Here is a 114326-nt window from a genome sequence, read left to right on the forward strand (position 1 = left end):
CGACGAAATCGGAACGACTGGCTTCTACGAACACGCTTTTCCCGACGATGCCCAGACCATGGAGCAACTTGCCGTAGATACGGGCCACTGTGGTTTTTCCTGTCCCGGGATTGCCGGCGAAAATCATGTTGTGCGAAATCGAATTGTCCGAAAGACCCTGGGTTTTCCGCCGCTGCTGGAACTGGATGAGCTGTACCTGCTTGCGCACATAGTCTTTGACAGAACCCAAACCTGTCAGCGCGTCCAATTCAGCGAGCAATTCCTCTACGCTCTTTTGGTCGGTCTGGTCTTCCGGGGAACCGGACAGATCGGCTTGTGCATAAAGATCCGAAGCGTCGAATGCCAGACCATCAAATTCGATGGATTTAAACTCGGTCGGGAAATCCTTGGGCATGTACGTCAGGAAATCCGGTTCTGCCGCCTCTTTATCGATGATCATGGGAGTACCGCCGTACGAGTTCGGGTCTCCGGTGACCTTGGAATGTCCCATTATCAGGAACGTCTTCTCAAGGAACATACCATCCCTGACTTCCGATTCCGAAATCACCACCGCCATACAATACGAGGCCTGCACACCCCAGGACTCGGAAGTGCCGGAAACCAGAGAATGACCGAAAACACCAAGGAAACAAGGTGCTTCATCTTCATCGGGCTTACAGACAACAATCCCCTTTTCGGCAGTGGAACCGGACATACGCAACCAACCGATATTCCTCAACTTCACAGATTCACGCAACCTCGAATTCATGACGTAGAGAAAACCACCGGTGACCAGCACCGTGTCTTCCACGATACAGCTGTCAATAATGCCCGCGCCCTCAAACTGAATTTCAAATGTCAGATTCTTGTATATCGCATGTCCTTTGGCATGCATCTTCGTATCGCTTCCCTGCCCCAACATCCCGGCGATGTCAGTATCCCCACCATCATCGCCTTTGACAGCCGACACGAAGCGGATATCTTGGTTGTCATCGATGTAATCGGCTTCGATGCCCACCTCATCCGGCGAACAACCCGGCGCACCCATAATGAGCACCGGGAATGTGATTGTCAGGGTTTTTTGAACAGCATAAGCACCTGGATCGAGAACGATGACCGGCATAGGCCCATCCTTGTGGTCATCGTGATACTGCTTCGCCTGCTCCACCGCATCAGGAAGATTCCGTAATGCATCATCCTCGGTGGGGGAAACATAAAATGTCGGGGTCTCTTCCTGCATAGGAATGTACTCCGCCTTGCGATAGATGTCATCCCGCGTCAATAGTTCATCGCCACAATGCTCGCAAAAACGGAAATCCTCGCCATTCCAATGGCGGCAGTGCGTACACAATAACATCGTTCTCTCCAGATACTTTTAATCCACAGACGCTTCGTCAAACTCAACTTTAGATTCATCGCAGAATGTCGGCGAGGCCGGCAAAACAGATACGGCCAATCGGAAGCTCACTAGCCTCACCTTGGCTGCGCGGTTTCTCGGCGCATTCGCAGCAATTAGTTCCCGGTATCGCACTGAACCAACTGCGCCTCTGTATCTCGGACTATTGTGCGACCTTGAATCTTCGTCCAACCCTGATATTTCCCTGAAGACGCGTAATACAAACGATATTCATCACTGCCGCAAACGACCTCGTAATTGTATACTTTCTTGTCGTTATTACCGACATACCAACTTCCGGCCTCTAAGCCCCTAAATCCTAGGGATTGCAAATCGTCCAAACCGTTGGAACTATTAGGGCTATACCCTCTGTTCTGAACATATGCTGCACCTTTTTCCACCGAATCAGGCGTACTGTCATGCGCTATGCGTATGCCGCGCAGCCAAAAAGCAAGAGCAAAAACCAGAAGTACGGCCACAATATCCATAAGTATCTTAAGAAAACGGTTTTTCTTCTTAATCGGCGGAATAGCGGTCATCGTCGGTGCCTGCGCCGAACCCTGGGCGAGTTGAGGAGCCTGTTGATATGATGGCCGATTCTGCTGCGAATTTTGAGCATATTGCGGGGTTTGCCGGCGAGGCTGGGAAACGGGTTGAGCCCGAGACTGAGACTGAGGCCGGTAGGGCTGAGAAGACGAAGCCGGCTGCTGAATCGGCTGAGCCGGTCGAGAAGGATTAGATCCGGTCTGAGGTTGGGAAGGCTGAGCTGGTTGTGCGGCAACGGGTTCAGGCGGCCTTTGGGCAGCAGGTTGATCCGCAACTGGCTGCGGATCAACCTGCTGAGTGCCAGAATGCAGCGGAGGCGCAGTCAAAGCAGACGGATCAGGTTCGGCAGGAGGGGCAGACGGAGTGGTCTTCGGACGTACCACCTTACTACCGCATTGCGGGCAGAAAACGGCTTGATCACTCAAATCGAATCCACAATGACTGCACTTCATATCATCCATCCTCCCTGCACAATACCTTCGAGATTAACACTTCATCCATAAGAAATTTGTATCGCGTCTCACTTGCATCAGAACAGACGAAGGCTGTCGTCGTCGGCGCCCTTCATGTCCTCGTAATCGAGGATAAGGCAATCGAAACCACGCTCCGTCGCCAGAACGCGAGCCTGCGGAGTGATGGTTTGGGCGGCAAACATGCCACGGACCGGAGCAAGCAGCGGGTCCTTATTCAAGAGCTTTACATAGCGGGTTAGCTGTTCGACGCCGTCGATGCCGCCGTGACGCTTGATCTCGATGGCGACGTGCTGGCCGTTGCCGTCGATGGCCATGATGTCGACCGGCCCTACAGCCGTCGGGTATTCGCGGCGCACAAGCTTCGCACCTTTGCCGATCCGTTCGATCTGCTGGGCCAGATAATACTGGAGGTGATCCTCTACGCCATCCTTGACGAGCCCGGGATCCTCTCCCAAATCGTAGGTTTCATCGGAATAGACATGCTGCACCGTCACTTCGAGCATGTCAGTCGACTTCTGCGCAGCTACGCGGAACACCTTCTCAGGAACTTCCTCCTCGGTCTCTTCGGCGTTGCTTTCCGGGATAACTTCCTTGATGGTGCAGGGTGCGGCCATCCAGTTGAGCGGTTTGTAGGAACCGAGTTCGGAGAAAATCAACAGGCTTTGATCAGCTTTGATCATGAGTACTCGCTTGGCCACGGGCAACGAGGCATTGAGCCTTCCGGAGTATACGGCAGAGCAGTCAGCAACAATAATTCGCACGCTGCCACCTTACCTGAGCCTCTGGGCGAAACAGAGAAGTCTGGCACATAACCATGTGTCGTAAGTACATGACGTAAGTCTCCACGGATGGCAATACTCGGACTACAAAAATAATAAAAGGAACAGCTAGAACATACAAAAAAGTGGAGACACCGAATGTATCGGCATCTCCACTTTTAACGACTGAGGAATGTCAGCAGCCAGCCGGACTAGTCGGTTGCCGCCGGATTCTTTTTGACGTCGTCGCCGGTTTCCGCGGCTACCGTCAGCGAGTTGGAATCGAACGACGCGAAGCCGTCACTTACCTCGAAGCTGTGACGGTTGCCATCGACGTCCACGGCCGAAACGATGCCCTTGTCGATGACGGTCATCATCGGCTCGTGGTCGGGGAGAATGCCCATGCCGCCCTCGCTGGCGGGGACGGTGACGGACTTCGCCTCGCCCACCCAAAGCGGGCGTTCAGCGCAGACGATATTCACCTTCATCGTGGAGTCAGACATCACGCATATTCCTTCTGCATGTCGTGCCACTTGCGCTCAAGGTCATCGATACCGCCGATGCCGTTGAACGCCTGCTCCGGCACGTCGTCGTAATCGCCGTCGCAGATGCGCTTGAAGGCCTCGACGGTCTCATCGGCCTTGACGTACGAGCCTTCCAAGCCGGTGAATTTCTTCGCGACGTAGAAGTTCTGGCCAAGGAACTGCTGGATCTTGCGGGCACGGTTGACGGTGGTCTTGTCTTCCTCACCGAGCTCGTCGATGCCGATCAGGGCGATGATGTCCTGGAGCTCCTTGTTGCGCTGCAGAATCGCCTTGACGCGGTTCGCGGTGTCGTAGTGCTCCTGGCCCACGTAACGCGGATCGAGGATTCGCGAGGTGGACGACAGCGGGTCGACGGCCGGGTAGATGCCCTGGGAAGCGATGTCACGCGAAAGCTCGGTGGTCGCATCCAAGTGGGCGAAGGTCGTGGCCGGGGCCGGGTCGGTGTAATCGTCGGCGGGCACGTAAATGGCCTGCAACGAGGTGATCGAGTGGCCGCGGGTCGAGGTGATGCGCTCCTGCAGGGAGCCCATCTCATCGGCCAGGTTCGGCTGGTAGCCCACGGCGGACGGCATACGGCCGAGCAGCGTGGAGACCTCGGAACCCGCCTGCGTGAAGCGGAAGATGTTGTCGATGAAGAGCAACACGTCCTGGTTCTCGACGTCGCGGAAGTACTCGGCCATCGTCAGAGCGGTCAGTGGCACGCGAAGACGCGTCCCCGGGGGCTCATCCATCTGGCCGAAGACCAGCGCGGTCTTCTCCAGAACGCCTGCGTCGCCCATTTCGCCGATCAGGTCGTTGCCCTCACGGGTACGCTCGCCGACGCCGGCGAATACGGAAACACCGCCGTGGTTCTGCGCCACGCGCTGGATCATCTCCTGGATCAGCACGGTCTTGCCGACGCCTGCGCCACCGAAGAGGCCGATCTTGCCGCCCTCGACGTACGGGGTGAGCAAGTCGATGACCTTGATACCCGTCTCGAACATCTTGGTGCGGCTTTCGAGCTGGTCGAAGGCCGGCGGATTGCGGTGGATGGACCACCGCTCCTTGATCTCAATATGCTCATCGGGCTTCTTGTTCAGAATATTGCCCGTGACATCGAACACATGCCCCTTGGTCACGTCGCCGACCGGCACCTCGATGGGGCCGCCCGTATCGGTGACCGTCGCACCTCGCACGAGGCCATCGGTAGGCTTCAATGCGACGGCACGCACCGTGGAATCACCGATCTGCTGCTCGACCTCAAGGGTGATCTCCTTGACGGTCTCGCCTTCGGTGTCGCCCACGTTGTTGATCTTGACTTTCAGGGCATTGTAGATGTCGGGCAGGTGCCCCGCCGGGAATTCGGCATCGATCACCGAACCCTGGACGCGAGTGATGCGTCCGGCGTTCAGGTCAGCTGCCGATTTGGCGGAGGTCGCGCTGGACTGAGTCGTTGACTCGTTTTCTGCCATATGCGTTCCTACTCTTCCTCTTTGTTCAGCGCGTCTGCGCTGCTGATTATCTCAGTAAGTTCCTGGGTGATCGAAGCCTGACGCGAGGCGTTGAGCTGTCGCGTAAGCGAATCGATCAGATTGTTGGCGTTGTCTGTCGCGGTGTGCATGGCGTTCTGCCGGCTTGCCGTCTCTGAGGCGGCGGCGGTCAGCAGACACTCATGGATGCGGGCCTGCACATACTTCGGCAGAATCGCGTCGAGCACCTTGCGGATGTTCGGCTCGAAGTAATACAAAGGTGCCGTGATGCCGACCTTCGCGGAGGCGGTCACATCGTTGACATCGTCGGGAGACTCGCCGGCGTCGGGTTCGGGTTTTTCAATGACAGGCTTGCCGTCGCCATGCTTTTTGATCACTTCAACCGGCAACATACGCAGCACGCGCACCTTCTGTACCACCATGTTCACGAATTCCGTGAAGATGATATACAGCTCGGAAACGCCGCCCTGCGCGGCCGGCTTCATATAATCCTCAAGCAACCGATCAGAGATTTCCTTGGCCACTGCCGCGCCCGGCTGATCGCTGTTGCCTTCCCACGTCGCCGCGATCTTGCGATTGCGGTAACGATAATAGGAGACGCCGCGACGGCCGTAAACGTAGAGCAAAGGCTCCTTACCCACCTTGTCGAGACGCGCGAGCAACGATTCCGTTTCGCGGATGATCGACGAGGTATAGGCGCCGGCCATGCCACGGTCCGACGTCAGGGCCAGGACGGCGACCCGAGGGTTATGCTCCCTGGACTTGACGATCGGATGGTCGATATCGGTATGTTCTGCCAGCGACTGCACGGCATCGAAAATCGCGTCGCTATACGGCTTCGCGTTCAACGCCACGGTACGGGCCTTGGCGATATGCGAAGAAGCGATCATCTCCTGCGCGTTGAAGATCTTGCCCAACGACGTGGTGGAGGCGATACGTGATTTCAATCCGAGTTGCGAAGCCATGGGTTACTTATCCCCCGCTACAATCTTTTCCTGCTCGATCTTCGTGGGCTTGGTCGCCACCGGCTTCTTGATGACCAACGGCTTGCCACCCTTGGTCACGTAGTTGCCACGGTATTCATCGACGGCCGCATCCAAGGCCTTCTCGGTATCGGCGGTGAAGTCACCGGTTTCGCGGATGGTCTTCATGATGTCGGTATTGTGCTCCACATAATCCAACAGGCCATGTTCGAAGGGCAGCACGTCGGCGATGTCCAGATCGTCGAGCTTGCCATGGGTGCCGGCCCACACGGAGACGACCTCCTGCTCCATCGTATATGGAGAGAACTGGGGCTGCTTCAGAAGTTCGGTCAGGCGGGCGCCGCGGGTCAGCTGTGCCTTGGAAGCCGCATCCAAGTCGGAAGCGAACATCGCGAAGGACTGCAACGAGCGGTACTGCGCCAGCGAGATCTTCAAGGTGCCGGAAACCTTCTTCAACGCCTTGCTCTGAGCCGCGCCACCGACACGGGACACGGAGATGCCGACGTCCACAGCGGGGCGCTGGTTGGCATTGAACAGGTCGGACTGCAGGAAGATCTGGCCATCGGTGATCGAAATGACGTTCGTCGGGATGTAGGCGGAAACATCGTTCGCCTTCGTCTCCACAATCGGCAGACCGGTCATCGAGCCGCCACCAAGATCATCGGAGAGCTTGGCGCAGCGTTCGAGCAGACGGGAGTGCAGATAGAACACATCTCCCGGGTAGGCCTCGCGCCCCGGCGGGCGACGCAGCAGCAGGGAAATCGAACGGTAGGCCTCGGCCTGCTTCGACAGATCGTCGAAGACGATGAGGACGTGCTTGCCGTGATACATCCAGTGCTGGCCGATGGCCGAACCGGTGTAGGGGGCGATGTATTTGAAACCAGCGGAATCGGAAGCCGGGCTGGCCACGATCGTGGTGTATTCCATCGCGCCGGCCTCTTCAAGGCTCTGACGCACGGAGGCGATGGTGGAGCCCTTCTGGCCGATGGCCACGTAGATGCAGCGCACCTGCTTCTTCGGGTCGCCGCTCTCCCAGTTCTGCTTCTGGTTCAGGATCGCATCGATCGCGATGGCCGTTTTGCCGGTCTGACGATCGCCGATGATGAGCTGACGCTGACCACGGCCGATTGGTGTCATCGCGTCGATGGCCTTCAAACCCGTGGAAAGCGGCTCGTCGACGGGATGACGATGCATCACATCGGGGGCCTGCGCCTCAAGAATCCTTCGGCCTTCACTCTTGATTTCACCCAAGCCATCGATCGGTTTGCCCAGAGGGTCAACCGTACGCCCGAGATAGCCGTCGCCAACCGGTACGGAAAGCACTTCTCCAGTGCGCCGCACCTCCTGGCCTTCCTCGACACCTGCGAAGTCGCCGAGGATAACCACGCCGATCTCGCGGGGATCAAGGTTGAATGCCAGGCCGAGCGTGCCGTCCTCGAAGGTCAGCAGCTCGTTGGCCATGCAACCAGGCAGTCCCGTTACATGCGCGATGCCATCGCCGGCCGTCGCGACGTAACCCACCTCTTGGGTGGGAGTGTCGCTGGGCTTGTACGAATCGACGAAATCGTCGAGGGCCTTTCGCACATTCGCAGGATCAATGGTAAGTTCTGCCATGATCACTCCTTATTGATTAATTGTTGACTGATAAGTCTTGTACAGGCACCTTTGCGGTGCCCTGGTCTGTTCGTTCCGGCGTTCCGGTCACATCTGGGTGCTGACCTTGCGCTTGAGCTGGGAAAGCTGGGCGGCGACGGTGTTGTCCATCACGTCCGCACCAATCTGCACACGCATGCCGCCGATGACGGTTGGATCGACAGACGAATTGATATGCACCGGGCGCCCGAGCTTGGCCGAGTAGATCGACGTCAGACGCTTGATCTGCGGCTTGTTCAACGGCGCGGCCGTGGTGACGGTGACCATCGATTCGCCCATGTGGCGGGTGAACTTGGCGATGAGCCACTCAAGCGTTTCCAGAAAACGACGATGACGCGGATTCACGGCCGCATGCTCCACCAGCCGCATGGTCACCTTGTTGAGCTTGGTGCCGTCAAAAGCGGTGTGCAGCAAGTCAAGACGAGCCTGAGCCGGCACGAAGTCGTCGGAAAGCTTGGAACCCAAAACCGACATCTTGAGCAACGCGGAATGAATCTGCGCCAGCTCCACGGAAACCATGAGCGTGCTGTCGGTCGCATCGGCGTAATACATCATGGCGTCCACCGCGAAATCCTCGACGGCGTTGGCGATGTCCTTGACCTTGCTCCAAGTGCGGGAGACCAGATCGGTGAGGATATCGACCGTCAGAGGATCGGCCTGACCAGCGAGAATCTCGGTGATGAGCGCGACCTTGTCGGTCGCCGGACGGGACGGGTCGGTGAGTGAACGCTCCACTTGATCATTGTGGTCAAGCAGGTCGGTGACGGCGAACAGCTCGTCGCCGATGCGCCACGCGTCCGTTCCCTTCTCCCTCAATCTAGGGGCCAGGGAATCGCGCGATGTACGATCAGCCTGCAGCGACGCTTCTCCTCGCATTGCTCACCTCCATTCTTTTAATTAATACTGTCTTCGAATTCGTTGACGGCGACGTGCTCCGGATCAACCGGAACCGTATCATTGCCCGTCTTCCGTTTTCTTGTCGAGATCGTCGATCATGTTGTCGAGCATATCGTCCTGTACATCGGCATCTTGGAGCTTGGAGCCCAGAATCTTGCCGGCAAGTGCCGTGGCCAAAGTGCCGACCTGGCTTTTGAGGCTCACCATCGCCTGCTGTTGCTGAGAGGCGATCGAACGCTGGGCGTTCGCGGTGATCTGCTCCGCTTCCTTGTCTGCACGGGTGTGGGCGTCGGAGATGATCTTCGTCGCCTCGCTGCGTGCGCTGTCGGTGATTTTCGAGGCATCGACACGGGCGTTGTTGAGCTGATCCTCATACTTCTTCTTGGCTGCATCCGCATCGCTCTTGGCCTTTTTGGCCTTGGCTATGTTTCCCTCGATCTTGGCCGAACGTTCATCGAACACGGACTGGAACTTAGGGAGGATGAACTTGTAGAAGGCCACCGCGATCACTATGAGAATGACCAATGACCACACAATGTCATACGGCTCTGGAAGGAACAGATCAATCCCACCTGATGCTTGTGGCATGGGCTTCTCCTTTCTTGCTTACGGTTTCCTCAAGCGTATCTATACGATTGAAACCAGTGTTTCAGCGTACTTAACGACTACTTCGCCATGATGAAGACGACGAAGCCGAGCAGGCCGAGCAGCTCGATCATGGCCAGCGCCACAATCATGAAGGTCTGGATGGTGCCCTTGACCTCAGGCTGACGAGCCATGCTCTCGAAGGCCTTGCCCGCGAGAATGCCCATGCCCAGTGCCGGACCAAGTACCGCGACGCCGTAGCCGAGGATATCGATGTTGCCCGCAACCTGAGCGAGAGTGATGAGACCCATTTTATTTCCTTTCCTAGGGAATTTCTTCCTTTGGCGGTCCCGGAAGTCCGGAACCACAAATTTTTATCAATTGCTATTAATTATTCAATTATAAAATTTTGAACGCCTTCACAAGCCGGTAGAGCTTGTGGATTCGCCACCAGATACCAGCCGATCAATCCTCTTCGAGCGGATAGCTCTGGCTGATGTACACCGCCGAAAGCGTGGCGAAGACATAGGCCTGAAGCGCCGCGACGAAAATCTCGAAACAAACGAACACCAAGCCACCGATCAGCCACATGACGCCGACCAGCGTCATCAGCTTGTTGGAGACCTCGATCAGGTAGAACTGGCTGAACGCCAAGCAAGTGCCCACCAGCAAATGACCAGCCAGCATATTGGCGAAAAGTCGCAGGGTAAGCGAGAACGGACGAACGATTGCGATTTCCAGCAGCTGGATGGGCGCCACGAGAATATAAAGCGGAGCGGGAACGCCTGTGGGGAAAAGCTCCCCTTTGAGGTACTTCCACAGACCCTGCTCGCGCGTCGCGGCGATCCAATATTGCACCCACGTCCACAATGCGAAGACAAGAGGCGTGGCGATGGTGGCCGTGGCCGCCATGTTCATGCCGGGGATGATGCCGCACAGGTTGAACACGAGAATCGTCAGGAACATGGTGGTGATCATCGGCACATAACGTTCGCCGCGAACCTTGCCAAGCACCTGATAGACGATGTTGTCTTTGATGAAATCGAGAAGCCATTCCACAGCACCCTGCCAACGGCCGGGAACGACCTTGGCACGCGCCGCTGTGATACACATGATCGCCAACAGAACGATCGTAGCGACGATTCTAATGAGAATGATGCGATTGATGGCAAATGGCGTGCCCTTGAACAACAGTTCCGGGGGCAGGAAGTCGCTGATGCCGGGCAATTTGGGGCCGGAAGCGGCCGCCAACAGCAGATTTGCGCCAACAGCTTTGATCATGTTCCCTCCCGGATTGCCTCAAGGCTTATCAGTCTATTCCATTGCGCGGAAATGGAAACGTAACGTTCCACAAATCGATGCGGATGCCAACAATTCCACTTCCGAAGCCTTCCAGTAAAAGGAATCATGCGGAGCCTGGGCACCTGCATGACCCTCAACTCCGAACGGCCGGAGACGATTGTACGTCACTTTGGCGAAAAACGTAAATGTCATCACATTTGCTGGAACAGTTAGCATTTATAAATAAAAATCACCAACACTGAACTACTCAATGTCTAGAAATTTTAATCTCGCAAATTGCTAGAAATCAGGCCATATCCGTCTGATTCAAGGGGTTTGAAGCAATCTTCGCGCGGCGCGCCCGGTTCGTGGCGAATCGAGCGATCCGTTCCCAATTTTTTCTCTGCGCGAAGTTTTGGAACTTTCTTGAGGTCGTACGGGGTGGTTTCGTAGACCCAATTGAGCCAGTTGCGCCACAGCAGGTTTGCGTGGGCGCGCCAAGAGAAAAGCGGTTCCATCGTGGGGTCGTCGTGCGGGAAATAGTTCGTCGGAAATGGAACGTTCGTCAGTCCTTTGGCCTTGTCCCGCTCGTATTCGTTACGCAAGGTGTACTTACCGTATTCCCAATGGCCAAGCACGAAGACCTCGGAAAAATCGCGGGCGGCGATGAGGCCGGAACCCGTTTGCGGCCCCCAAGTAAGCACCTGCAGATCCTTGTTGGCGGCGATGTCGTCCTCGTTCATACCGGCCACACGCGAATGCGGCTGCAGCGAGATCTCGTCGAAACCGTTGGTGATGAAGCAGTATTCGTCTTGCAGATATTGCGGGAACACGCCGAAAAGCTTTTCCTTGAAATTTTGCTTGCGGATGCCATAACGGTAATTAAGCCCGGCCATCGCACCCCAACACAGGTACATCGTCGAGAAAACGTGGGTCTGCGCCCAATCGAGAATCTGCGTCAGCTCGTCCCAATAATCGACCTGCGCAAAATCAAGCTGCTCCACCGGCGCACCGGTGACCACCAGGCCGTCGTAGTAATTGTCCTTGAACGCGTCGAAATTCTCGTAGAACTTCAGGAGATGGTCAGCACTGACATGCGTGGATTCGTGAGTCGAGGTCTTCATGAAATCGATGTCGACCTGCAGCGGGGACTTGGAAATCAGGCGCAACAGCTGCGTTTCGGTCTCGACCTTCTTGGGCATGAGATTCAGGATGACCAATTTGAGGGGACGAATCTTCTGTTGCTCCGCCTCCGGTTTCTCGATGGCAAAGATCCTCTCGGAGTCGAGTATTTCGCGCGCCGGCAATCCGCTGGCAATCTTGATAGGCATGGTTCCATTATGGCCGCACTTCTGCCCTGATAGCAAAAAACGCGCCGAAGATTTGACTTTTGCGCCATTACCCGTAATCTAGATTATTGCTGTCTTAAACAGCCGTCGCGGGGTGGAGCAGTTCGGTAGCTCGCTGGGCTCATAACCCAGAGGTCTCAGGTTCAAATCCTGACCCCGCTACCAAAAGCCCGGAATCTCAACGATTTCGGGTTTTGTTTTTTCGACGACGCAGTAGATTGCGACCAAAAACTCAGCGATGATTGTGGAGTTTGTCAATGCCGCGCTTGTGATCGATTTCAGCCGTCTTCAGTTGCTGCACTGAAATCTCCTGACTGATTTCTAACAAAGACGTTTTGGTCTATAACCCGGATATCGACAAAATGGAATCTTCCGGAATCCGATTTGCCGGCCAGCAGCCATCACACGATTACGACGTGTCCGCAGAATACAATTGGCTGCACAACGGCTTAAAGGGGCAGGCAGCTATGGGAATCTTCTGGATATTATTCATCGTCGTGTCCATCGCCGGCATCGCCATCTGCCAGATTTTCAAATTCATCGCGGAAATCGTTTTGTATGCAATCATCGTCCTGATTCTGCTTTTCGCCTTGTTCTTCTTTGGCCTCTCGCATGAGAATAAAAAGGACAAGGGAAACGAGCAGGCATCCGAGAAAAGTCCGGAAACCGATACTTCAGGAATCGCGGATCGCAAAGCAAAGAAAACAGCATTTGCGCTGTTCAGCGCCCCGGCGAACAAACGCAGGGCCGCACGAGTGAACGCCGAATACCAAAAAGAAAAAGAAGCGGCCGACAATGCCGGCAAGACCACCTGGCAAATGCCATATTACCGTTGCCCTCCGCTAGAAGCCATAAAACGTTTGTTCTCCAAATATCTTAGATTCTCGGGACGGTCGAGCCGAAGCGAATATTGGTGGGCCGACTTGCTCATCGCGGCGGTCGATCTTGCATTGCTCATCATCGATAAAACCATTCTTGGCAGGAACGGGAGCCTACTCGACGTCATCTGGATACTTGCAATATTCGTCCCCGCGCTCGCCGTCAGCGTCCGCCGGCTCCACGATTCCGACAAATCGGGATGGTGGATGCTGCTGCCGGTGGCGTTGACTGCCTTTAGTGCCGCTACTGTCGTTATCGCCTCCTTTACCACACGCATAAGCATCGGCACGCTCCTTCTGAATACCGGACATGTCGGTTCCGGCATTGCTATTGCCGTATATGTCGCAGGAATCATCGATGTCATAGCCACTGTTTTCTGGATCGTGCTTATGACGCTTGCGCCGAATCCATACGGGGCACGTTTCGACAGCCCCGACCAATTGGCCTGAACTGCAGGTGAAGAGATGCCAAAAAATTGAAAACGGTGAAGGCGAACCTGATTGTTCGTTGCAGGAGCATCAATCTTGGCCTTCCCTCATTGAAACGAAATCGGTTCAACACAATTGTTCGACAGCATCATTCAACGTAATTTTTAACTTGCGCATGATGCAGATATACCGAAAGAATGCATAAACCTCGCAACAAAATAGCCGGTTTGATTAATCTGAAAACCATCAAGCCGACTATTTATTATTACTTATTTATTACCTTATTACTGTAAAATTATTGTTTCCCTCCCTACTTGATGGTTTTTGAGGCGGTCAGGTCGTAGATCGTCACATCGTCAACCGTTTGGGACTTGAAATTGGCCTTGACCCATGTGGCAATCTGACCGGAGGCGTTCGACCCGCCCATCTGGTTGCCGCCCATTTCGCTGCCGCCGATGTAGTAGTGGATCCTGCCTTCCTCGACGTAACGCTTGAACTGCGCGAGCGTGGGGCTTGGGTCGGAGCCGTTGAAACCGCCGATCGGCATGACCGGCTTCTGCGTGGCCAGCTGGTAGCCGGACGCGGTCTGCGAACCTGTGGCCGCGGCGACCCACGTGTACTTGTCGGCGTCCTTCATCAACAGACTCTTCAGCTTGCTACCGACCGAGCTCGCTCCCTCGCCGCCAAGCAGACCGCCTGCGCCGCCGCGGCCGCCACGTTGGCCGCGAGCGAACTTGCCGGTGGAACCGGCCTGGCCATTCACGTTGCTTTGACCGCCTTGCGCGTTGGCGCCGCCTTGACCGTTCATATTCGGGGCCGTGCCAGTACCATTGGAATTATTCGAATTGTTGGAATTATTCGAACCTGGCGTACCGTTACCGTTGCCTGTCGAACCTGGCGTACCGGGCATTCCTGACTTTCCGTTGGAACCGTTCATAGATGGGCCTCCGGCTTGGTTGGAACCGCCGTTGGCATTGTTCGATCCGTTGGTGTTGCCTTGGGCATTCTGGCCATTCTGACCGGGCACACCGGCACCAAAGCCGCCTTGACCTTGCTGGCCTTGGCTACCGGGACCACCTTGGCCTTGACCTTGCTGGCCGCCACCGGGCATTCCGCCGCCGAAACCTCCTTGGCCTCCACGGCCACCGTGGCCGCCGCCAGGACCGCCCATTGAACCAGAGACCTCGGGACCGGCGGTGACTATCGAACCGTGATGACCGGTTGCGACCGTGTATCCCGTCCACGCGGTCGGGCCCGCATAGAGCGCAACCGTCGCAAGGACGATACCGATCAAGCCGATTTTGCCCACGACCTTGCCGCCATTGCCGGAACGCAGGGTGTGCAGCGAACGTATCGGCAGCAGCGCGATGGCGGAGACCAGCAGCGCAAGCGTCGCCAAGGTGCCGAGAACGAGCACCGTCGGGCGCAGCCACGGCAGCCACGAGGAACGGGACAGCAATTGCGCGGCCCACAACGTGTTGACGAGCACCAAAACCGTTGCCAGCACTCGTGCCCACAAGGTGTCACGCCGTTCCCAAAGGTTCTGCACCGCCACGGCGACCATCACAGCCACCGCGGGCGCAAGCGCCACAGTGTAATACTGATGGAAGATGCCGCCCATGAAACTGAAGGTGAGCCACGTGACGGCAAGCCAGCCGCCCCACACCATCACGCCCGCGCGGCGCATATCGGTGCGGCGAACGCGAATCGAAACGGCAAGACCGATGAGGATGCCGGCGAACGCGATGGGCGCAAGCCAGGAAATCTGGGTGCCGTAGACGCCGTCGAACAGACGGGTGATGCCGGTCTGGCCCCACATGCCGCCGCCCTGGCCACGACCGCCGTGGCTTCGGCCGCCACCTGCGCCAGGAACGCCGCCGGGTCCTCCGGCCGTGCCTGTCATCGCGTTGTAGGCGTTGCCAAGCGTTTCGGAAACCTTGCCGCCGAAACTTCCGGTTCCGGCGTGGCTGCCGGCGCGACTCCCGCCACCGCCGGGGACAACTGAACCCGTCTCATGGCCGGTCAAACGGCCGAAACCGTTGTAGCCGAAGGTGAGTTCGAGGAACGAATTGTTCTGCGAACCGCCGATATACGGGCGTGCGGAAGCGGGAACGACGACGGTGAGCAGAACCCACCAACCGGCGCTGGCCGCCATCGCCACCAGCGCCACAACGCTATCGACCAGGCGTCGCCAGAATTTCGTGGGCGAGGCGATCAGAATCGCGAGCGCAAAGCCCGGAAGGACGAGGAAGACCTGCATCTGCTTGGTGAGGAAGCCGAGGCCGATGCACACGCCGGCGAGCGCCAGCCACAACGTGCGTTTGCGATTGCCTTTGCGGTCGGGGTCGTATTCCAACGCGCGAAGCACCGAAGCCGAAGCGGCGACCATGAGCAGGACCAGCAACGCGTCGGGGTTATCGAAACGGAACATCAACGCGGCGACCGGGGTAAGCGCGAGGGTCGAACCGGCGATGATGCCGGCCCAATTGCCCCAATACCGGCGTACCGAAGCGTAGAGCAGCCAGACGCTCAGCACCCCGCAGATCGCTTCAGGGAGCAGCAGGGCGAAAGAGCTAAGTCCGAAGGCCTTGATCGAAAGCGCCATAAGCCACAGGGAGGCCGGCGGCTTGTCGACCGTGATGGAGTTCGCGGCGTCCGACGAGCCGAAAAGGAACGCCTCCCAATTGGTCGATCCCGCCTGGGCGGCGGCCGCGTAGAACTCGTTGGCGAAGCCGTTGGCCGTCAGGTTGACGAACATGATCGCCACCGTGGCCGCCATCATGACGGCAAAGGCGAGCCAGTCGTACCACTTGCGTTTGCGGGCGACGCAATGGCGGACGGTGTGTGTCGGATCGGCGGAGACGAAGCGGCCTCCGGGGATACCGGCGAAAGCTGATTTGATGCTGGCGAACGCGCCGTCGCCACTCGTGTCTGAGCGGTCGAATCGGTTTGGTGTCTCATTCATGATTTGTCCTTTATACGCTTGTATACACTTGGGTTAGATGGCTGAAGCAGCAAGTTCATGCCGCATGCGCCTGATGCCCTTAAGGTCTTTGCGAACGGTATCGGGAATATTGACCGTCGTGCCCGCGTCCTCGACCCAGCGCACCGGGAATATGTAAGTGGGCAGGCCGTAAGTCTGCGCCAACGTCAACAGCTCGGTATCGAAGAACCACTCGTTGTCTTTGATTTGCGGAAGCAGGAAATCCGCGGCCTTGGCGCTGATCGCCTTGAAACCGCACTGGGCATCTTCGAACGTAACACCCAGCGTCGCTCGCAGCAGGACGTTGTAGCTGCGGGAGATGAACTCGCGTTTGGGCGAGCGGGTGACCTGCGACTCGTCAAGCAGGCGACAGCCGCTCGCCACTTCGGCATGGCCGTTCAAAATCGAGCCGACCAGCACATCGGTCAGGCGGATGTCGGTGGAAAGGTCGACGTCCATATACGCACGGACTTTGGCATGCGACTGCCCCCATGCGAGTTTGAGTGCGCGGCCACGACCCTTTGCCGGGATGCGGACGGCCCGCACAAACTGCGGATACTGCCGCGCGAGGTCGACGGCGATGGACCAGGTATCGTCGGTGCTCGCGTTGTCCGCAATGACGATGTTCCAGCTATATTGCGGCGGATATGGCGATTGCCATTGTGCGGAAGCCGGAACGCTCCGGGGGCTGCCAAGGTATTGCATCAAAGTAAGCACGGAATCGGCAAGCTCCTCATGCTCGTTGTAGACGGGGATGACGATGTCGGCATCCACTTGCACTGGATTGCCTACTTGTTCGGCAATCAAGCCGACCGGATCGATAGCACCGGAAAGTCCGGGGACATTTGACAAGTTGGACGCACCGGAAGGATCGGAATCATTCGATGAATCATGGACATCAAAAGTCTGGGGCGCATAAGGCGTTTTCGATTGATCGGATGACCTTGGCGCATCGTAGAAAGCAGGCGGGTTTGACCGCTCACGTTTCGACTTGTCTGTGCCTGTTGCGCTGGTTGGGGTGAAAGAGCTTTGTGTTGCCGTTTGCGGCTGGTGTTGTGTGGTCATAAGAACAGTACACACGACGTTTTTGGATATACCCTCAGGCAATCGTGGGACATAGCCCGAAACCTGTCACCAAAACCATGAAGGTTTGCTGAATGTTATCTAGATACGATGGCGCAAAAAATGATTGGCAGGGATATCCCCCTCCCAAAAAGCCCACATAAAAAGATGGCCTCGGACTAAACCGAGGCCATCATCAAATGGTGAACTTCTATTAGCTAACAACCCGCACACATCAGGCTTCCCGCAACGTCATGTCGGTGATGGTCGACGAGGTGCCGGATCCCTCGGAGTCGGAACTGTCGGAACCGGCTGACGCAGAACCTCCGGACAAGCTCGACGTGCCCGTTGCGCCGGAACCCATTGACTGTGAACCGATGTCAGTACTGCTTCCGGATGAACCCGACGTGGCATCGTTCGAGTTACCGGAACGTCTGCGGTTACCGGAATTTTGGGAAACGGAGCCATCAGACGAACCGGAGTTATCAGAGGAACCTAATCCATTCGATTGGCTCGACCCATCAGATTGGCTCGACCCATCAGACGAACCGGACAATCCGGACCTGTCGGATTGCCCGGAACCCGAAGACAAACCGGACCCGCTCTGACCGGATTGGCCGCTGCCACCCATGGATCCACCATCAGTGCCATTGGCACCTGGTATCTGTCCCATGCCCCGACGCCCCTGGCCTCCCGTCATCTGTCGTTCCAACTGCTGGTTTTGCGAGGGCACAACCGATTTCGCCGTTGCGAATCCACCAATTGCGCCTCCGGCCAAACCGCAGACCAGAGCGATACCGATTATCACACCCCACATCTTTCCGGAATGTTCTTTGGGCTTCTTCCCGAATCCACCGAATGGGTTTTTCGCGGCGAACACTCCGCCAGTGGGTGGTTGACCGGTGGAAGCAAAGCCTTGACCCGAAACCGGCTGACCGTTGGCGGAAAAACGTCCGCCATTGGCCGGCCCACCATTTGCGGCAAAGCCTTCTGTATTCACCGGAACGCCGTTTGTGGCATAGTAATTACGTTCACCCTGTTGCCCATTCACGCCAAGATCTTCACCGCCGGCCGGACGATGCTGCAAAAATTCGAAATTGCCCCCGAACTGCGAAGCAGGCGAATTGTCATAGGTGCCGCCGCCTTGGTTGAATGTCGTTCCGCCGTAACGATTTGCGCTCATATTCTGTTCGGTGGCCGCGTCTGCATTCCCCTTGGCATTCACGTTCACATTCCCTCCATTGCTGGCATGAATATTCTGGGTGGCCTCAGCGGAAGTGCCGGCATTCATTCGGGTTTCGTCATTCGTTCCGGCTTTCGCATGCACGCCGGCCTCACTACCTGATCGAGCCCCGCTATTTACATTCGGATCGTTCTTTGCGTTGCCATTCGTATTGTTGCTCATGTTCTTATCCATGATGATGCTCCTGTTTGTTGTTGTCTGGCTGACGAATATCGGCACGGAATTGAGACGGTTCTTGTCGATGACAGAATCCCGTTAACTACATATCGTGGAATCCCATCGTCGCGACCGCAGAGGGCCGGCCATTCCCGGTGGCTGTTTCATGCCCCTTTCTGCGTGCATGATTACATTGAACAGCGTCATCATGGGCGGCTGCTGTGTCCAAACCCAAGGAACTCCTCGACTTTCAGCAGATATTCTTGAACATAAGCTGAATGATTGCTGAATCGCCGACATCGCGATACCGCAGTCGTCTTTGCCGTCGACGATGTCGTTGACTTCCCAGACATCTACTCCATTGTCTGCGCCACCGGAATCGTCGCCATCATCGATATCCTCGGCATCGTCGCCAGGCTTGCTTCCGGCCTTTGAATCTTAAAAGACCGGAAGCCGCCGGCGAACAATCCGAATCATCGATGCCGTGGGCGATACCGGTTTTGCGCCAGCGCCATCAGCATAACGGCACCGAAGAGAGATGCACCGGCAAGGAGCAGCACCGCGGTGACCGACGCCCCGGTGACCACAAGAGGGGTGCCCACCATCGGAGGATCGACCGGGGCAGTCACAGCGTCCGCCACTGATTCAGGTTTAGGCTCAGAACCTGGTTCTGGTTCCGGCTCAGGCTGCGGGATTCGCTGACCGTTCCAGTCATCAAGATTGGAATCAACAGGCTCCATCATGGCCATAGACCGGCCTGCCACGTTGACAATCTTTGTATTCTGAAAATCATCGGAACTCCACTGATTCGGGACCTCACCATGAGCTCCATGCATCGCAACACTGTCAGACAAGATAGGAGATTCAAAGCCGTTGTCGACGTGAAGAGGCTGATCGGGAGCGGGAAGCACCGGAACATTGATTTCAATGCCATCGCTTGTCCCTTCATCGCCGGAGTCCGCACCCCACGGGTTCAGACTGGTTCGGGAAATTTCGACAAGCGGAGTGCCGGTGACCTTCGCACGGTCAGCGTGTTTGGCGGTGACATCTTTCAACGTACCGACCACATCCACATGCTCGCCGGGCTTGAGTATCAGGGACGACCAATCCTTTGGATATTTGAAATCGGTAACAATGCCGTCTCCGGCAAGGGTTGTGTCGGCGATCTTCAGATCACTGGCCTTGAACTGCGCACCGTGCCCGTCTTTCTCATCACTGGTGTTGGTGATTGTGAATACGATTTCCGTATCCCCCACGATATCCAGTGCTTCTTCGGGATGATCACGGTCACCTTTTGCCCAACCGCTAGGCTTGTCCCACTTCTCGATATAGAGCGCGGGAACAAGCTCAGGCGTGCAGGTCCAGGCAACATTCGATTCGTAAGCATGTCCATTGAGCGTCTCGATGAACTTGTTCTCATGACGCTCTGTGGATTTAACTCGTTTGACCTGTATATAGATCTGCCAACCCTGCTCATGCACGGTATCTGCGGAAACAAGCCGTCGATAGAGCTCAGTCGCCGCAACGGTTATTTTCATCTGTTTGCCCGCATTGCCGGAATCGCCGGGACTGCTTGAATCGGATTTAAAATCCCCTTTCTCGCCTGCACTGCGGGGAGAAACATTGCCATCGTCAGCCACCAAGGTGAACAGATCATCACCGAATTTGCCAATCGCGTCAAATCCGCTGCCTGCGATCCTGTCTCCTTTATACGCCATCACTCCACCATCTGCAGCATGGAGGTCACGCGTCGCGTAAACGGCCCATTGACCGGTGTATTGGTCGTAGGCGGGATCGAGGTCGTCGACGATACTCCAGTCTTTTATATCCGGGTAAGCACGATCCGCCGGCAAAATGGTGCTGTCCAAGCGGTAAAGAAATACGCTGCCCTTATACACGCTGGAACCATTCACGCTTCCCCCACCTACCTTGACAACCACATCCTTCGCCGGGTTCATCGGTTTCAGAGGATTGGAGACCTCATTGCTCTCTTTACGCAGAGCGTTCTCGACCTGAACGGCCTTGTTCTTCACCACATATCCGTCGGCGACCTTCTGCACGGTGTAGGGAATCGTGATGTGATAATGCTGACCGAGCAACGCCTGATCAATGGCCGGATCGGCCAAAGGATTGTGAACGTCCGAATCTGCATAATCCTTCAAGTTCTTTGGCTGCGGGTCACCTTTAAGGGTCTCTCCGGAAGCCGTCACGAATGTATCGACCTGTTTGGCAAACGCATAAGCCACACCATCGAGCACTTGAATGTTGAATTTTGCAGTATGGTCCCGGCCATCATCGCCAGTCACAGTGATTCCGGTCGGATCGACTTTCAGATATTCCTCGTCGAAGTCGTCGACAACCCCCAACCTCCACACGTTGTAGGCCTGACTGGTCTGGGTGGCATCCAAGTCAATGACGTAGTTGCCGGTGTCACCCATCAGAAGCGTCTTTCCGTCAATGGAAACGCTGGGATCGCCTTGCTCCTGGCTTTGGAAATCATGCTTGGCCGGCCGCAGACTTGGAGGGATGTTGAACACCTCATTGCTCGGCGTAAACGAGTTGTTCAGGATAAGCCCCCACTGATTGTTGACCTGATGATCAACGGGCGCATCAAGCGAGACAATACCCTCAAACCTCAATTGCAACCGAGGTGTTCCTCCGGAACGCCATTGTGCGATGAGCGCCGCATCGGTGAAGTTCACCGCAACCTGATGCGCATCCAAATCCCACGTGGTTGCATACTTCGATTTTGAAACCATACGTCCACTGTTGAGATCTATCAGCTCAAGGGTCTGTTTGTCGGGCTCAAGATATTGGTCATATTGGTCGGTCAACGTGACGGTTTTCACCTGATAAGCCAGGCCTGCGGGCAGATGCGGCTGGGTGTCGAGATTGTATTCGACTTTCTGCCCGGGGTAAACGACCTTGCCGTCGATAGAATCCTGTGAGCCACCTTCGGAAGCCTCACCTACGACATCCTTTTTCGCCGATGGCACGTAACCGGCAATCCTAGGCATGTTCGTATCCTTCTTTTGTCGGTTGATCTGAATCGAAGCCGCATTAAGGAGGTCGGCACCGCCCGCGTCGGTAGAGAAGGAAAGCTCCTCTCCAGGTTGCTTGCCGAAATCCTCACGCACCTGTTTTGCGCCCCTGCCATTGGCGTAATTGACTCTGAACGGTACCAGCATCGTCACTTGCACCGGACCGGTATGCCGGGAAAGCTCGGCAAGCCAATCCTTCTTCGCACTGGCGGTAATCACCGTACCGTCCTGAGTGACGTCGAAATGCGAACTGACATCGGCCCCGGCCACATCATTGATGGCATCGACGCTCGATCGGGCACCGCTCGCGGCATCCGCCACATACATGCGCACATTCGAAAGCGCCTGCGGATCGACAAGATAATCCGCCTTCCCGTAGTCATCACTCAGTTTGAGTGTGTTGACCCCATATTCCAACGAAGAGGGGTCGGCAATCGGCACATTCACCACGGCACCAATCTGGTCGCCATCAAGGAACGTCAGGTTATCGCCGCCGGTTGCATTCGTCCTGTTCGGGTCGATCACCAAGCGCCATTTTCCGTTATCGTCAAGCTTCACCCAACTCTTGTCGGGGTTCGGAGTCCAGACGTGTACTTGGGGTTCGTTGGTCGCAGCCGACTTCCCATTCCACTGCTCATACCCTTTGTTGACAAGTGCGACCGACGTGTGCACGTCCAGATCCTGGTACATCCTTCCCGAAAGAACGAGTTTGACCTTACGATCGTTGATCCTTTTTCCGCTGCCACGGAGGATGGAGGATTTCGCGTTTGCTGTGGTCGTATGGCCGACGGTTGCAATCGAAAAATCAGATGTGCGATCGACACCATCCACATAGACTCTCGCTTTCGCATTTGGAAAATCGACATACTGAGCGGCACCGGTCCAATCGTCGGCAATCGAATACCGCGAAAGGTCCTTGGCAAGGTTCTTCGGCAACGCACCGGTGACCACGACGGCTGCATCGTCGCCCGTCACATATGTTTTGCCATCGGCGGCCACATCGTTCGTATGGTTTACGTCGCTGACGGACAACGCCTCCTGCGTATCTTTCACCCACGCCTTGTTGGGATTCGGACTGCGAACCTGGACGATGGGCTCGTTGGCGGCAGCCGTCTTGCCGTTCCATTGCTCGGTTCCCTTGTTTGTGATCCTGTCAATAAGATTGTGCGCGTCAGTGGCAATGTTGAATGTGCCGTCCAATATCAGCTTGACCTTGCGGTCGCTGGCCCGATGGGCGCTATCGGAGAGAATCGAAGGCTTGGCGCGGGCGGTGGTCACATGGCCGTTGGCGGAAATGACGAATTCACCGGTGCGATCAACGCCATCCACATACACTTTGGCCCTGCCACCCGGAAAATCCAAGTATTCTGCGGCTTGCGACCAGTCGTCTGCGATCGAATACCGGCTTAAATCCTTGGTAAGGTTTTTCGGCAAAGTCCCGTTGACCACGGTGGAGACCTGCTCGCCCGGAACGAACATACGATTGTCGCTGCCTTCTTGATTCGTATGATACGTGTCAACGACGCCCATGGCCTCAGCGGGATCCGTCGCCCATGCCTTGTTGGGGTTGGGGCTGCGTACCTGTACAGTGGGCTCGTTGGTGGCAGCCGTCTTGCCGTTCCATTGCTCGGCTCCCTTGTTTTTGATGCCATCGATAAGGTTATGTGCATCCGTCGCGATGTTGAAGGTGCCATCCAGTATCAGCTTGACCTTGCGGTCGTTGGCCCGATGACCGCTGCCGGACAGAATTGAGGGCCGAGCACTGGCGGTGGTCACATGGCCATCGGTGGAAATCAAGAAATCACCGGTGCGCTCGACGCCATCCACATACACTTTGGCGTTGTCATTCGGGAAATCCAGATAGTTCGCTGCCTGTGACCAGTCGTCCGTGATCGAATACCGGCTGAGGTCTTTGGCAAGGTTTTTCGGCAAAGTCCCGTTGACAACGGTGGAGATCCGCTCACCTGGAACGAACATACAATTATCACTGCCAGCCCGATTGGTTCGATGCGAGTCTGAGGCATCCATAGACATGGCAGGGTCTGCCGTCCATACCTTGTTGGGATTGGGACTGCGCATCAATACCGGTGGCGTATTGGTGGCCGCATCCTGCCCATTCCACTTTTCCCCGCCTGAGTTCGTCATCGACACCGCTTCAGTGGCGCTTGCCTCAGACTTGAACCGACCGTCCAGCACAAGCTTCACCTTGCGGTCATTCGTCTGATGGGCGGAACCAACAAGAATGGACGGCTTTGCGCTTGCAACGGTTTTCGATCCCACAGTTGTGACGATGAAATCGCCTGTGCGATCCACACCGTCGACATACACCTTCGTGTTTTCGTTTGGGAAGTCGACATATTGGGATGCGCCGGTCCAATCGTCGGTAAGCGAATACTGCGAGAGGTCCTGTACTAGATCCTTGGGCAGCACGCCGTTGACCACGCTCGAGACACGGTCACCCGGCACAAAGGTCCTGCCGTCGGCTCCGGAATTATTGGCATGCCCGGGATCAGCCGTGGCAAGGGCTTCGTTCGGATCAGTAGTCCAAGTCTTGTCCGGATTCGGATCACGGGTCAGGAATTGATAGAGCGGCGTATCTACAAAACCGTTCTTGTTCCATGAAACCGAAGCGATGTCGGCTACAACGCTTGTATCAGGATCATGCACAATCACCTGAAACGTGAAGCTGAATTCATGGTCCAATGGCAGCTGCCCAATGCCCGCCACCGTATCCGCACTCACCATATTCAAGCCACGATCCCAGACCATCACGAACTGATTGGATACATCGGTTTCGGCCGTCAGATCCATGACCTTCATCCCGGACACATCGTAATTGACACCGTTCGCGCTGATGACATCCTTAAAATGCATCTCATAGCCGCCACGACCGGTGTAGGACTTGATCGCCGTCGTGTTTGCCATGCCGTTGACGCTGGTGCCTTCCTGTATCTGCTTTGTAGGAGCCGGAGGAGGCAAAGAAGTCACAAACCACTGCTCTGCCGGATCGTTGAAACCGACATGATTTACATCTGCCGACATCTTCCCCTGCTTCCTGACATTGACATCGAACCGATACGCACCTTCCTGCCAATGATTCATTCCAAGATCGGAAGGAACGAACGGCGGAGACAAAGAATCACCGTTGTTATGAATCAAACCCGTTTTCGTCGACTCGTTGGCTGGAACATATCCGTCAGCCTGACCGTCATAATGCAACGTCACATCGGCATTCACATCCTCGATTATCGGCGAGCCGTTGCGACTTGCATGTATCTGGTCTCGCACCTCATCGCCGGCTCCGACGACAAGTCCGAATGGCGCCTGTTGGCTTGTCGATACCGACAAACTGTATTCCGCCGGCTTCGGCTCATACTGGTCAAGCACGATAACCCCCAACGTGCCCGCGGTCGCCGAACCCGAAGCAGCTTGTGCAAGACTATTGACCGAAGTATCAGGCTGATCCCAAAAAGACTCATTCGTTCGGTATTCAGCACCTTGGTTGCTATACGTTTTCCCGGATGTCAGGGAAGTCCAGTTTTTAGCCCACATGTCGGCATTTGCCCTAGCATAGGCGTTGTAGACATCGCCTGCGCCGGTCACGAAGCCTACGCCGGCTAACCGGCACTTCGCATTGCCTATTTGGTCGGGATGGTGCGCGTCGAAATTGAACCTGCACTTGGACAGCGCCCCAGATGTCACTGCGTCGATCGTATCGTTCGCACGCGTCGACCCATCACTCGACTTGCCCACCGACCCCATCGCCGCCAGAACGTTTTTCCGATTCGGCTCGCCGAACGCCCCGTCCATATCGTCCTTATAAGCCCAATACTGGTGGAATTCCCCACCGCCGCCACCATGGCTGTTATTGTCGTGATCCTCGGATCCGCCCGCCCAAGCCACACTGGGGACGAGCATCGCCACAGCTGTCAAAACGGCAGCCCAACAGGCCAGCAGATGCCTGATGCCGCCAGTCCTAAAGACTTTATGTCCCATCATTACTTTCTCCTCCACTTTCCGATAGGATGGAGGAAGAGAGCCTGCAAAGGTCCTCTTCCAACCATTGGAGCCGTGGCCTCCGCCCGAATCCGCCAAGATCAACAACGGAGGGCACGGCAAACTTCTAAAACGGTCAGCCAATCGGGCAAACCGAGTTGCTTAACCACACTTGAAGGTGCGACCAGTACGACCCGGATAACCCGACGAAACATTCATATTGTTTGGCTCGGCGTCATCTACGCTCACCATCAATGGTGTTGATCTGATCACTTCATCCATCTTTTCCGCCTTCCCGTTTATGCGATACTGCTCATCGTTGCATACCCGCAGAGATTTCCGCGTCGATTTTTGGTGGTGTGGTCGAATGATCGGAGTCTCGGCGTGTTGTGGATAACCTTGTTTTCACTGTCCACATTTCGGCGTTTTCATACAATCTTTGCCTCATTAATCCACATGATTATCAACAATTATGCATTACAATAAAATAGTTATCCACAAATTCTTCTGTAAACCTTGAAAATGCCAAAAGGCCTTCAAACCTGCCTTTACAATGAACCATACAGAACGATTCAGCAACATCGACAACGATGAGGCAGGTGCACAATGCCAACCAAGACAACCAACCACGAATTCCGAGAACCGGCAACGCCGAGTATTCCCGTCAGCGCTCCGGGGCAGTTCGGACGGATAGTCATCCTGTCGATGACGCCTTGCAGCGAACGCGGGTCGTTCCCTGCCAAAGTCGAATTGGGCGAAATGTTCACCGTCACGGCCCAGATCTTCATCGAAGGCCGCAGCCACACGGGTGCCACCGCGGTTTTGCGCGACACGCACGGCGTAATCAGCCGAAAAGTTGCGATGACCTGCATCAATCCCGGACTTGACTTATGGAAAGCCGATCTCAATGCCGGCAGCCCCAGCAATCTCAAGCCTTGGGATAAGGGTTTCGATGAAGTCAGGAACCGACTCGGCGAATGGACGGTCACACTGGAAGGCTGGGAGGATGTATATGCCTCTTGGCTGGCTGATGCCCGAATCAAGGTCGACGTGGATGACGATGCTGAAAACGCCTTGGTTTCAGGCTCTCAACTACTTGCACGCTGGGCCGAGAACGAAGACGCCAGGCTGAGCAACACCCAGCAAGACGTCCTGCGCAAGGCATCCCGGCAGCTGGCCGACGGTGCTTTGGACAACAAAACCAGGCTTTCCGCCGCCGACAACCCGGCCATCGAGGCATTACATCATTCGAATCCGCTGCGCGACGGACTTACCGAAAGCGCCCCACAACGCTTCAAGGTCGAACGTCCCGAATCAAGCTTTACCGCTTGGTACCAGTTCTTCCCGCGCTCAGAAGGCGCGACACGAAATCCTGAAACCGGTGAAATCACTCAGGGAACGCTCAAAACCGCACTTGCAGGCCTTGATCGTGCAAAAGCCGAAGGATTCGACGTGGTCTATCTACCACCGATTTTCCCCATCGGCGTCACCAATCGCAAGGGACGAAACAACGCACTGGTCGCAGGCCCAACCGACCCCGGCTCCCCCTTCGGCATCGGTTCGACACTCGGCGGACACGATACCGTCGATCCACTGCTCGGCACTATGGACGATTTCAGAGCGTTCTGCGCCTATGCACACAAGCTGGGGCTGGAAATCGCGCTGGATTTCGCACTGCAATGCTCGCCTGACCATCCGTGGGTCAAGGAACATCCGAACTGGTTCCGTCACAAGCCTGACGGCACCATCGCCTTCGCCGAGAACCCGCCGAAGAAGTATCAGGACATTTACCCCATCGATTTCAACATCGATATGCCCGGCATCGAAGCCGAGACCGAGCGCATCATGGATCTTTGGATTGCCGCCGGTGTTACGATATTCCGCATCGACAACCCGCATACCAAGCCGGTCCGCTTCTGGCAGGATGTCATCGAAGCGGTGCAGCGTAAGCACCCGGAAATCCTCTTCCTGGCCGAAGCCTTCACACGCCCGGCTATCATGCGCGCGTTGAGCCTCGCGGGCTTCACCCAATCCCACAGTTACTTCCCCTGGCGCAACACCAAGGACGAGGTCGCCGAATACCTGCAAACCACCAACAGCGACGAAGCCTACTACCAGCGCAACACGTTCTGGCCTACCACGCCCGACATCCTCACCGATTACCTGCGCGACAACGGGCTTGAGGGGCACAAGGTCCGCGCGGTGCTGGCGGCCATGGGTTCGCCTTCATGGGGCATTTACAACGGCTATGAACTCGTGGAGAACCGCCAGCAGGAAGGCCGCGAGGAGCAGGCCGACAACGAGAAGTACGAAATCAAGGTGCGCGACTGGGGCAAGGCCGATAAATATGGTATCGCCACGTTGCTCACCGAACTCAACCGCATTCGCAACGCCCACTCTGCCTGCCGCAGCTATCACGACCTGATGATGCTGTGGACCAGCGATCCGGACATCGTCGCCTTCGCACGCCATATTCCGCCGATGCCAGCCGACGCAGCAGACGAACGAGACGACGCGAGCGCTATCAGCGCTAATAGCACAGGAGAACAAACCCCGAGCGATACGGCCAGCCCCGATACAGCAAACCCAACGCTCGGCGATACTCTCATCGTCGTGGTGAACCTTGATTGCAAGGCCGCGCACACTTCGGAAGTGAACTTCGACCCGGCAACGCTCGGTCTGCCCCGCGACCACACCTTCGACGTCCACGATGAGCTCGGCGACGCAAGCTTCACTTGGTCGAGCAACAACAAGGTTACCCTCGACCCCGCCGAGCGTCCAGCTTATATTTTCAGTGTCAACAACACACAAGAAGCATGAGATTCACAGATGATATAAAGGGTATAAAGCCAACCGAATAAGGAACCAAAATCAATTCGCCACCTTTCGATTGCCATGAGAAAAGGAGGTTTCACAGAGCTGACCTCATCATTCGTAATCGATAAGCTGGGCATTTTGATAGACGCCAGGTTCCATAGCGGGTCACCCAACCTCCAACGGCGAGTATCTGCGCTAGACTTGGTTTCGGTAACAAAACCGTACAAACAACGTACGTTCAAAAGGAGTAAACATGGCTGAAACGTTCAATGTCCTCGTTGAGATTCCGCGCGGATCGAAGAACAAGTATGAAGTGGATCAGGAAACCGGCCGCATCGTGCTCGACCGCACCCTCTTCACCGCGATGGGCTATCCGGATGACTATGGCTACATCGAGGGCACGCTGGGCGAGGACGGCGATCCGCTTGACGCCTTGGTCATGATCCCGAATTCTGTGTTCCCTGGCTGCGTCATCAAGTGCCGCGCCGTGGGCCTTTACCATATGGAGGACGAAGAGGGCGGCGACGACAAGGTCCTGTGCGTGCCTGCTGACGTGCGCTTCGACGACATCAAGGATGTCGACGACGTCAACGAATATCACAAGGCCGAAATCAAGCATTTCTTCGAGCAGTACAAGGCGCTGGAGCCTGGCAAGGAAGTCATGCCCGGCGATTACTGGACCGGCGTTGCCGAAGCCGAAAAGCAGATCAAGGCTTCCCGCGAGCGCCTCGCCGCTTCCAAGAAGTGAGCATCGGCTTATCTCAAACATCGGCTGGTTGCTGAATGATGACCATTAACTAGAAACCATTCGGCATTGATAGCTGCCTAAACCGGAACATGCACTATGCATCGTTCCGGTTTTGTTTTGCTTCGACCATCAATCATAACGATTAAAATAATAAAAATAATACAACCAGTGCAAAAGAGATTCGACCAGCATCGTTTGCTACAGCAGATTTTCGCGAAACGATAGAATAATTCACTATCGCCAGTCAAGTACTATACTGGATTCAACAATTGTGGCATGCGAACGGTATTCATATCGGGAATTCAAAGCCGGAACAGTAAGGAGTTGCCGGCAGTTCTCAATGCCGAAACACAAGGCGTAGGCGGGCAACCGTCGAGGCCCATCCGCGTGCGACATGCGGCGATGACGAATCAACGTCACCGTTTCCGATATAGTGCTGCGGATGAACACGAAAGTGCAAACGCAAGCTTATGATCGTCGAAATCCTGCTTATCGCAGTGTCCGTCTCTATGGACGCCTTCGCCATCGCCATCGGCAAGGGGCTGGCCACCAAACACGTCAGGCCGGTCAACGCCGTCAAAACCGCACTCTGGTTCGGTGGATTCCAGGCGCTGTTCCCTATTCTGGGCTATTTCTTTGCTTCGTTATTTGGCAAATACGTCGAGGCCGTCGACCACTGGATCATCTTCGGTCTGCTTGCGCTCATCGGCGGCAACATGATCCGCGAGGCGTTTGGCGAACCCGAAGAAGACGCCAAGGAAACCGCGCAATTCGACTGGCGCCACATGGCCCCGCTCGCCGTCGCCTGCAGTATCGACGCTTTTGCAGTGGGTGTGAGTTTCCAGTTCATGCCGCTTAACATCTGGGTCGCGGCCACCATCATCGGCGTCATCACCGGCGCTTTTTCCATCGCCGGCCTTTACCTGGGCCACATCATCGGCGTGCGTTGGCAGCAGACCGCCCAGATCATCGGCGGCATCGTCCTCATCCTCATCGGTCTGAAAACCCTGCTGGAACACCTTGGCATCATCGCCTGGTGATTTACCAATCATCCAAGGAAAACAAGCAACGCAACCAGCGCAAGGAACACAACAAAGCCACCGTACATGATCGGCGCGAAACCGATGCCAATCCATGCATAACGACGGCGTTCATCAACATCCCAATGCGGAACAACTTCGCTACGGTCTGGCTGCTGTGCGGCATTGTAATCCTTCCACCAACGCATCGAAACACACGCCAGCGCCGCCAGCAGCACGACAGCAGCAATGACAACAACCGCTACAATACCGATCTGCGTAGTATCGGAAACCTTTGTATCTTTCAGATTTCCTGAGAAATAGCGCAGCAACACCGGGAGGAACACCCAACCGGAAGAGGCAACCACGGCGACATTGATCATGAGGCTTTGTGAAAGGGAGAGCACCATATTCGTCCGCTCACGGCGCAGCATCTGGTGAAGGAATCCCAAAATAACAAAAACGGCAAGCGCCACCAGCAAAGCACCCGCCCAAAGCGTGCAGGCATGAAGCAAGCTTCCGACAGAAACCTCATCGAATCGGCCGATTTGCGCCCGATGGATACCATGCGTCACACCAGTTCTAGGCAGTAAATTCAAGAGCACCGTCTGCGTGCCGTAAATCATAAGCTCGCCGCCGAGTATACCGATAAACCGATCTACAATCGAACCACGCATAGGCCAGAAAATCAGGCCAAATACCAACATCTGCGCGATGAGTTCCGCAATGGTAAGCTGCACTTGGCCATCCACAAAGCAGGACACCGCAATCATCACCGCGATAATGACATAGACCGTGATTTCAAGCCATACCACAGATTTCACCGAGCGTACGGATCCAGTGGCTTTTAGAGACGACGCAGATTGTGCAGAATCACTGTTTTTTGCACCAACGGAAGCACCTGCGGAACCCGTCACCCCAGCAGCACCATTGTCATCGCCATTCGCCGCAGCAGCCATACGTAACTCCGTTCCGTCTCATATCACTCGCTTTTCATGCCATTCTAGCCATGAAAATTCCGTCATTCAAAGCCCTGCTGTCTAACTGCCCGCCAGCCCTCAAAACCGCAGAAACTCCGGCGTAACACGACCGACACAAACAGGGTTTTCTATAAGAAATATGGTAGCGGGCAGTGTCCACAACCAACAAGTACAATATAAATCAATCGCATAAACCCCAATGACGTCGTACACATGGTGTCGAGCTATGCGTAGGGAAGCCGGAAACGACGCACCTGCAAAAGCCAACGGGGAACACAATTGGGAGGGAAGGGGCTCAATGACCGACTTGACATTGATGACGATGGCTCCAAACCCCGCGAGCGTGCTGCCGAGTCTCGCACTGCTTTCCTATCGCGTTCGCGTGCTGCCGATGGACGCCGCGAGCCTGGTGAAACTTCCCGAGAACACCATTCTTTTCCTTGACGCGCGCGATGACCTTGCAAACGCCAAGACGCTATGCAATCTGATTCATGCTTCCGGGCTTTCCATTCCAATCATTCCCATCATCACCGAAGGCGGCTTCACCGCCATCAACGTCCAATGGGGCGTGGCCGATGTCATGGTCAGCAACGCTTCCCCCGCCGAGGTTGAGGGACGGTTGCGGCTGGTCTGCGAGCGTGGTCAGGCAGTGCCGACCACCACACGCGCGTCCGTGGAACGCGACAATTATCGTGAGGACGGGCAGATTCGCTCCGGCGATCTGGTGGTGGACACGAAGGGCTATACGGCGACGCTCAACGGCGAACCGGTCAACTTGGCCTACAAGGAATTCGAACTGCTGAAGTATCTGGTCCAGCATCCGCACCGCGTCTTCACCCGCGCCCAGCTGTTGCAGGAAGTGTGGGGCTACGACTACTACGGCGGCACGCGAACGGTCGACGTCCATGTGCGTCGCCTGCGTGCCAAACTCGGTGGCGAATACGAGCACATGATCGGCACCGTACGCAACGTCGGCTATCGCTTCGATCCTCCGGACGACGGAAGCGACGCCGATAGCGCTGAAATCGACGGCGAGGACAACGCAAATAACGTCTGAATTCCGCAGAATAAATAGAAATATCATATTTCTATGCCTATAGTGACGAACAGAATAATGACCTTGTTATCCAACAATAATTCGATAGCAAAACATATCGATAGCCAAGGAACGGAAGCCGATGCCCAGGGAGACCAAAGCGCAACGCAGTGAGCGTATCCACGCCGAATACGACGTGCTGTGCCGGATGTTTCCCGACGCGATGTGCACGCTCGATTACGAAACGCCGTTCCACCTGCTGGTCGCCACCGTCTTGAGCGCGCAGACCACCGATGTGCGGGTCAACAGCGTTACGCCAGAGCTTTTTCGCGATTACGGCACGCCCGAAACGCTGGCGGTGGCCGACCCGGAACGCATTGAGGACATCATTCATCCACTTGGTTTCTATCACACGAAATCAGCCCACATCATCGAATTGGCTGCGCAGATCGTCCGTGATTTCGACGGCGTGGTGCCGCAGACGATGGAAGAACTCACCACGCTTTCCGGCGTCGGGCGCAAAACCGCCAACGTCGTCCTGGGCGACGCGTTCGGCGTGCCCGGTTTCCCCGTCGACACGCACGTCATCCGCGTGACCGGCCGTCTGCGCTGGCGCACGGACTGGCGCAACAAGCACCCGGACCCGGTCAAGGTCGAGAAGGAAATCACACAGTATTTCGAACCTGAGGAATGGTCGAACCTTTCCCATCGTCTTATCCTGTTCGGCCGCAGCGTCTGTTCCGCGCGCAACCCCGACTGCGAATCGTGCCTGTTGAACGACACCTGCCCCTCCGCCTTCCACCCGCTCTGAAATCGCAATATTCCGTGGGATCTGAGAGGTGTCGGAACCCGCAATGTTCCATCTTTGTCCACGCACACCAGCTAAGCGCGGAAGTCAGAACCATGTCCTTTTGATTTCATCAAGCCACACCTACATCACAGAGCCCACACCCAAACTATTATCAAAAACTGATATTATTAATACGTTTCGATGATTTTCAGGAATCGTTCAGCACCGGCTAGTAGACTTTTGACCCATGTCACGGCATAAGCAGCAAATGAACGGGCCAAAGAGAGGTCTGGCGTTCATCGGCGTTGCCGCGCTACTTTTTGCCCTCGTGGGCGTTGGCTGGGCCCATTTCGATCACCGCCTGCCTTCCAACGCCACCCTGCTCCATTCCGGATCGGAAGTCACCGTCGGCCTCGACAGCCAAGCCCCGCAATCACTTGACATCCGTACGGTGAGGGGCAAGGAACTCGATCAGGCGCTGATCGGCAACGTCTACGAGACCCTTGTCGGCCGCGATCAGAACAACAAGCTCGTCCCGTCCATCGCCAAAAGCTGGGACGTCTCCAAAGACGGCCTCAACTATACGTTCACGCTCAATTCCGACATGCGTTTCGCCAATGGCGACGCGCTCGATTCCACCGACGTGGTCTATTCGCTGCAACAGATCCTCAACAAGAACTATGCCGGCGCCGAGGACCTTACCGGTCTGAAATCGGTGAAAAACCCCGACGTTTCAACGGTGCAGATCGCGCTTTCCGCCCCCAACCCAAGGCTTCTGCGCGCGCTTTCCTCACGCGCCGGCATCATCTACGATTCGACGTCGAGCGTCAACTACACCAGGCAATCCGGCGGCAGCGGCCCGTTCACGGTGCACAGCTTCAACCCCGGCAATTCCATCGTCCTGTCACGCAACCCTTTGTATTGGAAGCAGCAGTCCGCCACTTCGCAGATAACCTTGCGTTATTTCGATTCCGTGGAAACGCTCAACAAGGCCATGCAGAGCGGGGAGATCCAGCTTGCGGTGCTGCGTCCCACCGATTCACCGAAATCCTTTGAAGACAACAAAAAATACACCGTTTCCAAAGGTCTGACCACTTCCAAGGTCACGCTGGCTCTCAACAGCAGCGCCGATGCCCTGTTCTCCGACGAACACACGCGCTGGGCCGTGCGCTACATCCTCGACAACACCGCCATCACCCGCGACCAGCCCAACGCCGCAACCGTTTTGAACGGCCCGATCAGTCCGCTGGAACCCGGTTACGACGATCTTTCCGCCCTTTACCCGCACAATCTGAGCGAGGGCGAAAACGATATCAACTACTACAAACGCCAGTACGTCGGCGACAACACTTTCCTTGTGCCGCAGGAATACGAATCGCTTGGCCAAGAGGTCGTCAAGCAGTTCGCACCGACCAATTTCCATCTGGTGATGCAAGTCGTGGATGACAACACCCTGAACCAGCGGATCGCCAACGGCGACTACAGCATGGCCATCGTCACCATGCAGGGGCCTGACGACCTGGGCGCGTTCGCCAACGGCCGGTTCGGCTACCAGAACAGCCAGGCGCAACAGGATTACCGCAACGCACTCGCTTCGCCCAACGACATTGACTACCAGCGCAACCTGCGCGCCTATGCCAAAACAGTGAGTGCCGACGCCGGAAGCGCCTGGTTCTACACCGAAAGCAGCATGGTCGTCGCCGACACCAATGTCACCGGCTACCCCAAGAACATGACCGACGAATTCCTGCCGCTGCGCGATGTGAGGACGAAGTAACTAAACCGGCGCCCACATGCCAACCGATATTGCGCCTATGTCACCATTGCTTTCTAAAATTGGACGTTATGACTGATCAGGACAATAGCATTATCAATGCAAACCTTTCGCCCCTTCCCGACAGGGTCGGTGTCGACGGCTTGGAAGACAAATGGCGTGCCGAATGGGATAATGACGGCACCTACGATTTCGACATTCCGCGCGATGGCAACGACCAGCCGGACCGCAAGGCCGTCTACTCCATCGACACCCCGCCGCCCACCGTTTCGGGCAGCCTGCACGTCGGCCACGTCTTCTCCTACACCCACACCGACGTCATCGCCCGCTACGAGCGCATGAAGGGCAAGCACGTCTTCTACCCGATGGGCTGGGACGACAACGGCCTGCCCACCGAGCGCCGCGTGCAGAATTATTACGGCGTGCGCGTCGACACGTCGCTCAAATACGATCCCGATTTCAAGCCGCCGTTCGAGGGAACCCAGGGCAAGAAGATCGAGGCCCGCGACCAGGTGCCGATCAGCCGCAAGAACTTCGTTCAGCTGTGCGAGCGGCTGACCGCGCAGGACGAAAAGCAGTTCGAGGCGCTGTGGCGTTCCTTGGGCACGTCCATCGATTGGCGTCAGACCTACCACACCATCGGCGAGCACCCGCAGCGCGTGGCACAGAAGGCGTTCCTGCGCAACCTTGCGCGCGGCGAGGCTTATCAGAAGGACGCGCCAAGCCTTTGGGACGTCACCTTCCAGACCGCAGTGGCACAGGCCGAGCTGGAAAGCCGCGAATATGACGGCTTCTACCACCGCGTCGCCTTCCGCTTCGAGGACGGCACGCCGATCTACATCGAGACCACCCGCCCGGAGCTCTTGGCCGCTTGCGGCGCGTTGATCGCTAATCCTGACGACGAACGCTACAAGAAGTATTTCGGCCAGTACGTCTACTCCCCGCTCTTCAAGGTGAAGGTGCCGATTCTGGCGCACCCCGCCGCCGAGATGGACAAGGGCGCCGGCATCGCGATGTGCTGCACCTTCGGCGATCAAACCGATATCGAGTGGTGGCGTGACCTGAACCTTCCGCTGCGTCCGATCATTCAGCGCAACGGCCGCATCATCATGAGCGTGCCGGACTGGATTGAAGACGAGGGCGGCAAGCAAATCTTCGAGGAGACTGAAGGCAAGACCACCTTCACAGCCCGCAAGATCATCGTCGAGCATCTACGCGAATCCGGCGATCTCGACGGTGAGCCGAAACCCACCAAGCGTATGACAAACTTCTACGAGAAGGGCGACAAGCCGCTCGAAATCGTCACCTCGCGTCAGTGGTACCTGAAGAACGGCGGCACCGATATGAAGCTGCGCGCCGAACTGCTGGAGCGCGGCAAGGAACTGCAATTCCACCCTGACTTCATGCGCGTGCGCTATGAGAACTGGGTCAACGGCCTGAACGGCGACTGGCTCATCTCGCGCCAGCGCTTCTTCGGTGTCCCGTTCCCGCTGTGGTACCCCGTGAAGGCCGACGGCGAGCCGGATTACGATCACCCGATCACCCCGAGTGAAGATCAGCTGCCCATCGATCCGACCAACGATGTGCCGGACGGATTCAGCGAGGACCAGCGCGACGTGCCCGGCGGCTTCACCGCCGAAAAGGACATCATGGACACCTGGGCCACCTCGTCGCTGACCCCGCAGATCGTGACGCATTGGGAGGAGCCAGATCAGGAAAGCAAGGACCTCTTCAAGGCCACCTTCCCGATGGATCTGCGCCCGCAAGGACAGGACATCATCCGCACCTGGCTCTTCACCACGATGGATCGCGCACATCTTGAGAACCATTGCCTGCCGTGGGCACACACTGCGCTTTCCGGCTGGATCCTCGACCCAGACCACAAGAAGATGTCGAAGTCGAAGGGCAACGTGGTTGTTCCCAAGGAGCCGATCGAGAAGTACGGCGCCGACGCAGTGCGTTATTGGGCTGCCTCCGCCAAGCTTGGTCTTGACGCCACCTACGACGAAGGACAGATGAAGATCGGCCGCCGCCTGGCCATCAAGCTCTTGAACGCCACCAAGTTCGCACTGGCCATCGGCCGCGAGGACGACAACCATCATGTCGGCGCCGCCGCCACCGCTGCTTGGAACCCGGCCGACGTTACCGAACCGCTTGACCGTGCGGTGATGGCGCGCTTGGCCGCCGTAATCCGCGAGGCGACCACCTCGATGGATGCCTATGAACATTCCAAGGCGCTGGAACTCATCGAGACGTTCTTCTGGCAGTTCTGCGACGACTATATCGAGCTGGTGAAGAACCGCGCCTACGGCACGGCCGATTCCACCGGCAAAACGCCGTCACAGGCCGCCGTGAAGTCCGCCCGCACGACGCTGGGCTTGGGCCTTGAGGCGTTCGCGCGTCTTTTCGCACCATACATGCCGTTTGCCACCGAAGAGGTCTGGCATTGGATGCACGCGGGCGAAGGCTCCGTACACACCGCCGCCTGGCCAAAGGCCGAGCCTTACGAGGCCGCCGCCGGCGATGCCGATCCGGATATGCTCGTCTGGGCAGGTAAGGCGTTGGCGGAGCTTCGCGGTTTGAAGTCGCAGGCGAAGGTCTCGATGAAGACCCCGATCTTGAAGGCCACGCTTAATGTCCCGGAAGCCGGCAAGCAGGCCGTTAAGGCAAGCCTTACCGACATCGCCGAAGCAGGAAAGGTCACCGGTCCGCTTACCGTCGCGGTGGATAATTCGGCCGAAACCCCGGACAACGAAATCGTGGTGAACGTCAGCGACGCCGAACTCGGCGAACCGCCGGCCAAGAAGCCGAAGAAGAAGTAGACAAACGAGCGCCCGCCGCAAGGCTGATGACAAGAACATATATCAAGAGGGGTTGCACTTATTGAAAAGTGCAACCCCTCTTACGTTGAGTCTCTTACGTTGAGTCTTCAGCACCAGTTTAATCGGCTGTTTAATGCCACCGGTGCCCAGATCAAGCGTTTGAGCCTAGGGACATCGCCCAGCGGATCATTGTGAGAAAAATCTTTCCTGCTTCCGCCTTCCGTATCAATGGCGTCGTCGAAATCGTCATCGGGATCGATACCGGTTTCCTCGGCCAAATCAGCCGCATCCTCCGCGACGGCATCGGCATTGCCCAATCCGTCCGATGCCTCGACGTCGATTTCACCGTCGATGTCATCGGCTTCACCACCGTCGTCAACATCGTCGACGTCATCCAATGCGTCCGGATCGGCATATTCCTTGGCATCCTCAAACGCAACGGCTCCGGGGGAAATCGGGCTGTCCTTCCGATCGCTCTTCGCCTCACGCTCCTCTTCACGCGCGGCGATGTCCTGCAGCGTGCGGGCGAACCGCATCACCTGTTCGTCACTGATTGTCCTGAGTTTGTCTTTGGTCATCACCGAACGCATGACCATGCGAATGTGCTTGACGTCGAACGCCGGCCCCTTCTCACGCTTCGACTTGTCTTTCCTGGCGTATATTTCCAGGCCGTGCTTGCCCTGATGGGCATGAACGAACGGTGTCCATTTGTGGCCGGTTTGCGAGGCATCAAGCAGCGTGGCGAGACGCGCGATCAGGACCGCGCTTTGGATGGTCGAAAGCCCATGCCACGAGCACATCAGATACCACGAAACCGAGCGATCCAACGTTCCTCCCAGCATTTCGTCGTATTCGTCCATCGCCATCTGCATCAGGGACATTCGGTCTTCGAGCCGCTTCTGTGCGGTATCGATGTTGTCGACGATTTTAAAGCTCTTTCTGCTGACAATCTTCTTGCCGTGTTTCTTGCTCATACCAGCCTCCCTGCCAACATTTTTAAACCTATTACGACGCATTCTATCATTTTTGGAAATTCATTTCCCAAGCATAACCAGAATAAAAAACATCATCATTTGATGTATATTCACTCCATCAGAATCATATTGTCTATTATATGAAGGCGCCAAAACAAACGACCTACAACCGTTTCCAGGCAACTAAGCTGTTATAAAACCATCATAACGATATTACAATTTTGCTTTTGTTCGGCCTCCCCATCGTCCACCGATAGCGTGATGTGCGGAAACCTTCAAAGCCCTCTCACGCGTAAATGTCGAGCACGCCGGGGTCGCCACCAGCGTCGGCAATGCGTTGATGGCGTTTTTTGGCTTCAGTCACCACAAATTCGCGATAGTTTTCCTCGATGTTCGGATCGAGGCCAGCGTTGACGGCGACTTCTTTAAGCCGTTTGGCCTGCCGATTCTCACGTTCCCGATCCTCTGGCGCGAATCCGGCCTGCGCTTTCAGAACGCCGACTTCAGCGGTGTATTTGAACCGTTCCGCAAGCAGCGAGACGATGGCCGTATCGACGTTGTCGATGGACTGGCGCAACTGCTTGATGCGTTCGACGGCCTGCGCGGTCTGCGGGTTCGTCTGCTCTTGCGCGTCGTCGATGGTGGTGTCACGCCAGCCTGCAACTTGTGGGGCGTCCTTGGCCTCACCGGTGTCGTTGGATCCGGAAAAATCAGTCATGTATTCACCATACGACAAGAGCCCCACCGATAACCACACGTGACGATAAATCAAATCAACGATCCAACCCACCACAAATCATCACGCACAAATCATCACGACATAAAGATTGAAGCAGATCGGCAAACAAAACATATCCACATCGCCGATCGCCGATTCGGTACACCACGAGCAGCCATATACACAAACAGCATCCAACCGAGGCCGGATGCTGTTCATAGCGCAATGCTGATATTCAGCGCGAATCAGGCGTTGCCGTTGTTCTGCTTGACGATGGCCTGCAGGAAGTCGCGGTTCGTCGCCGTCTTCTTCAGGCGCGGCACGATGGTCTGATAGGCCTGCTCAGGTTCAAGGCCGCCGAGAAGGCGACGCAGGCGGTAGATGACCGCCAGCTCGTCGCTCGGGGTGATGAGCTCCTCGCGGCGGGTGCCGGAGGCGTTGATGTCGATGGCCGGGAAGAGGCGCTTGTTGGCCAGGTCGCGCGAAAGGCGCAACTCCATGTTGCCGGTGCCCTTGAATTCCTCGAAGATGACCTCGTCCATCTTGGAGCCGGTTTCCACCAGTGCCGAGGAGATGATGGTGAGCGAGCCGCCGTTTTCGATGTTGCGGGCCGCACCGAAGAACTTCTTGGGCGGGTACAGCGCCTGGGCGTCGACACCGCCGGAAAGCACGCGGCCGGAAGCCGGAGCAGCGATGTTGTACGCACGGGCGAGGCGAGTCATGGAATCGAGCAGCACCACCACGTCCTGCCCAAGCTCAACCAAGCGCTTGGCACGTTCGATAGCCAGTTCGGCGACGGTGGTGTGGTCGGAGGCCGGGCGGTCGAAGGTCGAGGAGATGACCTCGCCCTGCACAGTGCGCTCCATATCGGTGACTTCCTCGGGGCGTTCGTCCACGAGCACCATCATCAGGTGCACTTCAGGGTTGTTGGCCGCGATGGAATTGGCGATGTTCTGCAGGGTGATGGTCTTGCCGGCCTTCGGCGGGGAGACGATCAGGCCGCGCTGGCCCTTGCCGATCGGCGCCACGAGGTCGATGAGCCTGCCGATGATCTTGTTCGGCGTGGTCTCCTGCTTCAAGCGTTCCTGCGGATAGAGCGGGGTGAGCTTGGAAAACTGCGGGCGGTTGGCCGCGTCCTCGACGCTCATGCCGTTGATGGTGTCGATGGATTGCAGCGGCACGAACTTCTGGCGCTGGTTGCGGCGATCGCCTTCGCGCGGCTCGCGGATGGAACCCTGCACGGCATCGCCCTTGCGCAGGCCGTACTTGCGGATCTGGCCCATGGAAACGTAGACGTCGTTCGGACCCGGCAGATAGCCGGAAGTGCGCACAAATGCGTAGGAATCAAGCACGTCGACAATGCCGGCGACGGGAACCATGCCCTCTTTGGAATCGGAGCCGCGGCGATCGCGTACTTCATCCTCATTCACGGTGTCATTGTTGTTGTAACGCTCAGCACGATCGACACGTTCCACCCGATTGTTGCGATCGTTACGATCCTTGTAGTCGTAATTGTTGCCACGATCGCGCCCGCGCATCCGACGCTGGCGACGGTCGTTGCCGCGATCATCGCGGTTGTAGCGGTCGTTACGCCGGTTGTGGCGGGTGAACTCGCGACGCGGTTCTTCTTCTTTGACGTCGTTGGCATTGTCCTCGCCATTGTCGGGAACCGGCAGGGTGGCAAGAATATCATCCAAGTCACGGACCTGATTGGACTCGGTGTCATGGCGCGACTGCTGCTCGGCACGATAGTTCCGGCGATGGCTGCGGCTCTCGCCTTCCTCGTCCATCTCGTGTTCGCCGCGATGGCGGGAGACGAACGACCTGCTCCTGCGATGCAGAGGCTCCTCGTCATCGAACACACTGGGCTGGGACGCCCGGTTTTCGTCGCTCTGAACTTCGGAAGACCCTTCATCGGGGTTTTCGACCTGCAAGTTTTTGGTCTTCGAATGGGCACCATGTCGACCTGCCGTCGCATCGGACGCACCGTTGTTGGAGTTATCGGCCGCAGTCTCGGCATGCGAGGTCTTGGTGGCCTTGGCTCCGGAAGCGGCATCATCCTCGGACGCCGTTGCCTTGGACTCACCGGCACCTACAGAAGGCTTGCTCCCCTTGGTATCCTTCGCTTCGCTTTTTTCCGATGTTGTTTTCGGCGTGGTTTTGGGAGCACGGACCGTGACTCCACTCGGCGCCTGGCCGCCTGTCCTTGCGGCTTGTAGGGTGGCGAGCAACTCGGGCTTACGCATCGTTGACGTGCCACGAAGCCCCATCTGTCTGGCGAGCGTTTTCAGCTCTGGCAGCTTCATGTCCTCAATATTCTGGCTAGTTGCCACTATAATGTTGCCTTTCCTTGACTTCCTACGGCATTGCCCGGAAGCTTTATGAAAAAGATGCGGCATATTGTAAAACCGCTTGTGAAATATTCGATACCAGCATGTGGTTTTCGAACTTTTATTCAGCGTACAACCGATACACGACCTTCGCCACGTACGAAGTCGTAGCGTGTCGAAAACATAAAAGGCGAATACTCGCTTTGGAGCATTCGCCTTATCATGTGATTGCTTACCGACTACTTTTCTTCGTGGTAAGACTTTTCGGTGTTGACCGACCAGACGTTCTTCTTGTCGGCGCGACCGGACTTGATGTTGCCGACGGCTTCCATCGCACTGGCCATGGAATGGTCCTGGTTGTTGTAGCGGTGCTGGCCGTTGCGGCCGACGCAATACAAATTACCGAACGAATCAAGATAATCGATGAGCTGTGGCATCTCGTCATAGGTGTCGAAGTAGGCGGGATAGGCCTTCTTGACATGCTCGCGGTGGGAATCAAGGACGTCTTCAGGGCCGTTGATCACACGCATACGAGTGAGTTCCTTGATGGCGAACGCGGTGGCTTCCTCATCGGTCAGATTCCAGAAATCATCGCCTTCCTCGCAGAAGTACTCAAGGCCGACCCAGACAGTGTTGTCGACATCCTTGACCAGATACGGGCTCCAGTTGTTGAAGATCTGCACGCGGCCGACTTTATAACCCGGGTCTTGCACATAGATCCAGCAGTCCGGCACAATCGGCGGATTGCCGAGCGTCTTCATGTCCGTCGTGTTCTTCAAACGCAAATGCTTGACCAAAAGGCCGACGGTGACAAAGTCTCGGTACGGCAGGCCGTTGGCGATGCGCTTCATATCGGCGGGCACGTCCTCGGAGGTCTTGGCGATTTCCTTCGATGTGGCGGAATCGGCAGAATCAGAAGCCTTGCCGGTTTTGTCTTCCTTGGCCGCGCGATCGATGGCATTGACCAGATCCTTGACCGGCATGGACGAGATGAAATCGTCCGCAGCGAGCTCGACGTGCTTGCCGTCGGCGTCTACATACACCACGCTGGCGATGCTGCCATCGTCTTTCTGGCGCAGCTCGACCACGTTCGCATCGGTCAAAACCTTGCCACCATTGTCGACGACCTGACTTTCGACGATCTCCCAAAGCTGACCCGGACCAAGCTTCGGATACCAGAACTCCTCGATCAGCGAGGTCTCCACATCCTTGGAGTCACGCTTCTTCGGCATCATCTTCGCGATGGCGTTCTTGAGCACGCTGATGACATTCAGGCCGCGCACGCGCTGCGCGCCCCAATCCGCCGAGATCTGGGAGGGGGTACGCCCCCACACCTTGGTGGTGTAGCCTTCAAAGAACATCGAATAGAGCTGGCGGCCGAAACGGTTGATATAGAAGTTCTCCAGATTGTCCTCAGGAAGCTTGTGAATCATGCTCCACAGATAGCTGAACCCGGCCTTCAACGTCAGCTTGAGGCCCAGCGCCTTGAACAGCGCCGGCGAAAGCGAAATCGGATAATCGAGAAAATGCTGGTTCCAGAAGATGCGCGAGACGCGATGGCGCTTGAGCATCACGACGTCCGTCTTCTCCGGATCCGGGCCGCCGGGCTCGAGGTCGTGGTGACGGCCGAGCTTCTTGTCGTCATAGGAAGGTGCGCCCTGCAATGGCATGATGTTCTTCCACCAGTCCATCACGCGGTCGTCCTTGGAGAAGAAGCGATGGCCGCCGATATCCATGCGGTTGCCGTTGTGCTTGACGGTGCGGGAAATGCCGCCGAACTCGCGCGTCGCCTCCAAAACGGTGACATCGTACTTGTCGGCGCCACCGTCCTTCAGCAGCTCCCAAGCAGCCGTCAGGCCCGCAGGCCCGCCGCCGATAATCACCACAGACTTCTTACCCGCATCCTCAGCCACAACTGCCTCCCAAAAACCATACCTTGAAGCCAATGCCCCATAATTCAAATCATCACTAGCCTACACGCAAGCGCAAACGGCTATTATCAATGCCAAGAACGTACACGAAGCATCTGCAAGTTCACTGGAAAAATACTGCCGATAAAGGGCTATTAACCATCACAATCATGGTGATATGCATCACAATCAATGTCTTGCCTCACAACCAAAATAAAATCATGAGTTTCACAATCATCGGCATTTTGCGCATTATTCGTAACTTCAATACATGATTCGCAAATCTCTGAAGCTGCAATCGTGTTGGTAACAGCATGATAGATATGACGCCCCCACACCAAAAAATAACCAACAGCGCCGGATGGAATTTTGTCAAAGAACGGAAGTCTGAACCATGCATGTCAACGATGACCAACAGATAATCGAAGTGCCGCCAATGGGCAAGCCGCAACGGTTCCGCGAGGCGCTGGGGCGCGCGGCTCCCTATCTCATCGCCATGGTGCCCTGTGTCGCGATACTGCTCGGGACCTACTTCTACATCAGCAGCCACACGGGGTGGATGCGCGGAAAACAATACATTTTTCTGAAAACGCTGAATCTGGCGGCATTCGGCATTCTGGTCATCTGTCTGGCGATCAGTCTCATCATTCTCAGAAGAGCGTTTCAGATAACTTTCGACGCCAAGGATATCTGCGAGGCCTACGGGCTGACGCGTATCTGCACCAGGCCAGACGGATTTACCAAGCGTGGCATCAGGCGATCTTCGCCTTCCCGCGCCCGCAAGCGCGAAATCACCAGAATCTTTTTCCCCAAAGGTGTCAATCGCTTCTCGTTGGTCTGCCAACTCAAGGAACGCCCCGAGGAGGCGATTTTCGTGCCATACGGCAGCAGCAAAGAGAAGATACGCGCCCAATTGGAGCAGCTTCCGGAGCCGTTGAAACGCAATGCCATCGGCATGCAACGATGCATCGTCAGTTTATCCGGAAACGGCCTGATTCTGCAACTGACGGAAAGCCCGATCGGCATGCTGCCTCGTGAGGCGGTCCCGCCGATAAAGGAATCCGTATGGCTTACCGGGCGAGGCTTCAGCGCCCATAGTGTCGACGAGATCCGGCAAGCACAATTCGAGATGGCCGAGGCGCAGCTCGACGACAACTTCAAATTCGCAAAAGAGAGAAGCAGCTGGTCCAGGAAAAAGCATCAACACCGATGGCAGGGAACCTTGGCGGAAGACATCACCTTATATACAAGCCGAAAAGTCATTCAATAATCATTGAATCGTCAGATCGTCAGATCCGATAATCGAAAGAAGACATTCATGCGTACCTATGGAGTAGACGGAGCCCTGCTTACGATGCTCAACGCCCTGCTGCTGCTTTACATGATTCCGTTCATCCCGTGGACCATCTACAACACCGTTCGCGGCTGGTGGCAGTGGCGATATCAGACACCGGAGTCGGTCGAACACGACAGGGCCTTTCGTGACACACGAGAAGAATACAAAAGAATCAAAATCTGCTGGCAGTGGCGTTGGTTCGTCGCACATATCAAACCCACTCACACGCTGGCGGAAAGAAACTGGTGGGGCGCCGAGCACTTCGATGCCGATGAACAGGATTATCGTTCCCGGGCGGAAGCCTGCCTGCTTCAATTCGTCATTCTTGCAACCGTTATGCTGCTGATTTATTGGAAGTACGGCATACCTGTGTAAGTCCATACAGCAGAATCCCCTGCCGATTGGGGTGTTTTAATCACCCTGGTGGCAAGGGATTCTTGTTTCCGGCCTTCCGGCTTACAGCGATTCAGGGATGTCGATGTCGGACTTCTGCACTTCCTCTACATTGACGTCCTTGAACGTGACAATCCGCACATTCTTGACGAACCGCGAGGAACGATACACATCCCAGACCCACGCGTCCGTAAGCTGCACGTCGAAATACACGTCCTGGCCGGCCGAACGCACGTTGAAATCGACCTTGTTGGCCAGGTAGAAACGGCGTTCCGTCTCCACGACGTAGGTAAACAGCTTGATGACGTCCCGGTACTCCTTGTAGAGTGCCAGCTCGGCGTTCGTCTCGTAATCGTCGAGATCTTCAGCGCTCACTGAACGCTCCCCCCTGCTTTATCGTTTGACGTCTTCTTGCCGTCGTCATCGGCCTTGTTCTGGCTGCTGTGACCCAGATTGCGCCACCACGCCCTTTTGGATTTCTTGCTTTGCGTGGCCGAATACGGCCATGAAGTTTCATCGACGTCGTCGCCATCACTTTTCTTGTCAGGTTTTGAAGGCGCCAGCTCCGCATCATCGGAAGCGGACGGTTTGATGTTCGCCTTCATGGTATTGGATTCAGTCTTCTTAACACCAGCCGAAGTTGCATCATGGGCAAATCGGCTACCGGCATCAGCCTTGCCGTTTTGTTGGACAGTCTCAGGCGACCTGCCACCAACGTGCCGTCCTCCGGCGTTGCGGCCGGAATCGTTTCCGTCCGTTTCACCGCAGCTGGCATCGACACCGGCAACGTCTGGCTTGTCTTTCCTGGCCTTGTGCTGCTTGATCTCGATGGAATGTTCGCGGGCGGCCATGGCCTCCTTGACACCGGGATTGCCCTCGATGACCCGCATACCAAAGGCGTCAAGCGAGCGAATCGGATCGTACTCGTCGGCGAGTGTATCGAGAACTATTAAATTCTGATATTTCCCGATAGAAGCGTCCCACAACGAATCGCGGGAGGTACCCGACTTGATAAAGCCCAAAGACTGATAGACCGAAAGCGTACGCGAGCTCTTCTCCGGCACCGCGACCCAGATGCGGTGCATGCCAAGACCCACCGGCGGGGTGGCGAAACCGTAGGTCATCACACGCGGCATCGCGTCGCGCGAGTAGCCACGGCCGCGATAGTCCTTGCCCAGCATCACCTGGATACGGGCGGAACGCGCCCATCCATCGATATCGATCAGGAAAATCATGCCAATGACATTGTCGGTGGCCTCGGCATCGACCTTGCCGTCAATATCATGGTCGGCGTCGGTCAGAATGGCCCAGGCCATGGTGCGGCGGGCTTCGGGGTCGCCCACCCCCGAATCGGAAGAGGCGATGCCATGGGCCCACGCCACCGAACGTTTGACCCAGGCCTGAACGACGGCGCGCTCGGACTGCTTGTCCTTGCCGGTGTCACCGGAAGCGTTGAAATAGACTTCCAGCTGATCGAGCTTGGGAATATCGTCAAGGGTGGCGGGGCGCAGATGCACCATCTCGCCGCGAATCTCCGGTATTGTAATACGCTTGGGCAGCTGCCGCACATCCGCCTGAACAGTAGGGTTTTCGGAGTTTCCAGACATTTGCTTTCATTCCTCCAACACGCTTGGAACCTTTATTAAGGTTACTGTATTCGTCTGACTATTCGCTGAATGCTTTCATACACGCGCTCTATAGAAAATGGGACGAACGCATTTCTGCATTCGTCCCATAAATTTTAGTTCCTATAAGGACTTTAGCCCTTCATTTTCTTGATGACCAGAGCGCTGACGGCCTTGGCATCGGCCTGGCCGTGGGTGGCGCGCATGACGGCACCGATGATGGCACCCATCGGCTTCATGTTGCCACTCTTGAGCTTTTCGGCCACATCCGGGTTGGCGGCGAGGGCCTCGTCAATCGCCTTGTCGAGCGCACCGTCGTCGGAAACGACCTGATAGCCGTGCTTCTTCACCACTTCGTCAGGAGTGCCTTCGCCGGCGAGCACGCCAGTGACGGTCTGCTTGGCCAGTTTGTCGTTCAACTTGCCGTCGGCGACGAGCTTCTCGACCTCGGCCACATCGGCCGGGGTGATCGGCAGCTCCTCAAGCGAAAGGCTGCGCTCGTTGGCCACGCGCGAAATCTCGCCGAGCCACCACTTGCGGGCACCGGCTGCGGTTGCGCCGTCCTTGACGGTCTCTTCGACCAGGTCAAGTGCGTCGGCATTGATGATGTCACGCATCTCAAGGTCGCTCAGATTCCATTCCTTCTGCAGACGGGCGCGGTGCTCGCGAGGCATCTCCGGCATGGTCTTGGCGATTTCGTCGATGTGGTCCTGCGTGATGTGCAGCATCACGAGGTCGGGATCGGGGAAGTAACGGTAATCGTTCGCATCGGACTTCACGCGGCCGCCGGCAGTGGTCTGCGTGGCCTCGTCCCAGTGACGGGTCTCCTGCAGGATCTCGCCGCCCTCGTCCAAGATGGCCGCCTGACGACGAATCTCGTACTGCAGCGTCTTCTTGATGCCGCGGAAGGTGTTGACGTTCTTGGTCTCACTGCGGGTACCGAGCTTGGTCTCGCCCTTCTTGCGCAACGAAATGTTGACGTCGGCGCGCATATTGCCCTGCTCCATGCGGCCATGGGAAATGCCCAAGGCGCGCACGATGTCGCGGATGGCACGCATGTAGGCGTCCGCAATCTCCGGAACGCGATCGCCCCCGCCTTCGACGGGCTTGGTGACGATCTCGATCAGCGGAACGCCGGCGCGGTTGTAGTCGACCAGCGAATGGTCGGCGCCTTCGATACGGCCGTCGGCACCGCCCACGTGGGTGTTCTTGCCGGCGTCGTCCTCGATGTGCGCGCGCTCGATCGGCACGCGGAAGGGGGTGCCGTCGTCAAGCTCGATATCGAGGTAACCATTGCCGTTGGTCGGCTTGTCGAACTGCGAGATCTGATAGTCGCGAGGCATATCCGGATAGAAATAGTTCTTACGTGCGAACTGGCTCCACTCGTTGATCTGGCAATGCAGCGCCAGACCCAGCTTGATCGCGAAATCGACGGCGGTCTTGTTGACCACCGGCAGCGAGCCGGGCAGACCGAGGCTTACCGGGGTCAGCTCCGTGTTCGGTTCCGCGCCGAATTCTTCGTGCGCCGGGCAGAACAGCTTGGTCTGCGTGCACAGCTCGACGTGGGTTTCCAGACCGAATACCGGGTCAAATTCCTTGACGGCATCGGAATACTTCATCAATTTTTCAGCCATGATTTTATGCTCCTTGCCGTCCGATTACTTTGCGTTCCCGAGCCACGGGGTCTTGAGGGACTGCCAGATCGGGCCGCCCCACTGCTCCTCGAGAGCCGCTTCGAGCGCGGCCGCAGGCTTGTACATCTGCTCGTCGTGCTTCTGCGGGGCCATGAACTGGAAGCCGACTGGCAGGCCGTCGTCCGAAAGCCCGGCGGGAATGCTCATCGCGGGAGTTCCGGCCATATTCGCCGGAATCGTGGCAACATCGCTCATGTACATGGTCAGCGGGTCATTCATCTTCTCGCCGAACTTGAACGCGGTGGTCGGAGAGGTCGGGGCGACCAGCACGTCGGCCTTTTCGAACGCCTTGTTGAAATCGTCGATAATCAGCGTGCGGACCTTCTGCGCCGAGCCGTACCACGCGTCGTAATAACCGGCGGAAAGCGCATAGATGCCGAGGATGATACGGCGCTTGACCTCGTCGCCGAACCCGGCTTCACGGGTGTAGGCCATCATGTTGGCGGCGGTCTGCGGCACACCTTCCGGGGGCATCACGCGCAGGCCGTAACGCATGCCATCGTAACGGGCCAGATTGGAGCTGACCTCGGAAGGCATGATGATGTAATACGCTGCAAGCGCATAATCGAAGTGCGGGCAATCGACCTCGACCACTTCGGCACCCATATCCTGCAAAAGCTTGACCGCTTCGTTGAAGCGGGCTTCGACGCCGGGCTGATAGCCGTCACCGCTCAGTTGCTTGACGAGACCTACGCGCACGCCCTTGAGGTCGCGCTTATAGCCTTCGCGGGCAGCCTTGGCAATCGGGGGCACGTCCATCGGGATGGACGTGGAATCACGCACGTCGTGACCGCCGATGATTTCCTGCAGCAGTGCGGAATCGAGCACGTTACGGGAAACGGGGCCGATCTGGTCGAGCGAACTCGCCATGGCAATCGCGCCGAAACGGGAGACACCGCCGTAGGTGGGCTTGACGCCGACCGTACCGGTCAGCGAACCGGGCTGGCGAATCGAGCCGCCGGTATCGGTGCCGAGGGCAAGCGGGGCCTCGAACGCGGCGACCGCGGAAGCGGAGCCACCGCCGGAGCCACCGGGGACGCGAGAAGTGTCCCAAGGATTGTGGGTCGGGCCATACGCGGAATGTTCCGTGGAGGAACCCTGCGCGAACTCATCGAGGTTGGTCTTGCCGAGCAACGGCATGCCAGCGGCCTTGAGCTTCTTGATAACCGTGGCGTCGTATGGCGGAATCCAACCTTCGAGAATCTTCGAGGCGGCCGTGGTTTCGATGCCCTTGGTGACAATCATGTCCTTGATGGCGATCGGCACACCGGCAAGTTCCGGCAGATCCTCGGTTTCACCTGCGGCGTTCTTCTTGTCGAATTCGTCGGCCTGGGCGCGAGCCTCGTCGGCGGAAACGTGAAGGAAGGCGTGCAAATCCGGCTCGGCGGCGTCGATGACGTTGAGTTCAGCGTCGACCAGCTCGCGGCTGGAGACTTCCTTGTTGCGAATCTTCTCCGCCATCTGCGCGGCGGTCAATTTGACCAGTTCGTTTGTTTCGGCCATCACTCGTCACCTCCAAGGATTCGCGGTGCCACGAACATACCGTCTTCCGTGGCAGGGGCGCCGGAAAGCGCCTCTTCGCGGGTCAGCGGCTTTTCGGGAACATCGGGGCGCAGGTACGCCTCAAGCGGGACCGGGTTGGCAGTGGGTTCGACGTCGTCGGACGCGACTTCCTGCACCTTGTTGATGGAATCGGCGATGACGTTCAACTCGCCTTGCATGCGGGTCGCTTCCTCGTCGGTGAGCGCGATCTGGGCGAGATGGCCCAGATGCTCGACTGTTTCTCTTGTGAAAGTAGGCATAGCCTTAACTATATGAGTCGTCTGTGACGTTCAGATGACATCTATTTATAAGTAATTCTGCCCATATCAAAAGTGTGTTGATAAAGAAGACAATCCGTATAAGTCAATCCGCCAATGGATTCGTTAATAAAAATCGATAAAACTTATCTTTACTCACTCTAAGACGAAAATCATCGATGATTTCTTGCAATGAATTTCAGAAGTCATTTTGTCATCGTCGCCGGCCCGTTCAGCTTTCGCAGAATCTTCAAGCTCATACATTCTGATAATACGATCCAGTTCTGCTTGCTCTTTCGCATTAAGCTCACGAATTTTGATTACAGGGCCCAGCCACCCTCCGGCCAATTGCCATTCTCAAACTCAGCCGCCATATCATCAAGTTGCTGAGGCGTATAGCCGAATTCACGTTCAATCTCTTCGTTGTTCATCATTGCGCAGCGATGGCTTCGCTCGAAGGCTTTTCAAAATGTTTCGCACCGCCCGGGCCGTACTCAGCCATCATTCGCAACGCCGTGGCTTCATCCATGTTTCCAGAAACTGTCGGGCTCCAATAACCGTCATCCAGCCAACTGCCGTCTTCAGCTTCCTGAACCCAAGCATCAAGCTTCTGCTCGGTAATGCCAAGACGATCACAAATTGCTTTCTCGTCCATCAGAACCTCCTTTTCCGAAATCCGTGTCGTTTCAGTATACGCTTGGCAGGCGGCGTCAACGCATGGAAAATAGTCCATCCAGACCTCGTATTATAAGCAGCGGTCATCTCGAGAATTCTGCCCCTATCATCAACACCAAGCACAGACCAACGTTCAGAGCCGTCAGGTCTCAGCTTTGAATCTAACTTCGTGCGCCACGCATGTCTCACATCGTCATCACATATATCGGGATGACGCTGGTGGGTCCTCGGGTCGATCACCGGCTTTTCGTATGTTCCGTTCATGCATCAATTACACGCGCTTTGTCTACAGAAAGGCAAGCTAAAACGGGTGCTGTGGTCGGATGATAGAGGTTATCCACATTTGAGGCGTGTCGAGGGATAGGTGCTCAAATCATCCACAGACCTATACACAAATCGAAGATAAGATTCACCATTATCCACAATCAGAAAAAGTCCGATTCGTTCGTGCGTAACGCTTGGAAACTGCTATACGAAAATCAGTCATATAAAACAGATAACAATATTTTGAGGGAATCGACGGTATTTATGTGTGTGTATGACCGATAAATCAGACAAATTAGTATACTGGTAAAAGCAAGAAGGATTCATACATTGGTGATATGGGTGCGGAGGACATAATGAAGGTCAAAGCTTGGGTGAGGGTAGTCTGCGGCTTGGTAGCCTGCGGACTTTCGCTTTCCTTATCGGGCACTGCACTGGCTTCCACCGACCCGACAGAATCCGGAAGAAGCCATAACTCCAGTACCCCCCCAGCACAATAACCTCAGGAAAACAGCAGCAAATAAGTCCTGAACAGTCACCGGCAGCATCGGAAAAGTCAGATACAACTGGCACAGAAACTCGACAAGTCAGTACACTAGAAGATTCAGAAGAACCATCAACGCAAAGCTACACGGTTCCAAATCTCATTGTCAATGGCGGCTTCGACTACCCGACTATCCCCGATTGGCTGGGCATGTCATGGGTGATAGTCGATCTGCTAAGTACAAAGTATGGCAACGACACTGGGGGCTATTGGCACTACCTGTCTGAAATGAACAGATCAAAGTTCGGCTGGCATTCAACAGATACCGCGCATGGTTACGAAGAAATGGACTTAGCAAAATACGATAGTCCAGTATTCAACCAATACATAGATTCCATCGGCTCTGCACCGGGCTACATTGCTTATCAGGACGTTTCGGTAACCCCCGGGAAAACCTATCAGTGGCATCTACGCCAACTCAGTAACCATTTCGATGTCGACAATGTGGACAACATATTAATCGGTACACCCGCACAGGTAGGAACTGGAACCAGCGGAACAACTGTCCAGAACCACATTCGTAGAACCAGCATCAACGGAAAAGGGACCGATAGATCGGGAGATGTGGGATCAGCTATATCCACCGATAATGGAACAGACGGTAGCGTCCCGACAGCATCTCTCTGGGAAGATTACGAAGGCAAATACACCGTGCCAGCCGGCGTAAGCACGATACGTTTCGCCATCAAAGACGTCACCCCTAGCAATACGCCAAGCACGACAGACGGCGGGATAATAGATGATGTTTCGTTCTATGAAACTGAATCCCTCACTTATGATGCCAACGGTGGGACTGGTACGGTGCCGACGCAAGTCGCCAATGGACTTGGCGCTTGCGAAGCCAATCAGATTCCCGGGGAAGAGCTCACACTACCCACAGCCGCACACGACAGCGACTGCTGGGACTCGTCGATGTTGACGCGCACGGATGCCACATTCGCCGGGTGGTCGTTGACTAAACACGACCCGTTCGACAATCAAACCGATGCCCAGAACAATGGCTCGATAATTACCCAAACAACTATGCCTGCAAGCGCTTTGACACTATATGCCGTCTGGGTGCGAAAACCTCATACCGTGGAGTTCAAAGAGCAAGGTGGAGCCAATGGGACCGGTTCGGCGTCATTAATCTCAAGCGCCAGCGTAGCTCACAACGGACACGTCACTGCCCCGAGTCCTCCAGGCACATACAATGCTGGAATCAGCTTTAAAAACTGGGGCGTAGCGACAGACGGCAACACCGACGGCGAAGGGCAGATGGAGACGTTTACTCCTGCGAGCGATGCGATAACCGACGACAAAACCATCTGGCCGCTGTGGGGATATACCGATAGTGGTACATCCGCCTCGTGCACGTTGGGTGTCGATACGATAGCCACCTGTTTCCCTGATGCGACTCTCGCGGGACTTATCGTTACCAAGGCTGGGGCGACAGATGCCACTGCAGTATGGACTATGCGAGACGCCTTGGCCATCATCGATCTGGACGTCAGCAACCATATCATCGCCAATCTTGACGGCTTGCAGACTTTAACGAACCTGGTATCGCTCAATATCAGCAGTATCAGTACCGGCGGCGTCACCACCACCCCGCTCACCAACCTCACGAAAATGACGGCGCTCAAGGCCAATAACGACAGCATCACAAGTCTGGCCAACATCGAGACGCTGACGCAACTTCAAACGCTCTACGTTTCCGGAAACGGTATCTCCGACATATCGGGCATCAGTTCGCTGTCGCAACTCCGCTCGTTTGATGTTTCCAGCAACAGCGTTTCCAACCTGACCGGCGTCGGATCATTGACGAATCTGAAGTCGTTGAATATCTCGAACAACACTGTCTCTAGCTTGTCGCCGCTATCGACGATAAGCGGACTTATGGCACTCGACGCGGAACACAACGCCATCGAAGACGTGACACCGCTGAAAACCCTCACCGGCCTTCAGACGCTCAAACTCGCGTACAACCACATCACCGACATTTCTTCGCTCAAGGGCCTCAGTAACCTCGCTGCCGGCAATCTGACGCTTTCCAACCAGACCAAAACGCTTACAAGTGTGATAGCCGACCCTGGGATTACGATGCAACCGGCCAAAACGGTGAACGCATCGGATCCGGCAGGGTCTCCGGTCGCGTCCTCGACCTCTGCTCTGAGTCCTTCGGACAACACCAGCGTCAATAGCACGACAGGCGTGGCCACTTGGAACGGACCATTAACGACTCCCGGCGGCAATGTTACGCAAGATTTCAGCACCTCGGTAACGCTGGGAAGCGCCACCGCTACTTTCAGCGGAAAAATCACCCAGCCCTATACGGTCGCACAGCACACAGTCTCATTCGACCTCAACTCAGGCACAGTCTCTTCCCCTATTTCCAACCCCACCGTGTATAGCGGCTACAAGACCTCAAAACCGACGGAAAAACCCACACGCTCCGGCTATTTCTTCACCGGTTGGTACACCAGCGTCAACGCCACAACCGGCGCCGGTGTAGGCGATGCATTCGATTTCGACAACACGCCGATCACCGCCGAAACCACCCTGTACGCTGGCTGGGTCCCGGCATTAGCAGCGATACCGCTGACCGGAACCGCATGGCAGACGCTCGCCGGACGTTTCGGCATCCTCATAGCGCTGATTGCCCTCAGCACAGCAATCGAACGACTGGCCAAACGCAAAAGATTCTCAAGCAATATCGGCAACAAGTAGCTTCGAATAGAACTCACAACAGTTACGATGAGAATAAAAACCGACGCAGGAATCGAGTTTCTGTAAGACTATTCCAAACTGATACATATCTTGAATTGCAGATGATAGATACCGGCGTCAACGATATATCCTGCGAACGTGCATATACCCTATTTTATCGAGTCAGGTGCTGGGAGATCCAGCAGTGCATCGCCACTGCAGCGGCCGCACCGGCGTTGATCGAGCGCACCGAACCGAACTGAGAAATGTAGACCACATCATCGGCCAGTTCCAGTGCCTTTTGGGAAAGACCAGGACCTTCGGCACCGAACAACATCAGGCAACGGTTCGGGAAACGGTAAGTTTCAATGGGAACTGCCCCCGGAATGATGTCGAGCGCGATGATGCGTGAGGCTCTGGCATCCTCGGCAATGCGGTGGTATCGGGCCTTGTCCGCTTGAGACTCTGCCTTGGCCTTGTCGGATTCTGCTTGCTCGATTTCTTCAGCAATTTCCCGCTTCCAGCTTGTCACCAGATCCTCAATGGAAGGGTGATGGTCAACGTGCTGATAGAGCTCGGTCATCAGCGCACCCTTACGGTTCCACTTGTGCGGGCCGACGATATGGACCTTGCGGGCGGCAAAGGCGTTGGCCGTGCGCACCATCGAACCGATGTTGAAATCGTGGGTCCAGTTCTCCACGGCCACCTCGAAACCGTGACGACCTTGTTTGTCGAGGTCGGCCTTGATGGCGGCCACCGACCAATAGCGGTATTTGTCGAGCACGTTGCGGCGGTCGCCGTTGTCGAGCAGTTCCGGATCGTAACGTTCGTCGAAACTGGGCGATTGCGGGTCATCGGGACGGGATTCATCAGGATGGGTCTCGGCCCACGGGCCGACGCCTACCTCACGGAAAACCGGCTCGCCAGAAGCTTGCGCTGCTGCGGTTATCGGATTCGGCTCACGCATATCAGCTGGCCTTCTTCACTGCAGAAGGAGCGTTGCCACGCAATTCATCCTCATCAAAGGCCCTCGCGAACGGAAGATTGCATTTCTCACCGGAGACAGGATTGATGACTTTGATTGTGCTCGCATCAGCGTCACCACTGACCCCGCCAATAAGCGAGGCGATAGCGACCACTTGCGCACCCTCATGCTCAACGACGCTGAAATCAAGGCTCAGCTCATTGCCATTACGTAGGGTGACCAACGACGAAGTCTGCACATACGACTTTTCGGAAAGCCAGGAATCCAAAAGAACCACACGCTTACCGGAAATCGACGGACCCTTAATCGATGGATAGACGAAATCCATCACGAAGCCGTCAAGTTCACGGCCCCGGACATGGGCAGCGTGCGTCACTGCCGTCACCATCGGCACGGCGGCAGCGGTCAACGCGCCTACGGCATCGAAAGCGTCAAGCGCAAAGCCACGCTTCTCAAGCGTATCAAGCAAGGCGTCGCCAATCAACTCGGCACCAGAATGGTCAAGGCTCACATCGAACAGTTCACTGAAAGGCTTCTTCTCGACCGCTGATTGCAGAAGCACCTGCAATTTGTTTTTGCCCTGCTCGCTGCTTTTGCTGCTCTTGCTTCCACTTCCGCTTTCGCTGTTCTTTCTTTCGCCAGCACTTCTGGCTTCTACCTTAACCTCGCCGCTTGCCTCACTCATTCCTGCTCCTCTGATTCCAGATTCAGCTCGGGCGCGGTCAGCTCATGCACATCGGTCTTGTCGGAATCAACCATCTCGACCGGCTCGATGACCTTGCTCGAATCAATCTTCTGCATTTTACGCGCCGTGACCAACACACGCGATTCCAATGACGAAGCGAAGGCGTTATAAGCCGAAACCGTGCGAGTAATCGAGTGGCCAAGTTTGTTGGCCTTGTCCCCCAGAACCGCGAAGCGTTCATACAGTTCACGCGAAAGGTCAAAGAGCATCTTGGCATCGTCGGTGAGGCTCTGCTGCTGCCAAGCGAAAGCGACCGATTTCAGGACGGCCCACAACGTGACCGGCGAGGTCAGCGCGACCTTCTTGGCGAAGGCATCGTCCATCAATGTGGGGTCGACCTTCAACGCCGCCTCAAGCAAGGCATCGTTGGGGATGAACGCAATGACGAAATCCGGAGTGGTTTCGAAAGCATTCCAATAAGCCTTGTCGCCCAAGGTCTTGACATGCTCACGCAACGCCTTGGCGTGGGCCTGCAGCAATTCGTTACGACGCTTGAGCTCGTCTTCAGGCGCAGTGTCGGGAATCTCGCAGGCACGCTGATAATCGGAATACGGAGCCTTGGCATCGATGGGAATGGTCTTGCCACCGGGCAAATAAACCACCATATCCGGTCGTTGCACACGACCTTCCGGGTCGGTGACCACCACCTGCGTATCGAAATCGACATGCTCCAAAAGCCCTGCGGACTCCACGATGTTGCGCAACTGCGCCTCGCCCCAAGCACCACGCACCTTGTTGTTACGCAACGCGGCGGAAAGCGAACTGGTTTCCTTGTCCAAACGGGTCTGCTGGTCGTTCAGCCCCTTGAGCTGCTGGCCCAAAGCACCCATCTCATGCTTGCGGCCTTCCTCGATCTGGGTGACCTTCTGCTGCAGGGCGTCAAGATTCTTTTGCACGGGCGCGAGCGCCGAAAGCACCTTGCTCTGCTCGGCCATGGCCTTGGCCTGTTCAGCCTGCTTGCGTTCGGCGGCCTGACGCTCCTGTTCCTGTTGCCGCTGCACGCGCGTCTGCTCGGCCTGCTGGGCCTGCGCCAACTGGGATTTGACAAACGCCAGCTGCTGGTTCAAGCCGTCGGATTGCGTGCGGTATTGTGCGGCCTGCGTAGTGAGCTCGCCGACCTGGCGGCGGAGCTCGTCGTTCTGTGCCTTGACTTCTTCAACGTCTTCGTTCTTGACATTCCGCGCAGATTCCTGTCCTTTGGACTTGCCCAGCACGAAACCGGCCACCAGCCCCAGCGCCGCTGCGAGAATGACCAACACGATTGCCACTACAGGATTTTCGAACATATGTTCTATTACACAAGACGCCATGGACGAAGACAGGCCCACAAAACTGTGCGTACATCTCGTGTCAATCGGCGCGTCGATGTGGATATCGAAACAACGAACTGGAATGATGAAAGGGTAATCAAGGAGGAACCGTGGGATTCGACTTATTCATGGGCGGTTTGGCGGTGGTGCTCGCTGCCATGGCCACATGGCTCATTATCCTCTTTTTCCGCTCGCCCACGACGACGCATTCGTCGGTCGAGACCGCGCTTGAAGGGCTGCGGAATCTCAATGCTTCCTCTACTGGTTCGTCATCGCAGATGAACGGAAACCAACTCGATAACACGAGCGATGGTACGCGACGAACCAAGCAAAACAACCAAATCGTACAAGCCGAAACGGGAAAACCCGACCGGACTTCGCAAAACCAAACGAGCGAAGCCGGAAAGACTGAGACTGAAATCTCACGTATTTCGCGGCTGCTGATTCTCGCAATCGTGCTCGCTGTGGTCGTTTTCATCCCCTCGTTGCTCAGCCGTTTTAGCACATCGTTCGTGCCGTCGTGGTTGGTCAACCCTTGGGTGCAGGCCATTTTGACCACACCGACGATGTTTCTGTGCGGGGCTCCGATTCACCGCGAAGGCTGGCACGCACTGAGCCGCCGCACTCCGGATGTCAATTCGCTGATTTCGCTGGGTGCCACAGGCGCTTTTATCTACAGCCTTGCGATTTGCATAGCCCGCGGCCAGTTCCCGGAAGGCTCGCGACACGCTTATTTCGGCGGGGTCAACCTCATCATTGCTCTGGCATTGGCCATCGAGCTGGTCGAACTTCTGATCCTCCGCGATGTCGAGAAATCGCAAGGTTCCGTAGTAGCGGCACAAACTACCGCAACAGATTCGCAGAGTTCCGTTGGTAAAACGAAGAACCCTGCGAATAAAAGCTCGTCAACTTCTCAAGCCACAACCAACATCGGCGCAAACGCCAGTGCCACCGCCCACGCCATCGCCGACCGGGCCTTTACGACGCTGATCAGCGCCGTCAATAAGCTTGCCCATTTCACACGCATTTTCGTGATCACCGTCATCATCATCGCGGTCTGGGCGTTCGCGCTTTTGGTGGCGTTTGGGCCTCAGCCGCGCCTGACATACGCGCTCTTCGGCGGGGTCGGCGTGCTGGTGATCGCCGGCTTCATCCTCGCGATTCTGGCGCTCGTCCTTATTATCAACGGACGCAGAAAAGCGCAACGGGATAACAATTAGCCCAATCAATAATGACTTTATTATTGTCATTATCGTCATTATTGTCGGCAAAGTCTTTCGCCGTTTTTAGAAAATTGGACCGAATTGAAATGTCAGCTGCCACCAATCACCAACTGCTCTAAAAACAACGAAAAGCCAAGCCATCGCATTGCTGCGACAACTCGGCTCTTTTGTGGAACGATAATTATCTATCGATTCTCAATGAATCGGCTGCGAAACGTGTGATTATCTGCGTTCCGCAGCCGGATTCATACCGTCAGATCACTTATCTTCGCGATCCTCGTTCAGCGGATCTTCCGGCATCGTGCTCAGCTCGAGGTGATCGCCGCCGGTCTGGTCAACCAGAACGGTGTCGCCGTCGTGAACCTTGCCGGCAAGCAGCATCTTCGCCATCTGATCGCCGACCTCGGTCTGCACCAGGCGACGCAACGGACGGGCGCCGTAAGCCGGGTCGTAACCAGCATTGGCAAGCCATTCCTTCGCGGCCTTGGTGACGTCGAGCGTGATGCGACGGTCGGTCAGGCGAGACGCAACCTGCTTGACCTGGATGTCCACGATCTCGCCCAGCTCCTCACGGGTGAGCGGATGGAAGATCACCAGCTCGTCGAGACGGTTGAGGAATTCCGGCTTGAAGTGCGCGTGGACAGCGTCCATCACGGCCTTCTTCTTGGCCTCCGCGTCCAAATCAGGCTGCACCAGGAACTGCGAACCGAGGTTCGAAGTCATGATGAGGATCGTGTTCTTGAAGTCCACGGTCCGGCCCTGGCCATCGGTCAGACGACCGTCGTCAAGCACCTGCAGAAGGATGTCGAAGATCTCGGGATTCGCCTTCTCCACCTCGTCGAACAGCACGACGGAGTAAGGACGACGCCGCACGGCCTCGGTCAGCTGGCCACCCTCTTCGTAGCCGACGTAGCCTGGGGCCGCGCCGATCAGACGGGTCACGGAACCCTTTTCCATGTACTCGCTCATATCGATACGCACCATGGCCTTCTCGTCGTCGAAGAGGAAGTCCGCCAACGCCTTGGCGAGCTCCGTCTTGCCCACGCCTGTCGGCCCCAGGAAGAGGAAGGAACCAGTAGGACGATTCGGATCGGAGATGCCGGCACGCGAGCGCCGCACAGCGTCCGAAACCGCCTGGATGGCTTCCTTCTGGCCGATGACGCGCTTGCCCAAGTAACTTTCCATATTGAGGAGCTTCTCGTTCTCACCTTGCATCAGGCGGCCGACGGGGATGCCGGTCCATTCGGAGACGATGCCCGCCACCGAATCGGCATCCACATGGTCGGGGACCATCGGCTCGGTTTCCTCGCCTTTTGCGTTTTCCTCGTCCGCGGCCTGTTCAGCCAAATCGAGCTGCTTGCGAATCGCCGGAATATCGCGGTAAAGGATTTTGCTGGCCTCCTCCAAATCGCCCTCGCGGGTGTACTTGTCGGCCTGCACCTTCTTGGCATCAAGTTGGGCGCGCAGGTCGCCGACCTTGTTGTGGCCGGCCTTTTCCTGATCCCAACGAGCCTTCAGGCCCGAAAGCTTTTCGCGGGTGTCCGCCAAGTCGCTTTGCAGCTTCTTCAGGCGGTCCTTGCTGGCAGGATCCTCAGCTTTCTTGAGCTGCATCTCCTCCATCTCGAGACGGGTCTCGCGACGTTGCAGCTCATCGATTTCCTCGGGCTGCGAATCCAACTCCATGCGCAGATGCGCAGCCGCCTCGTCAACCAAATCGATGGCCTTGTCGGGCAGCTGACGACCGGAAATGTACCGGTTCGAAAGCGTCGCTGCAGCCACGAGCGCATCGTCGCCGATGGTCACCTTGTGATGTGCCTCGTAACGCTGCTTCAGGCCACGCAAGATCGCGATGGTGTCCTCAACGCTCGGCTCGCCGACGAAGACCTGCTGGAAACGACGCTCCAGCGCCGGGTCCTTCTCGATGTTCTCGCGGTATTCGTCCAGCGTGGTCGCACCAATCAGACGGAGCTCACCACGGGCCAGCATGGGCTTGAGCATATTGCCCGCGTCCATGGAACCTTCGGCCGCACCCGCGCCGACGATGGTATGGATCTCGTCGATGAAGGTGATGATCTCGCCGTTCGCGCTCTTGATCTCGTTCAAGACAGACTTCAGGCGTTCCTCGAACTCGCCACGGTACTTCGAACCGGCCACCATCGAGCCCAAGTCAAGGCTGATGAGCTTCTTGTTCTGCAAGGTCGTAGGCACATCGCCCGCCACGATACGTTCCGCAAGGCCTTCGACGACGGCGGTCTTGCCGACGCCAGGCTCGCCGATCAGCACCGGGTTGTTCTTGGTACGGCGGGAAAGAATCTGAATGACGCGGCGAATCTCCTGATCGCGGCCGATCACCGGGTCAAGCTTGCCTTCCTTCGCCTGCGCAGTCAAGTCGGTGGAGTACTTCTCCAGCGCCTTGTAGCTGCCTTCGGCGTCCGGGCTGGTCACTTTCGCGCCGCCACGCACGCTCGGAACGGCCTTGCGCAAGGCTTCCGGGGTCACGCCGTTGTTCTTCAAGATCGTCGCGCTCTCGTTGGGTGCACTCGCTGCGATGCCGATGAGCAGATGTTCGGTGGAGACGTATTCGTCACCCATCTTCTGCATTTCCTTCTCGGCCTGAGCCAACGCGGCCGTCAACTGGCGACTCGCCTGCGGCTGCGAGGTCGAAGACCCGCTCGCGCTCGGCAACGCGACCAACGCGTTGCGCACCGCGGCGCCAATCGCCTTCGGGTCGCCGCCCGCGGCACTGATCAGCCCCGTGACCACGCTGTTTTCCTGACGCAGCAACGCATCCATCAGATGCAAAGTATCAACCTGCGGATTGCCCGCAGCCGACGCGCTTTGAATCGCGTCTCCGATGGCTTCCTGAGCCATGGTCGTAAATTGTTGTTCCATGTGTTCCTCCGTTTGTTCGCCCTGTTCCTTCGTGAATCGTTGGAATTCAAGGCATAATTCAATATCTGCTTAGTACAACCGCAAACAGAGAAGTTCTATTCCCAAAACTTGAGTCCATTCGACTCAACTTTTAGACCTCTTTGTCTAGTTCGTTGCCCCCATCAACACTTTAAGCCAATAAACAAGCCGATATGCCGGCGAATTTATTTACGGGAATTTGTATCGATTCCCAACACCTTACAAAGCAGACAGGAGGGCGATGACAGTTATCATGATATGTAATATATCAATCAGATGGACCATACAGCAAACCGGCCGACGCCCCCCGACCGGCCTGTTTGATACGAATGTCGTATGGCTATTACCCAAAATGAACATTTCCCGTTACTGCTCACCCGGACATACTGGTGGATACCGAAACAACGACCCAAATGCGTCATTCCCAGCACCAACCCCGGCATATGCGCTGGAAAAGACGCAATCTGCGTCGCTAAATACGCTTTTTCCAGCATACTAACCCCAATTAATGCTGGAAAAAACGCATAATATACCTACATAACCAAATATCGATAACTCGACTATTCAGCCCTTGACCACCACGTTGCGCAACGAGCCGATGCCTTCGATGTTGACGATGGCCTCGTCGCCCGGCTTCAAACTGCCGTACGCGTTCGGGGTGCCGGTCATGATGACGTCGCCGGGCAGGAGCGTCGCGAAGCTTGAGATCTCGGCAATCTGCTCAGGGATGGAATGAATCAGATCAGCGGTGGTGCCGGAAGCGGCGGGCACATCCTCACCGTTCAGGGTAAAGGAGATCTTCGCATCCTTCCAGTTGAGGTCGGTTTCGACCCACGGGCCGAGCGGGCAGGAGGTGTCGAAGCCCTTGGCGCGGGTCCACATCGGGTCGTCGCCCTGCAGATCGCGCAGCGTCACATCGTTGACGCAGGTGAAGCCGAGCACGTAATCCATGGCCTTCTCGACGGAAACGTTTTTGGCAATGCGGCCCATGACCACGGCCACCTCAGGCTCGAAGTTCATGTCGTTGGAATAGCTCGGTATGACAATTGGATCGTCCGGGCCGATGACGGAAGTGGACGGCTTCATGAAAACGACCATCTCGCTGGGGGCATGCTCGGCGGCGGACTGGCCCTTGCTGTGCATGAATTCGGCGTGAGCCTCGTAGTTTTTGGCCAGGCCGTAAACCTTGGAAGGAATGACCGGCGAGAGCAGACGAATGCCCTCTTCATCGATCAGGTGGCGCTCGCCGGTGGGCTGCACCGGCTGGGAGCCGAAGGGATAGCCGTCAAGCTCGACGAGGTAATCCTTCTTGTCGTTGCTGTCGGTCTGCACGAAGGCATAGTGCGGAACATCGTTATAGGAATAGCGTGCGATTCTCATGCCTTCAGCCTACGCCACTTCCCTGTCTTTGCTCGTCGAGAAGCCGAAATAGCCAGAAAAACAATACCGAATACCGCCAAGCAGAAATTGCAGTGGACACTTGCGCATGCGTCATTTCCAGCACTAACCGACCCACCTGTGCTGGAAAAGACCTAAAACACCCAACCAAATGCGTCATTTCCAGCACTAACTCCGGTATATGTGCTGGAAAAAACGCAATCTGAGTCGCTAAATGCGTCTTTTCCAGCACATTAACCCCACTTAGTGCAGGAAAAGACGCAAATCAATACGGCAACACCTTGCCGCTGACGCTCATTACAGCATTTACCGTCTACTCTGCAATCTGAACCGCCAAACACAAGCCATTATCCACAGCCTGAAAACGCAGTCCTCAGAAAGCATCGCGACGGACGCGGAATTCGAAACCTTCGTTATCGCAAAGCGGGATTTCCGTGGTTTCCACGTGGTCGACGTGACCCCATTGCGGGCCGTGGCCGAGCCGCTCGACGAACGCGGCAACCAACGTTTGGTCACCTTGCGCTTCAACCTCAACCGAGCCGTCGTGGCAGTTGCGCACCCAGCCGGCCACGCCACAGCGCCGCGCCTCGTTGACCGCAAAATAGCGGTAGCCGACGCCTTGCACCATGCCGGTGACCACCGCGCGCACGCGAATCACGCGGCCATTGGTTTTATTCTTGGTTTTGCCTCCACTTGCGCTGTCCCTCATTTTGGTCTGTTCTCTCATCGTCTTCCCCTGAACGTTGATTGACACGCTGAATTATTTTTCGTTACGCTCCGAAATCATTGCAATACAAGCCCATTACAAAACCACCGCGGTTTTACCATATTTCGAAAGTTATTCAGATATCGAAACGCTTGCCATCACCGGATTCCACAACCTCAGATGAACGCACGCTCGCCGAAAATCGCGGTGCCGACGCGCACGATGGTCGAACCTTCCGCAACGGCGTAGTCCATATCGTGGGTCATGCCCATCGAAAGTTCGCGGCATTGCGCGGTTCCGGGCTCGCCGGAGTTGAGAATGGTATCGCGGGTGCCGCGCAGGTGGGCAAAGCCGGCGCGTATCGTCTTTTCGTCGTCGACGTGGGCACCGATGGTCATCAAACCTTGCAATTGCAAGCCTTCGAGAGCAGCGATCTGATAGGCGAGGTCGACCGCATCGTCGGGCTCGCAGCCGGATTTCGAAACCTCTCCGGATTCGTTGACCTCCATCAGCACGCCGACGACGATATGGCGGGCGACGGCGCGACGCGCGATTTTCTGCGCTTCCTCAAGCGAACCGACCGATTCGATGGTGTCGACGTAAGGCAGCACCTTGCCGATCTTGTTGGATTGCAGCTGGCCGATCAGATGGAACGGGATGTGGCCGTTCGGAGCGGCCTGAGCAGCAGCGGAACCGGCGGCATTTTGAGCGTTCACAGCGGCACCGAGCGAAAAACCACGCCCGGCACACTGACGAATCAGGCCCTCGGCCTTGGCGGAGATTTCCTGCGGACGGTTCTCGCCGATCATGCGAACGCCGGCGTCGATGGCCGCCATGATCTCACCGACATCGCGCGTTTTGGTGGCCGCGAGTAGTTTCACCGACCCAGATTCGCGACCGGACGCGGCCTCGGCTTGTGCGATGTCGTCAAGCACGCGATGCACGCCGTCCGTGATTTCCTGGATTCGCGCCTCGTCGATGACCTCGTTGGCGAGATTCTTGTGATCCATATAAGCAGTCATCATTCCCCGCTTCCCACTCGATTTACCGACTCCATATTATGCACGCCCATGTCATCATGCAGAAATAAATGAAAATTAAATTACGATGCCGCCGAAACGGATGATTCACGTCGGCCGCATCTCAGTGCTGGGAAACGGACTCTTAGCGACCACCAGATGCAGTCTCCCAGCACCAACCGGCACTACTGCTGGGAAATGGACTCTGGACACGAATCAAGTGCCGTTTTCCAGCACCAACGTGTATCAAAATGTAAAGGAAACAGCAACTTTAAAAACTTACTGCTGGGAAACGGACTTTCAGCAATCGCCAAGTGCCATTTACCAGCAGTAAATCGCGGCATCGGCAACCTTAAGAACTTGGAGCTGGAAAACGGACTTTAAGCACGAATCAAGTGCTGTTGATCAGCAGCAAAATACGGGCACAGCGTCGAAATGACGAATGTGCCCGTGATTCCTTATTACTAATGATTAATCAGTTCAGGCCGTGAACCGCGCCGGCCAACGAGCGGACGTAATCGGTGACGTAGGGCACCGCGTCCTCGCCATATTTGCCGACCATGTTCACGATAGCCGAACCGACGATGGCGCCGTCCGAATCGGCGGCCATGGTGGCGGCCTGTTCGGGAGTGGAGATGCCGAAACCGATGGCGGCGGGCACGTCGGTGACGGCACGCACCTCGCGCACCATTCCCTTGACGTCGCTGGTGATTTCCTTGCGAACGCCGGTAACACCCAAAGAGCTCACACAATAAATGAAGCCTTTGGCGTCCGAGGCGATGCTGTGGATGCGCTCGTGCGAGGTCGGGGCGATGAGGCTGACCAGATCAAGTCCCTCGGCGTCCAACGGCTCGTCGAACTCCGGCTTTTCCTCGTGTGGCACGTCCGGCAGGATCACGCCGTCGAGCCCGACTTCCGCGGCGCGATGCGCGAAACGCTCGAGGCCGTAGGAATAGAGCACGTTGGCGTAGGTCATGAAGACCATCGGCGTCTCGATTTTGTGGTCGTTACGTAGACGCTCGACCAGTGCGAAGGCATCATCGGTGGTGGTGCCGGCGGCGAGCGCGCGGTTGCTGGCTTCCTGGATGACCGGCCCCTCAGCGGTCGGGTCGGAGAAGGGAACACCCAGCTCGATCAGGTCGGCACCGGCGTCAATCATGGCCGGAACCAGCTTTTCGGTCAGAGCAATCGAGGGATCGCCGACGGTGACAAACGGGATGAAGGCCTTGCGACGACTGCCGTCCGGAGCGGTGAACGCTTCCAAAATACGGGAACGGCGAGTGCCGACACTCTGCCGACGCGACGTATCACCGGCATTGACAGCGCTGGCTTCCATGTTTTGTTGCGGCCGCTGGTTGCCAGTCGCGCCAGCAATATTCGTGGTTTCAGTCATATCAGTTGCATCCTTTCACAACGTTTTCGCCATTCCGCCTGTTTCCATTGGCCGCATCTTTTGTACCGGCCGCGCCATTCACACCGGTCGCCACAAACGCACCGGCCGCGCCATTCGCACCGTTAACCTTGGTTGTTGTCTCAGTCATGAAGATCCTCCCCACGGTAGCGGGCGATGGCCGCCACGTCCTTGTCGCCGCGCCCGGAAAGGGTGACGATGATACTTTGGTCGCGTGAAAGCGTCGGCGCGAGTTTCATGGCGTAGGCCACGGCGTGCGCGCTTTCGATGGCCGGAATGATGCCCTCGGTGCGGCTCAGGTATTCGAAGGCGTCGACCGCCTCGTCGTCGGTGATGGCGACGTATTGGGCGCGTCCGGAATCCTTCAGCGCCGCGTGCTCCGGGCCGACGCCCGGGTAGTCAAGACCGGCGGAAATGGTGTAGACCGGCGCGATCTGGCCGTATTCGTTCTGGCAGAAGTAGCTCTTCATGCCATGGAAGATGCCGAGCGAGCCGGTGTTCATGGTCGCCGCCGTCTCCTTGGTATCGATGCCGCGGCCGGCCGCCTCGCAGCCGATGAGTTGCACGTCCTTGTCGTTGATGAAGTTGTAGAAGCTGCCGATGGCGTTGGAACCGCCGCCGACGCACGCGATCACGGCGGCCGGAAGCTTGCCTTCGTCGGCGAGAATCTGCTCGCGGGCTTCCTTGGAGATGACGGACTGGAAGTCGCGCACCATCGTCGGGAAGGGGTGCGGGCCCATGCACGAACCGAGGCAGTAATGGGTGTCGGAAATGCGGCGCGTCCATTCACGGAAGGTCTCGGAAACCGCGTCCTTAAGCGTTCCAGTGCCGCTGGTGACGCCGCGCACTTCCGCGCCCAAGAGACGCATGCGGTAGACGTTCAGCGCCTGGCGTTCCATATCGACCTGGCCCATGTAGACCACGCATTCCATGCCGAAAAGCGCCGCGACGGTGGCCGTGGCCACGCCGTGCTGGCCCGCGCCAGTTTCGGCGATGAGGCGGGTCTTGCCCATGCGCTTGGCGAGCAGCGCCTGGCCGAGCACGTTGTTGATCTTGTGCGCACCAGTATGGTTCAGGTCCTCGCGCTTGAGGTACACCTTCGCGCCGCCAAGGTCCTTGGTCATATTGTCTGCGTAATACAACAGCGACGGACGACCGGCGTACTTCTTCTCGAGGTCGTCGAGTTCGGCGAGGAAGTCGGGATCATTTTTGTAATGATTGTAGGCCTCCTCCAGCTCGTTGACAGCGCCCATCAGCGTCTCCGGGATGTACTGACCCCCGTGGATGCCGAAGCGCCCCTTTGAATTGGGCGAATTGGTCATGAGATTGCTCCTTTTATATAACAGTTGGTTTTAAATTTTAAGTTTTATTATCACAAAATGTTTGAAACGTCTCGAACGGCTTTGACGGCAGCAAACATCTTGGCCGGGTCCTTGAGCCGGTCGGTTTCGACACCCGAACTCATATCGACGCCGAACGGGTGCGTTGCGCGGATGGCTTCGGCCACATTGTCCGAGGTGAGACCGCCGGCCAGCATGAATGGACGATTGACATCACGAACGAGTGACCAGTCAAAAGTTTTTCCGTCGCCCGCACCGGCGTCAAGCAGCACCATATCGGCCGACGATTCGACGGCACAAGCCACATCCAATGCCTCGCGCACCTTGAACGCCTGCATGATCGGCAGTGTCGAAAGCTCGCGCAATTCGGCGAGATAATCCTCGTCCTCGTGCCCATGAAGCTGAACCACGTCGAGATCGGCGTCGTTTGCAATCGCGGCCACACGCTCGGCTGGCTCGTCAACAAACACGCCTACCGCAGTCGGCGGGTTCACACCGGTTTCACGGGCCTGGGCCTTCATATATCGAACCAGTTCGGCCACACGCTCTGGCGTTATCGAGCGGTGAGATTTCGGAAAATCTATGATGAATCCGACGGCATCGGTACCGGCCGCCAAGGCAGCGTCCATATCCTGCTCACGTTTCAGCCCGCAAAGCTTGACTTTATAAACGTTTGTGGCATCCGCATTTGCAGTGTCATTGGCCGAAAACGCATTGTCCGAAATGGCATCGGAAACAATGGCGTCATCTTCAAATGGCACACGATTATCGGACGATTCCGAAGACGCGGCTCGGGCCGAGGATACCGAATTACTCATCGCGTTACCTCTGGTTCTCTGCCACGAATAACTCACAGCTGAGCGAACTACCAGCGCTACGACCAGCACGAAAACCGGTAAGTGCCGTTTCAATGGTTGCTGTCGGATTATTCATCATGTCGCCTCCTACTTTTCAGCCGCGGCAGCGCTGCTGGCCGGATCTCCGCGAAGCTCGGCGAGCGCTGCGGTCTTGTCGAGAGAACGCATCAGCGTTTCGCCGATGAGCACCGCGTCGACGCCGGCAGCCTCGAGTTCGGCGACGTCGGCACGAGTGGCCACGCCGGACTCCGAAACGAAAACACGATCCGGGCCGACGGTGGGGCGCAGCTTGATGCTGTGGTCGAAGTCGACGTCGAAAGTGCGCAGGTCGCGGTTGTTGACGCCGACCACGCGGGCGCCGGCGGCGATCGCACGCGGCACCTCGTCGGGCTGGTAGGCCTCCACCAAAGCACTCATGCCAAGCTCGTGCGCGAGCGCGGTGTAGTCCGCGAGCTGCTGATCATCCAGAATCGAGCAAATCAGCAGCACGGCCGAGGCACCACAGGCACGGGCCTGATAGATCATGTATTCGTCGACGATGAAATCCTTGCGCAGCACCGGGATGTCGACCGCCGCCGCGACCTGGCGCAAGTGCTCGTCGGAGCCCTTGAACCACGTCGGCTCGGTCAGGCAGCTGATGGCCGCCGCTCCGGCCTTTTCGTAGTCACGGGCGATGTCGAGGTAGGGATAGTCCTGCGCGATGATGCCTTTGCTGGGAGAGGCCTTCTTGAGCTCACAAATGAAGCTCATGCCAGGAGCCTTCAGCGCGCGCTCGAACGGGAATGCCGCATCGCCGTTCTCCCCTGCCGCGACCTTTCGCGAGGCCTCTTCGCGAGCCAAAGCCTCGACCTTGCTCTGCGTGGTTTGCGCCTTTTCTTCGGACACACGCTCGCAGGTCTTGGCGGCGATGCGCTGCAGGATATTTTCGGAATCAGCCATTACCTTTGCACTTTCCTCTCGTTGATTTCAACGGTCATACATCCGCAAACCACTGCATTACATCGAGCAATTCGTTTGGAATCCGTTGCCATTTCAACTTTTATCGTCACTATCAGCGGCAGGAAGTTCACGAACGCACGAAGCAATGTCAGCTACAAACGACAAGTTCGTGAACTTCCGGCCACGTTTCAGTCCTTATTTATCAGCGTCAGCCTTGGCGAACGCCTGCGAACCGGCGACGAAGGTGTCGAGCGTCTTCATCGCGGCACCGGAGTCGATCTGCTTGCGGGCGATTTCCACGCCTTGCCCGATGGACGAGGCGACGCCGCAAACATACAGCGCGCAAGCGGCGTTGAACAGCGCGGCTTCGAGCTTCGGACCTTTCTCCTTGCCACTCAGGATGGCGCGGGTAATCTCAGCGTTCTGTGGCGGGGTGGCGCCGAGCAGGTCGCTCTTCTGGCAACGGGTCAGGCCGAACTCTTCCGGCGTCAACGTCATCGGATGGTATTCGCCGTCGCGCAGCTCACAGGCCGCGGTTTCGGCGGAAAGCGAGACCTCGTCCATCTTGTCGCGGCCGTAGACCACCAGCGCGCGCTTGACGCCGAGGCTCTCGAGCACGTGAGCGATGGGTTCCACGAGGTACTCGTCATAGACGCCGAGCAGGAAGTACTCGGGACGCGCGGGGTTGGTGAGCGGCCCGAGAATGTTGAAGACGGTGCGGAAACCGAGTTCCTTGCGGATCGGGCCGACGTAGCGCATCGCGGTGTGGTAACGCTGGGCGAAGAGGAAGGTGAAGTTGTCCTTATCGAGCAGGTCGACCGCTTCTTCCGGCGACAGCGAGATGTTTGCGCCGAGGGCTTCGAGGCAGTCGGCGGTGCCACACTGCGAGCTGGCTGCGCGGTTGCCATGCTTGGTCACCTTGGCGCCGGCGGCCGCCGAAATCAGTGCCGCGGTGGTGGAGATGTTGAAGGTGTTGGCGCCGTCACCGCCGGTGCCGACGATATCGATCGTCTCGATGCCGGGGTGTGGTACAGGGGTGGCCAGTTCACGCATGGCCGCCGCACAGCCTGCGATCTCATCGATGGTCTCGGCCTTGGTCGACTTGGTGGAAAGCGCCGCGAGGAAGGCCGCGTTCTGGGTCGGCGTCGATTTGCCGCCCATGATTTCCTTCATCGCCTGATAGGCCTCGTCGTAGGTGAGGTCGTGCTTGTTGACGATTTTGACGATTGCTTCACTGATCATTGTGATTTCCTTTGATTGATTGGTTAATAATTTTTGTTTCGATTTGATAATTACTTGATAATAAAATTCAAAGATCTATGCTCAATTGCCGAACCTTTCGACAACACCGATGAAATTCTTGAGAATCTGCCCGCCGAGCGGGGTCAAGATGCTTTCTGGATGGAATTGGACGCCGAACGTCGGGTCGGCGGCGTGAGCCACGGCCATAATTTCGTCGGTTCCATCGGTTCGGGCGACGACGCGCAACGTATCCGGCAACGTCGCCTTGTCGGCCTCAAGCGAGTGGTACCGCGCAGCCTGAATCCGCGAGGGCATGCCGGCGAAAAGCGGGCAGTCGTTGTCAAGTTCGACCGGCGAGGCCTTGCCGTGCATGAGTTCGGCGGCGGGAACGACCTTGCCGCCCAGCGCCTCGCAGATGGCCTGATGGCCGAGGCAGACGCCCAGAATCGGCACCGTCCCGGAAAGCTTATGCACCACATCCTCGCAGATTCCGGCGTCCACAGGCTTGCCCGGACCCGGCGAAAGGACGATGCCGTCGGAACCCAGCGCGGCGAGACCGGCGACGTCGAGGTCGTCGTTACGCACCACGTTGACGTCCGGCTCGATGGAACCGATGAGCTGGTAAAGATTGTAGGAGAAGCTGTCGTAGTTGTCGACGATGGTGATCATGCGATGCCTCCAGAGATTGCGTTGCTGCCCTCGAAACGGCAGCTTGCGTCGATTTCGTTGATTTGAACGACCGTGCTGGCTTCATTGATGGTGATCATGCGATGCCTCCGTTCGCTTGATTGATGGCGTCCACGACGGCGAGCGCCTTATTGCGGCATTCCTCGAATTCCTTGTCGGGGTTGGAATCGGCGACGATGCCCGCGCCGGATTGCACGCAGACCTTGCCGTTGTGCTTGAAGGCCAGACGGATGCCGATGCAGGTGTCGAGGTTGCCGGAAAAGTCGAGGTAGCCGATGGCCCCACCGTAGATGTCGCGCGGGGAATCCTCGAGTTCCGCGATGATCTGGCAGGCGCGGATTTTCGGCGCTCCGGAAAGCGTTCCGGCCGGAAGCACCGCATCGATGACATCCAGCGCGTCCTTGCCGTCGGCAAGTTGACCGGCGACCGTGGAACCGATATGCATGACATGTGAGAACCGCAGGATATCGTGCAGCCGCTCGACTTCAACGCTGCCGAGTTTGGAGACGCGGCCGATGTCGTTGCGCCCGAGATCGACCAGCATGTTGTGCTCGGCCAGTTCCTTTTCGTCGCTCAGCAGGTCCTGCTCGATCAGCTTGTCCTCTTCCGGCGTCGCGCCGCGCGGACGGGTTCCAGCGAGCGGGTAGGTCAGCAGCTTGCCATCTTCGAGGCGCACCAACGTCTCGGGCGAGGCGGCGGCGATTTCGATGTCGTCGCTGGACATGAAGACCATGTAGGGGCTCGGGTTTTCGGCACGCATAAGCCTGTAGGCGTCGAAAAGGCTGCCGGAAGCCGAAGCCACGCTGGGGTTGGAGAGCACGACCTGGAAGATGTCGCCGGCATAGATATGTTCCTTGGCCTTCTCAATCATCTTGCCGTATTGTTCACGATTGAGCGTCAGCTGCAGTGGTCCGTCAAGTTCCAGCGGCTTGAAATCGTAACGCTTGCCGTTCTCGAGAATCTGTTGCATTTGCTCGATTTGCGTAACCGCGCGCTCGTAGGAGGCGTCCACATCGTTGGTGTCGACGCCGGCGATGAGCTGCAGGCGCTGGCGGTAGGAATCGAAGGAAATGAGCTGGTCGAACAGCATCAGGTCGACGTCGGGCAACGCCTTGGGGTCGCGGGTCGCCTGCCGCAATGTCGGCTCGGCGTAGGCGAAATAACCGAAGGAGAAGTAGCCGACCAAACCGCCGGCGAACGGCGGGAACCCTTCAAACCGAGGGCTGGAATATTGGGCGAGTACCTTGCGGATCGCGTCGCTGGGATGATCGACGCGCTTGTGCTCGACCACAACGTCATCGGCGTCCGAGCCGGCGGGGGCGACGCGCTTGATTCTCAAATCGCCGGCCTTGCAGGTCAGTTCCAGCGTCGGCGCGAATCCGAGGAAGCTGTAGCGACCCATGCGCTGGTCGGCCTCGGCGCTTTCCAGCAGGAAGCAATGATTGGAAGCGGCACGCACCCGGCGCATGGCCTCGATGGCGGTCAGGCGATCGGCAAGCAGTTCGCGCATCACCGGGATACGACGGTATTGACCGGTTTTCGCCAATTCGCGCACTTCGTCAAGCGTCGGCCGAATGCCCGCGTACCGCTTTTCGTCCGCAGCGCCTCGCACGGCAGCATTGCCGTTCGAGCCCACCGTAGCATCCGCACTCATGGTCATCATGGGCACCTCCCGGAGGCCTTCGCCTCATTTTGGGACTAAAAAAGCCCGTCCCAGCTGTCAATTACAGCCAAGGACGAGCGAATATATGCCCGCGGTGCCACCTTGGTTCACGGTTTCCCGTGCCCTTATGAAACGCCAACACGTTTCCGGCAACTGACGTATGCCTTACGTCGCAGCCTCATGACCGGAAAATCCAGCCAATCGGTGCGCCCTCAGCGGCCCACTCAACGGTTCGCATCTCGTCCCGGCTCTCACCATCCCAGGCTCGCTCATCGCGCGTTTCCGTCTACTTCCCCGCTTCATCGGTTTGTAGTGTTTAATTATTGCTGCTTACGCTACACGTTCGTTTTTGCGCCTGTCAAATTCACTGGTCCAATCGGGGTGAAGAATACGGTCGGATTTGTCGGCACGAATCGCGTCAAAAGTAAAGCATTGCAAGGCTTCCTGCGCACTCATCGCAATCGGCTTGGAAGCGTCCGGCATGTGGACATTGTGCGATTGACGAACGCCAAGCAGCCACGCACAATAGCCGATGATCTGCTCCGGCTTGACCCCGTCCGCACGCAAGGTGCCGATATCAAGCGAATGTTTGCGCTTGGCCAAACGCGTCCCGGTCGGGTCGTCGATCAACGGCAGGTGCATGTAAGCGGGATATTCCGCAGTTTCATTGACCTGACAAGTCGGGGAATTATTCAATCTCGATAGATTACGATTATCTATGCGTCGAACATTATCCGATTTTGGACAATTACGGTTATCTATCGGCTGGCAATCATTCGTTCTTAAAGTGTTACGATTACCTTCATATCGATTATCCGTCCCGATGAGATCATTACTGGTGCCGACCCCGTATTTCGCGGCAAAACCAGAAGCGATCAAGGCACGCCTAATCCAAATCTGCAGCGCCGTGGAACGCAGGAGATCACGGCCGCGAACGATGTCGTTGACGCCCATCAGCAGGTCATCGACCACCACCGCAAGCTGGTAGGAGAAGATGCCGTCGGAGCGGCGAATCACGGTATCGCCGACTTCTCGCGGCAAATCGAAACGTTGTCTGCCGAATATCCGGTCATCAAATGTGACGATACTTTCGGGCGCACCTTCCGGCGGCACTGCTATACGTAACGAATGCCGGGCTCCTGCTTCCAAACGCGAGCGCACCTCATCGGGGTGTTCGGCCAACAGTTTCCGGCATGTTCCCGGATAGATCAGGAACCGATCGCCCTCCTGCGGTGCCGAAGCAACACGCAAGTCGGCACGCGAGCAAAAACAGGGATAGACCAGCGGGAAATCAGCGAATGGCAACGAGCCGTTTGACGATAATGCACTTCCCCCGGCACGCCGACGCTTAATGCCACCTTGAACCGTTTTGCCAGACAACGAATCATAGCCATCCGACGAAGTTGAGGAACCGTCAAAACTTTCAGAACCATCGACTCCCGAATCGTGCATATCTGCGCAGATAACGGTATCCAAATCTATGGATTCCAGCGAATGCAAGGCCTCCTCGTAGATATCCGTGCGCTGCGACTGATAAACCGGCCCGCCGTCCCAATCCAGACCGAGCCAGTGCAGATCGTCCATGATCCATTTGTCGGCGTCCTTCAGAGCGCGAGGTCCATCGACGTCCTCGATGCGCAGGAGTACTTTGCCTGATCCGCCACCAGCATATGCGGAAAGCCACGCAGCCAGCATCGCGTAGACATTGCCGATGTGCATGCGACCAGAAGGTGTGGGTGCGAAGCGACCAATCCGCCCGCTCATCGCACCCACAGCTCGGGATCGGTCGGCCACTCGTTGGGCGTGCAGCCACGCAGGTTCATCGACTGTTCCTGCATAAGCGGCGCCGGCGCGCCTGGGGCGGGGCACGAAGGATCGTTGTCGAAATGGCCGAGGCGATGGCCGGTTTCGTGGTTGATGACCATCACGCGGTAACGGTCGATGCCCATACCGGCGGCCAACAACTGCGGAGTGGCGCCGTTGAACCGGTCGATGTTGATGACCACGTCATTGCCCACGCAGCAGCTGTAGTTGTTGGAGCAGGTCGGCGAGAACGTTTTCATCTGCGAGGCCTGCGAAAGGTAGACCGTGAAATCGCAACGGCTGGAATTCGCGCTATACGCGAAGGTCGCGCCGGCGCGAGGCCAGCCACGTTGATCGTTCAATGTGCGGAACACCGTGTTTTCGAACGACTGTAATACATCATTGCCACCGACATCGCCCCTGCTGGCCACGCAATAGGAATACTGGCGGTTCGGCTTGCCGCTGGCGGCAGCCGTCGTTTGGGCCTTGGCGAGAATGTCAGTGCGCTCGCGGTCGGTCAACGTCTTCTGCTGGTCCGCTTTCGCAGAATCGGCCTTGGGTGGCTTAGCTTTTTTGCTAACGCTCGACTTGCTCGATTTCGATTGCTTCGACTGTTTTGATTGCGAGGAAACCTGCGACGAGCCTTGCGCCGACTTGGAATTATCACGATGGTTAGCGGACGACGCCAGCGCCCTGCAGCCGAAGACGATGGCGATGATGACCACCACGGCCACCACCAGCGCGGCGATGCGGCGCGCCTGGTAGACGGATTTGGAAACCGGACGCGAAGCCGTATCGCCCGATTGTTCTGCCGAAACCTTCGGCGTGGAGCTTTCGGAGGTTTTGGAACCGAGCACGGAACCGATGAACCCTTGCGAAATCGCGGAATCATCGAATTTGTTATCGTCTTTATGGCTTTCAGCGCCAACCGACGCCTTCCGCTGCGATGAGCCGCCTATATCTGCGGACCCGTCTGATCCGATCGGAGCTTTAGCCTGGCCAAATCCCAGAAAATCGCGGATAGAATCGAAACAACGTCGTGCAACGCGACCGAAGCCTCGCGCCGCAACAAGCAGGGCCTTGCCCAGCCAATGCAGGCAGACACGAACGACCTTCAGCATGTTTTCGGCCAACGCAGACACATTCAACTTGTCTTTTGCATCGTTCCTTACCGCCGCGGGGGCCTTTGGCTTGCCCCTTGAATCATTCCCAGCCGCGACATGAGCTTCCGACTTGCTCTTTGCATTCTTCCTGTCCGACGCAGACGCCACGGGACCATTCTTTGAATTGCCCCTGGTATTGGCCGGCGGCACAGGAGGCGATTTACGTCCGTCTTTTGGCGTCTTTTCAGCTTTTGCCGCCGAACGCGCCTTAGTACCCTTCACAGGCGCCGCTGAACCATTCTTCGAATTGTTCTCGGTACCGATCGGCGGTTTAGGTGGCGGATCAAGCTTGCCTTTTACCGTCTTTGCAGCCTTGGCACCCTTGGCTGGCACCGCAGGCTTGTCCTTCGGCTTTTTGTTCCGCGGAGCTTGTGCACCCGGCCGTTGCTCACCTGTCACATCGTCTCCCGCCTCAGGCATCAATCACTATGGGGTCAATGATAGAGATTCTTGGTGACGAGAAAACTCGTACGACACCGATTTCTCAAAATCTGCAAGTACCTATCACCACGCAGCCAAGCTCGACACACCGCCTTGCGCAATTTCCACAGCGTATGTATACTGTTCTCTTGGCTCTTGTAGTTTTAGACCAGCGCCCCTATAGCTCAGCTGGTTAGAGCAGCTGACTCTTAATCAGCGTGTCCGGGGTTCGAATCCCCGTGGGGGCACCGATGAAATCCGCAGAATCGCAAGGTTCTGCGGATTTTTTGTTTGTGAAAGGCGTTCCAGCAGACCCGGCATGTATCCCAAATGTATCCCTGCGTGCAAAAAGCGTCGTCGGCCCGACTGGCACATCGGCGGCGAATTGTGAAGGTTTTTGTTTTTCTTTGTTCCGGCTTGATTAATTATCTAGCTGTGCTAGAATAATAAGTGTCAGCAAGGAAAGGAGGTGGACATGAAACCCACGGATTGGATACAGGCCATAGGTTCGTTGATAACAGCGGCCTGCGCGGTGATGGTGCTCCTGCACGACATCACGCACCAGAAATAAAAAGGCGGGTTCCGGATAGACCTAGAATCCGGAACCCGGCCCACACCAATCCTACAACGGGTACCATGGGAAACATGAACCAAAGAAAGACAAAAGGATGGCTGGCGCTCGCCAGCGGCGTCGTCGGCCTCGGCCTCACGTTCGGCAGCGTGCCGTGGGCCGGCGGCCTGTTCGGTCTGGCGGCCGGCGTGCTTGCGCTCGACCTCGCGCTCACAAAGAAGCAGTGATGGCGGAACGCTACCTCAGCCTCACGGAAGTGGCCGACCGGCTGAGTGTGGCCACGGCAACCGTGGCCAAGCTCAACCTGCCCGAACCTGACGCGTGGATAGGCCGCACGCGCGGCTGGAGAGCCGACACCATAGACGAATGGAACGCCAACCGCCCCGGACATGGCGGACGGCCAAGGAAACGGGATTAGATACGGTTTTGCCCCGCACGGTTGCACGTCGTGCGGGGCAAAATTTTTTATTATCGGATCACTTGCCGAGCGGATACTCCCAGCCGAGCGATCCTCCCTGGGTGTAGACAAGCGTGCCGTCGGTCGATGGCAGATCGAAGACCACCTTTCCGTGGGCTTTGATGCCCTTGTTGATGGTAGAGGGGAGTTTCTCGGTGTCGGCCATGCAGGATTCCGCCGCCGTGCTGCCGGGCATTCCGTTCCATTGCGTTCCGTCTTTCTGGATGTATTTCCACATATAGGGTTCCCCGACGCTGAGCGACCCCAGCTTGTTGGGGTCGAAATCGGCTGTCGTTACGGCGTTGATGTCAAGCTCGACAAAATGGCCGGCCTGCGGGTTCTCCTTGTTCGGCCCGTCGCACTGCGGGCCGATGACGATGTTCGTGACCGTCCAATCCGCCACGTCCTTCCCGTCTTTCCCGGAAATGCCGGCCTCCTCGCCTATGTGCTTGACGATGTTGCCCCTGCTGCTTTTCTTGGGTTCCTGAGCCTGTTTCCCTACGGTGGGCTGCTTGTGCGGCGCGTCACCGGAGGGCTGGCTCCCGCAGGCTCCCAGGGACAGGAGCATGGCGCTCGCCAACAGCAATGCGGTTATTCTTCTCTTTTTCATTTCGACTCCTTAAACGACAATGTTTAGTCAATTGTATAAGACTTGGCGAATATGATTTGTTTCACATCGGAAACGCGGTATAATTATTGTTATTCGAACAAACGTTCGATTGAACGCAAAGAAGCAGGGGCCTGCCCCTCCGACCAAGAACGAGCAGACCCCGAACAAACGCACCTGAAAGGAGGTGCTAGATGTCATCGTAGCATCTTTAGTTCAAGCGGCTATTGCGCGGAACATAATTTGTGGCAGTGTCGATAAAGGTAACGCCTTCGGCGAATCCGAAAAGCCCAGCCAAGGACTCGATGTCATCAAGACGCCAAGATGTTTGCCCGTCAAGGTGCTTTGAGATGTACGCCTGTGTTTTCCCGCACGCCTTTGCCATATCGGCTTGCGTCACGCCGATGGCCCTCATGCGTGTCCGCATGTAGTCGTTGAGTTTTGCGTCAGTACTAAAAGAATTAATTTTCATACAAACAATTTTATAACTATAAGAATAAATAGCAAGGCCGAAACGAATAAAACTTCGGCGTGTTGCGATTGAATTATAACTCTAGTTATATTAATCTTAGGAATCAAGCTAAGAATTTGGCTGAAAAACCAAATGATTTATAACTATAGTTATAAAGGAGAGGGTATGACGAGTCTTACAAAATCAATCAATCAGGCAATTCGCGTGAATCTAACGCGCAGAGGTATGAGCCAACAGCAGCTCTCCGCTCAAACAGGTATCGGCTTCGACTATATCAGCAAGCACATCAACGGACATCGCGTATGGAGCATTGAGGATATAGACAAAATCGCAAAGACTTTCGAAATGGAAGGGGCAGCAGAGTTGCTGGCTTCCGCAAAGGACGAGCAGCGTCTTGCTGCTTAGGCGCTCGCAAAAAGGAGTGAGAATGTCCGATAAAGCCGATTCAATGGCGCTCGCCGTGGGTGAAGCTCTTCTTGATTTCGTTGTTTCGTCTGTTGCCGAGCTCGGTGGTGTAGACGATATGGATGATGGCTTGAGTGCTCCCGGTACCAAGGAAGAGGACACCGAGGTTGCTGGAATCGATTCTGTCGATGGAGGCCTGGCTTTTTCTAATCTGCTCCGCGAGGAGCTTGCAGCCGAGTTCAGCCTCACCAAAGGCGGGTACTTCATCGAACCTGCCCTCGGCAACGGTCTCGTCCTTCTGGCGGATGAACACGGCAACGTCTCGTGCCGAATGGCCGCAATCGTTCACGATGTAGACGGCCGACCTTTCGCCGTCAAACTCGACGCGCCAGTTATAGACCGTCTGGTCGTCGGTGACGGAAAGCGCCCTTTGGCTGATCGCGTTCGCGTCTGTACTTATCTTGTTCGCCTTGGATGCAAGATCGTTGGCCTTACCGGCAAGCGTCTTCGAGTCTCCGGCGATCCTGTTGGCTTCCTTTGCCGTGGCGTTGGCCTGCTCCGCGAGCTTGTTGGACGAATGCGTCTGGAACAGGGCGACAATGCCGGCGATGCTGCCAAGCCCTCCGATGATGCCGCCGACGCTGCCGGCGATGCTTAGCCATTCGAATGATCCCATACACGAGATTCTAACCGGTAAATAAAAACGCCGCAGCTGGAACCTGCGGCGCAGACAAATAGAAAGGATAAACCTAATGTCTGCTACAAGTATACAGCCCTTCGACTTCGAAGGGCAAACCATCAGGACGAGGACGACCTCGTTGGGAGAGACGTGGTTCGTACTCGCCGACATCTGCAAAGCCCTTGGCATGAAGAGTTCCAACATGGTCGCCGACCGCCTTGAACCGAACGAAAAGGGTCACACTATTATTGACACCCTTGGTGGCAAGCAGAATATGGCCATCGTTAACGAGTCCGGTGTCTACGCGATTATCATGCGCAGCCGAAAGCCCGAAGCGAAACGATTCCGCATATGGGTTACCGGCGAAGTACTCCCCACTATCCGCAAGACCGGCGGTTATGGCAAGCAGGTCGATGTGGACAAGCTGCTCTCTGAGCCCGAGAATCTCATGAAACTCATCGGCAACTACGCCGACGCTAAGCAAGGCCGTGAGGTCGCCGAGGCGAAAGTAAAGGAACTCGAACCGAAAGCGGCGCTCGCGGACGACCTGGTAACGAAGGGACAGACGTACAGCGTTGGCGACGCGGCGAAACTGCTGGCAGGTGCGGGATTCCAGCTCGGGCAGACGAGGCTTTTCCAATTGCTGCGTGAGTGGAAGTGGGTTTTCAGGACCGCGAACGGCGATCTCAAGCCCGCGCAGAAGCATATCGACGAAGGTCATCTGACCACCAAGGCGTATGCGAGCCGCGGCAGCCACAGGGACGGCAGCGTGTTCGCATTCGCTCCCAAGATCCTCATCACCGGCAAGGGCCTTGCCCTGATCTACCGGAAACTTTCAGATCAGAAATTCGAAGCATTGGCAAGCACGAAGGAGCTGGCGGCATGAGCAGCGAGAAGAACGTTTACATCACCAAAAGACAGGCACAAATCCTCACCCGGTATTCCTCGGAGATGACGAACAGGCCAGCACTCTGCCGAATCCAATACGATGGCAAACGCTTCGCATACTGGTCTAACCATTTCATCGGCGTGCGCTACGACCTCGAAGGGCTTGACATTCCTGACGGCAGCTGGATCGATCTGCTCATGCCAGACAGCATCGGCGCACCCAACGAAAAATTCGATTTCGAAGGCAATCTCGCGGCATGGACTCGGGTCTGCACCGCACGCTCCAGCTGGGATCTCATGGACCCGGAACGATGGCGGAAACCAGACGAGACCAGCAGCAGGTTCCCCGAAATGGCCCACCTGTTCAAACTTCCAGACAACCCACCCGTCATCGACAACATTGCTTTCAACCCCAGATTCCTCAACGACACAGCCGAACTCGTCCGCGCATACAAGACCGAGCCGCTCATCATGCGCCCCAGCACGGCAAAACCTTCCACCGGACCATGGTGGTGCTGCGGACAGAATGAACACCAAGTTGACGGCCTCATCGTGCCCATACGATTCGCTGGCGATAAACCGTACGTCGAACCGCCAACAAAAGACAAACCAGACACCAGCGAAAACAAGGACGCCCAATGACACGGAAAACAAAACTTGCGCTCGCGACCGGTGTCGTCGTGGTCGTCGAAGTCGTGGCGTGGGGGTGGATGCTTACGCACCAAGCGTGCGGGTATCCGCTGGCTAACCTGTTGGCTTTTCTGACGGCTGTGATGTTGGCACCTTTGACATGGCTGACCGTCTACGAAGGAGGCGGAGAGTCTTGAAAGTGGTTGTGAATACGCCGTTCGAGTTTCTTCCAGAGGACGAGGCGATGAGACGTACGCCTTATCGGACGAAGAAGTTGTTCCGCGAGCATTACGGGGACTTGTTTCGGGTGGAGAAGCCGGGGCAGAAAGGTGGGTATCTCGCCAGTGATTTGCAGGCTCGTACCGAGACTTTCCCGACTGAGGAGCGTGTCTGATGGGTGTGAGTTTTCGTGATGCCATACCGTGCGTGTGGCCGTTGACTGCCGACGGGCTGATCAAGGCGGAAAGGTCGATTGTCGACGAAGTGCATTCGACGATCAGTGAACTCAATAGTCGTGAGGATTACCCGTATGTGTTTCTGCAACCGGCCGACAAGGACATCCGCATCGACCGTATCGGCAGGAAGGTGACGGCGATGTGCCGGTGGATACCGCGAAGGGAGCTGAGATGGAGCTGATCACTTCGGACGAGGTCAGGAATGCCGAACTCCACACCTCCAAGCGCTTCAGGAGCGAGCTCTACTGGCCGGAAGACGTGGACGAGCTGCTCGACAGGGTCGTGTTCACCTTGGAGGCGTTTGAAAGCGGTGTGGTACAAGAAGCCGCGAGAAGGTATCTGGAACTGCACAAGGAAGGGAAGGAGTGACATGTCGGCAGGAGATACGGTTATCACGATCGTCGGCAACCTGACCGCCGACCCGGAGCTGCGCACGATCGGCAGCGGGGCATCGGTGGCGAGTTTCACGATTGCTTCGACGCCGCGTACGTTCAATCGTCAGACGAACCAGTGGGAGGACGGCAACGCCCTCTTTATGCGTTGTTCGGCGTGGCGGGATATGGCGGATCATTGTGCGTCGTCGCTTTCCAAGGGCATGCGCGTGATTGCGCAGGGCCGTTTGCAGCAGCGTTCGTACACCGCCAATGACGGGAGCAACCGCACGGTGGTGGAGATGACGGTCGACGAGATCGGACCGTCCCTTCGCTATGCCACCACACAGGTCACCAAAGCAAACCACAACAACGGCGGCAACTGGCCGGGGCAAGGCAATGGGGACGCCTACCAGGACGGCTCCGGCCAGCCTGCCCCGTGGAACAACGCACAGCAGAACAGCCAGGCCAATTACATGCCGCATGATCCCACGGCCCCGGTGGGCAGCGAGCCCGACCCGTGGGGAGCGGTGGCGCAGCAGGACGAGTTCGGGGGTGATTCCGGTGAACCTGAATTCTAGGGCTTTGAGATATGTCAGCCTGTTTTCTGGTATCGAGGCGGCGTCGGCGGCTTGGAGACCGTTGGGTTTCGAACCGGTGGTGTTCAGCGAGATTGACCCGTTCTGCAAGGCGGTGCTGGCCGAGCGGTATCCGGATGTGCCGGATTTGGGTGATGTCACGAAGGTGAATTGGAGCAAACATGGATGTGGAGCAGTTGACGTTGTGGTCGGGGGAAGCCCCTGCCAGTCCTTCAGCCTTGCCGGCAGACGGGAGGGGCTCAAAGGGGCCAGTGGGCTCATGTTCGAGTATGTTCGCGCGGTACGTTGCCTCCGTCCGGAATGGTTTGTCTGGGAGAACGTCCCGGGAGCGCTCACAAGCGAGGGAGGGGGGGCTTACCGACAGCTTCTCGCCGAGATGGATGGCCTCGGGTATGGTCTGGCATGGCGCGTACTGGACGCGCAGTATTTCGGAGTGGCCCAGCGACGCCGCCGTGTGTTCCTTGTCGGAAGTCTTGGAACCATGCGTGGCGCGGAAGTACTTTTTGAGCCCGAAAGCCTGCAGTGGGATATTGAAACGGGCGGCAAGAAGAGGCAAGCCCTTGCCCGACGCGCTCAGAAGGGCGCTCGAAGCGCAGGCTTCTACAGCGTCGTGGCGAAAGCCGAAGGCATAGGCTACGAGGCAGAGCAGTCGCCTACCGTCAAGACTGACCATGCTCCTGCCGTCTACTGTTCTGCGGATACGGGCTACAACGCCGAGGTGTGCGAGGACATGGCACCCACCCTGACCGCGCATATGGCCAAGGACGCACATTACTTGTCCACGCCGAACGTATCCAACGTGCTCCCGGCCTTGGACTCCTCCGATCCGAACAGATGTTTCCGCAACAGCCGATCCATCCGGAGCGGAGGCCTGCTCATAGGCGGGCGTGCATCGACGCTGCGCGTACGCGGCGGGAAGAGAGGCGGCGGCAAGGGCGCACTGGTAGGCGACGAGGTGAGCGGCGCGCTGTTGTCCAACGGCGAAAGGCAAAGCCTGTTCCCCGGTGACGGCAGCGTGCGCCGTCTGACGCCGGTGGAATGCGAGCGCCTGCAGGGTTTTCCGGATGGTTGGACGTATGTGCCCTATAACGGCAAACCGCATCCCGATGACGGGCCGCGTTACAGGGCGTTGGGCAATTCGATGGCGGTGCCGGTCATGGCGTGGATTGGCAGGAACATCCTGCGGGTCGAGAAGGAGATGGTGACTGATGCCTGACTGGCTTGTAGCGGCTTTGATTCTGGGCGTGACGGTGCTGATCGGCTATGAGGGAGGCAAACGATGGTGAAGCGTGACGGGTTCGCGAAACTGAGCAACGGGTTCTGGCGGAGCACGAAGGTACGCAAGCTGCGCCGCGAGCGGCCGACGGCGTTGGGGTTGTATGCGCTGGCGATCTCGTTTTGCAGTGATCGTCTGAATGATGGTCATATCACTGATGACGAGCTGTACTATCAGCTCGGCGCGGATGATGACGATATTGACGCGCTGCTTGATGTGAGGATGCTCGAGGATGACGGCGAGTCCGGGTACTACATTCATGATTATCTTGACCATCAGACCAGTCGGGAGAAGGCCTTGGAGAAGGCCGAGAAGCATCGTAGAGCGCAGGCGAGATACATCGCTGGGCAGAATGACGAATCACTGATTAATCAGTGTCCGGTCAATGACGTGTCAACCCTTAACACTCAGAACACTAAGAACCCAAGAACCTCACTCTTATCTAACGATAAGAGTGAGAGACACCCGCTCCCAGATGAAAATGAAATCCGAGAGTGGAAGCCCAAACCCGATCACCGGCAGCAGGCCATGGAGCTCGTCGATAAGGGCTACCCCCTCATCGATGTGGACAACCTCGCCAAGGAATTCAGAAACTCACTGCTATCCAAAGGCATCGAACACTACGGGTACCGCAACCTCGACGCCGCATTCGACACATGGATCCTCAAACGCTCCGAATCCAAACGCGACCAACACCAAAACCAAATATTCCAGGACACGGCGTTCGAGGGCAGGACGTGGCAGGAGCCCGAGAAGGAACCGGAGCACAAGACCACGTACGGCATCGGCTCCAAGCGGGTCCTCAATCTGCTCGGACTCGATGTAGCAGACCCTTCCGATTGGCGGCTGCTGGCTCTCCGTGACCTGTTCAATGAGGGCAAGTCGGACGAGGCTGCGATGGAGGAACTCAGACAGATGGAAGAAGCACGGAAGAAAACGGAGGTTACCGCATGAGTGCTGGTGAAAAGATTGCAGCCGCTCCAGCCAATGGCGTGGCCGACGATGTGATTATCAATGACGATTTTCGGAATTGGGAAGCGCATAAGGTCGGTGTTTTCGACCTGTTGCTGAGCGATATACCTTATGGGTTGGGCGCTCGCGCTTATGCCTCGAACCCGATGTGGTACAAGGACCGTCGTGTCGGCGGCGAATGCAGCGATCTGGCAGCCAAGCCATTCTTCGAATCGGATTCCGGTTTCGACCTTGACTCGTATGCGGAGGCCTGCGCCGGCTTGCTCAAACCGTCGACCGGCAAGCGGGGTTCGGACGGGTGCGTGATCACGTTCTGCTCCTTCGAACAGCAGGCGTCATTGATCGGGTGCATGCGCGGTCATGGCTTCAAGGGGTATATCCCGTTGACGTTCGTCAAGAGGGCGAGCTCCCAGGCGTTGAAAGCCAACATGCGGTACTGCGGTGCCACCGAGCATGCGATTCTGAGCTACCGCGACCACCTGCCGAGGTTCACCAATCACGGTTCAATGATTCTTGACTGGTTCTCTTGGCCCCGCACCCGTGAACGGCACCAGCACCCGACGCAGAAGCCCATGGAGTTGATGGAACGCCTCATCGGCATTCACACCTTGCCGGGCATGAGGGTGTGTGATTTGACGTGTGGCGCGGGCACTACATGCGTGGCTGCGAAGAAACTGGGCAGACACTACGTGGGTTTCGAGATAGACCAGCATTATGCTCAAGTCGCCCGCACGCGGTGCAGCCATCAGCCCGTCGAACCGGACCTATTGGAGTTAGACGCTGCAGAACGCACTTCTGAAGTTCAGGGAATTCTGGCAAAAAATCAGAAAGCGATAAAGGAGGCCGACGATGACGCGGAGTGAGCCGAGCCGGAAGGTGTGCGACACGGTGGACATGCGTGACGGACGCTGCTGCCTGCGCTGCGGCAGGGCCATCACGGAATACTGGCCGGGAGCCTCGCGGCATCACCGCAGGCCACGCCGTCCCTCGTTCGGGCGCGTGCACCAGCCCGAGAACCTGATGCTTGTGGACGGTTCGGGTGATACAGGATGCCACGGGTACATCCACGCCCATCCGGCGGAGTCCTACCGCAAGGGATGGATCGTGCACCGCACGGTTAACGACCCGTCCACGGTGCCGGTGCTGACCGCCCAGTGGGGCTGGGTATGGCTCCTGCCGGACGGCATGATGCGCAGGCTGACCGACGACGAAGTTGAGAGGCGTCTGCTGGAGACCGGTCTGTGTTGGTCGAAGGAGGAACTTGAGACGAAGGTCGGTCTTGATGCGACGGTCACCGACAGTGACGGTGATGAGCATCAAGGCGTGCTCACAGCAGTCACTACGGATTCCGATGGGGTCGTGGCGGTGACTTTGGGTCTGAGTTATGACTGCAGGCTTGAGGATTTCGCAAGGATAGATTTCGAAAACCAAAGAAAGGAAAAACAATGAGTGTGTTGAACTATACGACTTCGATAAGTGCAGAAAAAACGAAATCGGAGATCGTGAACCTGCTGACCGATCATGGGGCAAGCCGCATAACCGTCATCAACGACCCCGACGGGCTCGAGTTCGAGTACCGGGGATTGTGGTACCGCGTGCCGGCGGACTCGCGAGGGGTGCTGCGACTGCTGGAGAAGGAGAGGAACTCCAAAGCTCCGGCTACTCCTAAGCACGCCCGTATGGTCGCATGGCGCACGCTCAGGCAGTGGATTCAGGCGCAGCTTGCGATTATCGAGGCTGGTATGGCGGATTTGGATCAGGTCATGCTGCCGTATCTGCTCGACGATAATCGGAGACTTACCACCTACGACGCTTGGAAGGAAAACCGGAAACAGATTGGCCAAGGAGAGAAAACACGATGATCATCAGAATGGGAAACCACAGAAGCCATGAGCGCAGGATCCATGGCATAGGCGTCACGGCAGAAGCTGGCGAAGTCAGGGTGCGTGTGGACGGCTATCTGTTCCGGCATACTCCGGAGGATGCCGAGGTGGTCGCCGCCCAGATGGAGGATATCGCCCGTGAGCTTCGAAAGGCCGGTCGTATGGCCCGACACCAGCAGGCGGAATGGCTGCGTGACATGGCCGCCGTCATTGATGAGGGAGGCAACAGACGATGAGAACCACAAGGATTATCACGGCGAAGATAGAGCCTCAGATTTACCGGCTGATACTGGACGGCACGAAAACCAGCGAGGTGCGTGACGAGCCGTTCAACTTGCCTCTGGCTACGCGTTCGACCATGACGCCGATGACGATGAGACACTTCCGGCCAAGGCCGAGGCTTGGGCTGAGGGGGTGCGCATGATGTTCGACAAGTACGTGCAGAAAGCTCCGGGAGCCCCTTGCTACTTCTCCGATATTGCAGCCAAGAACCCCTACCGCAAGGAGGCTCGGAAATGAGCGTGGCCAAGAAGTCCTGGTTGTGCGCTTGCGGTGACGAGTGGGATGAGGGCATGGTCATCCAGGCTCCCACCCGTGGTGCGGCTAAGGCGCGGTATGTGGATGAGGGTGGTTCGGACGAGTTCACGGCGGTGCGTACCCGGCGTCTGAAGTGGATGGACGGGTTTGATCCTGATTCCTATGATGCTCAGATGGCGGCGATGCGCCACGGGTGGACCGGTTACACCGTCAGACGCGATCCCGCGACCGGAGTCATCGATGAGCGTGAATGGTATCCGGACGAGATGAGCGAGGCCGATTTCAGGGAGTTCGCCGAGCTGACGGGAGCCGAATACCCCGACCGGTACATGCCGGAGGAGACACGAAAGCAACTCGAAGCAGGGAAGGAAACGAAATGAGTACTGAAGACAAGGATTACGATCTGCATCATTTAAAGGCGCAGAGCCTGACGGCGGTCATGTCGGTAACGCTGGAGCATGTGTTTGCGAGCATGGACACGCTGCGCGATCAGATGCTTTCCAGCGACGCCGAGCATCTGGAACTGTGGAAGGACGCGGTCTCGAAGCTGCTGGCCGCGATCGGTTCGGTCGAACAGATCCGCCGGGCGTTGGACGGCAGGGATTTCATCCCCCGTCCGGACGGTTCGTTCGTCACACAGGATCTGGAGCCTTGCGACCTGTGCGGGCGGAATTTCTCGTCGGGCTTGCTGCGACCGGTGGTGCTGGTGCACGGCGACCAGGCGAAACGTGCGTCGAGCGTATGCCTGCAGTGCCTGGGACGGCTCGGCTTCCGTGATACCAGCACCGTGGAGACTTCGGCATGGCTGGACTGGGCAGATCACCTCGAGGCAAGAGCCTGTGAGCGCAGGGAACGCGAGGAGAAACTGCTCGAAGACGGCAAGGAGACTGTGAAATGAGCAAGCAAACAGCGAAGCAGATCACGATCGAGGATTTCCGTGTGGGTGACATCGTGGAGTTCGACCATCACGGCTACCACCACAAGGGCATCGTCAGCAAAGTGGATGCCGAAGACTCGGAGTTCGAGATGATCTGCGACCGGTGCAAGTCCGACCAGGCCGCGAGATGGTGGCTGCCGAAGGTCGGAGGCACACCACTGGAGAACCTGACCGTCACGCGTGGCAGGGACGCGCTCAACGCGCTTGTCAATGCAACGTATGCGAAAACCCTGCTGATGGCGGCGGCCACTTCCTTCGACGCGTTCGCCATGCAGGCGGACCTCGCCATGGTCAGAATCTACGGCACCGATGCCTACGAGACCGCGCTCAGGCTCCACATGAAACTCTCGGAGACGAGGGCGGCGCTCGCGGACCTGAAGAGGGAGCTGCAATGAGTGACGTTGGGGTCGTGGCGCACGAGATGCATTGTGACTGGCCGGATTGCAATGCCGTACTGTCGTTGTTCAGTATGAGTCTGTTCCCGTCCTATTGGGATGCGCTGCAGGCCAGCGCCGAGCACCTCGAATCCAAGTACGTCAGATATCCCAGCTGGGAGCATCTCAAGGACGGTCGTGACCTGTGCCCCGCGCACGCGGCGCAGTACGAAGCTGAAGTACGGGAGAAGCACAATGTATTGCAGAGACTGCTTGGAAGGAATGAATCTTGAAAACTCTTATCACGATACGCACCACGAGGCCGGGAGGCTTCGGGGAAAGTCACGGCGAAGAGAAGCACGTCATCGACGGCCCACTGACTGTGACCCGGTTGACAGGCTACCTCAACCTGCTGGAGCAGGAAGCGAAGCTCGACTCGATAACAATCACGGAGGAACCATGACAATGGACAACAACGGGACAATGATCATGCAGGTACTGATCATCGCCATGCTCACTTTCGGCATGGGCATCGCAATAATGTACGCCATCCAATCCGCACTGTCCCGCCACCGAGATGAAGACTCCCAGACAATCCGGCGTGCGTGGGGCGACGGCACACTACCCAAGCTGGAAAACGACGAAGACCACGATGCCAACCGAGATCTGCCGGAGGACGGGAAGGAGGAGCCATGAGCTTCTGGATTGGATACGTTTCGGCGCTCGCGACCATACTCGCCATCGACCTCACCGGATTCACATGGCTCATCATTCGCGAGCGCCACTACGACCATAAACGCAATCATCATTCGAAAGGGGACAAATGACCGATAACAAGCTCTGCCCGATCTGCGAGAACATGCCACACGATGGAACATTGTGCAAGACGCACCGCAAGGTTCTCGCAGACAACCTGCATAACCTCAGGATCGACTATTACCAGATCCAGCAATACGCCTATCGGAAGGCCAAACCGAATAACGGGGGAGGCGCTCGCAGCCCGTATCCACAGGCGGCGTATGCGCTTTCGTGGGGTGATCTGATGGATGAGGTCGGTGGCGTGCTGCGTCCGATCGGTGCGGATGTGGGGGTGTGGGAGCCGAGGACGCCGCAACTGATCCGCAAGCTCATCAACCGTGTGGGGCGTATCGCGGCGTGCCCCGAGTGCGGTGGCGCCTATCGTGCGGTTGCGCATATTTCCTCGAAGGTGCGTGGCATGATCACTCCGGTCGATGACGAGATCATCTACGGCAGGTGCCTCAACCCGGACTGTGGGAGTGAGGTTGCGGGAGCGAGGGATGTCAGTGAGGTCGAATGCCGTGCCTGCGGGTCGGTCTGGTCTACCGATGAGCTGAGGCGTACGCGTCGCGAGAAGCTGCACGAAAAACCTTTGGAGGCCACACCGGCGGAGGCTGCAAAGTGGATACACAAGAACACCGGGCTGTACGTGACGCGCAAGGTGGTCAACATGTGGATACAGCGCGACAGTCTGACGCATGAAAGCCTCGGGAATGGCAGGCACCGGTTCGACATGGGGGAGCTGCTCGCTTTGGCTGAATCGATGCGACACGCCGGAGCTGATTGACATTCCGCTTTGTTTCCGTACTTTGGATATTGTTAGTTTTATTGGGTCGGAGGCATGAGCTTTCGGCCCTTTTGCGTTCCTAGTCTTGCTGATGCTTCCTTGCACATTCAGCACATACTGGTACTTGGTTTGGTTTCAATGCCGGATTCGGTTGTAAGGGCTTTCCACAGAAGAAACACTTATCCTGCCTTTCGGACGCCCATTTGTTAACTGCTTGCTTTGCAACCTTCTCTAATGCGTCATCGTTGAATTCAATCTTTATATTGCTCATTTCACCTCCTCTCCGTCGATAGCGGTCAGGAGTAATTCTATTCTTGCCGAAGGATTGCCGCCACGGATCATATAACGGTTCCGATGCAAGCAAACCTTCGGCATCATGGTTGGTTGGCGGAGAGGCCTAACGCAGCGGCTTGCTAAGTCGTCGCACCCCATGGTGCCGCAGGTTCGAATCCTGCACCAACCGCTGGCCGGACAGACTTATCCTTTCCATGTCCGGCTTTATCTTTGCCCTGCCTCGCGCACGCTATTGCCAATAAAAACTCCTTATACACTCGCGAGCGCAGGGCATTCACTTATTAAACAATCAATACTCTGGAGGCATCATCATGCTGCAGATCGAATACACCGGCTCCCTGATCTCGGGCGGCACCAAGACCGATACCGTGGAGGGCGACTCCTGGCAGGCGGATACCGATACCCTCACCGTTTACCGTGACGGCCAGCCCTCGGCATCCTACAACCACTGGTGCAGCGTCAAACAAGTATCTACGGACTCCGCGGCGTCCGTCCCCGCTGCCACCAAACCCGATACCCAGCCCGCCCAGTCGGAGGCTCTGGCGGCCTGATGCCCATGCGTCGGTGTGCGTGGGCCAACTGCCCGCAGCTTGTTCCGGTCGGCCAACGCTATTGCATGGTCCACAGGCGAGCCCACGAGCAGGCACGCGGCAGCGCCTCGCGTCGCGGCTATGGCAAAGCTCATCAAGCCGAGCGCGAGAAGTGGAAGCGGCTGATGTCGCAAGGCGTTCGACCGATCTGCAAACGCTGCGGTCTTCCGGTCTTTCCTTGGCAGGCTTGGGATCTTGGACACAACGACGCGCGAACAGGTTGGTCAGGTCCCGAACATGCGCATTGCAACCGAAGCGCAGGACAAGCGAACAGCGTGCGAATGCGCGAACGCTGGCGCTGAACCGACGCGAACCGCACAACAGGACACCTTTTAAACGTTTTAAAAGAAGAAACGAACATCGATTTTGTTCACTTCCTTCTTTCCTCAGCCCGTCGGCACCCCCAGGGGGTACCCCGACGGGGCTGCTCCAGACCGCCGGTGAGGTGACTCGCAAGTGCGGAGGGTTCAAAGTTTTTGGAAGCAGAATTTTAAAATCGAATTCGCATGTTTACTTAGTTCTGAATCTGTCAAGAAGTTTCTGCTTACTTATGTTTAGTTTTTTATTTGTCTGCCCAAGTTGATCGTATTGTGCTTCTTGTGTATATACTTCATCAATTAAAAGATCGAGGAAGTTCAATGTATTGATTGCGTCTGTTTCAGTGATTTCCTCAAAAATGTTATGAGTGGATCCGTTACCAATATCTTTGATTATTGAAGCTTTGTCTTCAAGACGTTTTGAGATAATGCCTGCTTTGCCGAGATCCTTAATTTTTTCTTTAAGATCTTTTTCGTATCCGTTTTCCTTTACGGGATTGATTTTACTATTTGCGATTCCCTCGAGTACGGTACGAGCCATAACTACAGCAGCACGATAGGCGTTGATTGAATAGCATTTATGCGCTTCCGACGCGGCTTTTGCAATTTCGGCTGGAACATCCGTATATTCATGTTCCTCAGAAGATAAAGGAATCCAGTCCTCCGTTGGAATCATAGAGTAACCGCCACTATTTTCCGATCTCTTTATGATGTTTTTCCGTAAATTAGGGAAACCACAGGAATCACACTCATAAATCGTAAAAAGAATATCTCCATTTCGGGGTTTTAGAGTGGTTTGTGGAAAAGTGAATTCCCATACATTATCCGTTATCTCCATAGACCCGTATATCGGGTTATGCGTTCTCGGAAGACTCATGTGTGAAAAGGTGTGGCAATGCCAGCAAACTCGTTTTGTTTCCATGCAATGAATTCTAGCTTTCTTGGATTGGAGTGACAAATGGCACGGGGAGGAGCCCGAGCGCGATCCGGCCCGAGCTTCGACCCCAACTCCGAACGGTCGGAACGTTTGGGGCGCTCGCTCGTGCCGCTCAGCGCCAAAGGATACAAGTACAGGCCCAAAGCGTTCCCGCTGGCACCTTATGAAATCATTGACACTTGGAAGACCGATGACGGTCTCGAGAAGGAAGTCGATACCGCAGCCAGCGAAGCCTGGAACAAACGCGAGAAACAACTGTGGCGCGAATTGTGGAAACTGCCTCAGGCCATCGCCTGGCACATGCCCCAATACGCCTACCTGTTCCACACCGTTGCCTTGTACTGTCGGCAATTCGTCATCTGCGAATCCTCCGAAGCCAAGGCAGCCGACCGCGCGACCTTGCAACGCTATGCCGACACCATCGGGCTTACCCCGCAGGGCTTGAAGCTCAACGGATGGGAGATTGTGGACGATACCGTAAAGCACCAGCCCAAAACTGGCAAAACCGATTCCAACGTTGTTCATTTTCCGAGTGCCCGTGAAAGGTACGCCAAGATGGAGGGATGATGGCCGTAGTCAAGTCCCTCGGATTTCTCTTCGCTGACTGGATAGCCGCCCACTGCGTGGTCCCGGCCGGATACGACCTCAACAAGCCCTTCATCCTCGTCGGCTGGCAGCTCAAGAACGCTGTTGACTTCTATCGGGTCAAACCGGAAACCGAATATAATCCCTCACGACCAGTCCAAGGAAACGCTTTCGACTGGCGCCGTGGACAGATCGTCGGCGGTCAGAAGCTCGGCAAGTCCCCGTTTGGCGCCGCCCTGTCCTGTTTCGAAGGTGCTGGTCCGTGCGTGTTTTGCGGCTGGGCCGAAGGCGGCGAGAAATTCCGCTGCTCCGACTGGGGCTGCGGCTGCGGATTCGAATACGAATACCAACCGGGCGAACCAATGGGAATGCCTCGACAGACCGCACTGGTACAACTGCTTGCCAACAGCGAGGAACAGACCGCGAACGTATACCGGCCTTTGCAGACGATGATCCGTAACGGCAGCCTCTCCGATCTCATGCAGGTGCGTGAGGGATTCATCCGACTGCCTAACGGAGGCAGGATAGACCCCGTTACCGCGTCGGCAAGATCGAAGCTGGGCAACCCGGTCAACTTCGCCATCCTCGACGAGAGCGGCGTCTATACCAAACGTTCCGGCATGTTCGAGGTCGCCGACACCGTGCTCCGTGGCCTAGGCGGCATGGACGGTCGCATGATGGAGCTTACCAACCCGTGGGATCCTATGGATGCCAGCTTTGGGCAGGCGACCTACGAATCGCGCAGCGAAGACATCATGAAATATTTCCCGCGCCACGACCCCAAACTTGACTTCACCGATAAGGACGATCGCAGGAAGATTCTCGAATTCGTCTACAAAGGCTCCCCGTGGGTCAACCTCGAATCGGTCGAGGCGACTGCCTCCGAACTCCTGCAGCGCGACCCGGCTCAAGCCAGACGGTTCTTCGGCTGCGAACTCGTCCAAGGCCTCGGCTCGTACATGCCGGAAGCACTGTACGACGATACGACGGATGACCGAGAGGTTCCGCCTGCTGGCACAGAGATTTGCATGGGCTTCGATGGCTCGCAGTCCGGAGATTGGACGGCCCTTCGTGCCGAGACGATGGACGGTTGGCGTTGGACGCCTACCTACAGCAAAGCCCATCGCCCTTCGTACTGGAACCCCAAGGAATGGGAGGGGCGCATCCCGCGCGGCGAGGTCGATGCCTGTGTCAGCGAGATGTTCAGTCGCTACAAGGTTCAGCGCTTCTATTGCGACCCTCACCCGTGGGAGACGCAGGTCGACGCGTGGAGTGAACGCTACGGCGAGGATACCGTCGTGCAATGGCCGACCAACCAGGTGGGCCGCATGTACAACGCGCTTGTGCGTTTCCGCGAGGATACCGCAGACAAGACCACCACTCATTCTCCCGATCCGGTGGCGAAACTGCACATGATGGCCGCGCGAATGGTCGCCAAGCCCGGCGACAAATTCGTGCTCGGCAAACCCTCGGAAAACCAGAAAATCGACATCAGCATGGCCGACATCCTCGCCCATGAGGCCGCATGCGATATGAGGGCGCTCGGCTGGAAGGGCGACCGGCAGAAGGTCTGGCTGCTCAACGCCAACAGTTCGGACAACGGAGGTAGACACGGATATGGCAACAACGGAGTTATCTTCGGATGAGCAGCGCCTCGTCCGTTACCTCTACACCAAACTCCAATCTCGACGCGGCACCCACAAGGAACTGACGGAATACTACAAGGGCGAGCAGCGTATCCAGACCATTGGCCTTGCCGTTCCCCAGGAGCTGCGTGCCTTCGAATTTCCTTTGAACTGGCCGAGAGTAACCGTGGACACGGTCGTGCAACGCCAGCACGTCAGCGGTTTCAGCATGCCCGATCAGCCCAATTCCGACGAGTGGATGCAGGAGGTCTGGGAAGCCAACAACATGGAATCCCAGAGCGTCCTCGCACACCTCGAAACCCGCATACAGGGCCACGGTTTTGTCACTGTGGGCACCAACGAGGACGACAAGGATCACCCGCTCATCACGGTGGAATCCTCCAAAAGCATGATCGCCCAGATTGACCCGCGCACACGCCGGGTCACCGCGGCCCTGCGCGTCTACTACGACCCGTTGGAACCTGCGGCGGCAAGCGAAGCCACCCTTTATCTGCCGAACTCCACCATCTTCCTTAGCAAGGCCAATCACGCCGGCTGGCAGATCGAGGACCGCGATGACCACGACCTCGGCAAGGTTCCTGTCGTTCAGTTCATCAACCGTCCGATGGTCTCCGACTTTGTCGGCGAAAGTGAGATGCAGGATGTCCTGCGCCCCACCGACATGGCCGCGCGTGCGCTCATGGACCTACAGGTGGCGATGGAGACCCACGCCGTACCAGGCAAATGGGCCATCGGCGTCAACAAGGAAGACTTCGTTGATGCCAACGGCAACATGACCAACGGGTGGAAGACCTATTACAACGCCATGACCTCCACTGGCAACAAAGACGCCAAATTCGGCCAATTCGAAGCCAGCAACCTCGAAAACTTCAAAACCGTCATCGACATGCTCGCCCAACAGGTCAGCGCCGTCACCGGCCTGCCCATGCGCTACTTCGCACAATCCGCAGCCAACCCAGCAGCCGAAGGCGCCATACGCGCCGACGAAGTACGACTCGTCAAAAACGTCGAACTCAAAAACACCATCGACGGCGACTCATGGGGCGACGTCATGGCGCTCGCCTACCGCTTCGCAAAAGGCGAACCCGTGGACGGCAACCGTGTGCGATGCGACTGGGACGATCCCAACACCCCAACCTTCAGCCAGAAGGCCGACGCCATCCAGAAGCTCTTCAGCGCCGGCATCATTACCCGTGAAGGCGCATGGGACGAACTCGGATGGAGCAAGGCCCGCAAGGACAGGGAACGCCAACGCTTTGCTGACACGGACGCCGCATACTGGGCGAGCCTAATCAAGCCGGAGGCCACGAATGACGGAACTCAGCCAACAGGTGCCCAATCTGATACGGGAACAGGGCAGGAACCTCCGCAACAGCAGTAACAAGACCGTTACCAAGGCAATCCACATCTGGCACCAGGCGGTGATTCCCGGAGACCTCGACAGGTCATTCGCCGCTGCAGCGCCAGACATGCTCCTGCTAATTGGGCAGTCACAGAACGATGTGGCACAAGAGGCGTGGGAGACGACGCCGGACGCGATGCGGGCCATCGACCACAGGCCGTTACCCGCACGCGGATTCGACTTCGACACCACCATTCTCAACGGCACCGCAGGCAACGGCCAAGCACTTTTCGACGTGTTTTACGGTTCCATCCTCACAGCCAAACGCCAGATCGGCGAAGGAACCGACTCGCGCATCGCGGTCATGCAGATAGACGCCGACATGGCGCGACTCATCCGCACCGCGCTCGCCGACACCAGCCGCACCGCAAGCCTCATGAGCGCGAAGAGCTTCAACTTCGACGCCTGTTATGTGCGTGCGCTCACGCCGCCCAGCTGTGGAAGATGCGCGATACTCGCCGGCATGCCGAGTGGGAAGAAGCCTTTCGAGCGGCATCCATATTGCGACTGCATCGCCATGTGGTGCAGGGACGAGAAGATGCTCATGACCCACTTCTCCAGCGCCAACGACTATCTCGACTCCCTCGATGACAAGCAGCTCGCGCACGTGCTCGGCAGCCAAGCCAACGCGAGGGCATGGAAGGACGGCGCCGACCTCAACAAGCTCGTCAACGCCTACCGCAAACGCGGCGACGTGAGGCCTGCCCAGCTCTACGGGCGCAACATCAAATACACGACCGAAAGCACGACGAAACGCGGCACCGGATACTGGATGGTGAAAAAGGCTGGATACGTCAAGACCATGCACCGCGATGGCAGCAAATACTTCCGCGTCGACCGGCCAAGGCTCATGCCTGAGACCATCTACCAGATCGCCGGCAATGACCATGCCAAAGCGATGAAGCTTCTCAAGAATTACGGCTGGCTCGGACTGGCCGCCTGATTCACACAATTTTTCAACCACCCGCGCGATGCGGGCGGCGCTTTGCCATGCGATATGGCCAAAACAAACAAATGGAGGAAACATGCACAAACACGGCATCTTCGGATCCCCGCTCTGGAGACTGCGTCTCATCGAGACGCCAGGCGAAGGAGGGAGTGGCAATGAGGGCGATCCCCAGCCACCGGCAGACCCGCCGCAGCAGTCCGGAAACGATCCCGACGGCGAGAAACTCGGTCCAGCGGGACTCAAGGCCCTGAAGGCGGAACGCGAGGAGAACAAGGCCACGAAGGCCAAACTCGCCGAAGCCGAAGCCAAGATCAAGGAATTCGAGGACAAGGACAAGACCGAGTCCGAAAAGCAGGCCGAACACCTCAAGGAACTGGAGGCATCAAGCTCGGCGAACGAGCGCAAAGCCACCCAGTACGAGGTAGCCGCCGAAAAAGGCATCCCGCTGAAACTCGCCACGCGGCTTCGCGGGAGCACCAAGGAAGAGATGCTCGCCGACGCCGACAGCCTAGCAGAACTCCTCAAGATAACGCCCAAGACCCCAAAGGCCGACCCAAGCCAGGGCAAGGGCGACAACCCCAAGCCGACGACCCTGCAAGAGGCCATCGCCGGACACCTCAAATAGCATATAGGAGGCCACAACATGGCTGTAACATTGGCGGAAGCCAAGAACAACACCACCGAGGATTTCGACCCCATGGTCATCGACGAATTCCGAAAGAATTCCGAGATACTCGACTCACTCATTTTCGATGACTGCGTGTCTCCTGCCGGCGGCGGAGCGACGCTCGACTACGGCTATCGCCGTCTCAAGACCCAGCCCATCGCGGCATTCCGCGCCATCAACACCGATTACGAGCCCAGCAACGTGGAGACCGAGAAGATCTCCGTCACGCTCGCCGTGCTCGGCGGCAGCTTCGAGATCGACCGCGTGCTGGCCAATCTCGGACCGGAGGCGTCCGGTGCCGTGACGCTCAATGTCATGCAAAAGGTCAAGGCCGCGATCGCGCTCTTCCAGGACGCCGTCATCAACGGCGACACCGCCGTGAATTCCAGCGCCTTCGACGGTCTCGACAAGGCCCTCACCGGCTCCAGCACCGAGGATACGGGCAGCAAACCGGATTGGACCGACATGTCTGACAGCGGCTTCAAAATCCTCGACAGCGTCGACGATTTCCTCGGAAATCTCGACGGCCAGCCCACGGTCATCGTCAGCAACAAGAAGGCTTTGGATAAGCTCCGCGCCGCGGCACGACGCACCAGCGCCTACAACCGTGATCCAGTCGAAGGGCTCGTCGGCGCGAACGGCCGACCGATCACCCGCGAGGATTATGGCGGCGTGCTCTTCGTCGATGCTGGCACCAAGGCCGGCAGCAACGACCCGATCATCCCCATCAACAAGGATGACGGCACCACCGACGTCTATGCCTACCGCGTCGGCCTCGACGGATTCCACGGCATCTCCGTCAAGGGAGGCCAGCTCGTGCAGACTTTCCTGCCGGACTTCACACAGGCCGGAGCCGTGCACAAAGGCGAGGTCGAGCTCGGCCCCGTAGGCGTGGCTCTCAAGGCCACCAAGGCTGCAGCGGTGCTGCGGAAAGTCAAGGTGCAATGATGGCTTACCTCGTACAAACCCCTGTGGAAGGATATACGGGAATCGTCGCCGGCGTCGCTTTTCGACATGGATTCGGCAAGACCGACGGGAAGCCCGATGGCACGCTGGACTACTTCAGGCGCCACGGCTACACGATCACCGAAGAGAAAGATTCGGAATCTCAGGATTCGGGAACCGCTTCGCCGCCGGCGAAGGCTCCCGAAGAAGTCTCGGCAGCCGATCCAACACCTGCTGAAGGTACGGACGACAAGGAATCCGACGATGCGAAAGCCACCGCAGCTAAGGCCAAGTCCACCACGAAACCCACCAAGTAGGAGGCCATGATGGCTGATGATCTCATTGCGAAATACGCGACCGTCAGCGACGTGGCCACCGAACTCGGCAGGGAAATCCCCGCAGACAGCATCGAAGCCAAGCAAATCCAACGCTGGCTCAACAGGGCGGAACGCCAGATACGCAGGCGCGTCACCCAGCTCGACAAGTGGGCGCTCGCCGACGCGGAATACAAAGCCGTCGTCAACGATGTGCTCGTGTCTGCGGTCGAACGCAAGGCCAGCAACCCCGACGGCATGAAATCGCAGATGACGCAAATCGACGACGGTAATCTTCAGAACACCGTCGTCGACGCCCGCGCCAGCGGCGAGATCGTCATCCTTGACGACGAATGGGCCATGCTGCTCAAGACGCCGACAAGCAACGCATTCAGCGTCATGGCGATGCCGGAGCCCGATGCCTTCCCGCTTCCCAGCTATCCGTACTGCTACTAAGGAGACGCCATGGACGCGAAGGCGATGCTCGACAGGGCGCTGCCACGCATGCGTGCCAACGCCGAGCGGCTCATGACTGACAGCTTCACTGTCACCCGCAGTCAAGGCGAGATTGTTGATCCCGATACCGGTGTCAGCACTCCGAAACTTGTCCAAGTCTATAAGGGCAAGGGCAAGGTGCAGACGTCGGGCGGGGTCGCCTCGCAGGCCAACACGGCGAGCGGCGAGAGCAGCAATGTCGGCGGCATCGTGCCGGTGTGGACGCTCTACCTGCATTTCCCTGTTAGCGCGACCGGTATGCAGCCGGGTGATATGGCCGCATGCGATTCATCCGCCGACTCTGACCTCGTGGGTCGAAAATTCCGGCTGGTCAACCTCCAGTCGGAGAAGACGTATGCGACCGCGCGACGCTGGAACGTCCAGGAGATCCCCAAAAACGAGGGAGATGATGCCGATGACGGTTGAGATCGACACGCATGAGATCACTCAGCTTGGCCAAGAGCTCGCCCGCCTGCCTTTACGCAAGACAGTCGAGGTCGCGGCGGTGGTGAAGAAAGGCGCGACCAATATCAAGCAGGCCATCACCGACGACTTGCAGACCTCAAGCAACAAGGCTTTCCGGCGCGTGCGTATCCATTACGACATGCACCAGGACGGCTTTACGACCGAAGCCGACATCGGTCCCGAGAAAGGCGGCGCCAGCGACCTCGCCAACATCGCCTTCTTCGGCACCTCCAAAGGTGGCGGGCAGCACGAGTTCTACGGACACGGCGTCGATGAGCTCGACAACACTGCCAGGCACATCGGCGAGGTGGCGGGCAAGCTATGAAATACGTCGAAGCCCGTCAAGCCGTCATGGGCCTGCTGCCCAAGCTCGAAGGCTGGGACGTCTATATCGACGGTCCGCCTCCGAAAGGCTCGCCGCCCTGGATTGTGGCCTTGTTTTCGGAGAAGACCCGCGACCATGTCGAAAGCGGAAGAGTCACCAATCATCAAGGCGAACTCAGCATCCGCGTGGTTGGCCCCTCCGATACGGGTATTGGCATCGTCTGCGACAAGCTCATCAGCCTCGACGGAGCGAGACCCCACAAGGACATGAGCTGCCTCGTGGCCGATATCGACCGAAGCTATCCCAGCGAACTAATTAATCCTGCGACCAACGCCCCCTATCAGATGCGGGTCATGACCTGGCTTACAAGCTGGCCCGCATAACCCAATCAACAGAAGCCCCAGCCATCCCGGCCGGGGCTTTTCCATATCCAAAATCTAAGGAAAAATCATGACAATGCCACAAGCGCATCTGGAGAACGGCGACTACCGCACCGACTTCTTCAAGGATTACACGGCAATCAAGGACATTGCACATCCCACCGTGCAGGAGCTGGCCAATCCGACCCTCAACCTGAGCGACTACCTGCCCAACGACGGCTTCAGTCCCAAGCACACGCAGGAGATGGCCGATGACGACCGCGAATCCTCTCCCGCAAAGGGGCAGATCCCCGGACAAGAAAAGTACGACGGCGGCGAGATGAAAATCATCGACAACACCAACCGCGACTCCGAAGGCGAGAACAAGGCCGCCGAAGTGCTCACCAAGGGCACGAAGGGCTACATCGTGCGCCGGCGCGGCAAGGACGGCACTCTGCCGTACGAGGTTGGCGATGTGGTCAGCGTCTACAAGGTCGCCGTCGGCATCAAGACCCCGGTCGCCAAAGCCGACAACGCGCGCCAGATGTCCACCATCAGTCTTGCGATCGACCCGTCCAGCCGCGAAGAAACCTCCACCGTCGTAGACGGAGGAAGCTCAAGCTCTTCATCCTCTTCGAGTACTTCTTCGACCACTCAGTCTCTTACGACGCAGGCGAAGTCCAAGGACTGACCTCTCATTCTTCCCTTGCCGCGGTTCACGCTCTCCACGACAAGGGAACCCACTTCCAGATTTTTCAAAAAAGAGCGTCAATTTTTATCAATCTTTAAAGGAGCGAAATCATGGGAATCACCATCAAACGACCGACAGAAGACTTCGAAGTCGTCACCGATCTGGACGCGCTACGCCGTGCATTGGAATCAGGCGCTGCTATCCCGAAAATCGATACGGATGACCACACTGAAAGCGAAATAGCAAGTCTCAGGAAACAGCAGGCCGATGCCATAGCAAAGGCCAAGGAACTCAAGGACAAGACCGACGAAAGCACGCTCGTGATCAGCCTGCGTGGTCTGACCTGCAGCGAATGGAATCTCATCGTCCTCAAAAACACCGATACGAAGGACGGCAAAATCGTCAAGGATTGGGTGGGCATGGTCAGGGATTCCCTGCCCCGAATGATCCAGAGCGCCCATTGGAAGGGCAAGACTGAAGAGATCACCCTCGATGGCATCGAAGGTCTGTTCGACTCGATGGTCGATTCTCAGGTCGCCGATCTCCTCCAGGTGGTTCAGTCGCTCAATGCTCCCCGGAACATGGTCCCAAAAGAGCTGAGGGAACTCGTCTCGCAGAATGCCTAGCAGAAGCGCCGCAGATTCTCGCGCAATTGCGGTGCGCGAGGTCTATCGGTATCAGCTACAAGCGCTTCCTCGGTTGGGAGCCCACGCCGGGCGACGACGTCGAATGGGATGAGACCGAGCGTGAGTGGATGCTCGCCCTGCAGGAGTATGAAGCGTCCTTCAAATGCCCGAGATGCGGTATGCCCATCGAATTCTGCCACGACCAGGACAAAGTCGAAGCTGTTTTCTCCGGAGCTGGAGTGGAGACGTGCTTTGTCAGCGAGATGCAGGAGAAGGCGCTCCGTAAATTCTCCGAATCCGGCATCGTCGAAGCCCCAGACTCCCAAACCACGAAACTCAAACCAAGAATCAGAAAACTGAAAATGTGAGGTGAACACCGATGGCGGTGAATGAAGAAATCATGATCCGCCTCAAGGCGGACGCCAGCAACTACATGACCAGTATGCAGGCCGCCAGCGCCAAAGCCGAGCAGCTCTCCACCTCCATGGAACAGCCCCGATCCGCAGGCGAACGCCTCACGAGCGGATTGTCCAAGACTGCGCTCGGGGTTGGTGCGCTCTCCGCCGCCATCGGTGTAGCCGCGGTCGCCAGCTTCGCGCAGTTCGACGCGAAAATGAGCGAGGTCAAGGTCAACACCGGCGCCACTGGCGACGAACTCGCACGCCTGCGTGAGGCGGCTTTGAACGCCAGCCGAACCTCCGTGTACTCCGCCGAGGATGCCGCCGACGCGATCAACGAGCTCGCCAAAGCCGGCATGAGCACCTCGGACATTCTCTCCGGTGGTCTCAGTGCTGCTTTGACGCTTGCGGCGACGGATTCGATGAGCACAGAGGACGCCACACGCTACCTCACCAGTGCGATGACCGAATTCAACATCAAGGGCAAGGACGCCGCCAAAGTATCCGATGCGCTGGCGGCAGGCGCCGGCAAGGCGTTGGGCGGTGTCAGCGATATGGGCAACGCCCTGTCGATGGTGGGCGGAACCGCGCACATGATGGGCGCGAGCATGCAGGAGACCACCGGCACGCTTGCGGCCATGGCCAACGCCGGCAACATCGGCAGCGAGGCTGGCACCGAACTCCGCTCCGCCCTGATCGGCCTGATGAGCCCGTCCAAACAGGTGCAAGGCGAGATGGACGACCTCGGTCTGCACCTCTACGACGCGCAGGGCCATTTCGTCGGCATCGCCAACTTCGCCGGGCAGCTGCAAGACAAGCTTGGCAAATTGCCCGAGGCCGAACGCAACCAGGCCATGGGTATCCTCTTCTCCAATGCCGCGATGTCGGCCGCGAACGTCCTCTACAAAGAAGGCAAGGGCGGCATCGAAAAGTGGACACAGGCGGTCAGCGAATCCGGATACGCCGCCAAAGTGGCCGCCGGCAAGACGGATAATCTCAAAGGCGATCTGACCAAATTCGGCAACACCGCCCAGGACGTGCTCATCGGCATCGGTTCCGCTGCAAATGGGCCGCTTCGCAGTGTCACGCAGGGGGCCACGGCGCTCCTTAACACGTTCCGCAGCATGCCGGAATCCGCTCAGCAATGGGTCATCGGCGGCGGCATGATCGTCGGCGCGGTCGCCGGCATCCACAAGGTGATGGGCTCCACTGAGAGCAGCACCAGCAGCCTCGTACGCACCATGGGCGACGTGTTCGACCCCATGCAACGACTTTCCAACGCCGGAAGCTCGCTGAGCCAGGCATGGCAGATCCTCAAGGGATCCACCATGACCTACGACCAGCAGATGCAGACCTTCGGCACCACCATGAGCGCCGGCACCGCACGCACCACCGCAGCCAAAACCGCGCTCGGCGGGCTGAGCGACCTCATGGGAGGACCGTGGGGCATCGCCATGACCGGCGCCACCATCGCGCTCGGCGTGCTCGTCAGCAAGCAGCAGGATGCCAAACAGCGCACCGATGACCTCACCAATGCCATGCAAAATGGCCAGTCCGCAGCCTCGAAATTCACCGCCGATCTCAAGACTGGCGACGACATCGACTGGGGATGGTGGCAGAAAGCCACCACAGGCATCGGCAGTCTCAGCGACGCCCTCGACAAGGCAGGCGTATCCAGCAAGACATTCGTCTCCGCGGAAACCGGCAACAAGCAAGCCATCGAACAGGTCAACGAGGCACTGGGCAAAGCCTTTCTGCAAGGCAAAATCAACGCCAGCGGAGAGGATGAAATCAAGGCAAAACTTGAACAAGGCCAAAAATCCTACAAAAAATCCGAAGAGGCCATCAAAGCCGCAAGCGAAGCCAAGGACCAGGACACCAAGAAAAGCGTCCAGAACACCACCGCGCTCGCCGGGCTCAACAAAGCCACCGACCAGGAAACCCAATCCACCCAAAAGGTCGCCAAAGCCAAGGACATCATGGCCGCAGCCTTCGGCGCATCCACCGACGGCATCAACCAGCAGGCGGAAGCGCTTGGCCAGACCATGGAAGCCCTCAAAGACTACTACGGGCTCGCCCAAGGAAGCTTCGACGCCGAAACCAAACTCGGCAAAGCCTTCCAGGAAGCCACTAAATCCGTCAAAGAAAACGGGGCCACACTCGACGCCAACACCGAAAAAGGCGAATCCAACCGCAACGCCCTCTCCGGGGTGGTATCCGCCATCCTCGCCAAAGCCGAAGCCGACGCCAAGGCCGGGAAAAGCACCCAGGAAGTCACCAAAGACATCACGGACGGCCACGACAAGCTCGTCGGCTACGCCAAACAGATGGGCATGAGCTCCGACCAAGCCGAAGAATTCGCCAGACAGATGGGCGTAACCTCCGGCGACGTACAAGACCTCATCAACAAAGTCAACCAAGCCAATACAACGCCACTGAAAATCGACGACCAGGCAACCAAAACCCTCAACGACGTCAAACTCAGCGCCGAAGGCCTGCCAGACGGCAAAACCATTGAAATAACCGGTAAGAACAAAGACGCCATGGAAGCCATCGCCCAAGTCGTCGGAGCCAAAATCGACAAGAAAACCGGAAAACTCGACCTCGACAAACAACAATACGACATCGCCCTGGCGCTCGCGAACGGTGCGGTCATCAACCCCAAGACCGGCGAGCTCAAGGGCGACAACACGCTCATGATGAAAAAACTCGCCGAGACCAACGGCTGGAAAATCGATCCGAAAACCGGCGAGCTGAACGGCGACAACTCGAAGATGTGGCAGAAGCTGGCGGAAGCCAACGGCTGGCACATCGACGAGAAGACAGGTTACATGACCGGCGACAACAGGGAAATGAACCGAAAGCTCGCCGAGGCCAATGGTTGGAGAATCGACGAGAAGACCGGCGAGATGGTCGGAGACAACAGCCAGATGTGGCAGAAGCTGGCGGAAGCCAACGGCTGGCGTCTCGACTCGAAGACCGGCGAAATCAACGGTAACAACTCCAACATGTGGCAGAAATTCGCCGAGGCCCAAGGCTGGAGGATCGATGGGAAAACCGGTGTCATCTTCGGCGACAACGGGCCCTTCATGGCTGCCAAAGGGGCTGTGGAGAATACATCCATCGGAGGCAAGACCGTCGACATCGGAGGCAACGCCTCTGGATTCTGGAGCACCATCAATGGCATTCTCGGCCACGTCTTCAACATTAACATCGGTTCCAACGGTCACGCCATCGGCGGCCTCATCACCGGACCGGGCACAGGGACAAGCGATTCGATTCCCTCCATGCTTTCCAACGGCGAATTCGTGATACAGGCCGACGCCGTCAAGAAATACGGCACAGGCATGCTCAACGCCATCAACTGGCAACGATACGCCGAAGGAGGGCTTGTACCCCGATACACGGCCATGCCGGTGCCGACGAAAGTCGAACAAACCTCAGCCACACCGATTCAGTACGTCTACCACAACACCTTCAAGATCGTCAACGCTCCTAGCAAGCAGGCGGTCGCGCAAGAAGTGCTGGCGACGATACAAAGCGAAGGGGCACACCGATGAGGCTCACGGTCTCCAGCGACATAGACGAGTTTGTCTTCTCCAATGGCATTCCCCAGGACCGGCAAGACAAGTGGATCGTCGGCGGAGGACTTACCGGCTGGTACGGCACACCGCCCCCACGAGATTCCAAAGCCGAGAACAAGCCTGGGGAAGACGGCACATGGTGGCCGTCCAATCTCAACCAATCCGGCAGGACGGTCACCATCAAAGGCGCCACCGAATGCGTCTCCAGCATGGAGAATATGCGGATAACCCGCCGCATCTGTGACCTGATGAGCCGCAAGCTCACACTGACCATGGAGGACGAAAACGGCATCCGTATCACTACTGGATACCTCGCCGCCGACCCCGAACCCGCCATCTGGTGGGACCGCAAACGCGTTAACTTCACTTTCATCATCTACTGTCCTGACCCGCACAAATACGGGCTGCCGCTAACCTATCAGGCCAGCAACGGCATCGTGTCGGTGGAGAATCCTGGAGCGTTGCCGGTGTGGCCGAGGATCCGTGTGGATGGGCATGTGCAGTCGTTGACGCTGTCGCTTAATGGCAGGTCGGTGCGCTGGTCGGGTGACGCGTGGGGTCTTGACCTTGATTTCGCGGATATGATCCCGAGCGCGGGCACGGTGGGCGCGGATGACGCGTTCACCGTCCCGCCGGGATTGAGCACGTTGCAGGTGGCGGTGACGACTGGCGCTACGGTGTCTGTTTCCTTCGCCCCTGCATGGAGGTGATGAGTTGTGGATAAGCCGACGGTGCACTGCTATGACGCGAGGGGCAATCATCTCGCCCAGATACCGTACTCGAGCCTGTCCTTTAAGGATTCGATCAGTGATGCCGGCAGCATGAGCATAACGGTGCCGGATTCGGCGGCGCTGCGCAAGCTGGATCTGTCGCGGATTACACGCGAATACGGGTCGATCTGGCTGGCCAAGTGCGGGGCGCGCGTGCTGCACGCGGGCTGGCTGACGAGCTGCAAGGTAGATGACGGTGGTGACGACGGCAACACGTTGATCCTGGTGGCCGGCGGCGGCTGGACGCTGTGGCAGAAGCGCCTGGTCATGACCAAAAAACGGGCCGACACATGGGGCGACGGCACGGTGGTCATCGACGAGCAGCATCCGCCCGGCGACTGGATACTCCGCTTGCAGGGCTCCTACCGTGACCTGTGCCGTGAGCTGCTTCGCCTGTCGATGGAGCAGTGCTGGGTGCCCTACACGCTGCCGGAGCTGCAGGGCGGCGGCCACGTGCGCGATTACAACCTGTGGGAGCTGGCAACCATCAGCGACCGGCTCGGTGACATCGCCGACCTGGCCGACGGCCCGGAGATCCGCTTCGACCCGCAACTACCCGATTCGACATCGATGCGGTGGCTGCTCAACGTGGGTGCCCCCGAAATCGTCGACCACCACTGGAGCCTCAATGCCAGCATCCCCGGCCAGCACATCGCAGTAAGCGCCGTGAAATTCGATGGCGAGGGCATGGCGGGCGAGAGCTTCGGCGTCGGCGGCCGCAACGACGACAACCTCCTGATTGCCAGATACCGCGACGATTCGCTTGAGTCGCAGGGTTGGCCGTTGATGCAAAAAGCCAACACGAGCCATTCCAGCGTGAGTATCCTGCAGACCCTGCAGTCCTATGTGCGTGCCGACGTCATATCCGGCTCGCACCCGCAATTGACGATCGGCCTGGTGTGCGGCTTGGACCGTGACGTGCATGTGGGTGACTGGATCGACCTTCGCGTTCCCGACAAGCAGCCAGACGGCAAGCCGCAGCCGCTTCGTGCGCTCCTTGTGACGAAAATACTCGGCACGAATCTGTGGCCTTTGAAGGTCACGGATGTTAGCTGGTCCCTGGACGACAAAAAGCAGTCGTTGCAGTGCAGGGTGAGGTGGTGAACACATGGGCAGGTACAGACCGGGTTCGTTGGACGTGTTCGCCAATGACGCTCGTGGCACGAGCCGCCGGCAGCGGATCGCCGATGAGGCGAACCTTCCGAGCGGCTCGCAGCCCTATCAGACCACCGCGAAGATGCGGAAGGTTCTGCCCGGTATCGATGCCGCCAGGCAGGATGCCGCGCAGGCGCAGGCGGATGCCGTGGCGGCCGAGCAGGCCGCCGGCGACGCGCAGAGGAAGGCCGTGCAGGCCCTGCAGGCTTCGGTTGAGCAGGCGCAGGGGCTTGACGTGCTTTCAGGCCGTGTAACCAAGGTCGAAGGCGCCGTCGCGGAGCTTGCCGTGGTGCCGCCGCCTGAGATCGTTTCGGGTTCCGCGCAGGGTTTTGGTCTCACTGGCGGTTCGGGCTGGCAGGCGCTGGCGTCGCTTCCCGTGCCGCCGGCACCCGGCATGCGGGCGCTGATCGGCGTCACGGTCACTGGTGTGGCGGTCTCGCATGGCCCGTCGCCGTTGCGCGTGCGCGTGTGTGTGGATGGCAGGAGTGTGGGGGAGTCGGTGGCCGCGTATGGCGGTGACACCCGTATCATGCCCGGCGCGCTGACCGGCGAGCATGCGATAACCCTCGCCGCGTTCGCGCGGGCGAATCCCGCCGCCCTCGTCACGCTGGAGGCGATGAGCCTGTCGCCGGCGGATTGGCCGGCGGACGAAGACAACATGGTGTTTCTGACGGTGCGCGTCGACTGGCGGCGCGCGGATAGGGGGATCGGGTCATGACGGTGGTATCCCGCGCGGTAGGGCGCGCCGATTTCGACTTCCAGCGCTTCTCGGACAACGAGGCCGCGGCGCGCTGGCGGCGCGACAACTTCGACGGCCGCGGCTACACGCCCGTCGACCTGCGTGCTTGGAAAGGCACGTTTTTGATGCGGCTGACCGACGGCCGGCAGGTGTACGCGCAGGCGTGTGACCTGATGACCAGCCAGGGCTGGGCCATCGCGAAAATACCCTACACGGCCTTCAGCGGGCAGGAGTGGTGGGCTCGGCGCACCGGCTCGTGGCGCATCGACGTCGCCGGCCCGAACGGCGAGCACCGGCTGATCGGCTGGGGCTACTGGACACTCTCGGAGTAAGGAGACAAGCGAATGGCGAACCAATACTCGGATTGCTGCGAGGCCGGCATCCCGCCCGACGTGGAGGGGGCGAGGCACTTCACCGAGGTTTACAAGGATGAGGCGCTGGCGAGCAACCATGACCAGGCGGATGACAACACGCGGCAGAAGGCCGACAACCGGCTGAGCGAGCTGACGGTCGCGCAGCTCTACCGGATGGTGCAGGCCGAGGCGGGCAAGGTGATGGATTGGATCCATGCCGGCCAGGGCGTGAGCCTCGGCCCGGAGAAGCCAGGCGTGTACCGCGACGGGCATATCTGGCTGGAGGAGTCATCGGTGCCGCGCAATCCGCCGTACCCGTCGTCCGAAACATTTCCCGGCCCCGATACGTTTCCCGACCGGGAGGGGCGCACGGCGGACGGCAGGCATGTCATTGTTGGCATCCACCGCTACGACGCGGCGACGGATTCGTGGACGGACTTCACGCTCGCACCGGATCTTCCATCAACACCAACACCATCAAGTGAAAGCGAGGCCGCATCATGACGGCATGGGCATATCAGCCACACGAGTGGCACGACAAGGGCGACGGCGGGACCGGCACGCCGATCACCGCGGAAAGGCTGGACGAGATGGACGCGGGCATCGCGAACATCTACGCGCTGATCACCCCGCCGGTGAGTGTGCGCAAGGGCGACCCGTCGCCGGTGACCCCGTGCCTGCGCATCATCGTCAACCAGGACGGCAGCTATGCCGGAAGCATCGAATACGACGACGGGCGCACCGGCGTGCAGGCCCTCGACGAGACGGCCCGCAAGACCGTCGAGGAGCATATCGGCGGCCTGCTCGCGCAGGCGCCGGCGGCGGAGCCGAACTCAAAGGAGGACGGCGATGAGTGACACACCGATCTTCGCGCCCGAGAACCAGTCGACCACGGACACGAGCAAATTCCTGCGGCTTTCGGACGGTATCAAGGCCTCGGAATCCACGGAGATGTTCAAGGCCGGCCGTCTCGTCCACGCCCACATCGCGCTCACGGGCACGATACCGGTGGCCAACACCTTCTATGCCGGCGCGGTCCTCGGCGGCTACCAGCCCGCCGACGGGGCCAAGTACATCGGCTTCGAGCCGAGCAGCCCGTGGAACGACGGCATTTCCTGTGTCGTATTCAGCGACGGCAGCATCTACGTCGCCAACCGGACCAGCAGGCCGCTCACCGGCATCACCTTCGACGCCACATGGCTCGCCAAAGCACAACAATAAAGGAGTAAAAACCATGATCCAGGACATCATCGCCCCCCCCAAGAGGATAGCGAGAAACTTGTAAGCGACTATTACGACTTCGCACAGGTGACGGGCCTGGGCCGTCGCGTGCGCCTGAAGCTGATGGGCGGTACCGCCGGCACCTTGATCAGCGGCTCGGTCAGCACCAAGGTCGCCACCCTGCCGGAATGGGCACGGCCGGCTCACACCGTTTCGGAGTTCGTGCCATGGTCCGCCCAGTCCGGCACCGGCGTCGTGCTCCTCGGTATAAACACCGACGGCACAGTGGGACTGACCTCCTGGTGGACCGCCACCGTCGCGCCCAAGGACCTCATCGTCGAATACCCGCTCGACTGAAAGCCTGCGCGGGACGGCCCCGATCGATATGGCATTGGAAAGGAGGAGCCGATGGATTTCCCGGACGGGATGCCCTGGTGGGCGGTGGTCATCGTCGTGGCGGTGCAGGCGGCGGTGTCGGTGGCCGTGGCCGCGATCCAGTCGAACCGGCTCAACCTGCACACCACGAACACGCTGAAAACCGCGGACGAGAAGGACCGCGCCGGTATCGAGGAACAGATCGAGGGCTCGCCCACGATCAAGCGCATCGAGGAGAAGCTCGGCAACGACTTCGACCATTTCGCCGAGGTCGACAAAACCGTCCGCGACATCAAGATCCTGGTACTGCGCGGCAGCCTGCTGCGCGACCCGCGCAGCAGGGCCGAGCACGAGGACATGCTCGCCAACGGGCGCGAATACATCAGGATAGGCGGCAACGGCGTCGGCCACATCCGCTACCAGATCCTCGAACGCGAATACCGGTGGCGCTACGAGCACGACGACTGGGACTACACCCATCCGGTACCCGAGGAAGCCTATCAGGACGGGCGGGAGGAAACATGAACAGACTCAAGGTATTCGCCAGAAAACACCGGCTCGTACTGCCGGTCACGGGCGTCATCCTCGCACTCATCCTGCTCGGTGCCGTCATAGGAATCACCGTAGTCGCGGCTTTGGAGGCCGACGGCCTCGCGGAATGGGCCGCGCTCATCTGGCTGCTCGCCACCGCATAAAACCAACACCAAAACAAAACCAAGGCCATCCCACAACGGGGTGGCCTTTTTCATGCCCGGAAACGGGCGGAAAGAAGGATCCATGACACTTCGAATCGTGGACGTATCCAATTACAAGCCGGACTTCGACCCGGCGCTCGCGGACTGCGACGGCGTGGTCGTGCAGTGCACGTGGGGTGCAGGCGAGCTCACCCACAACCGGATCGTCAACAGCGTGTGGCCGGGGGCCAACCCGATTATCCAGAAGGCGTTGAAGGCGGGCAAGGCCGTCGGCTACATGCACTACATCCGCGGCCGGGCCAGCGCCGAGGACGAGGCGCGCTTCTTCGCCGCGAACACAGTCGGCTACCTGCACCGCTTCGTGCCCAGCGTGGACTGGGAGGCAGGCGACAACCAGGCGTATCCCGACGTCGCCTACCTCGACCGGTGGCTCGCCGCCTACATCGGCGTCACCGGCGTGCACCCGCTGATCTACCGCGGCCGCAAGGACGCCGGTTCCGTCGACCCCATCGCCCGGAAGCATGATTGCGGGGTGTGGGACGCCGACTACGCCCTCCCGGAGCCCGAGGGCTGGCAGGAGCACCCGTGGAACGAGGCGCCGGCGGCGATGCGCCAGTTCACCAGCAAGGGCTACATCGGCGGCTACGACAAGCCGCTCGATCTGGACCTGTTCTACGGCGACCGCTCGGCATGGGACCGCTACGCAGCAGGCAGCGAAAGCATTAGCCCGCAGCCGGCACCGGCACCAGCTCCGGCTGCTATCCCGCAGGTGGCGGTCGACGGGGCGTGCGGGCCCGATACCGTGCGCCGCTGGCAGCAGGTCATGGGCACGCCAGCCGACGGGATCATCAGCGGTCAGGTGCCGCCATCCGGCGGCTGGGCCGGAAGACCCGCGCTCAACGCCTACCAATACGGGCGCGGCGGCTCCGACCTGATCCACCGCGTGCAGGCCGTGCTCGACCTGCCACAGGACGGGCTGCTCGGCCCCGACACCGTACGCGGCATCCAGGCGCGCCTCGGAACCGCTCAGGACGGCGTCTTCGGCCCCGCCACCGTCAAAGCCCTCCAGACCCGCCTCAACCAAGGCACCTTCTGAAAGGAGATTGATCATGACGGAAGTCGAACCAGAACACGAGCAGGACGGCACGGCCGGCAGCGGCCCGTTCCTGCAATGGCTCAAGGCCGCCGGCACGCGCGCCATCAAGACCGCCGCGCAGGCCGCGATCGCCGCGATCCCCACCACCGCGGCCACCATCGGCGGCGTCGACTGGCGCATCGTCGCCGGCACCGCCGCACTCGCCGCCCTGATGAGCCTGCTCACCAGCATCGCCGGCGTCCCCGAAGTCCAGGACGGCACCAGCCTCCCACAACTCAAATAGGCAGGCTGGCCATCCTTGAAAGCGGCACCGATTGTCTGAGCCGGTGCCGAATCTTTAGCCCAAAGCGCCCCGCTCCGGCTTTGATACCGGTGCGGGGCGCTTTCGTCGTTTTAGATTGCAAGCTATTTTATGCGGTCGTGAGGATCCTTGAGCCTTAGCTCGACCTCCGTCCCCGCGTCCGAGAGGTCACGGGCGGCGAGGCGGATGGCGAGGTTGTGGATCTTCGCCTTCCATGTGTTGGCGGTGCTGTAGGCCAACGCGACGCGCTCCCTGCCCTCGCATCCGGCTACCAGCCGGTCGGCCCTGTCCTCGGCCTGCCGTTGCAGGTCCTTGATGGCCCGCCACTCCTCGGGGCGCACGTCCTTGATGTCGTGCACGCGCTCTCGGATGCGTTTGACGTCGGAGAGGCCGAGGATGCGCCTCACGTCCTCCTGGCTGAGGCCGAGCGACTCGTACAGGGCGCGGAAGGCCGCGCCGTTCCTGCGTATCGTCATGATGCCCTGCTTTTTCAGCGGATGCGGACGGAGACGATGTAGGGGCTGCCGTTGGCGGCCTCGATGCCCATTGCTCTGATGTCGCTTTCGACCTGGACCGGGTTGGTCCTGCCGTCCACATGCAGGTGCGTGACGGTAAAACTGGTCTCCGCCCCCTTGAGCCCGGCCCAATAGGTCTGACGGTACTCGCCTTCGAGCATGCCATGGTACTTGTCCGCCAGTTCCTTGAGCTCAACCGGGGTGGCGGCACGTCCGATCTTGGCCGGCTTCCAGCCCCGTTTCGGCTCCAGTCCGTACATGACGAATTCGCCGTTGTGCTGCGCGTAGGGCCAGTTCTCCGGGCTGGCCTCATGCAGCCCGTCGACATCGAGCTTGATGGGCGTTAGCCTGTGGGTGACGACGTGCATCAGGTTCCATTTCCCGTCGATCTTGACGATGACGTGGTCGGGGTATTTGTCGTTGATGACCAGCTCCTCCACGACGATCTTCCTGTTGTCCATTTCCTGCTCCTTGTTCGTGGTTTGGTTCGTTTCTTCGTTTTGCGCGCCGGCGATGAGGTCGACGATCTGGGCGAGCTGCCGGTCGGTGCAACCCTCCAAAAGCTCAGGGGTGAGCCCGGCCAGTATCCTCGCCGTCGTATGCTCGTCCGTCTTACCCGCGGACTCCGCCTCCACCCTCAGGGGCAGCAGCATCATTCGCCGATCCGCCTCCGTTTTGGCATCTGCGGCACCGTTGCCGCGCCTCCGGTGGTCCGGATAGGGCTCGTCGGCGTCAACGACCCAGTTGCGGCCGACCTTGTGCGCGGTGCGCAACCCGCCCCTGCGCGCGAGCTGGCTGACGGTATCAGGGTTCCGCCCGTGCAACCGGGCGTACTCGACAAGACTGATCTCACTCATCGATTCCCTCCTTCGCCAGGTACTCCTTGGCTTTCCGGTACTGGTCGGCGTCGATGATCTCGGGCAGGTAGCCGTCACCGCCCTCGTTGTTGATGTCGTTGTACACGCGCAGCCTGCGGCGCTTCTCCGTCTTCGACGGGATGTCCCTCTGCGCCTCGGCCTTGGCGATCGTCCTTCTGGCGCTCGCGACCATCTCGGCATGGTCTTTTGCCTCCTTTTCGGCGCGCTGCTCTTTGATCTCGTCGCTGGTGGCCTCGTCCATGACCTCTTTGACTGCCTGCTTGATGGCCTTGTCGCTCGCGTCGTCGAGCAGCACCCTGTCGTACACCCAGCCGGCATAGCCCTTGACGGTGCGTTCGTAGGGCTTGATGCCGAAACCGGTGTCTACCAGGTCTACGCTGCCGACGCGCTTGCCGTTGTGCGTGAGGACGATCTTGCCACCGAGGTAATGCTTGATGCCGAGTTTGTAACCTTCCCACATGTCATCGAAAGTGCTGTCCTCG

General features: G+C 57.6%; 120 protein-coding genes and 3 tRNA genes (2 of these 123 only partly in view). 71 read left to right on the forward strand and 52 right to left on the reverse strand.

Features of this window, described 5'->3' with window-relative positions:
* Both PT275_RS05895 and PT275_RS05900 read right to left on the reverse strand, forming a co-directional pair.
* Positions 1–1336, reverse strand: partial view of an AAA family ATPase gene (locus tag PT275_RS05895; RefSeq protein WP_277153205.1) — the 5' portion only. 527 nt of this gene lie to the left of the window's left edge; only the first 1336 of its 1863 coding nucleotides appear in the window; it begins with the start codon at positions 1334–1336; its stop codon lies beyond the left edge, outside the window.
* A 155-nt stretch (positions 1337–1491) separates the two neighbouring features.
* Entirely contained in the window at positions 1492–1914 is a 423-nt protein-coding gene (locus tag PT275_RS05900) for a hypothetical protein (protein ID WP_277153207.1), read from the reverse strand.
* 47 nt (positions 1915–1961) lie between these two features.
* Here PT275_RS05900 and PT275_RS05905 point away from each other — a divergent pair, with 47 nt between their 5' ends.
* Positions 1962–2114, forward strand: coding sequence for a hypothetical protein (locus tag PT275_RS05905; protein WP_277153209.1), 153 nt, complete (start codon positions 1962–1964; stop codon positions 2112–2114).
* A gap of 336 nt (positions 2115–2450) precedes the next feature.
* On the opposite strand, the gene nucS is transcribed toward PT275_RS05905, so the two are convergent.
* The 10 genes from nucS to metA all read right to left on the reverse strand — a co-directional run bounded on the left by nucS (position 2451) and on the right by metA (position 11896).
* Entirely contained in the window at positions 2451–3155 is a 705-nt protein-coding gene (gene nucS / locus PT275_RS05910; RefSeq protein ID WP_277153211.1) for an endonuclease NucS, read from the reverse strand.
* Between the two features lie 209 nt (positions 3156–3364).
* The gene (locus PT275_RS05915; protein ID WP_277153214.1) at positions 3365–3655 is read right to left on the reverse strand and encodes a F0F1 ATP synthase subunit epsilon; all 291 of its coding nucleotides are present in this window, start codon (positions 3653–3655) and stop codon (positions 3365–3367) included.
* Positions 3655–5148: a F0F1 ATP synthase subunit beta gene (gene atpD / locus PT275_RS05920; RefSeq protein ID WP_277153216.1), complete on the reverse strand. Its 1494-nt coding sequence runs from the start codon at positions 5146–5148 to the stop codon at positions 3655–3657. The genes PT275_RS05915 and atpD overlap by 1 nt, the downstream gene beginning before the upstream one ends.
* 8 nt (positions 5149–5156) lie before the next feature.
* Positions 5157–6131, reverse strand: coding sequence for a F0F1 ATP synthase subunit gamma (locus PT275_RS05925; RefSeq protein WP_277153218.1), 975 nt, complete (start codon positions 6129–6131; stop codon positions 5157–5159).
* Positions 6132–6134: 3 nt separating this feature from the next.
* Positions 6135–7763, reverse strand: coding sequence for a F0F1 ATP synthase subunit alpha (gene atpA, locus PT275_RS05930; RefSeq protein WP_277153221.1), 1629 nt, complete (start codon positions 7761–7763; stop codon positions 6135–6137).
* Positions 7764–7850: 87 nt separating this feature from the next.
* Positions 7851–8678, reverse strand: coding sequence for a F0F1 ATP synthase subunit delta (locus PT275_RS05935; RefSeq protein WP_277153223.1), 828 nt, complete (start codon positions 8676–8678; stop codon positions 7851–7853).
* A gap of 78 nt (positions 8679–8756) precedes the next feature.
* Complete coding sequence (locus tag PT275_RS05940) at positions 8757–9287, reverse strand: F0F1 ATP synthase subunit B (RefSeq protein WP_277153225.1); 531 nt, start codon at positions 9285–9287, stop codon at positions 8757–8759.
* Positions 9288–9364: 77 nt separating this feature from the next.
* A complete protein-coding gene (atpE, locus tag PT275_RS05945) occupies positions 9365–9595 on the reverse strand; it encodes an ATP synthase F0 subunit C (protein ID WP_277153227.1) in 231 nt (76 codons plus the stop codon).
* 154 nt (positions 9596–9749) lie between these two features.
* Entirely contained in the window at positions 9750–10565 is an 816-nt protein-coding gene (gene atpB / locus PT275_RS05950) for a F0F1 ATP synthase subunit A (RefSeq protein WP_277153229.1), read from the reverse strand.
* A gap of 284 nt (positions 10566–10849) precedes the next feature.
* On the reverse strand, positions 10850–11896 hold the full coding sequence (gene metA, locus PT275_RS05955) for a homoserine O-succinyltransferase (protein ID WP_277153232.1): 1047 nt from the start codon (positions 11894–11896) through the stop codon (positions 10850–10852).
* Between the two features lie 106 nt (positions 11897–12002).
* On the opposite strand from metA, the gene PT275_RS05960 reads away from it, so the two are divergent.
* Both PT275_RS05960 and PT275_RS05965 read left to right on the forward strand, forming a co-directional pair.
* A tRNA-Met gene (locus PT275_RS05960) sits at positions 12003–12079 on the forward strand.
* A gap of 302 nt (positions 12080–12381) precedes the next feature.
* On the forward strand, positions 12382–13242 hold the full coding sequence (locus tag PT275_RS05965; RefSeq protein ID WP_277153234.1) for a DUF805 domain-containing protein: 861 nt from the start codon (positions 12382–12384) through the stop codon (positions 13240–13242).
* Positions 13243–13531: 289 nt separating this feature from the next.
* Here the strand turns inward: PT275_RS05965 and PT275_RS05970 are convergent, their stop codons facing one another.
* The 3 genes from PT275_RS05970 to PT275_RS05980 all read right to left on the reverse strand — a co-directional run bounded on the left by PT275_RS05970 (position 13532) and on the right by PT275_RS05980 (position 18683).
* Positions 13532–16186: a glycosyltransferase family 39 protein gene (locus tag PT275_RS05970; RefSeq protein ID WP_277153236.1), complete on the reverse strand. Its 2655-nt coding sequence runs from the start codon at positions 16184–16186 to the stop codon at positions 13532–13534.
* Positions 16187–16219: 33 nt separating this feature from the next.
* Entirely contained in the window at positions 16220–17269 is a 1050-nt protein-coding gene (locus PT275_RS05975; RefSeq protein WP_277153238.1) for a glycosyltransferase, read from the reverse strand.
* 232 nt (positions 17270–17501) lie between these two features.
* Positions 17502–18683, reverse strand: coding sequence for a hypothetical protein (locus tag PT275_RS05980; RefSeq protein WP_277153240.1), 1182 nt, complete (start codon positions 18681–18683; stop codon positions 17502–17504).
* Between the two features lie 264 nt (positions 18684–18947).
* Here PT275_RS05980 and PT275_RS05985 point away from each other — a divergent pair, with 264 nt between their 5' ends.
* A complete protein-coding gene (locus tag PT275_RS05985) occupies positions 18948–19100 on the forward strand; it encodes a hypothetical protein (protein WP_277153242.1) in 153 nt (50 codons plus the stop codon).
* Positions 19101–19138: 38 nt separating this feature from the next.
* On the opposite strand, the gene PT275_RS05990 is transcribed toward PT275_RS05985, so the two are convergent.
* Positions 19139–25705, reverse strand: a complete 6567-nt coding sequence (locus tag PT275_RS05990; protein WP_277153244.1) for an LPXTG cell wall anchor domain-containing protein — start codon at positions 25703–25705, stop codon at positions 19139–19141.
* A gap of 603 nt (positions 25706–26308) precedes the next feature.
* On the opposite strand from PT275_RS05990, the gene PT275_RS05995 reads away from it, so the two are divergent.
* The 3 genes from PT275_RS05995 to PT275_RS06005 all read left to right on the forward strand — a co-directional run bounded on the left by PT275_RS05995 (position 26309) and on the right by PT275_RS06005 (position 30307).
* Positions 26309–28522 carry a maltotransferase domain-containing protein gene (locus PT275_RS05995; RefSeq protein WP_277153247.1) on the forward strand — a complete coding sequence of 738 codons (2214 nt, stop codon included), beginning with the start codon at positions 26309–26311 and terminating at the stop codon, positions 28520–28522.
* A gap of 250 nt (positions 28523–28772) precedes the next feature.
* A complete protein-coding gene (locus PT275_RS06000; protein WP_277153249.1) occupies positions 28773–29267 on the forward strand; it encodes an inorganic diphosphatase in 495 nt (164 codons plus the stop codon).
* A gap of 470 nt (positions 29268–29737) precedes the next feature.
* Positions 29738–30307, forward strand: a complete 570-nt coding sequence (locus PT275_RS06005; protein ID WP_277153251.1) for a manganese efflux pump MntP family protein — start codon at positions 29738–29740, stop codon at positions 30305–30307.
* Positions 30308–30315: 8 nt separating this feature from the next.
* On the opposite strand, the gene PT275_RS06010 is transcribed toward PT275_RS06005, so the two are convergent.
* Complete coding sequence (locus PT275_RS06010; RefSeq protein WP_277153253.1) at positions 30316–31245, reverse strand: hypothetical protein; 930 nt, start codon at positions 31243–31245, stop codon at positions 30316–30318.
* A gap of 319 nt (positions 31246–31564) precedes the next feature.
* Between PT275_RS06010 and PT275_RS06015 the strand changes: the two genes are divergently transcribed.
* The 4 genes from PT275_RS06015 (at position 31565) to valS (ending at position 37688) form a co-directional block, all read left to right on the forward strand.
* The gene (locus PT275_RS06015; protein WP_277153256.1) at positions 31565–32323 is read left to right on the forward strand and encodes a response regulator transcription factor; all 759 of its coding nucleotides are present in this window, start codon (positions 31565–31567) and stop codon (positions 32321–32323) included.
* A 121-nt stretch (positions 32324–32444) separates the two neighbouring features.
* Positions 32445–33113, forward strand: a complete 669-nt coding sequence (nth, locus tag PT275_RS06020) for an endonuclease III (RefSeq protein ID WP_277153258.1) — start codon at positions 32445–32447, stop codon at positions 33111–33113.
* A 226-nt stretch (positions 33114–33339) separates the two neighbouring features.
* Entirely contained in the window at positions 33340–34869 is a 1530-nt protein-coding gene (locus PT275_RS06025) for an ABC transporter substrate-binding protein (protein WP_277153260.1), read from the forward strand.
* 68 nt (positions 34870–34937) lie between these two features.
* Positions 34938–37688 carry a valine--tRNA ligase gene (valS, locus tag PT275_RS06030; protein WP_277153262.1) on the forward strand — a complete coding sequence of 917 codons (2751 nt, stop codon included), beginning with the start codon at positions 34938–34940 and terminating at the stop codon, positions 37686–37688.
* A 107-nt stretch (positions 37689–37795) separates the two neighbouring features.
* On the opposite strand, the gene PT275_RS06035 is transcribed toward valS, so the two are convergent.
* The 4 genes from PT275_RS06035 to PT275_RS06050 all read right to left on the reverse strand — a co-directional run bounded on the left by PT275_RS06035 (position 37796) and on the right by PT275_RS06050 (position 43623).
* Entirely contained in the window at positions 37796–38662 is an 867-nt protein-coding gene (locus PT275_RS06035) for a hypothetical protein (RefSeq protein ID WP_277153265.1), read from the reverse strand.
* A gap of 286 nt (positions 38663–38948) precedes the next feature.
* Positions 38949–39380 (reverse strand): chorismate mutase, encoded by a 432-nt coding sequence (locus PT275_RS06040; protein WP_277153267.1) that lies wholly within the window; start codon positions 39378–39380, stop codon positions 38949–38951.
* Positions 39381–39625: 245 nt separating this feature from the next.
* Positions 39626–41713, reverse strand: coding sequence for a transcription termination factor Rho (gene rho, locus PT275_RS06045; protein WP_277153269.1), 2088 nt, complete (start codon positions 41711–41713; stop codon positions 39626–39628).
* A gap of 236 nt (positions 41714–41949) precedes the next feature.
* The gene (locus tag PT275_RS06050) at positions 41950–43623 is read right to left on the reverse strand and encodes an NAD(P)/FAD-dependent oxidoreductase (protein ID WP_277153270.1); all 1674 of its coding nucleotides are present in this window, start codon (positions 43621–43623) and stop codon (positions 41950–41952) included.
* A 391-nt stretch (positions 43624–44014) separates the two neighbouring features.
* Here PT275_RS06050 and PT275_RS06055 point away from each other — a divergent pair, with 391 nt between their 5' ends.
* Both PT275_RS06055 and PT275_RS06060 read left to right on the forward strand, forming a co-directional pair.
* On the forward strand, positions 44015–44890 hold the full coding sequence (locus PT275_RS06055; protein ID WP_277153272.1) for a hypothetical protein: 876 nt from the start codon (positions 44015–44017) through the stop codon (positions 44888–44890).
* Positions 44891–44938: 48 nt separating this feature from the next.
* On the forward strand, positions 44939–45331 hold the full coding sequence (locus PT275_RS06060; RefSeq protein ID WP_277153274.1) for a hypothetical protein: 393 nt from the start codon (positions 44939–44941) through the stop codon (positions 45329–45331).
* Between the two features lie 81 nt (positions 45332–45412).
* On the opposite strand, the gene PT275_RS06065 is transcribed toward PT275_RS06060, so the two are convergent.
* From PT275_RS06065 to PT275_RS06090, 6 genes are all read right to left on the reverse strand, one after another.
* Entirely contained in the window at positions 45413–45724 is a 312-nt protein-coding gene (locus PT275_RS06065) for a DUF2469 domain-containing protein (RefSeq protein WP_277153276.1), read from the reverse strand.
* On the reverse strand, positions 45721–46956 hold the full coding sequence (locus PT275_RS06070) for a GNAT family N-acetyltransferase (protein ID WP_277153278.1): 1236 nt from the start codon (positions 46954–46956) through the stop codon (positions 45721–45723). Before PT275_RS06070 ends, PT275_RS06065 begins: the two co-directional genes overlap by 4 nt.
* A 152-nt stretch (positions 46957–47108) precedes the next feature.
* The gene (gene gatB, locus PT275_RS06075) at positions 47109–48608 is read right to left on the reverse strand and encodes an Asp-tRNA(Asn)/Glu-tRNA(Gln) amidotransferase subunit GatB (RefSeq protein ID WP_277153280.1); all 1500 of its coding nucleotides are present in this window, start codon (positions 48606–48608) and stop codon (positions 47109–47111) included.
* A gap of 24 nt (positions 48609–48632) precedes the next feature.
* The gene (gatA, locus tag PT275_RS06080; protein WP_277153282.1) at positions 48633–50171 is read right to left on the reverse strand and encodes an Asp-tRNA(Asn)/Glu-tRNA(Gln) amidotransferase subunit GatA; all 1539 of its coding nucleotides are present in this window, start codon (positions 50169–50171) and stop codon (positions 48633–48635) included.
* On the reverse strand, positions 50171–50470 hold the full coding sequence (gene gatC / locus PT275_RS06085; protein WP_277143481.1) for an Asp-tRNA(Asn)/Glu-tRNA(Gln) amidotransferase subunit GatC: 300 nt from the start codon (positions 50468–50470) through the stop codon (positions 50171–50173). Before gatC ends, gatA begins: the two co-directional genes overlap by 1 nt.
* A gap of 427 nt (positions 50471–50897) precedes the next feature.
* Positions 50898–51122 (reverse strand): hypothetical protein, encoded by a 225-nt coding sequence (locus PT275_RS06090; protein ID WP_277153284.1) that lies wholly within the window; start codon positions 51120–51122, stop codon positions 50898–50900.
* A 1392-nt stretch (positions 51123–52514) separates the two neighbouring features.
* On the opposite strand from PT275_RS06090, the gene PT275_RS09235 reads away from it, so the two are divergent.
* On the forward strand, positions 52515–54659 hold the full coding sequence (locus PT275_RS09235) for an InlB B-repeat-containing protein (RefSeq protein ID WP_277153286.1): 2145 nt from the start codon (positions 52515–52517) through the stop codon (positions 54657–54659).
* A gap of 154 nt (positions 54660–54813) precedes the next feature.
* Here the strand turns inward: PT275_RS09235 and PT275_RS06100 are convergent, their stop codons facing one another.
* From PT275_RS06100 to rmuC, 3 genes are read right to left on the reverse strand one after another with little or no spacing between them, the layout of a single operon-like run.
* Positions 54814–55605 (reverse strand): TrmH family RNA methyltransferase, encoded by a 792-nt coding sequence (locus PT275_RS06100; RefSeq protein WP_277153288.1) that lies wholly within the window; start codon positions 55603–55605, stop codon positions 54814–54816.
* Between the two features lies 1 nt (position 55606).
* Positions 55607–56308, reverse strand: a complete 702-nt coding sequence (locus PT275_RS06105; protein WP_277153290.1) for an orotate phosphoribosyltransferase — start codon at positions 56306–56308, stop codon at positions 55607–55609.
* Positions 56305–57654 carry a DNA recombination protein RmuC gene (gene rmuC / locus PT275_RS06110; RefSeq protein WP_277153291.1) on the reverse strand — a complete coding sequence of 450 codons (1350 nt, stop codon included), beginning with the start codon at positions 57652–57654 and terminating at the stop codon, positions 56305–56307. The genes PT275_RS06105 and rmuC overlap by 4 nt, the downstream gene beginning before the upstream one ends.
* A gap of 134 nt (positions 57655–57788) precedes the next feature.
* Here rmuC and PT275_RS06115 point away from each other — a divergent pair, with 134 nt between their 5' ends.
* Positions 57789–58898, forward strand: a complete 1110-nt coding sequence (locus PT275_RS06115; protein WP_277153293.1) for a hypothetical protein — start codon at positions 57789–57791, stop codon at positions 58896–58898.
* Between the two features lie 261 nt (positions 58899–59159).
* Here the strand turns inward: PT275_RS06115 and clpB are convergent, their stop codons facing one another.
* The 14 genes from clpB to PT275_RS06185 all read right to left on the reverse strand — a co-directional run bounded on the left by clpB (position 59160) and on the right by PT275_RS06185 (position 76438).
* On the reverse strand, positions 59160–61793 hold the full coding sequence (gene clpB / locus PT275_RS06120) for an ATP-dependent chaperone ClpB (RefSeq protein ID WP_277153295.1): 2634 nt from the start codon (positions 61791–61793) through the stop codon (positions 59160–59162).
* A 582-nt stretch (positions 61794–62375) separates the two neighbouring features.
* A complete protein-coding gene (locus PT275_RS06125) occupies positions 62376–63191 on the reverse strand; it encodes a fumarylacetoacetate hydrolase family protein (protein WP_277153297.1) in 816 nt (271 codons plus the stop codon).
* A 391-nt stretch (positions 63192–63582) separates the two neighbouring features.
* Positions 63583–63918: an acylphosphatase gene (locus tag PT275_RS06130; RefSeq protein ID WP_277153684.1), complete on the reverse strand. Its 336-nt coding sequence runs from the start codon at positions 63916–63918 to the stop codon at positions 63583–63585.
* Positions 63919–64091: 173 nt separating this feature from the next.
* A complete protein-coding gene (locus tag PT275_RS06135; protein WP_277153685.1) occupies positions 64092–64937 on the reverse strand; it encodes a YggS family pyridoxal phosphate-dependent enzyme in 846 nt (281 codons plus the stop codon).
* 472 nt (positions 64938–65409) lie between these two features.
* Positions 65410–66327, reverse strand: a complete 918-nt coding sequence (gene trpA, locus PT275_RS06140) for a tryptophan synthase subunit alpha (protein WP_277153299.1) — start codon at positions 66325–66327, stop codon at positions 65410–65412.
* A gap of 1 nt (position 66328) precedes the next feature.
* Complete coding sequence (locus tag PT275_RS06145) at positions 66329–66475, reverse strand: hypothetical protein (protein WP_277153301.1); 147 nt, start codon at positions 66473–66475, stop codon at positions 66329–66331.
* Complete coding sequence (gene trpB, locus PT275_RS06150; protein WP_277153303.1) at positions 66468–67667, reverse strand: tryptophan synthase subunit beta; 1200 nt, start codon at positions 67665–67667, stop codon at positions 66468–66470. The genes PT275_RS06145 and trpB overlap by 8 nt, the downstream gene beginning before the upstream one ends.
* Before the next feature lie 50 nt (positions 67668–67717).
* Entirely contained in the window at positions 67718–68503 is a 786-nt protein-coding gene (locus tag PT275_RS06155; protein ID WP_277153305.1) for a phosphoribosylanthranilate isomerase, read from the reverse strand.
* A 126-nt stretch (positions 68504–68629) separates the two neighbouring features.
* Positions 68630–69481, reverse strand: coding sequence for an indole-3-glycerol phosphate synthase TrpC (gene trpC / locus PT275_RS06160; protein ID WP_277153307.1), 852 nt, complete (start codon positions 69479–69481; stop codon positions 68630–68632).
* A 195-nt stretch (positions 69482–69676) separates the two neighbouring features.
* Positions 69677–70723 carry an anthranilate phosphoribosyltransferase gene (gene trpD / locus PT275_RS06165; protein WP_277153309.1) on the reverse strand — a complete coding sequence of 349 codons (1047 nt, stop codon included), beginning with the start codon at positions 70721–70723 and terminating at the stop codon, positions 69677–69679.
* Positions 70724–70804: 81 nt separating this feature from the next.
* Complete coding sequence (locus tag PT275_RS06170) at positions 70805–71392, reverse strand: aminodeoxychorismate/anthranilate synthase component II (RefSeq protein ID WP_277153311.1); 588 nt, start codon at positions 71390–71392, stop codon at positions 70805–70807.
* Between the two features lie 94 nt (positions 71393–71486).
* The gene (locus tag PT275_RS06175) at positions 71487–73073 is read right to left on the reverse strand and encodes an anthranilate synthase component I family protein (RefSeq protein ID WP_277153312.1); all 1587 of its coding nucleotides are present in this window, start codon (positions 73071–73073) and stop codon (positions 71487–71489) included.
* A gap of 330 nt (positions 73074–73403) precedes the next feature.
* The gene (locus PT275_RS06180) at positions 73404–74837 is read right to left on the reverse strand and encodes a glutamate--tRNA ligase family protein (RefSeq protein WP_277153314.1); all 1434 of its coding nucleotides are present in this window, start codon (positions 74835–74837) and stop codon (positions 73404–73406) included.
* On the reverse strand, positions 74834–76438 hold the full coding sequence (locus tag PT275_RS06185; RefSeq protein WP_277153316.1) for a DUF3152 domain-containing protein: 1605 nt from the start codon (positions 76436–76438) through the stop codon (positions 74834–74836). Before PT275_RS06185 ends, PT275_RS06180 begins: the two co-directional genes overlap by 4 nt.
* 195 nt (positions 76439–76633) lie before the next feature.
* Between PT275_RS06185 and PT275_RS06190 the strand changes: the two genes are divergently transcribed.
* The 3 genes from PT275_RS06190 to PT275_RS06200 all read left to right on the forward strand — a co-directional run bounded on the left by PT275_RS06190 (position 76634) and on the right by PT275_RS06200 (position 77448).
* A tRNA-Lys gene (locus PT275_RS06190) sits at positions 76634–76707 on the forward strand.
* A 388-nt stretch (positions 76708–77095) separates the two neighbouring features.
* The gene (locus PT275_RS06195) at positions 77096–77257 is read left to right on the forward strand and encodes a hypothetical protein (RefSeq protein ID WP_277153318.1); all 162 of its coding nucleotides are present in this window, start codon (positions 77096–77098) and stop codon (positions 77255–77257) included.
* Positions 77257–77448 (forward strand): XRE family transcriptional regulator, encoded by a 192-nt coding sequence (locus tag PT275_RS06200; protein WP_277153320.1) that lies wholly within the window; start codon positions 77257–77259, stop codon positions 77446–77448. The genes PT275_RS06195 and PT275_RS06200 overlap by 1 nt, the downstream gene beginning before the upstream one ends.
* A gap of 58 nt (positions 77449–77506) precedes the next feature.
* Here the strand turns inward: PT275_RS06200 and PT275_RS06205 are convergent, their stop codons facing one another.
* Positions 77507–78097, reverse strand: coding sequence for a hypothetical protein (locus PT275_RS06205; RefSeq protein ID WP_277153322.1), 591 nt, complete (start codon positions 78095–78097; stop codon positions 77507–77509).
* A 208-nt stretch (positions 78098–78305) separates the two neighbouring features.
* A complete protein-coding gene (locus tag PT275_RS06210; RefSeq protein ID WP_277153324.1) occupies positions 78306–78566 on the reverse strand; it encodes a helix-turn-helix transcriptional regulator in 261 nt (86 codons plus the stop codon).
* A 165-nt stretch (positions 78567–78731) separates the two neighbouring features.
* Here PT275_RS06210 and PT275_RS06215 point away from each other — a divergent pair, with 165 nt between their 5' ends.
* Complete coding sequence (locus PT275_RS06215; RefSeq protein ID WP_277153326.1) at positions 78732–78971, forward strand: helix-turn-helix transcriptional regulator; 240 nt, start codon at positions 78732–78734, stop codon at positions 78969–78971.
* A gap of 40 nt (positions 78972–79011) precedes the next feature.
* On the opposite strand, the gene PT275_RS06220 is transcribed toward PT275_RS06215, so the two are convergent.
* Complete coding sequence (locus PT275_RS06220; RefSeq protein WP_277153328.1) at positions 79012–79647, reverse strand: hypothetical protein; 636 nt, start codon at positions 79645–79647, stop codon at positions 79012–79014.
* A 76-nt stretch (positions 79648–79723) separates the two neighbouring features.
* On the opposite strand from PT275_RS06220, the gene PT275_RS06225 reads away from it, so the two are divergent.
* The 22 genes from PT275_RS06225 to PT275_RS06330 all read left to right on the forward strand — a co-directional run bounded on the left by PT275_RS06225 (position 79724) and on the right by PT275_RS06330 (position 90157).
* A complete protein-coding gene (locus tag PT275_RS06225) occupies positions 79724–80536 on the forward strand; it encodes a phage antirepressor KilAC domain-containing protein (RefSeq protein ID WP_277153330.1) in 813 nt (270 codons plus the stop codon).
* A complete protein-coding gene (locus tag PT275_RS06230; RefSeq protein ID WP_277153332.1) occupies positions 80533–81180 on the forward strand; it encodes a hypothetical protein in 648 nt (215 codons plus the stop codon). The genes PT275_RS06225 and PT275_RS06230 overlap by 4 nt, the downstream gene beginning before the upstream one ends.
* Entirely contained in the window at positions 81177–81365 is a 189-nt protein-coding gene (locus PT275_RS06235) for a hypothetical protein (protein ID WP_277153335.1), read from the forward strand. Before PT275_RS06230 ends, PT275_RS06235 begins: the two co-directional genes overlap by 4 nt.
* Positions 81362–81562 carry a hypothetical protein gene (locus PT275_RS06240; RefSeq protein WP_277153337.1) on the forward strand — a complete coding sequence of 67 codons (201 nt, stop codon included), beginning with the start codon at positions 81362–81364 and terminating at the stop codon, positions 81560–81562. The genes PT275_RS06235 and PT275_RS06240 overlap by 4 nt, the downstream gene beginning before the upstream one ends.
* Positions 81562–81804, forward strand: coding sequence for a hypothetical protein (locus PT275_RS06245; RefSeq protein WP_277153339.1), 243 nt, complete (start codon positions 81562–81564; stop codon positions 81802–81804). The genes PT275_RS06240 and PT275_RS06245 overlap by 1 nt, the downstream gene beginning before the upstream one ends.
* Positions 81795–81992, forward strand: a complete 198-nt coding sequence (locus tag PT275_RS06250) for a hypothetical protein (protein ID WP_277153341.1) — start codon at positions 81795–81797, stop codon at positions 81990–81992. Before PT275_RS06245 ends, PT275_RS06250 begins: the two co-directional genes overlap by 10 nt.
* A 1-nt stretch (position 81993) precedes the next feature.
* Positions 81994–82575 carry a single-stranded DNA-binding protein gene (locus PT275_RS06255; protein ID WP_277153343.1) on the forward strand — a complete coding sequence of 194 codons (582 nt, stop codon included), beginning with the start codon at positions 81994–81996 and terminating at the stop codon, positions 82573–82575.
* Entirely contained in the window at positions 82559–83809 is a 1251-nt protein-coding gene (locus PT275_RS06260; RefSeq protein WP_277153345.1) for a DNA cytosine methyltransferase, read from the forward strand. The genes PT275_RS06255 and PT275_RS06260 overlap by 17 nt, the downstream gene beginning before the upstream one ends.
* A gap of 63 nt (positions 83810–83872) precedes the next feature.
* On the forward strand, positions 83873–84823 hold the full coding sequence (locus tag PT275_RS06265; protein ID WP_277153347.1) for a hypothetical protein: 951 nt from the start codon (positions 83873–83875) through the stop codon (positions 84821–84823).
* Positions 84820–85704, forward strand: coding sequence for a site-specific DNA-methyltransferase (locus PT275_RS06270; RefSeq protein ID WP_277153349.1), 885 nt, complete (start codon positions 84820–84822; stop codon positions 85702–85704). Before PT275_RS06265 ends, PT275_RS06270 begins: the two co-directional genes overlap by 4 nt.
* Entirely contained in the window at positions 85691–86290 is a 600-nt protein-coding gene (locus tag PT275_RS06275; RefSeq protein WP_277153351.1) for a hypothetical protein, read from the forward strand. The genes PT275_RS06270 and PT275_RS06275 overlap by 14 nt, the downstream gene beginning before the upstream one ends.
* A complete protein-coding gene (locus tag PT275_RS06280; RefSeq protein ID WP_277153353.1) occupies positions 86287–86703 on the forward strand; it encodes a hypothetical protein in 417 nt (138 codons plus the stop codon). The genes PT275_RS06275 and PT275_RS06280 overlap by 4 nt, the downstream gene beginning before the upstream one ends.
* On the forward strand, positions 86700–86960 hold the full coding sequence (locus PT275_RS06285; protein WP_277153356.1) for a hypothetical protein: 261 nt from the start codon (positions 86700–86702) through the stop codon (positions 86958–86960). Before PT275_RS06280 ends, PT275_RS06285 begins: the two co-directional genes overlap by 4 nt.
* A complete protein-coding gene (locus tag PT275_RS06290) occupies positions 86957–87148 on the forward strand; it encodes a hypothetical protein (RefSeq protein WP_277153358.1) in 192 nt (63 codons plus the stop codon). Before PT275_RS06285 ends, PT275_RS06290 begins: the two co-directional genes overlap by 4 nt.
* 91 nt (positions 87149–87239) lie before the next feature.
* A complete protein-coding gene (locus PT275_RS06295; RefSeq protein WP_277153360.1) occupies positions 87240–87641 on the forward strand; it encodes a hypothetical protein in 402 nt (133 codons plus the stop codon).
* Positions 87638–88159, forward strand: coding sequence for a hypothetical protein (locus PT275_RS06300; protein ID WP_277153362.1), 522 nt, complete (start codon positions 87638–87640; stop codon positions 88157–88159). The genes PT275_RS06295 and PT275_RS06300 overlap by 4 nt, the downstream gene beginning before the upstream one ends.
* Entirely contained in the window at positions 88156–88593 is a 438-nt protein-coding gene (locus PT275_RS06305; RefSeq protein WP_277153364.1) for a hypothetical protein, read from the forward strand. The genes PT275_RS06300 and PT275_RS06305 overlap by 4 nt, the downstream gene beginning before the upstream one ends.
* On the forward strand, positions 88590–88865 hold the full coding sequence (locus PT275_RS06310) for a hypothetical protein (protein ID WP_277153366.1): 276 nt from the start codon (positions 88590–88592) through the stop codon (positions 88863–88865). Before PT275_RS06305 ends, PT275_RS06310 begins: the two co-directional genes overlap by 4 nt.
* Complete coding sequence (locus PT275_RS06315; RefSeq protein WP_277153368.1) at positions 88862–89035, forward strand: hypothetical protein; 174 nt, start codon at positions 88862–88864, stop codon at positions 89033–89035. The genes PT275_RS06310 and PT275_RS06315 overlap by 4 nt, the downstream gene beginning before the upstream one ends.
* Positions 89032–89268: a hypothetical protein gene (locus tag PT275_RS06320; protein WP_277153370.1), complete on the forward strand. Its 237-nt coding sequence runs from the start codon at positions 89032–89034 to the stop codon at positions 89266–89268. The genes PT275_RS06315 and PT275_RS06320 overlap by 4 nt, the downstream gene beginning before the upstream one ends.
* A complete protein-coding gene (locus PT275_RS06325; RefSeq protein WP_277153372.1) occupies positions 89265–89399 on the forward strand; it encodes a hypothetical protein in 135 nt (44 codons plus the stop codon). The genes PT275_RS06320 and PT275_RS06325 overlap by 4 nt, the downstream gene beginning before the upstream one ends.
* Complete coding sequence (locus PT275_RS06330; RefSeq protein WP_277153374.1) at positions 89396–90157, forward strand: hypothetical protein; 762 nt, start codon at positions 89396–89398, stop codon at positions 90155–90157. Before PT275_RS06325 ends, PT275_RS06330 begins: the two co-directional genes overlap by 4 nt.
* A gap of 79 nt (positions 90158–90236) precedes the next feature.
* On the opposite strand, the gene PT275_RS06335 is transcribed toward PT275_RS06330, so the two are convergent.
* The gene (locus tag PT275_RS06335; RefSeq protein ID WP_277153376.1) at positions 90237–90428 is read right to left on the reverse strand and encodes a hypothetical protein; all 192 of its coding nucleotides are present in this window, start codon (positions 90426–90428) and stop codon (positions 90237–90239) included.
* 107 nt (positions 90429–90535) lie between these two features.
* On the opposite strand from PT275_RS06335, the gene PT275_RS06340 reads away from it, so the two are divergent.
* The 3 genes from PT275_RS06340 to PT275_RS06350 all read left to right on the forward strand — a co-directional run bounded on the left by PT275_RS06340 (position 90536) and on the right by PT275_RS06350 (position 91343).
* Positions 90536–90620: transfer RNA gene (locus tag PT275_RS06340), tRNA-Ser, on the forward strand.
* A 142-nt stretch (positions 90621–90762) separates the two neighbouring features.
* The gene (locus PT275_RS06345; protein ID WP_277153378.1) at positions 90763–91002 is read left to right on the forward strand and encodes a hypothetical protein; all 240 of its coding nucleotides are present in this window, start codon (positions 90763–90765) and stop codon (positions 91000–91002) included.
* Complete coding sequence (locus PT275_RS06350) at positions 91002–91343, forward strand: hypothetical protein (RefSeq protein ID WP_277153380.1); 342 nt, start codon at positions 91002–91004, stop codon at positions 91341–91343. The genes PT275_RS06345 and PT275_RS06350 overlap by 1 nt, the downstream gene beginning before the upstream one ends.
* 208 nt (positions 91344–91551) lie before the next feature.
* Here PT275_RS06350 and PT275_RS06355 read toward each other — a convergent pair whose 3' ends face one another.
* Positions 91552–92196, reverse strand: a complete 645-nt coding sequence (locus PT275_RS06355; protein WP_277153382.1) for a DUF4145 domain-containing protein — start codon at positions 92194–92196, stop codon at positions 91552–91554.
* A 120-nt stretch (positions 92197–92316) separates the two neighbouring features.
* On the opposite strand from PT275_RS06355, the gene PT275_RS06360 reads away from it, so the two are divergent.
* The 27 genes from PT275_RS06360 to PT275_RS06490 all read left to right on the forward strand — a co-directional run bounded on the left by PT275_RS06360 (position 92317) and on the right by PT275_RS06490 (position 112433).
* Entirely contained in the window at positions 92317–92862 is a 546-nt protein-coding gene (locus PT275_RS06360; protein WP_277153384.1) for a hypothetical protein, read from the forward strand.
* Positions 92859–94526 (forward strand): hypothetical protein, encoded by a 1668-nt coding sequence (locus tag PT275_RS06365; protein WP_277153386.1) that lies wholly within the window; start codon positions 92859–92861, stop codon positions 94524–94526. Before PT275_RS06360 ends, PT275_RS06365 begins: the two co-directional genes overlap by 4 nt.
* The gene (locus tag PT275_RS06370; RefSeq protein ID WP_277153388.1) at positions 94498–95907 is read left to right on the forward strand and encodes a phage portal protein; all 1410 of its coding nucleotides are present in this window, start codon (positions 94498–94500) and stop codon (positions 95905–95907) included. The genes PT275_RS06365 and PT275_RS06370 overlap by 29 nt, the downstream gene beginning before the upstream one ends.
* Positions 95837–96871, forward strand: a complete 1035-nt coding sequence (locus tag PT275_RS06375) for a hypothetical protein (protein WP_277153390.1) — start codon at positions 95837–95839, stop codon at positions 96869–96871. The genes PT275_RS06370 and PT275_RS06375 overlap by 71 nt, the downstream gene beginning before the upstream one ends.
* A gap of 82 nt (positions 96872–96953) precedes the next feature.
* A complete protein-coding gene (locus PT275_RS06380; protein ID WP_277153392.1) occupies positions 96954–97502 on the forward strand; it encodes a DUF4355 domain-containing protein in 549 nt (182 codons plus the stop codon).
* An 18-nt stretch (positions 97503–97520) separates the two neighbouring features.
* Positions 97521–98492, forward strand: a complete 972-nt coding sequence (locus PT275_RS06385) for a major capsid protein (RefSeq protein WP_277153394.1) — start codon at positions 97521–97523, stop codon at positions 98490–98492.
* Positions 98489–98806 (forward strand): hypothetical protein, encoded by a 318-nt coding sequence (locus tag PT275_RS06390; protein WP_277153396.1) that lies wholly within the window; start codon positions 98489–98491, stop codon positions 98804–98806. The genes PT275_RS06385 and PT275_RS06390 overlap by 4 nt, the downstream gene beginning before the upstream one ends.
* A gap of 6 nt (positions 98807–98812) precedes the next feature.
* Positions 98813–99259: a Gp19/Gp15/Gp42 family protein gene (locus PT275_RS06395; protein ID WP_277153398.1), complete on the forward strand. Its 447-nt coding sequence runs from the start codon at positions 98813–98815 to the stop codon at positions 99257–99259.
* Positions 99260–99283: 24 nt separating this feature from the next.
* Complete coding sequence (locus PT275_RS06400) at positions 99284–99724, forward strand: DUF6093 family protein (protein ID WP_277153400.1); 441 nt, start codon at positions 99284–99286, stop codon at positions 99722–99724.
* Positions 99714–100088, forward strand: a complete 375-nt coding sequence (locus PT275_RS06405; RefSeq protein ID WP_277153402.1) for a hypothetical protein — start codon at positions 99714–99716, stop codon at positions 100086–100088. Before PT275_RS06400 ends, PT275_RS06405 begins: the two co-directional genes overlap by 11 nt.
* Complete coding sequence (locus tag PT275_RS06410) at positions 100085–100471, forward strand: hypothetical protein (RefSeq protein ID WP_277153404.1); 387 nt, start codon at positions 100085–100087, stop codon at positions 100469–100471. The genes PT275_RS06405 and PT275_RS06410 overlap by 4 nt, the downstream gene beginning before the upstream one ends.
* 67 nt (positions 100472–100538) lie before the next feature.
* Entirely contained in the window at positions 100539–101138 is a 600-nt protein-coding gene (locus tag PT275_RS06415; protein ID WP_277153405.1) for a hypothetical protein, read from the forward strand.
* Positions 101139–101248: 110 nt separating this feature from the next.
* Positions 101249–101764 carry a hypothetical protein gene (locus PT275_RS06420; RefSeq protein ID WP_277153406.1) on the forward strand — a complete coding sequence of 172 codons (516 nt, stop codon included), beginning with the start codon at positions 101249–101251 and terminating at the stop codon, positions 101762–101764.
* Positions 101765–101790: 26 nt separating this feature from the next.
* A complete protein-coding gene (locus PT275_RS06425; RefSeq protein WP_277153408.1) occupies positions 101791–102132 on the forward strand; it encodes a hypothetical protein in 342 nt (113 codons plus the stop codon).
* A gap of 11 nt (positions 102133–102143) precedes the next feature.
* Entirely contained in the window at positions 102144–105722 is a 3579-nt protein-coding gene (locus PT275_RS06430; protein ID WP_277153410.1) for a phage tail tape measure protein, read from the forward strand.
* Positions 105719–106456, forward strand: a complete 738-nt coding sequence (locus tag PT275_RS06435; RefSeq protein ID WP_277153412.1) for a hypothetical protein — start codon at positions 105719–105721, stop codon at positions 106454–106456. Before PT275_RS06430 ends, PT275_RS06435 begins: the two co-directional genes overlap by 4 nt.
* Positions 106457–106462: 6 nt before the next feature.
* Complete coding sequence (locus PT275_RS06440) at positions 106463–107620, forward strand: hypothetical protein (protein WP_277153414.1); 1158 nt, start codon at positions 106463–106465, stop codon at positions 107618–107620.
* A gap of 28 nt (positions 107621–107648) precedes the next feature.
* The gene (locus PT275_RS06445) at positions 107649–108389 is read left to right on the forward strand and encodes a hypothetical protein (protein WP_277153416.1); all 741 of its coding nucleotides are present in this window, start codon (positions 107649–107651) and stop codon (positions 108387–108389) included.
* Entirely contained in the window at positions 108386–108742 is a 357-nt protein-coding gene (locus PT275_RS06450; RefSeq protein WP_277153417.1) for a hypothetical protein, read from the forward strand. The genes PT275_RS06445 and PT275_RS06450 overlap by 4 nt, the downstream gene beginning before the upstream one ends.
* A 12-nt stretch (positions 108743–108754) precedes the next feature.
* Positions 108755–109267 (forward strand): hypothetical protein, encoded by a 513-nt coding sequence (locus PT275_RS06455; RefSeq protein WP_277153419.1) that lies wholly within the window; start codon positions 108755–108757, stop codon positions 109265–109267.
* A complete protein-coding gene (locus tag PT275_RS06460) occupies positions 109264–109620 on the forward strand; it encodes a hypothetical protein (RefSeq protein WP_277153421.1) in 357 nt (118 codons plus the stop codon). The genes PT275_RS06455 and PT275_RS06460 overlap by 4 nt, the downstream gene beginning before the upstream one ends.
* Positions 109613–109984: a hypothetical protein gene (locus PT275_RS06465; protein ID WP_277153422.1), complete on the forward strand. Its 372-nt coding sequence runs from the start codon at positions 109613–109615 to the stop codon at positions 109982–109984. Before PT275_RS06460 ends, PT275_RS06465 begins: the two co-directional genes overlap by 8 nt.
* A gap of 87 nt (positions 109985–110071) precedes the next feature.
* Positions 110072–110341 carry a hypothetical protein gene (locus PT275_RS06470; protein WP_277153424.1) on the forward strand — a complete coding sequence of 90 codons (270 nt, stop codon included), beginning with the start codon at positions 110072–110074 and terminating at the stop codon, positions 110339–110341.
* A 51-nt stretch (positions 110342–110392) separates the two neighbouring features.
* Positions 110393–110884, forward strand: coding sequence for a hypothetical protein (locus PT275_RS06475; RefSeq protein ID WP_277153426.1), 492 nt, complete (start codon positions 110393–110395; stop codon positions 110882–110884).
* A complete protein-coding gene (locus PT275_RS06480) occupies positions 110881–111054 on the forward strand; it encodes a hypothetical protein (protein WP_277153428.1) in 174 nt (57 codons plus the stop codon). Before PT275_RS06475 ends, PT275_RS06480 begins: the two co-directional genes overlap by 4 nt.
* A gap of 82 nt (positions 111055–111136) precedes the next feature.
* Positions 111137–112150 carry a GH25 family lysozyme gene (locus tag PT275_RS06485; RefSeq protein ID WP_277153430.1) on the forward strand — a complete coding sequence of 338 codons (1014 nt, stop codon included), beginning with the start codon at positions 111137–111139 and terminating at the stop codon, positions 112148–112150.
* A 13-nt stretch (positions 112151–112163) separates the two neighbouring features.
* Positions 112164–112433 (forward strand): holin, encoded by a 270-nt coding sequence (locus PT275_RS06490; protein ID WP_277153432.1) that lies wholly within the window; start codon positions 112164–112166, stop codon positions 112431–112433.
* A 122-nt stretch (positions 112434–112555) separates the two neighbouring features.
* Here the strand turns inward: PT275_RS06490 and PT275_RS06495 are convergent, their stop codons facing one another.
* The 3 genes in view from PT275_RS06495 to PT275_RS06505 are tightly spaced (at most 14 nt apart) and all read right to left on the reverse strand, a layout consistent with a single transcriptional unit that may run on beyond the window.
* Positions 112556–112927, reverse strand: a complete 372-nt coding sequence (locus PT275_RS06495; protein ID WP_277153434.1) for a hypothetical protein — start codon at positions 112925–112927, stop codon at positions 112556–112558.
* Between the two features lie 14 nt (positions 112928–112941).
* Complete coding sequence (locus PT275_RS06500; RefSeq protein WP_277153436.1) at positions 112942–113823, reverse strand: hypothetical protein; 882 nt, start codon at positions 113821–113823, stop codon at positions 112942–112944.
* Positions 113816–114326, reverse strand: the 3' portion of a protein-coding gene (locus PT275_RS06505) for a hypothetical protein (RefSeq protein ID WP_277153438.1). 71 nt of this gene lie beyond the right edge of the window; the window shows 511 of its 582 coding nt (coding positions 72–582); its start codon lies off the right edge, out of view; the stop codon is at positions 113816–113818. Before PT275_RS06505 ends, PT275_RS06500 begins: the two co-directional genes overlap by 8 nt.

Source organism: Bifidobacterium sp. ESL0745 (genome assembly GCF_029433335.1).
Lineage (GTDB): Bacteria > Actinomycetota > Actinomycetes > Actinomycetales > Bifidobacteriaceae > Bifidobacterium.

Bases quoted from the DNA above. Each gene is read 5' to 3' on its own strand.
- PT275_RS06250 (WP_277153341.1), top strand. From the start codon at position 81,795: ATGGAGCTGATCACTTCGGACGAGGTCAGGAATGCCGAACTCCACACC.
- PT275_RS05915 (WP_277153214.1), bottom strand. From the start codon at position 3,655: ATGTCTGACTCCACGATGAAGGTGAATATCGTCTGCGCTGAACGCCCG.
- PT275_RS06000 (WP_277153249.1), top strand. From the start codon at position 28,773: ATGGCTGAAACGTTCAATGTCCTCGTTGAGATTCCGCGCGGATCGAAG.
- PT275_RS06275 (WP_277153351.1), top strand. From the start codon at position 85,691: ATGACGCGGAGTGAGCCGAGCCGGAAGGTGTGCGACACGGTGGACATG.
- PT275_RS06490 (WP_277153432.1), top strand. From the start codon at position 112,164: ATGACGGAAGTCGAACCAGAACACGAGCAGGACGGCACGGCCGGCAGC.
- PT275_RS06090 (WP_277153284.1), bottom strand. From the start codon at position 51,122: ATGGACGAGAAAGCAATTTGTGATCGTCTTGGCATTACCGAGCAGAAG.
- PT275_RS06280 (WP_277153353.1), top strand. From the start codon at position 86,287: ATGAGTGTGTTGAACTATACGACTTCGATAAGTGCAGAAAAAACGAAA.
- PT275_RS06345 (WP_277153378.1), top strand. From the start codon at position 90,763: ATGCTGCAGATCGAATACACCGGCTCCCTGATCTCGGGCGGCACCAAG.
- PT275_RS05935 (WP_277153223.1), bottom strand. From the start codon at position 8,678: ATGCGAGGAGAAGCGTCGCTGCAGGCTGATCGTACATCGCGCGATTCC.
- PT275_RS06465 (WP_277153422.1), top strand. From the start codon at position 109,613: ATGAGTGACACACCGATCTTCGCGCCCGAGAACCAGTCGACCACGGAC.
- PT275_RS06300 (WP_277153362.1), top strand. From the start codon at position 87,638: ATGAGTACTGAAGACAAGGATTACGATCTGCATCATTTAAAGGCGCAG.
- PT275_RS06265 (WP_277153347.1), top strand. From the start codon at position 83,873: ATGGTGAAGCGTGACGGGTTCGCGAAACTGAGCAACGGGTTCTGGCGG.
- PT275_RS06400 (WP_277153400.1), top strand. From the start codon at position 99,284: ATGCTCGACAGGGCGCTGCCACGCATGCGTGCCAACGCCGAGCGGCTC.
- PT275_RS05925 (WP_277153218.1), bottom strand. From the start codon at position 6,131: ATGGCTTCGCAACTCGGATTGAAATCACGTATCGCCTCCACCACGTCG.
- PT275_RS06365 (WP_277153386.1), top strand. From the start codon at position 92,859: ATGATGGCCGTAGTCAAGTCCCTCGGATTTCTCTTCGCTGACTGGATA.
- PT275_RS06125 (WP_277153297.1), bottom strand. From the start codon at position 63,191: ATGAGAATCGCACGCTATTCCTATAACGATGTTCCGCACTATGCCTTC.
- PT275_RS06355 (WP_277153382.1), bottom strand. From the start codon at position 92,196: ATGGAGATAACGGATAATGTATGGGAATTCACTTTTCCACAAACCACT.
- PT275_RS06380 (WP_277153392.1), top strand. From the start codon at position 96,954: ATGCACAAACACGGCATCTTCGGATCCCCGCTCTGGAGACTGCGTCTC.
- PT275_RS06015 (WP_277153256.1), top strand. From the start codon at position 31,565: ATGACCGACTTGACATTGATGACGATGGCTCCAAACCCCGCGAGCGTG.
- PT275_RS06420 (WP_277153406.1), top strand. From the start codon at position 101,249: ATGGGAATCACCATCAAACGACCGACAGAAGACTTCGAAGTCGTCACC.
- PT275_RS06105 (WP_277153290.1), bottom strand. From the start codon at position 56,308: ATGAGTGAGGCAAGCGGCGAGGTTAAGGTAGAAGCCAGAAGTGCTGGC.
- PT275_RS06350 (WP_277153380.1), top strand. From the start codon at position 91,002: ATGCCCATGCGTCGGTGTGCGTGGGCCAACTGCCCGCAGCTTGTTCCG.
- gatA (WP_277153282.1), bottom strand. From the start codon at position 50,171: ATGGCCGAAACAAACGAACTGGTCAAATTGACCGCCGCGCAGATGGCG.
- PT275_RS05940 (WP_277153225.1), bottom strand. From the start codon at position 9,287: ATGCCACAAGCATCAGGTGGGATTGATCTGTTCCTTCCAGAGCCGTAT.
- PT275_RS05905 (WP_277153209.1), top strand. From the start codon at position 1,962: ATGATGGCCGATTCTGCTGCGAATTTTGAGCATATTGCGGGGTTTGCC.
- PT275_RS06245 (WP_277153339.1), top strand. From the start codon at position 81,562: ATGGGTGTGAGTTTTCGTGATGCCATACCGTGCGTGTGGCCGTTGACT.
- PT275_RS06040 (WP_277153267.1), bottom strand. From the start codon at position 39,380: ATGACTGATTTTTCCGGATCCAACGACACCGGTGAGGCCAAGGACGCC.
- trpD (WP_277153309.1), bottom strand. From the start codon at position 70,723: ATGATCAGTGAAGCAATCGTCAAAATCGTCAACAAGCACGACCTCACC.
- trpB (WP_277153303.1), bottom strand. From the start codon at position 67,667: ATGACCAATTCGCCCAATTCAAAGGGGCGCTTCGGCATCCACGGGGGT.
- PT275_RS05970 (WP_277153236.1), bottom strand. From the start codon at position 16,186: ATGAATGAGACACCAAACCGATTCGACCGCTCAGACACGAGTGGCGAC.
- PT275_RS06270 (WP_277153349.1), top strand. From the start codon at position 84,820: ATGAGTGCTGGTGAAAAGATTGCAGCCGCTCCAGCCAATGGCGTGGCC.
- PT275_RS06010 (WP_277153253.1), bottom strand. From the start codon at position 31,245: ATGGCTGCTGCGGCGAATGGCGATGACAATGGTGCTGCTGGGGTGACG.
- PT275_RS06180 (WP_277153314.1), bottom strand. From the start codon at position 74,837: ATGAGCGGGCGGATTGGTCGCTTCGCACCCACACCTTCTGGTCGCATG.
- PT275_RS06475 (WP_277153426.1), top strand. From the start codon at position 110,393: ATGGATTTCCCGGACGGGATGCCCTGGTGGGCGGTGGTCATCGTCGTG.
- PT275_RS06195 (WP_277153318.1), top strand. From the start codon at position 77,096: ATGGGAAACATGAACCAAAGAAAGACAAAAGGATGGCTGGCGCTCGCC.
- PT275_RS06135 (WP_277153685.1), bottom strand. From the start codon at position 64,937: ATGACTGCTTATATGGATCACAAGAATCTCGCCAACGAGGTCATCGAC.
- PT275_RS06415 (WP_277153405.1), top strand. From the start codon at position 100,539: ATGACAATGCCACAAGCGCATCTGGAGAACGGCGACTACCGCACCGAC.
- PT275_RS06035 (WP_277153265.1), bottom strand. From the start codon at position 38,662: ATGAGCAAGAAACACGGCAAGAAGATTGTCAGCAGAAAGAGCTTTAAA.
- PT275_RS06480 (WP_277153428.1), top strand. From the start codon at position 110,881: ATGAACAGACTCAAGGTATTCGCCAGAAAACACCGGCTCGTACTGCCG.
- valS (WP_277153262.1), top strand. From the start codon at position 34,938: ATGACTGATCAGGACAATAGCATTATCAATGCAAACCTTTCGCCCCTT.
- PT275_RS06005 (WP_277153251.1), top strand. From the start codon at position 29,738: ATGATCGTCGAAATCCTGCTTATCGCAGTGTCCGTCTCTATGGACGCC.
- PT275_RS06205 (WP_277153322.1), bottom strand. From the start codon at position 78,097: ATGAAAAAGAGAAGAATAACCGCATTGCTGTTGGCGAGCGCCATGCTC.
- atpE (WP_277153227.1), bottom strand. From the start codon at position 9,595: ATGGGTCTCATCACTCTCGCTCAGGTTGCGGGCAACATCGATATCCTC.
- PT275_RS06405 (WP_277153402.1), top strand. From the start codon at position 99,714: ATGACGGTTGAGATCGACACGCATGAGATCACTCAGCTTGGCCAAGAG.
- PT275_RS05975 (WP_277153238.1), bottom strand. From the start codon at position 17,269: ATGACCACACAACACCAGCCGCAAACGGCAACACAAAGCTCTTTCACC.
- PT275_RS05980 (WP_277153240.1), bottom strand. From the start codon at position 18,683: ATGGATAAGAACATGAGCAACAATACGAATGGCAACGCAAAGAACGAT.
- PT275_RS05900 (WP_277153207.1), bottom strand. From the start codon at position 1,914: ATGACCGCTATTCCGCCGATTAAGAAGAAAAACCGTTTTCTTAAGATA.
- PT275_RS06325 (WP_277153372.1), top strand. From the start codon at position 89,265: ATGAGCTTCTGGATTGGATACGTTTCGGCGCTCGCGACCATACTCGCC.
- PT275_RS06055 (WP_277153272.1), top strand. From the start codon at position 44,015: ATGCATGTCAACGATGACCAACAGATAATCGAAGTGCCGCCAATGGGC.
- PT275_RS06485 (WP_277153430.1), top strand. From the start codon at position 111,137: ATGACACTTCGAATCGTGGACGTATCCAATTACAAGCCGGACTTCGAC.
- PT275_RS06285 (WP_277153356.1), top strand. From the start codon at position 86,700: ATGATCATCAGAATGGGAAACCACAGAAGCCATGAGCGCAGGATCCAT.
- PT275_RS06395 (WP_277153398.1), top strand. From the start codon at position 98,813: ATGATGGCTGATGATCTCATTGCGAAATACGCGACCGTCAGCGACGTG.
- PT275_RS06225 (WP_277153330.1), top strand. From the start codon at position 79,724: ATGTCTGCTACAAGTATACAGCCCTTCGACTTCGAAGGGCAAACCATC.
- PT275_RS06215 (WP_277153326.1), top strand. From the start codon at position 78,732: ATGACGAGTCTTACAAAATCAATCAATCAGGCAATTCGCGTGAATCTA.
- PT275_RS06495 (WP_277153434.1), bottom strand. From the start codon at position 112,927: ATGACGATACGCAGGAACGGCGCGGCCTTCCGCGCCCTGTACGAGTCG.
- atpB (WP_277153229.1), bottom strand. From the start codon at position 10,565: ATGATCAAAGCTGTTGGCGCAAATCTGCTGTTGGCGGCCGCTTCCGGC.
- metA (WP_277153232.1), bottom strand. From the start codon at position 11,896: ATGCCTATCAAGATTGCCAGCGGATTGCCGGCGCGCGAAATACTCGAC.
- PT275_RS06175 (WP_277153312.1), bottom strand. From the start codon at position 73,073: ATGATGACCATGAGTGCGGATGCTACGGTGGGCTCGAACGGCAATGCT.
- PT275_RS06060 (WP_277153274.1), top strand. From the start codon at position 44,939: ATGCGTACCTATGGAGTAGACGGAGCCCTGCTTACGATGCTCAACGCC.
- PT275_RS06330 (WP_277153374.1), top strand. From the start codon at position 89,396: ATGACCGATAACAAGCTCTGCCCGATCTGCGAGAACATGCCACACGAT.
- PT275_RS06145 (WP_277153301.1), bottom strand. From the start codon at position 66,475: ATGACTGAGACAACAACCAAGGTTAACGGTGCGAATGGCGCGGCCGGT.
- rmuC (WP_277153291.1), bottom strand. From the start codon at position 57,654: ATGTTCGAAAATCCTGTAGTGGCAATCGTGTTGGTCATTCTCGCAGCG.
- PT275_RS06500 (WP_277153436.1), bottom strand. From the start codon at position 113,823: ATGAGTGAGATCAGTCTTGTCGAGTACGCCCGGTTGCACGGGCGGAAC.
- atpD (WP_277153216.1), bottom strand. From the start codon at position 5,148: ATGGCAGAAAACGAGTCAACGACTCAGTCCAGCGCGACCTCCGCCAAA.
- PT275_RS06070 (WP_277153278.1), bottom strand. From the start codon at position 46,956: ATGTCTGGAAACTCCGAAAACCCTACTGTTCAGGCGGATGTGCGGCAG.
- trpC (WP_277153307.1), bottom strand. From the start codon at position 69,481: ATGGCTGATTCCGAAAATATCCTGCAGCGCATCGCCGCCAAGACCTGC.
- PT275_RS06100 (WP_277153288.1), bottom strand. From the start codon at position 55,605: ATGCGTGAGCCGAATCCGATAACCGCAGCAGCGCAAGCTTCTGGCGAG.
- PT275_RS06410 (WP_277153404.1), top strand. From the start codon at position 100,085: ATGAAATACGTCGAAGCCCGTCAAGCCGTCATGGGCCTGCTGCCCAAG.
- PT275_RS06230 (WP_277153332.1), top strand. From the start codon at position 80,533: ATGAGCAGCGAGAAGAACGTTTACATCACCAAAAGACAGGCACAAATC.
- PT275_RS06290 (WP_277153358.1), top strand. From the start codon at position 86,957: ATGAGAACCACAAGGATTATCACGGCGAAGATAGAGCCTCAGATTTAC.
- PT275_RS06235 (WP_277153335.1), top strand. From the start codon at position 81,177: ATGACACGGAAAACAAAACTTGCGCTCGCGACCGGTGTCGTCGTGGTC.
- clpB (WP_277153295.1), bottom strand. From the start codon at position 61,793: ATGGAACAACAATTTACGACCATGGCTCAGGAAGCCATCGGAGACGCG.
- PT275_RS06210 (WP_277153324.1), bottom strand. From the start codon at position 78,566: ATGAAAATTAATTCTTTTAGTACTGACGCAAAACTCAACGACTACATG.
- PT275_RS06450 (WP_277153417.1), top strand. From the start codon at position 108,386: ATGACGGTGGTATCCCGCGCGGTAGGGCGCGCCGATTTCGACTTCCAG.
- nth (WP_277153258.1), top strand. From the start codon at position 32,445: ATGCCCAGGGAGACCAAAGCGCAACGCAGTGAGCGTATCCACGCCGAA.
- PT275_RS06375 (WP_277153390.1), top strand. From the start codon at position 95,837: ATGACGGAACTCAGCCAACAGGTGCCCAATCTGATACGGGAACAGGGC.
- trpA (WP_277153299.1), bottom strand. From the start codon at position 66,327: ATGACTGAAACCACGAATATTGCTGGCGCGACTGGCAACCAGCGGCCG.
- PT275_RS06130 (WP_277153684.1), bottom strand. From the start codon at position 63,918: ATGAGGGACAGCGCAAGTGGAGGCAAAACCAAGAATAAAACCAATGGC.
- PT275_RS06305 (WP_277153364.1), top strand. From the start codon at position 88,156: ATGAGCAAGCAAACAGCGAAGCAGATCACGATCGAGGATTTCCGTGTG.
- PT275_RS06360 (WP_277153384.1), top strand. From the start codon at position 92,317: ATGGCACGGGGAGGAGCCCGAGCGCGATCCGGCCCGAGCTTCGACCCC.
- PT275_RS06435 (WP_277153412.1), top strand. From the start codon at position 105,719: ATGAGGCTCACGGTCTCCAGCGACATAGACGAGTTTGTCTTCTCCAAT.
- PT275_RS06295 (WP_277153360.1), top strand. From the start codon at position 87,240: ATGAGCGTGGCCAAGAAGTCCTGGTTGTGCGCTTGCGGTGACGAGTGG.
- PT275_RS06025 (WP_277153260.1), top strand. From the start codon at position 33,340: ATGTCACGGCATAAGCAGCAAATGAACGGGCCAAAGAGAGGTCTGGCG.
- PT275_RS06170 (WP_277153311.1), bottom strand. From the start codon at position 71,392: ATGATCACCATCGTCGACAACTACGACAGCTTCTCCTACAATCTTTAC.
- PT275_RS05995 (WP_277153247.1), top strand. From the start codon at position 26,309: ATGCCAACCAAGACAACCAACCACGAATTCCGAGAACCGGCAACGCCG.
- gatC (WP_277143481.1), bottom strand. From the start codon at position 50,470: ATGCCTACTTTCACAAGAGAAACAGTCGAGCATCTGGGCCATCTCGCC.
- PT275_RS06320 (WP_277153370.1), top strand. From the start codon at position 89,032: ATGACAATGGACAACAACGGGACAATGATCATGCAGGTACTGATCATC.
- PT275_RS06335 (WP_277153376.1), bottom strand. From the start codon at position 90,428: ATGAGCAATATAAAGATTGAATTCAACGATGACGCATTAGAGAAGGTT.
- atpA (WP_277153221.1), bottom strand. From the start codon at position 7,763: ATGGCAGAACTTACCATTGATCCTGCGAATGTGCGAAAGGCCCTCGAC.
- PT275_RS06310 (WP_277153366.1), top strand. From the start codon at position 88,590: ATGAGTGACGTTGGGGTCGTGGCGCACGAGATGCATTGTGACTGGCCG.
- PT275_RS06390 (WP_277153396.1), top strand. From the start codon at position 98,489: ATGATGGCTTACCTCGTACAAACCCCTGTGGAAGGATATACGGGAATC.
- PT275_RS06455 (WP_277153419.1), top strand. From the start codon at position 108,755: ATGGCGAACCAATACTCGGATTGCTGCGAGGCCGGCATCCCGCCCGAC.
- PT275_RS06200 (WP_277153320.1), top strand. From the start codon at position 77,257: ATGGCGGAACGCTACCTCAGCCTCACGGAAGTGGCCGACCGGCTGAGT.
- PT275_RS06460 (WP_277153421.1), top strand. From the start codon at position 109,264: ATGACGGCATGGGCATATCAGCCACACGAGTGGCACGACAAGGGCGAC.
- PT275_RS06255 (WP_277153343.1), top strand. From the start codon at position 81,994: ATGTCGGCAGGAGATACGGTTATCACGATCGTCGGCAACCTGACCGCC.
- PT275_RS05965 (WP_277153234.1), top strand. From the start codon at position 12,382: ATGGGAATCTTCTGGATATTATTCATCGTCGTGTCCATCGCCGGCATC.
- PT275_RS06155 (WP_277153305.1), bottom strand. From the start codon at position 68,503: ATGAGTAATTCGGTATCCTCGGCCCGAGCCGCGTCTTCGGAATCGTCC.
- PT275_RS06370 (WP_277153388.1), top strand. From the start codon at position 94,498: ATGGCAACAACGGAGTTATCTTCGGATGAGCAGCGCCTCGTCCGTTAC.
- gatB (WP_277153280.1), bottom strand. From the start codon at position 48,608: ATGGCTGAAAAATTGATGAAGTATTCCGATGCCGTCAAGGAATTTGAC.
- PT275_RS06385 (WP_277153394.1), top strand. From the start codon at position 97,521: ATGGCTGTAACATTGGCGGAAGCCAAGAACAACACCACCGAGGATTTC.
- PT275_RS06220 (WP_277153328.1), bottom strand. From the start codon at position 79,647: ATGGGATCATTCGAATGGCTAAGCATCGCCGGCAGCGTCGGCGGCATC.
- PT275_RS05990 (WP_277153244.1), bottom strand. From the start codon at position 25,705: ATGATGGGACATAAAGTCTTTAGGACTGGCGGCATCAGGCATCTGCTG.
- PT275_RS06430 (WP_277153410.1), top strand. From the start codon at position 102,144: ATGGCGGTGAATGAAGAAATCATGATCCGCCTCAAGGCGGACGCCAGC.